Source organism: Pseudomonas aegrilactucae (assembly GCF_019168305.1).
Lineage (GTDB): Bacteria > Pseudomonadota > Gammaproteobacteria > Pseudomonadales > Pseudomonadaceae > Aquipseudomonas > Aquipseudomonas aegrilactucae.
Genome location: NZ_JAHTBI010000008.1, coordinates 56,247 through 170,012 on the forward strand (window position 1 = coordinate 56,247; position 113,766 = coordinate 170,012).

The window sequence follows — 113,766 nt, forward strand, 5'->3', positions numbered from 1 at the left end:
CCACGACCCCCAGGCCTTGCAGGAACGCCTGGCGTGCCTGCGGATCGCGCTCGAAGGCCTGGCGTCGCGCCAGCAGGCTCGACTCACGCAGCAGCCCGCCGGTTCGCGGGGTAAAGCCTGGAAAGAAAAACACCTTGCGCAGGCCATTGGCTTGCGGCGACGGCAAGCCGTGGCAGCCTTCCACCCAGCCTTCGGCGCTGAGGTACTCAAGATTCAGCCACTGCGCGGGCACGCTGCGCGCCTGCATGGCCTGGACATAAGCGGCCGGCAACTGGCAGCCAAACGCGCCGATCACCACATCCGCCACAGCGGTGGGTTGCCAGTCGGCGGGCCACTGGCACACCTGCACGCCCTGCTGCCATTGCGCGGCCAGGTGCGGGTCGGCGGTCGGGCACAACCGTGCGAACGCGGCCAACTCATCCACCCACAGGCGCACGGCCAGCGAGTGCTCCGCCGCCAGCTGCCGAGCCAGGCGCCAGGTGACGCCGATGTCACCGTAGTTGTCGACGACGCAGCAGAAGATATCCCAAGTCTGTTTCATCGCGGGCACCTCTTGAGCCAGGCGTAAAAAGCGTCGATTGTCCGGTTTAATCCGTACAGACAACAAGTGCGAGGCTGAATAAAACCGCCAGCGCATGCGACAATCACCGCCATTGTCCTGGCCAGGAGGCTGCCATGTCGTACCGTGCGCGTCGCCGCGAACTGAAGATTGCCCACAAACCGCTGCAATTGATCCTGTGCGTGGCCCTGGGCCTGTGGCTGGGGTTCCTGGCGATTGCCCTGACCGTATGGCTGGGCTGGCAGTACCTGCCAGACACCCATGAGCCGCTGCGCGAAGCGATTGCTCCGCCTGCACCGGCCGTGGCGCCGCAGCAATCGCCAGAACAGAACCAGATGTTCGAGCAGTACAAAGAGATCCTGCGCAGCCAGGCCATCCAGCAGGCCGAGGCGCATGCACAGGGCGAGGTACGCAACCTGTCCAACCCGCGGTGCCAGTTCTGGTTGCAGCAGAACCGCACCGCACCGACCGAGAAGAGCCGGGCCAATGTCCTTGAGTTCTGCCGCTGAGATGAACAAGACCGAACTGCTGGCACGCATCGTCGAGCGCCTGTGCATTGACCTGGACGTGGCCCAGCGCGCGGCGCAGACCGCGTATGAAGCTGCGACCGCCGAAGAGAACATTGCCGAGAACAAGTACGACACCTTGGGCCTGGAAGCCTCGTACCTGGCCACCGGGCAGGCACGGCGCATGGAAGAGATTCGCCAGGCGCGGGTGGCGTACCAGCAGTTGCAGGTGCGCGACTATGACCCCGAGGCCGGGATTCAACTGAGCAACCTGGTGCTGCTGGCCGACCAGCACGACCGCCAGCAGCGGTTGTTTCTGGGGCCGGAGGCGGCGGGCCTGAAGATGGGCGAAGGCGATGCACTGGTGACCGTGATCACCCCGCGCTCACCGCTGGGGCAGCGCCTGATGGGCAAGTTCGAGGGGGATGAGGTGGTGCTGGTGCTGGGCAACAGTCGCCAGGTGTACGAGATCATCGAGGTGTGCTGAAAAGCTACGCCGATGCGCCAGGCTATATTTTTGTACCGCCCTCGGCACCTGGCGCGCCCGCGCCGCCAGGCTGCGCTCCAGCAACTGGATGAACGCCCTGGCCGCAGGCGTCGGGTTGGTCGACCAGATTGCATACAAATGGCGCACCGGCGCATCATGCACCGGCACCGCGACCACACCACTGAAGCCCGCCGCGATCCTGGCCGGCACCAACCCCAAAGCCAGGCCACGCTGCACGAATTTTTCGATCAGACCGATGCTGCCCACCTCGAACTGCACCCGATGGCGTACGCCGGCGGCATCAAACGCCTCATCGGTTTGCCGACGCGCCCCACTGCCCGCCTGAAAGTCCACCAGCGGCTGGTCCTCCAACTGCTCCAGTGCCAGGCGCCCTACCCCAACCAGTGGGTGATGCGGCGGCAGTACGGCCACCAGCTCTTCGACCGCCAACAGGCGCAATGCCACGCCATTCAACGGCTCGCCCGGCCACACACCAATAAACGCAACGTCCAGGCGACGCTCACGCACATCAGCGATCAGCACCTCGCTCTTGCCGATCAACCACCGTATGTCCACTTGCGGATACTGCCCATGAAACCCCGCGAGCAGGTCAACCAGGTCCAGTTCAGTCAGCGAGCTGATCTCGCCGATGGACAACCGGCCACGCACCTCGCCGCAGGCCGCAGCCACGTCCTCGCCAATGCGCCGCGCGGCCTCCAGGGCCGTGCGCGCGCTGAGCACGAACGCTTCGCCAGCGGATGTCAGGCGCACCCGTCGCGAGCTGCGCTCAAACAGCATCGCACCCAAATGCGTCTCAAGCCGTGCCACCTGATGACTCAAGGCCGACTGCACCACATGACAACGTTCGGCCGCACGGGTGAAACTGCCCGTCTCGGCGACCGCCAACGCATACTCGATCTGCTTGAGGTTCATTTATCCATCTGTTTTGGAGATTGATACGATGAAAACGATACATTGGCGTCATGCTAGCGCATTTTCGATAATGAGCGCCCCCACCCACTGACAACGAGACGGTCCATGGCACCCGCCACCCCCCACCTGAGCCGCGCCCTGATCCTGCTGATGGCCACCGCCACCGGCCTGGCCGTAGCCAGCAACTACTATGCGCAACCCTTGCTGCACAGTATCGCCGAGCACCTGGGCCTGACCACCGCCACCGCGGGCAGCATCGTGATTGCCGCGCAGTTGAGCTACGGCGCCGGCCTGTTGCTGCTGGCGCCACTGGGCGACCTGTTCGAACAGCGCCGCCTGATCGTCAGCATGATCGCCATCAGCACGGTGGGCCTGCTGATCAGCGCATTTGCCCCCAGCCTGCTGTGGCTGCTGATCGGCACCACGCTCACCGGCCTGTTCTCGGTGGTGGCGCAGGTGCTGGTGCCGATGGCGGCCGGCCTGAGTGACCCGGCCGAACGCGGGCGGGTGGTGGGTACGCTGATGACTGGCCTGCTGCTGGGGATTCTGCTGGCACGCACGGCGGCCGGCTTCATGGCCACACTGGGCGACTGGCGCAGTATCTACCTGCTGGCGGCTGCGCTCATGGCCCTGAGCGCGATCGCCCTGGCACGAGCGCTGCCCGAGCGCCATCAGCATGCCGGGCTCAAGTACCCGGCGCTGATCGGCTCGGTATTTCGCCTGTTCGTCGACGAGCCGGTGCTGCGGTTGCGTTCGCTGCTGGGGCTGCTGTCGTTCTGCCTGTTCGCGCTGTTCTGGACCCCCTTGGCGTTTCTGCTGGCGGCCGAGCCGTACCAGTATTCGGATGCGGTGATCGGCCTGTTCGGCCTGGCCGGTGCGGCGGGTGCGCTGGCGGCCAACTGGGCCGGGCGCCTGGCCGACCGTGGCAAGGGTTCGCTGGGCACCACCGTGGGGCTGCTCGCACTGGTGCTGTCGTGGGTGCCGTTGGCGTTCGCACAGTCCTCGCTCGCCGCGCTGCTGGTGGGCGTGCTGGTGCTTGACCTGGCGGTGCAGCTGGTACACGTGAGCAATCAGAATGCGGTGATTGCCCTGCGGCCCGAGGCGCGCAACCGGCTCAATGCCGGGTACATCACCTGTTATTTCATTGGCGGCGCACTGGGTTCGCTGCTGGGCACGCAGCTGTTCCAGGCCCATGGCTGGAACGGCATCGTGGTGGCAGGGCTGGTGATCGGTGCGATAGCACTGGCGGTGTGGCTATGGGTGGAGCGCCGTACGGTACAGGTGAAGCCCGCGTAGACGCCTTCGCCAGCAAGGCTGGCGCCTACAGGCGGCGGGTCAGTCGCCCCGCACGAAGGCCTCGTCGACCCGCGACAGGTGCTCCTCACGCAACGTTCCAGCGGCGTAGTGCAGCTTGACCCACGCCAGCAGGTAATCGTAGCGCGCCTGCGCCAGGTCGCGCCGGGTGGTGGCCAGTTGCTGCTCGGCATTGAGCACATCCAGGTTGACCCGCTCGCCCCCCAGCACACTCTGGCGGGTCGACTGCACCAGCGCCTGCGCCGAACTCAAGGCGCGACCGTAGGCCCGCAGGCGCGCAGCACCCGAGACGCATGCATTGTACTGGCGACGCAGCTCGATCAGGGTCGTGCGCGTCTGCCCCTCAAGCTCGTATTCGGCCTGCTCAAGGGTACGGCTGGCCTGCCGGGTGGACGCCGACACGGCGCCACCGGCGAACAACGGCATACTCACCTCCACCCCGATGGTGTTGGTGTCGTAGCGCTGGTCATAGGTGTTGCTGTTGTCCGACTGCGTGCGCCGCGAGGTGGCATACGCAGTGACCCGCGGCAGGTGGCCGGCGCGGTTGCGCTGTACCTCGAAGCGCGCCACCTCCAGCGCCTGACGCCCGGATGCCAGCTGCGGGTTGTTGGCCAGCGCCAGCTCATGCCAGGCCTGATAAGCGGCAGGTTGAAGGGCAAATTGCGCAAAGCTTGCCTGCAACGGCGCAAGGTCTTCGATACGCAGTGCAGGTTCGGCGATCAACGCCCCCAGCTCGCGCAGCGCGGCATCCAGGTCATCGCGGGCCTGGATGTGCTCGGCATCCGCCAGCTCATAGCGGGCCTGGGCCTCGAGGATATCGGTGCGGGTGCCCTCGCCCTGGCGAAACAGCTCGCGGTTCTGGCGAAACTGCTGCTCGTACGCCTGCTTGCTGGCCACACTGATCGCAATCTGGTCCTGGGCGAACAGCGCCTGGGTGTAATGGCTCAGTACCCGCACCAGCAGCGCCTGGCGCTTGTCCCTCAGGGTTTCGTCGGCATACAACGCCTGCGCCACGCCCTTGCGGTAGCTGGCGTAGGCGGCGTAGTCGAACAACGGCTGCTGCAGGCTGAAGGTCGAACCGTAGCTGTCGTAACGCCGGTCTTCGCTACTGCGCACGTTGTCGCCCAGGTAGGTCGCGGTAGAGTCGTTACGGCCCTTGTTGTAGTTGTAGGTCAGGTTGGGCAGCAGCCCGGCCCGCCCTATCGTGCGGTACTCCTGGCCAGCTTCGCGCGCCTTGAGTGCGCCCAGCAGCACGGGGTCCTTGTACAAGGCCTGCTCATAGACCTGAAACGGTCCCATCGCCTGTACGCTGCCAGCCACGCCCATCGCGCACGCCACCAGCAGCCCGCTCATCATGCTTTTCATGGGTAGGCGTCCTATCGTTCGGTCAGGGCCGTGCCGGCCCGGTCGAGCAACGGCTTGAACAGGTAGTTGAGCAACGAGCGCTCACCACTGCGCACGAACAGCTCGGCCGGCATGCCAGGCTTGATCACCAGCCCGTCAAGGCGCGCCAGGGCGCTGTCGCTGACACTGCTGCGCAGCACGTAATACGGCTGACCGGTGTGTTCATCGAGCAACTGGTCGGCGGAAATCAACGTCACCTCGCCGCTGACCCGCGGCGTGCTGCTCTGGTTGAAAGCGGTGAACAGGATATCCACCGGCAGTTGCAGCGCCACCTTGTCCACCAGGCTGACCGGCAAGCGGCCTTCCACCTGCAATGCCGCATCCTGCGGCACGATCTCCACCAGCGCTGCGCCGGGGTGCACTACCGCGCCCACGGTGTGCACCGCCAGATTGACCGCGATGCCCTGGGCCGGGGCCAGAATTTCGCTGTGCTGCAGGGCGAAGCGCGCCGAGGTCAGCTGCTGTTCAAGGGTGACGGTATCGAGCTGGGCCTGGGCCAACTGGCTGCGCACCTCTTTCTGGTACTCCTGCTGGCGCTGCTGCAGGTTCAGGCGTGCTTCGACGATGCCCTGCTCGAGCCGCGCGCTGTCACCGGTGTTCTGCGCAAGGTCGCGCTGCACCTGGGACAGCTGACGCTGGTAGTCGAGCAGGCGGTTGCGCGGGATATAGCCGTCACTGGCCAAGGGCTGCAGGTTGCTCAGTTGCTCGCGCAACGAATCGGCCTGGGCCTGCAGGTCGCCATGGGCACGGCGCATGCTCGCCAGTTGCGCCACCGAACCGTCGATGTTGGCCTTGAGCCCGGCCTGCTCGCGGGCCAACGCATCGCGACGGCTGCGGAACAGCTGGCGCTGGTTCTCCAGCGTCAGGCTCAGTTGCGGGTCCGGGTCGCTGCCCGGCTCGCTGCCAAAGGCGATGGCCGGCAAGTTGTCACGCTCGCTCTGCCAGCGTGCCAGGCTGGCCCAGGCCATGCGGTACTGGGCCTGCAGCGCCTGCACGTCGGCCTGGGCCTGGGTCGGGTCGAGCCGGAACAGCGGCTGCCCCTGCTCGACCACCTGCCCCTCGCGCACCAGGATCTGGCTGACGACTCCTGCGGCCATCGATTGCACCGCCTTGCGCTTGCCCGACACCACCACGGTGCCTTGCACGCTGATGCCCTCATCCAGCGGTGCCAGGGTCGCCCAGCCGAGAAAGCCGCCAAACCCCAGCAGTGTCAGCCACCAGCCGAGGCGAACGAAATACTGCGCATCGCGCCCCGTGGCCACCATCGTCATGCCGTGCTCGTCCTTGTTCATACGCCATTGCTCGCGTGCGCCGCTGCCGGGCGCGGGGCCTGATTCAACGCCTGCATCACCTGCACCGCCGGGCCGAAGGCCTGCACCCGCCCTTCGCCCAGCACCAGCAGCTTGTCGGCCTGGGCCAGTGCCGCACTGCGGTGGGTCACCAGCACCACGGTGCGCCCCAGCGCCTTCATCTGGGTGATGGCGCTGGCCAGCGCCGCTTCACCGCTGGCATCCAGATTGGAATTGGGCTCGTCCAGCACGATCAGGCTCGGCCCGCCGTACAGGGCGCGGGCCAGGGCAATGCGCTGCTTCTGCCCTCCCGACAGGTCGGCCCCCTCCTCGCCCAGCCGCGTGTCATAGCCTTGGGGCAGGCGCAGGATCAGTTCATGCACACCGGCCTGGCGCGCCGCTTCCACCACCTTGTGACCGTCGAGCGGGGCAAACCGGGCGATGTTCTCGGCAATACTGCCGCGCAGCAGCTCGATGTTCTGGGGCAGGTAGCCGATATGCGGGCCCAGCGCCTCGCGCTCCCAGCGGTGCAGCTCGGCACCGTCCAGGCGCACCGCGCCAGCCAGCGGCGGCCAGACCCCCACCAGGACCCTGGCCAGGGTCGACTTGCCGGAGCCAGAGTTGCCCAGCACCCCCAGTACCTCGCCGGCCGCCAGGCTGAAACTGACCTGCTGCACCGTGGCGATACGCTTGCCGGGTGGCCCGGCACTGAGCTGCTCGACGTCGAGACGACCGCTGGGGGTGGGCAACGCCATGCACGGTGCCGACTCGGGGCACTCGCGCAACAGGCTGTCGAGCCGCGTGTAGGCCAGCTGTGCGCCACTCCATTGCTTCCACACGGCAATCAACTGGTCGATGGGGCTGAGCACCCGCCCCATGAGGATGGAACCGGCGATCATCATGCCCGGGGTCATCTGGCCCTCGATCACCAGCAAGGCGCCCAGGCCCAGTACCAGTGACTGCAAGCACAGGCGCAGGGCCTTGCTGGTGGCGCTGATCAGCGCCGAAGTGTCGCTGGCGCGGTTCTGCAGCGCCAGAAACCGTGCATGCAGGCTGAACCAGCGCTCGCGCAGGGCACCGAGCATGCCCATGGCCTGGATACTCTCGGCATTGTGCAGGTGGCTGCTGGCCAACTGCGCCGATTGCTGCTGATAACCGGCGGCCTGCACCAGCGGCGCATGGGTCAGACGCTCGTTGAGGATGGCCAGCAGCACCAATACCAGCGCACCCGCGCAGGCCAGTACACCCAGCCATACATTGAACAGAAAGATCACGGCCAGGTAGATCGGAAACCACGGCGCATCGAAGAACGCGAACAACGCCGGGCCGGTGACAAACTGGCGAACCTGGGCCAGGTCGCCAAGCGCTTGCCCGGCCGCCGCGTCACGCCGGCGCAAGTTGCGTTCGAAGGCGGCGCGGTAGACCTTGAGATTGAAGGCCTGCTCAAGTTGATGGCCTACCCGGATAACAATGAAACTGCGGACGGTTTCAAGTACGCCGATAAATACAAAGAAGCCGACCACCATCAAGGTCAACATCCACAGGGTGGTTTCATTCTGTGAGGACAATACCCGGTCATACACTTGCAACATGTAGATCGAGGGCACCAGCATCAGGATATTTATCAACGCGGTAAAACAACCGACACTGATCAGGATGGATTTGTAGTCAGCCAGTGCCGCCCACAAGGGGGCACCGGCTTGGGGTGTCGGGGCGTTCATTGTCCGCGTTTCGTTCCTTGAAAGATCGGGATATCTTCATGCCGTCCTGGCGAATGCCTTCACTGCAGGTCCAGACGCTCCAGGCGCAGGGTCTTGTCGGCGTCGTAGCCAAACTCGTACACGCCAGGCTTCACACGATTGAAGTGGCGCAGCGCACTGCCGTCGTCCCCCACCAGGGCCAGGGTGTCGGGGGTCACCAACCATGCAGTGACACGCACGCCAAGCAAGCGCTCTGCGCAATCGAGTTCGCCGCCGAGCAAGGTTTGGGGGGCCTGCAGGTGCACGGTGCAGGCCGCCGCCGGCTCACTTGCGCGGTAAAGTTTCCAGGCGCCGGCCAGTTGCTCGGGCGTGGGGAGTAACAGGCTGCTTGCCATACCTACCTCGGTAAGCGTCATGAAGGTTATCGCGCCAAGCGCGATGCGTCGTTTGAGGGTCATGGGTTACATCCAATGCAAAGGAGCGGCGCACGCGCCACCCCCGATTACGCCGCTATCAGACCACGATATCCGTAATGGCAGCCTGGCCCACCGTGTACACCTGGAAGTCGGCCTGGCCAACCCCGGTGAAATCGATGGCAAGACCGCCCACGTTGTTGACCTTGTCGTAGGTGAGCAGCGCTTCACCCGCGTGCCCGGTGAAGGCGGTGACGAAGTCCAGTTGCAGCTTGTTCACCGAAAACGCGGCAAAGCCGGTCAGGTCGATCTTGTCCTGGCCGCTGGTGAAATCCATGATCCAGTCCGGCGCCTGCGGGGTCGAGTCGCTGCTGGATTCGAACACGAAGGTATCCCGACCGGCACCGCCCCACATCAGGTCTGCCCCGCCGCCGCCGAAGATGATGTCGTTACCGGCACCGCCCACCAGCATGTTGGCCGCCGCATTGCCGATCAGCAGGTCGTTGCCCGAGCCGCCGATGGCGTTTTCCACGGTGACGCCCTGCGCGATGGAAACGTTGCCCACCATGCCGCCAACATCCGAGAACGACCCTTCATTGAGGTTGATCTTCTGGTTCTGGGTAAAGCCGGAGAAGTCCAGCGTGTCGTTGCCGCCACCGTCCCACACCGAAAACACCAGCTTGGAGGACGACGAAGTGGCCGAATAGAAGTCACGGTCGGCGGTGGAGTTGAAGCCGTACACGGTATCGCCGGCGCGGGTCGCGTAGTTGGCGCCGTAGAGCTTCTGGATGGCGGCGATGTCGTCCATCAGCGGTGCGGACGCATAGGTCACGGCACCGCCCTTGCTGAAGTTCTGGCTGGTGTTGCTTTCACTCCAGTAGCTCATGACGCTGTAGCCACGCGAGTCCTGGCCATACGTGGCATCACGGTAGCTCGGGTTGCCTTCACCGGCGTTGTAGTCGCCAGGGTGCGACAGGCCCAGCGAGTGACCGATCTCGTGGGTGAGGGTCTGGCGACCGTAGTTGCCGTTGTCCGGGTTGGTGTTTTCGCGGTACTGATTGTTGACCAGGTACCAGGTCTCGCCCTTGTGCGACCCGGCGAACTGGTACGGCAGGTAGGCGAAGGCTGCGCCGCCGCTGCTGCCGTCGCTGTAGTTGCCGTAGGTCATGTGACCATCGCCGCCACTGGCCGCCTGCTGGAAGGTGATCTTGGCAACGTCCGACCAGGACTGCATGGCCAGCTTGGCCTGGGCCTGCTGCTGCGCGGAAAACGCGCTGAAGCTGCCCAGTTCGCGGTCGAAGTCCGCCGGTGCCCGGGTCAGAAAGCTGTAGGTGAGGTTGATGAAACCGTCTTTGTTCAGGTCTTTCCAGGCAGCGCCATCGCGCAACAGCTGGGTAGCAGCCTGATCGACGCTGAACGAGGGTTTGCCATTGAGGGTACCGGCGCCGCGGTCGTACTGGTGAGCGAAGTTGCTCAATTGCTGATAGGCGGCACTGTAGCCCTTTGGCTGAACTGCCAGGGCCAATGCCGAGGGTTGAGCGGTCGACATACTTACACTTCCTTGTTTGCTAAAAGCCGTTGTTTTTCAGACAGAACGGTCCCTTGGCGAGAACGTCCTGTCACTCGCCCTGATAAAGGCGTGGGCAAATTGCCATATAACCGAACAAACTTCTAGCGTTATTTTGACGCCAATTTCCAGGCGAATTGTCGGACAAAAATACCACGTCGCGGCGCGCATGCTGTCCGTGCGGCTACACGTCAGCGGCTCCCCTGCGACAACGCACCCCACCCCAGAATCTACCCTCTGTCGCCTGAGCATTGACTTGTACTGCGGCGCGGCGCTGAGTAGGAAGTCGTCAACTGCCCCCTGATTTCGGACGATGCCCATGACAAGACTCACGGTTCAATCCGGCGACTTCTTGCAAGGTGAAGGCGAGTATCGCAATGGATCGCTCACACTCAAGACCGCTGGCAGCCCCTCTCAAGGCGAGAAGATCGCCCTCTCACGCATCAAGCACATGAAGGTCGCCAACCAGGAATCGAGCCGCCACCTGGGCAGCGCCCTGAGCTGGGGCATGGCCGGCGCGCTGGTCGCCGGCCCCGTCGGCCTGCTCGCCGGGCTCTGGCTGGGTGGCAAGGAAGAGGAGGTGACCTTCCTCGCCACCTTCAAGGACGGTCGCAAGCTGCTGGCGGTGACCGACAGCCGCACCTGGTCGAAGATCGACGGCTACTGGCGCCGGCACGAGGTGGCCAGCGACCCTCGCTGAATTCCATCCTCGGCATTTCGTTCAGGTAATATGCCCCCGCCTGCCGGCGCAACGCCGGCAGGCCCTGCACTTTCGCGCCGGTTGCGCTCACCTGCCGCGCTTCCCTTTGCCGTAATGGGCTTTCAGCTATCGGGTAGCTGCCGAACAATAACGGCGCGCCCGCTGCAGGCCCTCAAGGAGCTTTCTGCATGACCCTGCACCGCCCTCGCCTGCCCGTCAGCCTGCTGAGCTTCGGCCTGGCCTTGAGTTCGCCACACACCCTGGCCGCCAATGACATCACCCTCGCGCCCCTGAATGTCTCCGACGTACTCGATGACGGCTACCAGCCACGCCAGGCCTCGGTGGCAGGTTTCGCGGCAGCGCCGCTGCTCGACACGCCGGCCTCCGTGTCGGTGTTCACCGAACAACTGCTGCAGGACCGCCAGGTGCGCCTGCTCAGCCAGGTGCTGCAAAGCGATGCCTCGGTTGGCGAAAGCTACGCCCCCATCGGTTATTACGAAAATTTCAACGTGCGCGGCTTCGAACTCGACGCGGCGCACAGTTACACCATCAATGGTCAGACCATTGCCGGCGAACAGAACGTGGCCCTGGAAAACAAGCAGCAGGTCGAGCTGCTCAAGGGGTTGTCCGGCTTGCAGAGCGGCGTGGCCGAACCGGGCGGGTTGATCAATTACGTGACCAAGCGCCCGCAGGATGTGCGTGCACTGACCGTGTCGAGCAATGAACAGGGCGAGCGCTACATCGCCGCCGATCTGGGTGGCTGGTTCGGCAGCGAGCGCCAGTTCGGCCTGCGTGCCAACCTGGCCCATGAAGACATTCGTTCGTACGTCGAGCATGCCGACGGCAAGCGCGATTTCGCCTCGCTGGCCTTCGACTGGCAGATCAACCCGGATGCTCTGCTACAACTGGACGTCGAGTACCAGCAGCGTGAACAGCGCTCGGTGCCGGGCTACCAGTTGCTCGGCGGCACGCAGCTACCGCACGGCATCGACCCGAAGGATCGCCTGGCCTATCAGCACTGGGCCAAGCCGGTGCAGATCGATTCGCTGAACCTGGGCGGCAAGTTCGACTACCGCTTCAATGAGGCCTGGACCGGCAGCGTGAGTGCATCGCGCAGCCATGTAGTAATCGACGACTACAGCTCGTTTGCCTGGGGGTCGGGGATGGACGCGCATTTCAGCCCCGAAGGCGACTACGACATCTATGACTACCGTAGCCCCGACGACACCCGCCGCACCGACGAGGCGCAATTGGCGCTCAATGGCCGCTTCAAACTGGGCGGCCTGGACCATGACCTGACCGTGGGCAGCAGCGCGCAACGGCGCACGCTCGACCAGCGTCCGACCTTCAACCAGTGGCTTGGCAGCGGCAACATCTATCAGCCAACCCCCGGGCTGGCACCGTTCGACGGGACACCGGGGCACAGCGAGCGCCGCCTCGACAGCCGCCAGTACGGCCTGTTCGCCAGCGATCGCATCAGCTTCAACGAACACTGGCAAACCGTGCTGGGTGCGCGCATGGTTCGCCTCGACGAGCAGGCGTTCAATGAACAGGGCGAGCCGCTGCGCCATACCCGCCAGTACCAACTGCTGCCCAACGCCGCGCTGATCTACAAGCCGCGCCAGGACATCTCGCTGTACGCCAGCTACAGCAAGGGGCTGTCGTCCGGCAATGCAGCGCCGTGGTTCGCCACCAACAACCAGGACATCCTCGCCCCCACCACCTCGCGCCAGATCGAGCTGGGCATCAAGCGCGAATGGCAGCGCATGAGCCTGAGCGCGGCGCTGTTCCAGCTGCGCCAGGCGTATCAGTATGCCCAGCCGGACGGTGCAGGCGAGTTCACCTACGTTCAGCAAGGCCAGCAGAAGAACACCGGGCTGGAACTGGCCGCCAGCGGCTGGGTGACCTCGAACCTGCAGATCAACGCCAGCGCGGCAGCGATTCGGGCGCGGGTGCAAGGGAGCGGTACCGACGCCTATGACGACCATCAGGCATTGAATGTGCCCAATTTTCGCGCGGCGCTGCAGGCCGACTACAGCCTGCCCGGCGTACCCGGGCTGGCACTGCTGGGCGGCGCGCGCTACAGCGCGAGCAAGTATGCCAATCAGGCGGGTACGGTCGAGGTGGGTGGGTATGCGGTATTCGATGTGGGCAGCCGCTACCGCACGCGTATCGGCGGGTATGACACGGTGCTGCGCCTGACGGTGGATAACCTGTTCGACCGGCGCTACTGGCGCGATGCAGGGGCGTATCTGGGCGATGGGTATCTGTTTCAGGGCGCGCCGCGCACTGCGCGGGTGTCGGCGTCTGTGAGCTTCTGAGGGCCTCTTCGCTGGCAAGCCAGCCCCACAAGGATTTCAGTGATCAGAAGATTGACACTGTACCTGTGGTAGCCGGCTTGCCAGCGAAGGGCGCGCCGCAGATCAGAACGGCGTGCTGCCCTCGCGGAACTGCACTTCCAGTACGTCAGCGATCTCATGCAGCTTGGCTGCCGCATCCGGGGTGGTGATGAAACCGCTGTAGCAGTCTTCCAGCGTCGACCAGTTCCACAGCACCAGGCCCTGCTTCCCGAGCTCGGCATGGGCCAGGATCATCAGCTGCGACACGCTGTGGTTCTCGAGGAAATCTTCGTCTTCGGCATCTTCGACACCAAAGGTCACTTCGGCCCCGCGCGCTTCAGCCAACTGCTGAACGCTCTGCACGAACGACTCGGTGTCCTTCCAGTCCACGTAGAACACCGATTCCCAGTCAGCGATGTCCTTGACCATCCACATCAACTGCTTGGGATCTTCCTCGAACTCTTCGATGTCGTCTTCATCCAGTTCCAGCTCACGAAACGCCTGGAGGTGATCGCGCGCCATGTCAGCCGAAGGGCTGACCAGGGTGAACACCTGCTCGGCGGCATGGATCTGCTGCTCGGAAAAACACTCTGTAAGCATCTGAAACCTCCTTTTCATGGGCCCAACAAAAAACCCCCGGACTCTTTCAAGTCCGGGGGCTTTCAGCGTATCGAATATGGCGGTGAAGAAGGGATTCGAACCCTTGATACAGTTTCCTGTATACACACTTTCCAGGCGTGCTCCTTCAGCCACTCGGACACTTCACCGGTTCTCGCCAGGCAGTTCACCCTGTCGAGGCGCGCTAATGTAGTCGAAAGCACTTTCAATGGCAAAGGTTTTTTTCAGAATATTCATGCGCTTAAGCAAGAAGTGGCAAAGCCGCCAATCTCTGGAGTGCTTCGGCTGCGCTGCGCTGGCGGCGCCCGCCACGCAAGGCCTACAGCCTTTTGCCTGACCCACCGGTCAGTCTTGGCGCTTTACCTGGCCGTGGCAGCTGGGTAACGTCAGCCCACTTCACCTAAAGGAACTCTGTCATGAGCGAACTGGTTACCTACCACCTGGAAGACGGCATCGCGACCCTGACCCTGAACAACGGCAAGGTCAACGCCATTTCGCCCGACCTGATCAGTGCCTTCAACAGTGCGCTGGACCGCGCCGTGCAGGACCGCGCCGTGGTCATCATCACCGGCCAGCCAGGCATTCTCTCCGGCGGCTACGACCTCAAGGTGATGACCGCAAGCCCCCAGGCCGCGGTATCGCTGGTGACGGCAGGCTCGACCCTGGCGCGACGCCTGTTGTCGCACCCGTTCCCGGTGATCGTCGCCTGCCCTGGCCACGCGGTGGCCAAAGGCGCGTTCCTGCTGCTGTCGGCCGACTACCGCATCGGCGTCGAGGGCCCGTTCAGCATCGGCCTGAACGAAGTGCAGATCGGCATGACCATGCACCATGCCGGCATCGAGCTGGCACGTGATCGGCTGCGTCGCTCGGCGTTCCATCGCTCGGTGATCAATGCCGAGATGTTCGACCCGGTGAGCGCGGTGGATGCGGGCTTTCTCGACAAGGTAGTGCCGGCCGAACAATTGCACGCCAGCGCCCTGGCTGCGGCGCAGCAACTGAAGAAGATCAACATGAGCGCGCACAAGCACACCAAGCTCAAGGTGCGCAAGGCCCTGCTGGAACTGCTGGATGACGCGATCATTCGGGACCAGGAGCATCTGGGCTGAGCCCAGCGAGGCCTTTGAACCGTTAAAACGATCGTTTGCCCCAGGCGGTGCACAACCGTACACTGCGCCGCGTTTTGTCTGGGGTTGATCCGATGTTAATGCTCATTCGCATGCCCCTGCTGGGGCTGCACTTTATTCTGGCCGGCGTGCTGGGTGTACTGATCGGCCTGTGCCGGCCCTTCCACCCCGACAACAGCCGCCTGTGCGCACGCCTGTACGGCTGGCCCGCCACCTGGCTGATGCGCCTGCAGATACAGGCCGAAGTCGGCCCGCTGTTCGACCAGCCGCCGGGCTGCGTGATCATCGCCAACCATCAGTCCAATCACGACCTGTTCGTGCTCGGCCACGTGGTGCCGCCGCGCACCGTGTGCATCGGCAAGAAGAGCCTGAAATGGGTGCCGCTGTTCGGCCAGCTGTTCTGGCTGGGCGGCAATGTGCTGGTCGATCGCGGCAACGCCTATCAGGCACGCCGTGCCATGCAGACCACCACCCGCACCCTGCAGGAACAGGACACCTCGATCTGGGTGTTCCCCGAAGGCACGCGCAATGCCGGCGAACACCTGCTGCCCTTCAAGAAAGGCGCCTTTCACATGGCCGTGGAGGCCGGCGTGCCCATCGTGCCGGTGTGCGTCAGCCGCTACGCGTACCGCCTCAACCTCAATGGCTGGCGGCGCAGCAAGGTGATCATTCGCTCGCTGGCGCCGATTTCCACCAGCGGCCTGACCCATCAGGACGTACCGGCCCTGGCCGAACAATGCCGCCAGCAGATGCAGGACTGCATCGATCGGATGGAAAACGAACTGCACGGGCGCTGAACAGTTGCCGATTGCCCGGAGTCAGACCAAGCTGGGGTTTGTACGAAATAACGGGGAAACGCACAACCATGGGTCGAGTCGTAGCGGCAGCGGTGTACAGCGCGGGCAGGAAAGTCACCAATATCAGCCTCGATGAGGGCGCCGAATGGGCCAGCAAGCCTGGCCATTTCGTCTGGATCGGCCTGGAAGAGCCCAATGCCCAGGAGCTGGCCAACCTGCAGCGCCAGTTCAACCTGCACGAACTGGCGATCGAGGATGCGCTGGAAAAGCACAGCCGGCCAAAGCTGGAGACCTTCGGTGACGCGCTGTTCATCGTCACCTATTCCCCGGTGCGCCAGGACGGCAAGCTGGAGTTCATCGAAACCCATATCTTCGCCGGCAACGGCTACATCATCACCTGCCGCAACGGCCACTCCAAATCCTACGCGCTGGTCCGCCAGCGCTGCGAGGCACGCCCGCTGCTGCTCGAGCACGGCGAAGACTTCGTGCTCTACGCGCTGCTGGATTTCGTCACCGAGAACTACCAGCCGGTCAGCGAAGCCATCCACGGCGAGATCGAAGAGCTGGAGAACAACGTGCTGAGCAGCTCGTTGCAGGAAGACGACATCCGCCGCCTGCATGGCCTGCGCCGCGACATATTGCGCCTGCGCCGTTATGTGGCGCCGATGATGGAAGTCAGCGAGGAACTGCAGCGCCTGACATTTCCGTTCATCGACAAGAACATGCGCCCGTATTTTCGCGACGTGCAGATCCATGTCACGCGACAGATGGAAGACCTTTCAGGCATCCGTGACATCGCCAGCCAGACCATCGAGATCGGCATGCTGCTGGAGTCGTCGCGCCAGAGCATCACCCAGCGCAAGTTCGCGGCCTGGGCGGCGATCCTGGCCTTCCCCACCGCTGTGGCGGGGATCTACGGGATGAATTTCCAGAACATGCCGGAGTTGAGCTGGCAGTACGGCTACTTCGCCGTACTGGGGGTGATCGCCGTGGGATGCACGACGCTGTTCGCCAGCTTCAAGCGCTCCGGCTGGCTGTAGGGCTCAGGCCGACGGGCTGCCCGGCTTGTGCGCAACGAAACGCATCATCCATTCGGCCACGGTGCTGCCCTGATGCTGCTGGTCGAGGCTGGCCACCCCTCTGCTGTACACCTCCTGCCCCAGGTGCTGCTGGCGCAGGTCCAGCAGCGCCCGCGAATAGTCATGGATGAACTCGGGATGGCCCTGGAAACACAGCACCTGATCGCCGATGTGATAGGCCGCATACGGGCAGAAGTCACTGGAGGCGATCACCGTGGCATTTTCGGGCAGGCGGGTCACCTGGTCCTGATGGCTGATCAGCAAGGTCAGTTCCTCGACCTGCGGGCTCATCCACGGCGCCTTGGCCGCCATCACGTAACGGTGCGTGCCCACGCCCCAGCCCTGGGTCGCGCGCTCGCTCTTGCCGCCCAGCAGCAGCGCCAGCAACTGATGGCCGAAACACACGCCCAACAGCTTGTCGCCACGCTGGTAGCGGTCCAGCAAGAACGCCTTGAGGCGGGCAATCCAAGGGTCGTCGCCAAATGAATCGGCCTTGCTCCCGGTGACCAGGTACGCATCGAACACCTGGTCGTCGTCGGGGTAATGGCCATTCATCACGTTGTACACGCGAAACTCGGCGGCAATCGGCTGGTGGGTGAACAGGTGCTCGAACATCCGGCCGTAGCCCTGATACTGATCGACCAGCTCGGGTCGCAGGACATCGGTTTCCAGGATGCAGATGCGTAACGACATAGTTTTAGTCCCGAACGGCATGAGGCACAAAGTGTCGCTAGAGCCTGCCGCGAATGACGCCTGGAGGCAAGTGTTGACTCGGACGAACGGTCAGGATTGAGCAATGCCGCCAGCCGCTGCGCGCACGCGTCTAGCAGAAGGGATGATCACCAGGTGGCTATTAGCCTCATAGCATGAATCGCTAAAAAGTTATCGAGTAATACGAAAGGGTTCTAAAACACAGGTAACGTTGACCCTAAGGTTAGTTGTATACCGAAACACAGCAGGTTCGTGACGGATGCAGCGGGGATGCATCCCGGACGCTCAGGCGTTTCGCGATGCCTGGACAAGGACGCCATTCGGCACTCAGGAATAACAACAAAAAAGGCAGTCAGCCATGTTCAAACAATCGAAAGTACGTCAAGCCGGGCTCATTCTTTTTGCGACGACGTTGCTGTTGATCGTGCCCAACCTCACGCGCCTGTTCGGCTAAGCGCGAACACTCCTTCACCCCGGCGTCACGTCAGCCCTGGTGTATGCTGCCGACCTCGAAGGTTGGAGACTGCCCATGCGCCATTGCCTTGCCCTGCTGTTGCTGCTGAGCCTGCCGTTGCAGGCGGCGCAATTGACCCTGGCGCTGGGCGACGCAGAGCGCCACTGGGAGACGGCTCAACTGCTGGCACACCCGCAGGCGCAGGCTATCCGCATCGACAGCGATGTGTCGTACAGGAAGAGCATGCACTACCGTGCCGTACCCTTGGCCGCGCTTCTGGAAGGCGTGAAGCCCGAAGACCACCTGCAGGCCGTGGCACTGGACGGCTTTGCCGCCGAGATGCCGGCCGCCGCGTTGCTCGAGCATGGCCCGACACAAGCGTGGCTGGCCGTGGAAGACCCGGCCCAGCCGTGGCCGCCGCTCAGCCAGGGCAAAGGCAGCGCGGGGCCGTTCTATCTGGTGTGGACACACCCCGAGGCGGGCCGTATCAGCCCGGAGCAATGGCCGTTTCAGATCGCCAGCATCCGCCGTCTCAAGCCTGTGGCCGAGCGCTTCCCGGCGCTGCGCCCGGCGTCGCAATTGCGCAGCGACGACCCGATCAACCTGGGCTTTGCGCTGTTTCAGAAGCACTGCCTGGCCTGCCATCGGCTCAATGGTGCCGGTGACGCCCAGTTTGGCCCGGACCTGAACCTGCCCTACAACCCCACCGAGTATTTCCAGCCCGCGCTCCTGCGCCGCTACATCCGCGACCCGCAAAGCCTGCGCCATTGGCCACAGGCACGCATGCCCGGCTTTGCCGAAACGGTGATCAGCGACCCGGAACTGGAACAACTGCTGAGCTACCTGGCGCACATGGCCACGCGCAAGCCCTGAGCTTGCAAGGGGTAAACAGAGAATGGATCGGGGCGGCGGGCCGCCCCGCGTACTGCAACCGGGTTCAGGCCAGCAATCGTTCCTGCTTGACCCCCCAGCCCTGGATCTCACCGCCCAGGGGCGAGATGGCAATCTCGAAATCATGCTCGAACTCGCCGATACCCCCGTAGGTGGCGTACATCACCTTGCTCAATTCCAGTTGCCAGCCTTCGTCGCTCTCACGCACCTGCGCGCTGAGCGACTCGCCACGAAACTGCCCTGCTGCCCTGCGCGCCCGCTCCTCGTCCGGGAAAACCGCATAGAACTCGATAGGATGGATTTGTGCAAAATCGAAACCGCCTTCTTTCATGCGGCGCAAAACCGTGCTGCTGATGTCCTCATACTGGCTGCTCATGAATCGTCCTCCTCGTCGCGATGGATAGACTTTCAGTGCGATAGCACTTGCCCACCACGCGGGACGACGGTGGGCAATTCGAGCGGATGCAGCGGATGCAGCGATGGTTTAAAGGGAAACAGGGCCTGCAGCGTTGAAACGTGGCCCTGCCAGCAGCCTAGCGCCAATCAGCCTGGTATGCCAGTGACAAAAGCGTTCAGGGCATCTGGACAATCGAAGTGATTTGCACCCCGCTCTGCTCCTTCAGCCACTTGGCCGTAGGAGAGACGACGCGGTCCTGGAAATCGTTGAGGTCGAGTTCGGCCATGACGGGAAACAGGTGGGTACGAATCAGCCGCGCAGCCTCTTCGATGCTGGGCTCGCGCTCGGCGGTAAACGGCAGCGAGGTCCTTTCGCCTTTTTGATCGACAAAGGTAATTTCCCACGCTTTCATTGGATTCTCCTCAGTGACGCAACTCAGGGTGAATCAGCCTTACCTTCCGTTGACCCCGCGCCAGGGCGGTTGTTCAGTCAGCCTGCGGCTCGAAGCGATGGTTGCCCGGCAACGCCCGGATGCTTTTCAGGGTGGTCAGTACATCGGCCTGGACAGCCGCGTACGTCAGCGCCGGCTGGGAGTGATCGTCGAGCACCGTCAGCCCCACGCTGGGCTGATACTCGCTGGCAGGGGCGTCGACGGTGAGTACGAACGTTTCGTAGTTTGCCGGTTTCTGGTACGCATCCTGGGCAAAGTAGCCCGCACCCTCGAGGCTGCCGTACACGGCGCCCAGCGGCACGCGCAAGGGACCGAACGCGTCGGTCTGGACGAGAATCGGAAAGCGTCGATCGCCCACATGCTCCAACAGCTTGCGCATCAACTCAGGGCCTTTCCGGTACTCGCCCCCCATGCTCAGTCTGTGCGGCAGGTGTGGGTTGTTCACAGGGTTGAAGCCCAGGGTGATCGCATGCGGCGGGGTGCCATCGTCGGCAATGAAGCCGAACGGCAGGCAGAAGCCGCTTTGCTGCGGGATTTCGTTTTGCTCGCGCGTCCTGAACGCGGCGAGCACGGCGCGCGCCTTCGGCTCTACATGTTCCAGCAATGCCGGTGCGCCAGAGGCGTCCGGCCCTGCATCAAACACAAAGCGATAGATGCGCTGGTTGCGCCACAGGTACGCCAACAGCCTGCCCGGCGTCCAGTCGGCAAACGAATCCGCCATCCCCAGGTTCAGAAAGCGCTCCTGCTCGAACACGGCATCAGTCGGCCACTTGGCCTGTTCCTCCAGATAGGCCGCGCGCTCGGCCTCCAGCTTGACGGTGGGGCGTCCCTGGGGCGTGAATTCGCGGATCATGTCGTTGAGCACGAACAACTCGGTGCTCACCCAGTTGATACGGGTAACGGTTTCCTCCAGATCGCTACGCTGGTCCAGCAGCGCGGAATAGTCCTGATTTTTTTCCTTTTTCGCCTCGATTCTGGCCTGCAGCGCCTCGATCTGCGCTCGCACCACCCGCGTCTGCGCCGCCCCGCGACGAGGACCGTGGACAAGCTTCAGGCGATCAAAGACGTTTCGATCCGTCACGGGGCTGACTTCGATCTTCACCAGGTAGGGCTGGTCGGGCGTAAGCCCCTCGCCATACACGACCTGCTGGTCACCGAGGGTGAGGGTGGGGCTGATGGGCTCGAAGTCCGGCTCATGCCAGTAGCCCCCCACAAGCTGCCAGGCAATCTCCTTGGGCACATCGAACTGCACCCGTCCCATGCACTCGGTACGCCAGCCCGGCGGTGTCTGGTAATCCGGTTGCGGCGCGGCCAGCGACGACAGCGGCATTGCCAGCAACGCCATCCAGATACAGCCCTTGTTCAACGACCTCATGTGCATTTCCCCTGCCGCCCCGCTTCCCGAGGCGCGTGATGTGAATATCCATTTGAATCAGCCCAACCTTGCGCTGCCCCACGGGGCTCCTCAGTCGGGCACCGGCTCGAAACGATGGCCCCCCGGCAACGCCCGTACACTTTCCAGCGTGGTGAGGAAATCGGCCTTGGAGGGCTCGAATTCAAGCGGTGGGTCGGAGTGTTCGTTGATGACGCTGAGCATCACCGTCGGCTGGTACTCGGTGGACAGGCTGCCGGCGGTTATCTTGAAGGTTTCGATGGGCGACAGTTCGAAGGTGTCGGGCAGGAAGGGACGGTAGCGCGCGCCGCCGATTCTGCCCTTGGCGGCCCCGATCTGCACCCTGGATGGCCCGAACTTGTCGACGCTCATCAGTTGCGGAAACGGATTGGCGATCAGCCGCGCCAGCAGCATCGGCAGCATGTCGACGGCTTTTTCACCGTCATCGCTCATGCTCAGGCGGTGCAGCAGTTTAGGGTTGTCCACCGGGGTAAAGCCCAGGGTGATGCCGTGTCGCGGCGTCCCATCGTCGGCAATGAAGCCGTACGGTATGCAGAAGCCGTTGTCCTTCGGAATTTCATACTGCGCACGCGTACGGAAGGCGGCCAGTACGGCACGCGCCTTGGGCTCCAGTGGCGTCAGCGCATCGGAGGTGTCCAGCGCACCCGGGCCGCCCTGGAACTCGAAGCGATACAGGCGCTGATCGCGAAACAGGTACGCGACCAGTCTGTTGTCATGCCAATGGGCAAACGCGTCAGGCAGGCCCAGCTCGATAAAGCGCTCCTGTTCGAACTGCGCATCGGTCGGCCACTGGGTCTGCTCCTTGAAATAGGCATCGTACTCAGCCTGCAGCTTGTCCACCGGCCGCCCCTCGCGCCTGAACTGCTGGAGGATGTCATCGATCATGATCAGCTGCGAGTGAACATAACCGATGCGCTTGAGGGTGTCCTTCAGGTCACGCTGCTGCTGGAGCAGTGCCTCGATCGCCCTTTGGTCCCCTTTGCTCTGGTCGTATTGTGTGTCCAACGCGTCGATCCGGCGTTGCACAACGCGCTCCTGCGCCTCTCCACGCCCCAGGGTCTGGATATACCGGTAATATTCGAAGACCTTGGGGTCGGTCAACGGGCTGACCGCGATATTGACCAGATAGCGGTGGCCCGGCGTCAGCCCTTCCCCATACGCGACCTGCCTCTCGCCCGGGGTGATGGTGGGGTTGGGTTGAGGATCGTCGAAAAAGGGCTTTCCCCAGTGGTAATCGACCATGTGCCAGGCAATGTCCCCGGGCACATCGAACTGCACCCGCCCCATGCACTCGGTGCGCCAGCCCGGCGGTGTCTGGTAATCCGGTTGCGGGCCGGCCAGCGACGGCAGCGGCGCGGCCAGCAACGCCAGCCAAATCCAGCGCAGCTGCAAAGCCTTCATGTACGTTTCCCTTTCTGTGTCACTTGCGGTGCGTTCGGCAGGGCGTGTACCTGCCCCAGTATCTCGACGCCTCGGCCTCCAACAGCCTCAGGCTCAGCCCTTCGCGGCTGTGCAACTGGTCCACCTGCAGGATCATCGAGGGAACGGGCGTGGAGCCCAGGTGCGCTGCCCGCAACTGGAATGTTTCGCGGCGATCCGTTTCGTGTTCGAGGTACCACTTGGTCAGCGTGGTGGTTTGCAGGAGGGTCATCTGCCCCAGCCGGAACTGCCGTTCCGGCAGTTGCTCGCGTACGGGGAAGGTGGTGCGGTCGAGCGACAGGTCGGCGGCCCGCCGGGCCTCGAACTGTTCGCGCAGCGGCTGGCTGGCCACCTGAAGGTCGTAGCGGACCGCCTCCTGATGCCGCCCGAACCACGCGGCGCGCACCGCATAGGGGGATGTGCCGTCATCGGCCAGGAAGCCGAACGGCAGGCATACGCCCGGTTGCCGAGGCACTTCGAAGGCGGCGCGCGGACGCAAGGCGGCCAGCACACGGCGCACGTGAGGGTCCAGCCGCTGCAGTACCTCCTCGTTGCTCACTCCCCGCTCGATATAACCGAAGTTCAGCTTGTAGACGCGCGACTGGCGCCACAGCACCACGGTCAACCCCTGCTCGTTGTACACCGCATAGCCATCCTCCAGGGCAAAGTCCGGCAGTACCTGCCACTTGAAGCGATCAGAGACGGGGTACCCCGCGTCTTCACGGTTCAGCCGCTGAAGGCGCGCCTGCAGCGTATCCACTGGCCAGCCCTTGCCCGTGAAGTCGGCGATCATTGCCTCAAGCGCCGCCCGTTCAGCGGGGATCTTGTGGACGCGTTCGAAGGTGCGCGCAAGCGCCTTGTAACGCTCGTTCAAGGCGTAGTACTCGCTCGGCTTTCGGTCCTTGAGGTACGGGGTCATCAGGTTCCCGATGCGTACCTGCTCGGCCACGATGTACTCACTCTGCGCATTGGCCCGGCTCAGGACCAGGCGATCCTTGAGGCGCTCGTACAGCTCACGGGTAGTGAGCGGGCTCACATCGATAGTGACCAGGTGCGATTCCCCGGAGAACTCCGGCGCGCCGTAGTCGGCCTGCCACGTATCGCCCCCTGGCATGAAGCGGGCGAACGGCTCGCCCAGGCGAAGACCGCTCATTTGCCACTCCAGGCTGGCCGGTACCACAAGGCTGGAGCGCCCCACGCACTCCTGAGCCGTATCAGGCGCAGGCGATGCGGCATCAGCCACTGCATGAATCGAATGGCACAGGCACACAAGCAACACGAACACACGCACGCAAACATCCTTTTTTGCGGGGCCGATACCGGCCCCTCTAGCTGAGGCGCGTGATTTGAGCATCCATGGCCCGAAAAGCCAAGACCCCGGCAAGCCGGGGTCCTGTTCAGTGCAACGCGCGCAGCGTTACTGCGGCGTGCTGTGGGTCACACCGGCGGTGTTGTCCAACAGGCTCTTGGTCGCCGTCTGGATATACGACTCCAGTTGACGGCTCATCTGCTCCTGATCCGGGCTCTCGATCACTTCGGCCTTGAAGTTGGCACCCAACTGGTAACGGTACAGGCGCGGCGCCATGTCCTTGGACTTGATCAGGATGCGATCACCCTGCACCAGGCCAACCACCTGCTCGCTGCCCGACGGCTTGATCATGCCGAAGCCCTGGTCGCCCGCCGGCAGGTTGAGCAGGTCACGCCCCCAGCACTGTTGACGGGTTTCGCCGCCCAGGCGGCCCATGATGGTCGGCACGATGTCGACCTGGGTACCCACGGTGTGGCTGAGCGCACCGAACTTCTCCTGGATGCCCGGGGCAATCAGCAGCAACGGCACATTGAAGCGGCCCAGGTCGAGCTCGGTGACCTGCTGCGCATTGCCAAAGCCATGGTCGCCGACGATCACGAACAGGGTTTCCTTGAAGTAAGGCTCCTTGCGCGCCTTCTCGAAGAACTGCCCCAGTGCCCAGTCGGAGTAGCGCATGGCCGTCAGGTGCTCGTTGAGGCGGCCCTGGTCGGTGACCGGCGCGACCGGCAGGTCCTTGGGCAACGCGTACGGGGTATGGTTGGACAGGGTCTGCAGCAAGGCATAGAACGGCTTCTTGCCGTAGGTGTGTGCCAGCTCCTGTGCGCCGCGGTCGAACATGTCCTGGTCGGACACACCCCAGGTGGGGTCGGAGAACACCGGGTTGACGAAGTCGTTGCGGCCGATGAACGTGGTCATGCCCTGGTTGCCGAAGAAACCGGACTGGTTGTCCCACGCAAAGTCACCGTTGTAGACGTACACGTCGTCGTAGTCACGGGCACTGAGCAGCGCCGGCAGGCCGGACAGCTTGTGGCTGCCTTCGGGTGTCTGCATCAGGTACTCGAAGCCCGGCAGGTTCGGGAAGCAGGCCATGGTGGCGAACATGCCCTGGTGGGTATGGGTACCGTTGGAGAAGAAGCGGTCGAACAGCAGCCCCTCCTTGGCCAGCTTGTCGAAATACGGAGTGATCTGGGTGGTGCTGCCCAGCGCGCCCACGGAGTGGCCGGCGAAGCTTTCCATCAGGATCACCACGACGTTCTTGATCGGCAGGCTGTTGGCCACGGGCGGGTTGAAGTCGCGACGGATCGCGGCGCTGTCGGCGTCTACCAGGGTGTCGTGCTCGGTGAGCACCAGCTCACGTACCACCTGGGTCGCCTCTTCCTGCTTGACGGTTGCCTTCCAGACATTGGCGCGGTCTTCGCCAAAGCGGCTATGGGCGGCGTCGATCAGGGTCAGGGTGCCATTGAGGCCCAACTGGTTGACGAAGTTCGAATCGGTGGTGAAGGCATCGCCCCACCGCATTGGCGGGCCCTGGCGCAGGGTGCCGCGCGCGGCGATCACCGCCACCAGCAGGATCACCACGAACACCGCGCCACGGGTGTACCACGGTGCCACGCTGCGCAGGCCGGCGACACTGCTGGCGTACTCGCCGCGCGGGCGGGTCATGCGGTCGATGCCCTTGAACAGCAGGCTCAGCAGCCAGGTGCCAAAGGCCCAGGCCAGCAGGTAGCGCACCACCGGGAAGCCGTACCAGAGCATGCTCAGCACGGTCTTGGGGTCTTCCTTCACATACTGGAACACCAGGCCATTGAGGCGCTGGTGGAACTCGCGGTAGAAGTCCATCTCCATCAGGCCGAGGAACATCACCACGCTGGACGCCGCCGTCAGCCACAGGCGGAACAGGCCACGTGCGGCCATGGCGCGGGCACTGAGGACCGCCAGCAGCAGCGGGATGCTCAGGTAGACCACCACCCGCAGGTCGAAGCGCAGACCGTTGCGAAAGCCTTCGGCCACGGTCCAGAGCGGCGTTTCGCCGATCATGTCGCTGTTGTAGAGCAGCAGCGCGAGGCGCACCAGGCTCAGCATCAGCATGATCACCAGACCGCACAGCAAGGTGTAGGCGAGGTGTGATTTGAGCGTTGGTTGCAGCAGTGGGCGCGAGGCGGCCCGCTGATGACTCAAGGCATCCGTGTTAGCCATGGATTGGGAGATCCCTAGGATTCAGATTTTTATGAGGGCACTGCAGTGATATTGCAGCAAAACAGCTTAATTTGCCCTAAACGACCGGACGTTGCGAGGCCCTTGGGCGAACAGATAATTGCGCACGCGGATTGTCGGTAATCGGGTGTGAAAATTCTGTTGAGACGCGGGCTCGAATGCGCACGTGTGAATCGGGTATGGTTGGCCTTCATGCGCTCGGAGACCGCTTCATGCACTTTCGCTACCACCCAAGCCCCCTTGGCCAGTTGTTGCTGGCCGGCGATGAGCACGGCCTGCACCTGCTGCACATGGACAGCGCGCACCCGTGGGCGCTGGATGAGCACTGGCAGCCGGCGACGGGGCAACTGGACGAGGTGGCGCGCCAGCTGGACGCGTATTTCGAGGGCCGGCGCCAGCGTTTCGAGCTGACCCTGGCACCACGCGGTACCGAGTTCCAGCGCGCGGTCTGGTGGGCGTTGCAACAAATTCCGTATGGCACGACCACCAGCTACGCGCAGTTGGCGAACACCATCGGGCGCCCAAAGGCGATTCGCGCGGTGGGCACGGCCAATGGGGCCAACCCGGTGGCGGTGATCGTGCCGTGCCATCGGGTGATCGGCAGCGACGGCAGCCTGACCGGGTTTGCCGGGGGGTTGGAGCGCAAGCAGCAGTTGCTCCAGCTTGAGGGCGCATGGTTGATCTGACAGACCGCGTCGCGCCCTTGGCCAGCAAGGCTGGCCCCTGCAGGTCCTGCTAGAGCCTTGCGTTGCCCCTGGGCCCGGCAATCGCCCAGATGATCAGCCCCAGCACCGGTAGCAGCAGGATCAGCAAGATCCACAACACCTTGGCCCCGCCACCGGCACCGCTCTTGATCACATTGATGATCGCCCAGATATCCAATGCCAGGATGATCAGGCCCACAAGCCCATTGAACGTAGATCCCATGCCGATACTCCCATGAGTGCACCTGCCACTGAGCGTAGCTGGCTATCGCGGCCATAGAGGCAAAGCGTTCGTCAGCGCTGCACGACCGTGTTTACACTCGACTTTTCGATTTACCGCCCGAGGTCCGCCATGCCCCCCGCCCACAGCCACAGCAGCCCCTCCTCTCCTTCGCTCCGGAGCGCCTGGCTACAGCAGGCGCAAGCCGCCCCCTGGCTAAGCGCCGGGCTGGGCCTGAGCCTGCTGGCAGTACTCGGGTTGCTGCTGGCCAGCGCCTGGAACGCGGTGCACGGCGATAATCAGGACAACCTGCACATGGCCGTACTGGGTGGCCTCGCCGGCTTTGCCGCTACCGCATTGGGCGCAGTGCTGGCGGTGGTGCTGCGCGATGTCAGCGCCCGTTCACAGGACGTGATGCTCGGCTTTGCCGCCGGCATGATGCTCGCCGCCAGCTCCTTCTCGCTGATTCTGCCGGGCCTGGAAGCGGCCCGCGAGATCACCGGCAACGGTCCCTTCGCGGCGTTGACCGTGGTGGTCGGCATGGGGCTGGGGGTGCTGCTGATGCTGGGGCTCGACCGCTTCACCCCGCATGAGCACGAAAGCACCGGCCCCTGCGGCCCGCAATCGGAACGCATCAACCGGGTATGGCTGTTTGTGCTGGCGATCACCCTGCACAACCTGCCCGAAGGCATGGCCATCGGCGTGAGCTTCGCCAACGGTGACCTGAATGTCGGGCTGCCGCTGACCAGCGCGATCGCCATTCAGGACATTCCCGAAGGCCTGGCGGTGGCCCTCGCTTTGCGCGCCACGGGCCTTTCCAACCTGAAGGCGGCGCTGGTGGCGGTGGGCTCGGGGTTGATGGAGCCGATTGGTGCAGTCATCGGCCTGGGCATTTCCACCGGCTTTGCGATTGCCTACCCGGTGAGCATGGGCCTGGCGGCCGGCGCGATGATCTTTGTGGTCTCCCACGAGGTGATCCCGGAAACCCACCGCAATGGCCATCAGACTTCGGCCACCCTGGGCCTGATGGGCGGCTTTGCGGTGATGATGTTTCTGGATACCGCGCTGGGTTAAACGTGTACCGCCACCCGCAGCGCCTCAAGCGCAGGCGCTGCGGCGATACCGACCTCGGCACACAGCTCCAGCACCCGCGGTACGTCATTGCCGTACACCAGCACCATCTGCAACTCGTCATCCAGCAACTGGCTGATGTTCATCAGCGTATAGCCACCGTTTTCCTTGTTCATGCTGCCCATCTGCACCTGGATGCGGTTGAGCGCAGTGAGCGGCTCGACCTTGGCCAGTTGCTTGGGCTTGAGGTTGAAGGCGACGTCCTTGCCGAACGACTCGGTAATCTGCTGGAACAGGTCGTTGTAGGTGTCAGCCTGGAACAGCACGGTCTCGGGCAGGCTACCGACCACTACCCATTCACCCAGCGGGATCGGGAAGCTGTCGTCGTAGTTGATGTCGGGGTTGGCCGCCAGAAACCCTTGCGGGTCGGCATAGGCCTGGGCGGCTTCGTCGGCGATGCGCGCGACCTCGTCTTCGGCCAGGCAGCCAGAGCTGATTTTGCCGATGAGTTCGACCAGTTGGTTTTTCATGAAGGGGCCCTGCGACACGGAAAAAAGTCGCCAAGGATAGCCGCAAACGCCCCAGATGGGTTAACCGGCCAGCGCCTGCAACTGGGCCGCGGTGTCCACTGCACCCATGGTTTGTGCAGCGACCAGCGCAGTGGTGCCCTGGGCATCACGGTGGTTGGGGTTGGCGCCCTTACCGAGCAGGTAGGTGACGATTGCGGTGCGATTGAACATGGCGGCCAGCATCAGCGCGGTGCGCCCGTCTGCCGAGGCACCATCGATCTCGGCGCCCTGCTCCACCAGCAGTTCGATCATGGCCTGGTTGCCTTTGAACGCAGCACCGGCAATCGGTAACTGGCCCTTGTCGTTGGCTATCTGGGGATCGGCGCCATGGGCGAGCAGTACCGACACTGCATCGAGGTGGCCATGGTAGCTGGCCAGCATCAGCAAGGTGTCGCCGTTGCCGTTGCGCAGGTTGACCGGCAGGCCCTTTTCCAGAAGGCGGCCCAGCATGTCCGCGTCGCCCTTGCGTGCACGATCGAACACTTCTTCGGCAAACGCCGCCGCTTCGTCATCGTTCATGGTGGTCGGGGTGTGTTGGTCGGACATAGGGAACCTCCTGGCTGCGATAGAGCCCAAGTCTTTGTCAGGGCAGGCTTCCGGTCAACTGTGGATAACCCATCGCAGCGACAGAGCAAATCTATTGGCGCACGCACCCTGCAAAATGCACTGTGCAAAATGCATGACCATGCACAATGCACGACACCCCTTTTCGATAAAATACATAAGTAACTGTTTTTAAAGGTATTTTTAATTTCAAACGACTGGCACGGTCACTGCAACCATCACTCCATGTCTGCCACACAACAGTCAGGAGCTGATATGGACCTCATCCAGCAAAAATTTGCCTCGGTATTTTCCGCCTACGACGTCACCACCCAGGCCCGCCCCGATGGCGGCGTGCTGCTGACGCTGCGTGCAGCCGACGGCAAGCAGGTCAAACGCTCGATTTCGTATGGCCAACTGCACAGTGCCGAGCAGTTGTCGTGGGCGATCAGCGCGATTCGTCGTGACCTGGCCGAGCAGGCCAGTGAACTGCCGGTGATCTCGATGCTGCAGAGCCAACAGCGGTTTGCGTTGCCAACCTATCGTTGACCGCATCGCGGCCTTCGCTGGCAAGCCAGCTCCCACAACTGCTCCACCGCTCTGAAAACCGGCGTGGTGCGTGGGGGCGCTGGCTTGCCAGCGAATGCAGCGCCGCGCTCAGTCGTCCAACCGCGCAAAACCTTGCGCCACCTTGTCACCGCTCAAGCGGGCAACCAACCCTTGCGGCTGATTGAACAGCCTCACCGCCACGCAATGCGGATTTTCGCCGCCATCGATCCATACCCGCGTACCCGCTGGCACCACGATCAGGTCGCCCTTCTCGCAGTAAACGGCATACACATACTCCCCCGAACGCACACTGATCTGGCCACGTCCGGCCGCGAAGAAACGCACCAGGTCTTCATCGTAGGTGTGCTCGTCGAGCAGCTCGGTGGCCTGCTCACCACGGGTGCTGATGACATCGACGTGGCGATAGCCACGTTCGGTCATCAGCCTGTCGATGGGCCCGCGGTAGGCCGCCAGCACCCCTTCCTGCCCGGTACCTGCCTGCACGGGCGCCTGCGCCGACCAGCGCTCGAACCGCACCCCATGCTCGGCCAGTGTCGCGGCAATGTCTTCAAAGTGGGTCAGCACCTTGTTGGGGATGTCCGGGGTGGACTGGTGATACACGCTCAGGCTGCTCATGGGGCCTTTTCCTCTTTCATTCGAAACGCAATGATAACGGCTGCGGCCAGCGCCGCGATGCTGGCAATACCAAAGGTGGTGGTGGCGCCCAGCGCATTCCAGCTGTAGCCCGAATACAAGGCGCCCAAGGCGCCGCCAGTGCCGGCCAGCGCCGCGTACAACGCCTGGCCCTGGCCCTGCTGACGCGCGCCGAAGCTGCGCTGCACGAAGGCAATCGCGGCGGCATGAAAACTGCCGAACGTGGCGGCATGCAAGAGTTGCGCAACCAGCAGCACGCCCAGGTGCTCGGCAAAACAGCCCAGCAACAACCAGCGCAACGCCGCCAGCACGAAGCTGGCCAACAGCACACGCCGCAACGAGAACCGCGCCAGGATCCAGCTCATGGCCAGGAACATCAGCACCTCGGCCACCACCCCCAGCGCCCACAGCATACCGATGGTGCCACGCAGGTAGCCCAGGCGTTCCAGGTGCAGGGTGAGGAAGGTGTAATACGGCCCGTGACTCAGTTGCATCAACGCCACGCACACATAGAATGCCGCCACACCGGGGCTGGCCAGTTGCTTGAGGAAGCCGCCGCCATTGGCGCGTTCGTGCTGGCCCGGGGGCTGCGCGTTAGGCACCCAGAGGCTGGCCAGCACGATGCCGGCCATGATCACCACCAGCGCCACCGGGTAGATGTCCAGGCTCAGCCATTCGAACAGCCGCCCCAGCGCCACCACAGTCAGGATGAAACCGATCGATCCCCACAGGCGTACCTGGCTGTAGCGCGAGGTCTGGCCCTGCAGGTGCGCCAGGGTGATGACCTCGAACTGCGGCAGCACCGCATGCCAGAAAAACGCGTGCAAGGCCATCACCAGCGCCAGCCAGGCGTAGCTCTTGGCCACGAAGATCAGCGAAAAACTGACCAGCGTGCACAGCGCGCCCAGGCGCACGATCAGCAGGCGCTGCCCACTGCGATCACCCAGCCAGCCCCACAGGTTCGGCGCCACGCAGCGCATCAGCATGGGGATCGCCACCAGCTCGCCAATCCGCGCACTGGAAAACCCTAGGTGATCGAAATACAGCGCCAGAAACGGCGCTGTAGAACCCAGCAAGGCGAAATAGAACAGGTAGAAGCTGGACAACCGCCAGTAGGGAATCGGCGCCACGGCTCAACAGGCCGTGGCGCGAACGTCAGGCAGGCGCATTACAGTTGGCCCAGTACCGGCGTGACAACCCGCACATCGGCGTTCTGGCCGCGGTGGCGCAGCAGGTGATCCATGAGCACGATCGCCATCATCGCCTCGGCGATCGGCGTGGCACGAATGCCCACGCACGGGTCGTGGCGCCCCTTGGTGATCACCTCGACCGGATTGCCATCGACATCGATCGAGCGGCCCGGGGTGGTAATGCTGGAGGTCGGCTTGAGCGCCAGGTGGGCAACGATCGGTTGGCCGGACGAAATGCCGCCCAGGATGCCGCCAGCGTTGTTGCTGAGGAAGCCTTCGGGGGTCAGCTCGTCGCGGTGCTCGGTGCCGCGCTGGGCGACACTGGCGAAACCGGCGCCGATCTCCACGCCCTTGACCGCGTTGATGCTCATCAACGCATGGGCAAGCTCGGCATCGAGGCGGTCGAAGATCGGCTCGCCCAGGCCCGGCATCACGCCCTCGGCCACCACGGTGATCCTGGCACCGACCGAATCCTGGTCACGGCGCAGTTGGTCCATGTAGGCCTCCAGCTCCGGCACCTTGTCCGGGTCGGGGCTGAAGAAGGCGTTGTGCTCTACCGACTCCCAGGTCTTGAACGGGATTTCGATCGGGCCCAACTGGCTCATGTAACCCCGAATGCGAATGCCCTGGCTGGCCAGGTACTTTTTCGCAATGGCACCCGCTGCCACGCGCATCGCGGTTTCGCGGGCCGAGCTGCGACCGCCGCCACGGTAGTCGCGCTCGCCATACTTGTGGTGATAGGTGTAGTCGGCGTGGGCCGGGCGGAACAGGTCCTTGATCGCCGAGTAGTCCTTGGACTTCTGGTCGGTGTTGCGGATCAGCAGGCCGATGGCGCAACCGGTGGTACGCCCCTCGAAGACCCCCGACAGGATCTCGACCTCATCGGGTTCCTGGCGCTGGGTGGTGTGCCGGCTGGTGCCGGGCTTGCGCCGATCCAGGTCGTGCTGCAGGTCGGCCAGCGAAAGCTCCAGGCCGGGGGGGCAGCCATCGACAATGGCGACCAACGCCGGACCATGGCTTTCGCCAGCGGTGGTGACAGTGAACAGCTTGCCGTAGGTATTGCCGGACATGCAGGACGCTCCGCGATCAGCTTTTTAACGGGTGGGTAACAAGCCAATCAGTATACGCAGGGTATACCCTTAGATCACCTGCGACGGCGAACCTAATGCCGCCGGCCGGGTCAAAACGGCACTCCTCTCGATAGTGGCCTGATGATGTTGCGCATGACCGCCCTGCTGTTTCTGCTGTTCACCGGCCTGGCCCAAGCGGCAGCCCCGACGGTGCTGCAACGCCCGATCAGTCTGGATACCGGTGCTGGCACGCTGCACGGCAGCCTGCTGTTGCCGCGCAGCGACACGCCACCGCCGGTGGTGCTGATCATCGCCGGCTCCGGCCCCACCGACCGTGACGGCAACAACCCGGCAGGCGGGCGCATCGACAACCTCAAGCGCCTGGCGCTGCTGCTGGCCAACCAGGGCATCGCCAGCGTGCGCTACGACAAGCGCGGGGTGGCCGCAAGCCGCCCGGCCACCCCGGACGAGCGTAACCTCAGCGTGGAGCGCTACGTGGCCGACGCCGCGGCGTGGGGCCAGAAACTGCGGGCCGATCCGCGCTTTGGCAGGTTGATCATGCTGGGCCACAGCGAAGGCGCACTGATCGCCAGCCTCGCTGCCGAGCAGGCCGGTGCCAGCGCCGTGATCTCGCTGGCCGGCAGCGGTCGCCCGATCGATCAGGTGCTGCGCGAGCAGTTGAGCGACCGCCTGCCGCCCCAGGAGCGCGCGCCGGGTGAGCGCGTGATCGAGCAGCTCAAGGCCGGTCAACTGAGCCCCCAGGTACCGCCAGCCCTGCGCGATGTGTTGCGCCCCAGTGTGCAGCCCTACCTGATTTCGCTGTTTCGCCAGGACCCGGCCGCCGCCTTCGCGCGTCTGCACATCCCAGCCTTGATCGTACAGGGGCGCAATGACGTGCAAGTGGACATCGAAGACGCCGAACGCCTGCACGCCGCCAAGCCGGACGCCGAGTTTGCCCTGATCGACGGCATGAACCACGTGCTGCGCATCAGCCCGCGCGACATGAGTGCGCAGCGCGACAGCTACAGCAATCCGCAACTGCCGCTGGCCAGCGCGCTGGGCGAGCGAATCGTCGCCTTCATTCGTCGATTGCCGGCGGCGTGAAGCGAATTGGCGCAAATTGTGTCTCCAGTCTTGCCTGAAGCGGCCGATAAGCCGGTGCTGGCATCGCCCTTGCGACCAGCCTGCTGCGCACAAGAGGACCGCCGTGATGACCGAAGCCACTCCCCAGGACGCCAAAGACGCGACCGAAGAAGCCCCCGAAGCTGCCCCGCTGCCGTGGGCGGACGTTGCGCCCGAGCATTTCCAGATGCTGCGCCTGGCCCCGCTGCCCACCGACCGCAACCTCGGTGCACGGCCGCTGCGCTTCGTGCAGTACGGTTACGCCGAGCGCCACAGCAAGACCCATAGCCTGTTGCGTATGGAGTTGCGCCTGCCGGGGCAGAAGGTGCGCAAGGAGCAGAACCGCCTGGATATCTGGGTCGACCACGAACTGCACCAGATCAGGATCGGCCCTGACAGCGGCCTGCAGATCGAGCCGGTGAGCCGCGGGCTGGGGCGCTTCCTGCTGTCTCAGGCGGTACAGTGGGTGCAGCGTAAATGGTCGCACTACCGGGTCGAGGGCATGGCCCTGGCCAACAAGGATGCACTCAACGAAGACACGCGCCTGCGCCGTGACCATGTGCTGCGCAGCCATGGCATGGAGGTGGAGTACGCCGATGCCCAGCACCTGAAGGGGCGCTGCGTCGAAGTGCAGGCCGGCCAGCTCAAGGGCGGCTGGAACAGCGACAAGGTGCAGAAGGTGGAGATTCTGGATGCGGCGGGCATGCTGCAGCAGGCCGAACAGAACCTGCAGGAGAAGGAAGCGCAGTTGCGCGAGCGCGACGAGCGTGTCAACAAGTACCGCCGTGAAGACAGCGGGCTACGTTTTACCATTACTTGCCTGGTGGCCTTTGCGGTGTTCCAGGCCGGGTTGCTGATCTGGATTGCCACCAACCGCTAGATGCTTCGCCGGCACGGTCGGCTCCTACAGGAGTCGGTCGTGCCGGCGAAGGGGTCATACCCTCGAGGCGAACACCGCCTGATGCTCGCGGCACTGCTCGGCGGTGAGCATGAACACGCCGTGCCCACCGCGCTCGAACTCCAGCCAGGCAAAGTCCACCTCCGGGTACAGCTGCTGCACATGCACCTGGCTGTTGCCTACCTCGACGATCAGCAAGCCCTTCTCGTTCAGATGGTCCGCCGCTTCGGCCAGCATGCGCCGTACCAGGTCCAGGCCATCCTCACCACAGGCCAGGCCCAGCTCCGGCTCGTGGTGATATTCCTGCGGCATGTCGGCAAAATCCTCGGCGTCCACATACGGCGGGTTGGACAGGATCAGGTCGAAACGCTGCCCTGGCAACCCGGCAAAGCCATCGCCCTGCACGGTGAACACGCGCTCTTCCAGGCCGTGGCGCTCGATGTTCTGGTTGGCCACTTCCAGCGCCTCGAACGACAGGTCGGCCAGCACCACCTCGGCCTCGGGGAACACCTCGGCACTGACGATACCAATGCACCCGGAGCCGGTGCACAGGTCCAGAATGCGAGCCGGCTCGGTGGCCAGCCACGGCTCGAAACGTTTTTCGATCAACTCGCCAATCGGTGAGCGCGGGATCAGCACGCGCTCGTCGACGATGAACGACATGCCGCAGAACCACGCCTCGCCCAGCAGATAGGCGGTGGGCACTCGCTCGTCCACGCGCCGCTTGAGCAGGCGCTGCAGCCTGACCAGCTCGTCGTCTTCAAGACGGCAATCCAGGTAGGCGTCCGCCACTTCCCAGGGCAGGTGCACGGCGCCCAGCACCAGCAGGCGTGCTTCGTCCCAGGCGTTATCGGCACCGTGCCCGAAGAACAGCCCCTGCTCATGGAAACGGCTGACAGCCCAACGAATGTGGTCGCGCAGGGTGCGCAGGCGGGAAGTGATCACGGCAGACTCCTTTAAAGACGACCGCCAATTCTAACAGCCTGTGCGCGAAATGGGCCCGCCAATCGGGCCGTTGAGCGATTCGCGCACATGGCTGCAGGCCACTAACCACGCCTGTTGTACGCGAAGCGATTCACATAAGCGCTCAAGCAGGGGACAATAGGTGAAAAGCCCCACCCAAAGGAGCCCCTGATGTCCGTTCCAACGACGATGTTCCACCTCAGTGGCCGCGGTTACCCGCCGGCCAAGCTGAGCAACGCCAGCCTGGTGATTATCGATGCGCAAAAGGAGTACCTGAGCGGGCCCCTGGCGCTGTCGGGCATGGACGAAGCGGTGGCCAACATCGGCAAGCTGCTCGAGGCTGCACGCAAGGCCGGTCGCCCTGTGGTGCACGTACGTCATCTGGGTACCGTCGGTGGCCTGTTCGACCCCCAGGGGCCGCGTGGCGAGTTCATTCCGGGCCTTGAGCCGCAGGGCGATGAGATCATCATCGAAAAACGCATGCCCAACGCGTTCAAGAACACCACCCTGCACGAGACCCTGCAGAAGTACGGCCATCTGGACCTGATCGTGTGCGGTTTCATGAGCCACTCCAGCGTCAGCACCACCGTGCGCCGCGCCAAGGACTACGGCTATCGCTGCACCCTGGTGGAAGACGGCTGTGCGACTCGCGACCTGCCCTTCAAGGACGGCGTGATACCGGCCGCGCAGATCCAGCAGAGCGAAATGGCGATCATGGCCGACAACTTTGCCTGCGTGGCCCCGGTCAACAGCCTGATCTGACCGCCTGGCAGGCTGCTGGAACCACCGTGGAACATTTGGGTCCAACCCCGGATATCCATAGAGGAAATCGGAATGAAGTTATCCGATGGTTTCGACGCCAAACGCTTGCGCCCCCGCGAGCAACGCAACTGGGGGGCGCGCCTGGCGACCGCCTTTTCGGCGCTGCTGGCGATTTTCGGCGTGCTGCTGAGCATGGCCGGCGTCGCCGGGCTGCTGGGACACGCCCAAGCGTTGGGCGAACTGAACAGCAACCGTGCCAGCGCTGCGGTGGTATTGGGCCTGGGCGTGCTGTTGCTGTATCTGGGCGTGTGGTTCTGGCGGCGCAGCCGTTTGCGCCTGCGCCGTGCCCGCGGGCTCAACCTGTCGCCGCACCTGATGAAGAAACACGATTGACTGCAACCCTGAGGGGAGTCGCGTAAACTGCGCCGCCCAGGCGGAGGCTTACATGCAAGACGACGATTTTTCCCTGTTCAAGAGCCAGATGCACGGCGTCAAGCCGATCCGGCATGATCGCGCCGACACCGGCAAACCCAAGACCGATCGCAAACAGCTGGCCAGCCTGCGCCAGGCCGCCACCGTGCGCAGCGATCAGGCCGTGGTGGACGGCTTGTCCGATCAGTTCGTGATCGACGTGGGCCCGGAAGACGACCTGCACTGGAGCCGCGATGGCGTGCAGGAAAGCCAGATGCGCAAGCTCAAGCTGGGCCAGATCGGTTTCGAAGGCAGCCTGGACCTGCACGGCATGACCGTGGAGAAGGCACGCGAGACGCTGTGGGCCTTTCTCGCTGAAGCCACGCGCTTTGAAGTGCGCTGCGTGCGGGTGACCCACGGCAAGGCGGTACGCCTGGACGGCAAACGCCCGATGATCAAGAGCCACGTCAATACCTGGCTGCGCCAGCACGCCCAGGTACTGGGTTTTACCTCGTGTCAGGCCCGCCATGGCGGGACCGGCGCGGTGTATGTCATGCTCAAGCGAACCATGCTGGAAGGTCGCGACGAGTAACGCCGTGCTTGCAGCGCCGCCACAGCCGCCGTAACCTTCGCGTTTGCGATAAATCTCACAGGTAGATCCATGTCCCTGGAACAGCACTACACCGCGATTCTCGGCCAACTGGGCGAGGATGTTTCCCGCGAGGGCCTGCTCGACACGCCCAAGCGGGCTGCGAAGGCCATGAAATACCTTTGCCGCGGTTATGACCAAACCCTGGAAGAAGTGACCAACGGCGCCCTGTTCAGCTCCGACAACAGCGAAATGGTCCTGGTCAAGGACATCGAGCTGTATTCGCTGTGCGAGCACCACATGCTGCCTTTCATCGGCAAGGCACACGTTGCCTACATCCCGAGCGGCAAGGTGCTGGGGCTGTCCAAGGTCGCGCGCATCGTCGACATGTACGCCCGCCGCCTGCAGATCCAGGAAAACCTCAGCCGCGAAATCGCCGAAGCGATCCAGAAGGTGACCGGCGCGCTGGGCGTGGCCGTGGTGATCGAGGCCAAGCACATGTGCATGATGATGCGCGGTGTAGAGAAACAGAACTCGTCGATGATCACCTCGGTGATGCTCGGCGCATTCCGCGACAACGCTGCCACCCGCAGCGAGTTCCTCAGCCTGATCAAGTAAACGGCCGAGGTTCTTCGAGCCGACCTGCCCAGGTCGGCTTTTTTCATTGTGAGGAGTTGTCATGATCGTCAAAGCACTGCGGGTTGGCCTTGGCCAACTGATCGTCTTCCTCGACTGGATCAGCCGCCCGCGCAAGCTCAAGCGCGACCCCGCCGCCCAGGCGCAGGTCGAGCAGCAAGCCAAGGGCTTGAGCCTCTACCAGTTTCACGCCTGCCCGTTCTGCGTGAAGACCCGCCGCACGTTGCACCGCCTGAACGTGCCGGTGACGCTGCGCGATGCGAAGAACAATGAACAGGACCGCCAGGCCCTGCTCGAGCAAGGCGGCAAGATCAAGGTGCCGTGCCTGCGCATCGAAGAAGACGGCAAGACCACCTGGCTGTATGAGTCCAAGGCGATCATCGCGTACCTGGACCAGCGGTTCGCGGCAGCCTGACGGACATCCTGGCCGTCAAGGCCGGCGCCCACGCGGGCATGCGTTGCCTGCAGGGGCCGGCCGTGCCGGCAACGCGGCACATCAGTCGATCATGGGCACATGCCGCGGGTGCGACGCCACGCGATCGAGCCAGGCCTGAATACTGGGGTAGTCATCGAGCTTGAACCCGCCCTCATGGGCCACATGGGTATAGGCGTACAACGCCACATCGGCAATCGAGTACTGCTCGCCCACCAGGTAAGGCGTGAACTGAAGCTGCTTCTCCATCACCTTCAGGGCCTTGTGCCCGCCCTTCTGCAACCCCTTGTACTCTTCGACACGATCCTCCGGCATGCCCAGATAGCACTGGATGAACCGCGCCACTGCAATGTACGGCTCATGGCTGTACTGCTCGAAGAACTGCCATTGCAGCACCTGGGTGCGCAGGCGCGGCTCGCCGGGCAGGAACAGGCTGCCGTCGGCCAGGTAGTTGAGAATCGCATTGGACTCCCACAGGTAGGTCCCGTCTTCAAGCGCCAGCACCGGCACCTTGGCGTTGGGATTCATGGCGAGAAACTCGGGTGTTTCAGTCTCGCCGTCAAGGATGTTCACGGCGTGCCACTCGTACGGCAGATCGAGCAAATGCAGCATCAACTTGACCTTGTAGCAGTTGCCTGACTGGTAGTCCCCGTAGACCTTGTACATTGCTCCCCCTGTTCAATGCTGAAACGAAACGCCCTGCATAGTTGGCGACTGTACGGCTAAATACAATGGTTGCTGTATGACATAACCCGGTGTATCGCAGGGTAGTCTGAAAAATCTGCTTACACCTGCACAAGGATTGCACCATGCCCCACGCCACCCCCACGCAGTTGCGCCCACTGGCCGATTCCTCACCTTCCGCGGTGGTGGCCGGCTTTATCGCCATGCTCACCGGGTACACCAGCTCGCTGGTGCTGATGTTTCAGGCGGGCCAGGCAGCCGGCCTGACCACCGCGCAGATTTCTTCGTGGATCTGGGCGCTGTCGATTGGCATGGCGGTGTGCAGCATTGGCCTGTCGCTGCGCTATCGCACCCCGATCACGGTGGCCTGGTCGACGCCGGGGGCGGCGCTGCTGATCACCAGCCTGGGCGGGGTCAGCTATGGCGAAGCAATCGGCGCCTACATCACCTGCGCGGTACTGGTGGTGATCTGCGGCCTGACCGGCAGCTTCGAACGACTGGTACGGCGTATCCCCGCCTCACTGGCCTCGGCATTGCTGGCCGGCATCCTGTTCAAGATCGGCAGCGAGATCTTCATCGCTGCCCAGCACCGCACCACGCTGGTACTGGGCATGTTCTTCAGCTACCTGCTGATCAAGCGGGTATCGCCACGCTATGCGGTACTCACCGCGCTGGTGGTAGGCACGGCACTGGCGGGCGGCATGGGCCTGCTGGACTTCAGCGGCTTCAGCCTGGAAGTGGCGACACCGGTGTGGACTACGCCGACGTTCTCGCTGGCGGCGACCATCAGCATCGGCATCCCGCTGTTTGTGGTGGCGATGACCTCGCAGAACATGCCAGGGGTTGCCGTGCTGCGCACCGACGGCTATCAGGTGCCCGCCTCGCCGCTGATTTCAGTGACCGGCTTTGCCTCGCTGCTGCTGGCCCCATTCGGCTCCCACGGTATCAACCTTGCGGCGATCAGCGCCGCCATCTGCACCGGCCCACACGCCCACGAAGACCCGAACAAGCGCTATACCGCAGCAGTGTGGTGCGGGGTTTTCTATGGCATTGCCGGGGTGTTCGGGGCCACGCTGGCCGCGCTGTTTGCCGCGTTGCCCAAGGAACTGGTGCTGTCGATTGCCGCGCTGGCGCTGTTCGGTTCGATCATGAACGGCCTGACCGTGGCCATGAGCGAAGCCAGGGAGCGCGAGGCAGCGCTGATCACGTTCATGGTCACAGCCTCTGGCTTTACCCTGTTTTCGATTGGTTCGGCGTTCTGGGGGATTGTGGCGGGTGTGTTGACGCTGATGATTCTTAACTGGCGCAAGAACGCCTGACCCGTGCGGGAAGGCGCTATCGAACCGGGTGATGTTAGATGCCATGGTATATCACTGAAATCGATCATCCACCATTCGCCCCGAGGCACAACCTTGAAGATTCGCCACTGCGGGTCTATCAACAGGGTTTGCCCTTTCGAGAGAGCCTTGCCATGACTGCCCAGAACAATCGCCACTTTCTGCTGGCCAAACGCCCGACGGGCGCTGTGACCCGCGACGACTTCACCTTTGAGACCGTACCGGTGGGCGAACCTGGCCAGGGCCAGGTGCTGGTCAAGAACCTGTACCTGTCGCTGGACCCGGCCATGCGCGGCTGGATGAACGAAGGCAAGTCGTACATCGCACCAGTTGCTATTGGCCAGGTGATGCGGGCGTTGGGCGTGGGTGAAGTGGTGGCCTCGAAGCACCCGGGCTTTGCGGTGGGCGACCATGTCAACGGTGCTCTTGGCGTACAGGACTACTACCTGGGTGAGCCTCAGGGCTTCTACAAGGTCGACCCCGGACTGGTACCGCTGCCGCGCTACCTCTCGGCATTGGGCATGACCGGCATGACTGCCTACTTTGCGCTGCTGGACGTAGGCGCGCCCAAGGCGGGCGAGACGGTGGTGATCTCGGGGGCGGCGGGCGCGGTAGGCAGCATTGCCGGGCAGATCGCCAAGATCAAGGGATGCCGGGTGATAGGGATCGCGGGTGGCGCGCAGAAATGCCGGTACCTGGTCGAGGAACTGGGTTTTGATGGCGTCATCGACTACAAGGCTGAAGACGTGCAGCACGGGCTCAAGCGCGAATGCCCGAAAGGCGTGGACGTGTATTTCGACAACGTCGGCGGCGATATTCTCGACGCCGTCCTCAGCCGCCTGAACGTCAAGGCGCGGGTGGTGATCTGTGGAGCCATCAGCCAGTACAACAACAAGCAGGCGGTGAAAGGGCCGGCCAACTACCTGTCGCTGCTGGTCAATCGTGCGCGTATGGAGGGCTTCGTGGTGATGGACTATGCGGCCCGGTATGGCGAGGCCGGCAAGGAAATTGCCGGCTGGCTAGCCAGCGGCGTGCTCAAGAGCAAAGAGGACGTGGTGGAAGGTCTGGAGACCTTCCCCGAAACACTGCTGAAGCTGTTCAGCGGGGAGAACTTTGGCAAGCTGGTGTTGAAAGTCTGACGGTGTCGTCCTCCTTCGCCAGCAAGGCTGGCTGGCGAAGGGGGACGAGGGCTTAGCTGCGAATCTGCGCTACTACGCCAGCCAACGCCTGAGCCGGATCAGCCGCCTGGCTGATCGGGCGACCGATCACCAGGTAGTCGGAGCCGGCATCCAGCGCCTGGCGTGGCGTGAGAATACGGCGTTGATCGTCCTGTGCGCTGCCCGCCGGGCGAATACCCGGCGTCACCAGCTGCAGCGACGGATGCGCCGCCTTCAGCGCAGTGGCCTCCAGCGCAGAGCACACCAGCCCGTCCATACCGGCCTTCTCGGCCAGTGCCGCCAGGCGCAGCACCTGCTCTTGCGGTTCGATATCCAGGCCGATGCCGGCCAGGTCTTCGCGCTCCATGCTGGTCAATACGGTCACACCGATCAGCAACGGCTGTGGGCCGCTGCGCTGGGCCAGCACTTCACGGCAGGCCGACATCATGCGCAGGCCACCGGAGCAATGCACGTTGACCATCCACACGCCCATCTCCGCTGCGGCCTTCACGGCCATGGCGGTGGTGTTGGGGATATCGTGGAACTTGAGGTCCAGGAACACTTCGAAACCCTTGGCGCACAAGGTTTCAACGATGCCAGAAGCGCTGCTGGTGAACAGCTCCTTGCCGACCTTGACCCGGCACAGCGCGGGGTCCAACTGATCGGCCAGTTTCAGGGCGGCGTCACGGGTGGGGAAATCCAGGGCGACGATGATGGGCGTCTGACAGGCGGACATGGGCAGGCTCTCTGGGCAAGTCGAAATCGGCGCGCATTGTAGCCGATGCGCAGGCCCAATGGGGGCCGGTGATCGCGAATTCGCCGTGGGCGGGCGCGGCTCTTATACTTGAACCATCAGTGCAATTTTCGAGTCCAACCCCATAGAGGCGGCGCCATTCGCCGTCTATAAAGGAGAAGCACATGCCCTGGTATGCCTGGTTGATCTTGCTGGTTGCCATCGGCTCGATTGTCGGCGGCCTGATGATGCTGCGCGATACTGCGAAAAAGCTGCCATTGACCGATGAGCAGCTCAAGCGTGTGCATGAGCGTAATGCAGAAGCCGATGCGAAGGATGCGCAAGACCGATAAATGCGGGGCAAGCCGTTGAGCAAACCCTTCCAGCCCCGCCAGTACAACGGGTCGAGCAATGCCCGACCCGCCCGTCTTCCGGTCACTTGACCGTCAGCTTCTCCCGATTGCGCTCGATCAGCGCCTGTCCGATTCCTTTTACCTCAAGCAACTCGTCGATAGAGGCAAAGGCGCCGTTGGCCTCGCGGTAGGCCACGATCGCTTCGGCCTTGGCCTTGCCGATGCCTGCCAGCGAAGATTGCAGCGTAGCCGCATCGGCGCTGTTCAGGTTCACGCTGCCTGCGGCCATCTCGGCACTGACAATCGTAGGCGGCATATCCCCCCCCTGCCTTGCCGGGTGCCGCAAGCGACGGTAACGAGAACGCGCTGAGCAGCGCAAGCAGCAGGGAAACAAGAAAGGTATTGCGCATAACGGTGGCACTCCATGGTGGGTGAACTTGCAAAGGCAGCATTTCCTTGGCTGCCTGCAAAACCTAGCGGGTGAACCCACACAGATCCACCGTCAAGCGAAATTCGATTCAAACAAGATGTGAAAAAAATGTAAAAGCGCGTAGGAAATGTTACCGTTTTAGCCATCGAGAATTTCTTACAGTGGATGTGCTACGGTGCGCGAAGGGAAGAAAAAGCTGGTTGATGGATATCCGTTCACCTTTAAGCATCAGCGCTCCACACTCCATCTCAAAACCCCGGTCACAGCCTCCGTAGCCCAGGTTTACACCCAGCTCTTGAGCCAGAAACGTCAGGCTAAGCGGGTGAGTGCGCCCCTTTCCTCAGGGGAGGATGCACTCTTTGCCAAGCGCCAGGTACTTGAGACCCTGCCCAAGAAAATCCGCTTTGCCCGAGGTACGCGCAAGCGCTGCGGCATGTACGACTGGGCTATCGAGGAACTGGTCAATACCGCTGAAGCGCATCGACGCGGCGCGTGTGTACCTAGGGTCGTTGGCTATGGGTATACCAAGTCACGTCTCGGACTGATGAACGAGTTTTTCATCATCACGCAACTGCTGCAGAACTACACCGATGGTTATCAGTGGCTACTTGCCAGGCCCGAGGAGGCTGAGCAGGTGATTGGCGCGGCATTCGAGCTGCTGTTCTCACTCAATAGCAGCGGGATCTACCACATGGACCTGTGGGCGGCGAACGTGATGATGTGCAATGAAGGAATAGCCCCGACCTGCGCGATCGACCTGGAAAACTGCTTTTCTGCTACGCCGCCATTCCTGAGTGAAACGCTGGGTTTCCAGTTCGGTTTCTTCTACCGCCGGGAGGTCTATCGCAGCATCGACGAAAAGCGCTATGACGCGCTCGTGAGGCAGGCGCTGAATGCCTATCAAGACGTGGATCACCACAGGTTCAATGCCGTGTATGAGCAGGTCAAGCATCGCGATATCGGGCGAAAGGAGCGACGAGACGTATTTTCACATGGCCGGATAGGCCGAAGCTGAAGCCACACAAGCCGCTCTGGGCACGGCTGCAGACTTAAGCCAAAAGGCGGCCCGGTGCGCCCTGTTTTCACGCCAGTTCACTTCCAGCCGATTATTCTCAAGGGTACGCAGGTTGCCGGTATTTTCTTCGCACTCGCCGCATCTGGTTTCTTTTGACCTGAACACCAAAGGGCGCGACTTTGTCGTAGGCGATGTCCATGGGCATTTCGAGATGCTGGATGCCTTGATGGTCGAGGTTCAACTCCAACCGTCGGTCGACCGCGTATTTTGCACCGGCGACCTGATCGACCGGGGCCCCTGCTCGGAGGAGGTGCTGAACTGGCTGTCGCGCCCATGGTTCCACTCGGTTCGTGGCAACCACGAACAGATGGTGCTGGACTACATGTCCGGCAAAGGCGACGCGCCTCGCCACGCTCGCAACGGGGGCGCCTGGTTCTATGATCTGTCAGAAGAGCGCCAGCAGCAGATCGCAGCGGCACTTCGCACGATGCCCGTGGCGCTGCAAGTACAGGTGAGCGACAACAGCACAATCGGGGTAATACACGCAGAATGCCCTGGCTGGGAGAACGGCCTGAGCTGGCAAGATTCGACAAGGCTGTTGATATCCAGCCATCACCTCCAACAATCCACGGCACTGGTGCAAGCCATGTATGCGCGGGGTAAAATCCTACGCCAGGACGCGACGGTCATTTGCGGCGCCAGGACGGTGTACGTTGGCCACTCCACCGTCCCTCACGTGACTCGGCTTGGCAACGTGGTCTACCTCGATACAGGCTGCTCTTTTTCCGATGGTCACCTGAGCGCCATCGAAATAGCCAACGAACGCCTGTTCAGCGCTTATCCAGCGACGCCCATCAAGGGCAGTTGATCTACGCACAGCTGGCACTCAACCGTCCAGGCGCTTCTGCTGATGGACCCAGTCGACGATTTCGCCATCCGGCGTATAACCACTGACGGTGTCACGCAAAATCTTGCGTATACGCACGTAGTCATCCGCATTGATCGCCTGCCCGAGCGCCGTCAGCCGCTCCTTGAGCACATCCCAACTCAGGTAGTCCTCTACCGCACTCATGATCATCGGATGGCGTGTAGCCACGACATTGTCGCCGATCAACAACTCTTCATAGAGTTTTTCACCCGGCCGCAGCCCGGTAAATTCAATAGCGATATCACCATGGGGATTGCTGTCCGAGCACAGCGTCAGACCCGACAGATGAATCATTTTCTCCGCCAGTTCGACAATCTTTACCGGTTCTCCCATATCAAGCACGAAGACATCACCGCCCTGGCCCATGGAACCGGCCTGAATCACCAGTTGGGCAGCCTCGGGAATGGTCATGAAGTAACGGGTGATCTTGGGATGGGTCACCGTCAGCGGTCCACCCGACTTGATCTGCTTGTAGAACAATGGAATGACCGAGCCGGACGAACCCAGTACATTGCCAAATCGGACCATGGTGAACCGGGTCTTGTTCACACGGGCCACATTGCTGCTGTCCTCGAAAAGCACCGGCGCAAGCTCGCGGCTCAATGCTTGCAGTATCATCTCTGCAAGGCGCTTGCTGCTACCCATCACATTCGTCGGTCGAACAGCCTTGTCGGTGGAAATAAGCACGAAATTGGGAACATGCGCCTGCACCGCCGCCTGCGCGGTACTCAACGTGCCCATGACATTGTTGAGGATGCCCTCGGCAATATTGTGCTCGACCATCGGGACATGCTTGTAGGCCGCGGCATGATACACCGTGTCCACCTGCCAGACTTTCATCAGGTCGAGCAACTTGGCCTGGTTGCGTACCGTTCCCAATATCGGCAGCAGCCGTGTGCAGGGCGACAACCGAGTCGCCTGCTGTTCCAGTTCCGAGAGGATGCTGTAGAGGTTGAACTCACTGTGCTCGAACAGCAGCAGCACCTTGGGTTTGAGTTCAAGGATCTGCCGACAAAGCTGCGAACCGATCGATCCTCCCGCACCAGTGACCAGCACCACCTTGCCGGTCACACAACGTTCAAGCAGGTCTTCCTGCGCCGGCACTGCATCACGCCCCAACAGGTCGCCTATATCCACTTCCTGAAGGTCGTCGACCTTGACCCGGCCACTGGCCAGGTCCATGAAGCCGGGAATACTTCTGACATGCAGTGACAAGCCTTCAAGGAAGCCCAGGATCTCACGTCGACGGCCTCGGGTTGCCGATGGAATCGCCAGCAGTACTTCCTGCGCTCCTGTGACCTCCATCATTTTCTGGATCTGGTGCGGCTTGAAGACTTTCAGCCCGGAAATGACTCGACCCGCAATACCACTGTCATCGTCCAGAAATGCCACTGGGCGCATCATCTTGCCCATGCGCAACGCCGCAACCAACTGGTTGCCTGCCGCACCGGCACCGTAGATGGCAACTTTAGGCAGGCCATCATCGCGACTGGTGAAGGGCACGTGCTGCGCCGCAGTGAACCAGTCACCGAGGAAATACTGCCGCATGGCCAGGCGCACGCCACCGATCATCACCAGGCTCAGCCACCAGTAGTTGAAGATGATCGAACGAGGGACTACGTTCTGGTGGTTGCTGTACCAGAACATCACGACCCCCAGCAGCAACGCCGACAAGCTTACCGCCTTGAAGATCGCGATCAGTGCATCATTGCCAAAATAGCGCATGACCGCCCGGTACATCCCGAAATAAGCGAACATCGGGATAGCGATCAACGGCGTGATCGCAAACAACCAATAGTGCTCGCGAACAGGATTGGCCAACCCCTCGATACCCAGTCGCACCACAAACGCCATCCACAGCGCGGCCCAGACGACCAGAACATCTGCCAGCACCTGGATGAGACGCTTCTGCCGTCGCGGCAAAGCCAGAAGTAACCTACGCAATTGTTCCATAATCCTTCAAATACCTAGCCAACCCGCTGAGTGTGGAGATTTTCTGCATACTGTCCCCATGCTTGCCACGCCAAGCTACTCAAGAGCGCCAGCGCGATACCTCAGGGCTAGCGCCACCAGTGGTACATAAGCGATCAATACCCCCAAAGCGCCGTCAAGATCCAGCAAGACCACACACACCGCGACAGGTAGCAACCAGCACACATTCAACCCGGCCATCGCCAGGGTGACCGGAAGATGCTGACCATACTCACGAGCGGCAAACTGGTAAGCGTGACTGCGGTGCGCGACGTAAACAGTATCCCCTCGGCACAAGCGTCTCAACAGAGTGAATGTCGCATCGACGATGAAGCCACCCAGCATGATCAGCCAGCACCAGAAAAACTGCTGCGAGCTCCAGGCCGCCTGCAATGACATCCCGCCCAGGATGATGCCGAGAAACCCGCTGCCGGCGTCGCCCATGAAGATGCGCGCGGGTGGAAAGTTCCAATACAGGAAACCGGCAACCGACATGCTCAGCAGAAGTGCCAGCACACTCAAATGCGTCGCGCCACCCAGCATGTACAACAGGCACATGCCCAAGCATACGGTAATAGCCTCGACACTGGCGATGCCATCGATGCCATCCATGAAGTTGTAGAGATTGAGCATCCAGACCAGGTAGAACACCCCCAGCAGCACGCCAATCCAGCCCAAGTCCAGCGGCAGCCCGAACACGACCAGCGGCGGGATGCCGCCCAACCAGCCCAGCAGCCAGCCTGCGGCAACAAAGTGCGCAACCAGACGCCACCGCACCGAGACGAGATCATGATCATCCATGAAGCCCAGGATTGCGATCAACGCCCCCGCACCGCCAAGCGCAATCAAAACCGATGGATCCTCGCTACCGAACACGGCCAACACAGCCAGCGACAGCAGAAAACTCAATACGATCGATACGCCGCCACCACGCGGCGTAGGTACGCTATGCGAACTGCGCATGTTGGGTACGTCAATCAAGCTCCTGGCCATTGCATAACGGCGCAAGCCAGCAGTGAGGACAAGAGAAACCAGTACGACCAGACACAGCCACCATGCACTCATTTACGACAATCTTCCTGATAATGCCGGGCCGTTGCCTTCAGTGCGGTATCAATTCCTACCGGAGGCCTCCAACCCAGAACCGAGCGTGTTTTTTCGATGTCCACTTGCAAGGAACCACAAAGACGTTGAGCCAAGGCGCGCTTGCCGATCAACCCCGCCCCCATACGCAGCAAGGACTGTGGAATCGGCAACAGGCGCGACGGCCGGTTCAAGGCCCGTGCGATGTTGCGCAGTAGGTCGCAGGTGGACACATCCTCACCGTCGCTCACCAGGAAGGTCTGGTTGGCAGCACGCGGGTGGTGCATACAGACCTCGATCAGATCGACCAGATTGTCGATCGCTACCAGGCTGCGGCGATTGTCGATCGCACCGAAAGGCAATGGTACCCCCCTCTCGACCCAGCGCATCATCGAGAGGAAATTGGCCTTCACCCCCGGCCCATAGACAAGCACGGGACGAATGATCACCACCTCCATCCCGGTTTCACGCCCCACCTCATGCAGCCCCTGCTCAGCCTCCAGCTTTGAAATCCCGTACGCATCGCCGGGGGCGGGCACATCGTCGGCGCAATAAGGGTGCCCACGCTCCGTCCCCTCACCATTGACCTTGATCGAACTGAGGAAAATGAATCGCTTTACCCCGGCTGCGGCGGCATGTCGCGCGAGTGCCAGGGTGCCCTCGACATTGACTCGACGAAAAGCGGCAAGCGCATCGCGCTGCGCATCCTTCATCACATGCACTCGCGCGGCGCAATGGATGACGACATCGTGCCCGGTCAGCCCGGCGACCCAATCTCGATGATCATCGAACCGCTCAAACCCGAACACCGCAACCGACGAATCGAGAGGCTTGGCATCGGGACGCAAGGCGGCCGTGACGCTGCAGCCCCTGGCTATCAGGCGCTGCAGCAGGGTACGCCCGATAAATCCCGAAGCCCCCGTGAGAAATATCGACGGTGGTGTCATGTGAGCATCCCGCATAGCAACACCGACACAGCACGCTTACTGACCGAGAAACCGCGGACGACATCGTTGACAGGCCTGGTCTTCAAGCATAAATACGGTGTTGCATCAGGTGCATGCAGTTTTTCTTCAGCCATTGTGATCAACCGGTATATCGGCACGTCGCTCAAGCGCGTATACCGCCAGTTCCCAATCATCGGGAGTATCGATATCCAGGGACTCGATCGGCTCGGCAATCACCAAAGGCAGGACGCCAGGCCCCACGAATCGCCTTTGCTGACGAAGGGTGCCAGGGGAAATCAGGTAAATGGAGCCGTTGAGCGCAAAGGCCGGCTGCAGATCCTGAGAGCGATGGGTCAACTGTTCCCACCCCAGGAACGGCTCCAGCGAATCGCCTTCGAGTTTGAAACTCCATGCGGGGTGGGCAGTAGCCGAACACACACTGACCACTGGCCGCCGGTTACTACCCTCGAAAAGCGCAACCGCCTGACGAATCGACGCCACGGTGCGAAAGGGTGACGTGGGTTGAAGCAACATGACGCCCTCCACCTCGCCATGACGTGCCTCATAGTCGTCCAGCACCTGAAGCACCACCTCGACGCTACCTGCAGTGTCCGTCGCAAGGTGGGCAGGGCGCAACCCGGGCACATGAGCACCGAAGCCCTGCGCTACACGGGCAATCGCCGGATCGTCCGTAGAGACAATCGTCTCGACAAAGACCTTGCTCTGCAAGGCCGCCTCGACCGTCCAGGCAATCAGCGGGCGCCCGTCAAGAAGCTTGATGTTCTTGCCTGGCAGCCGCTTGGAGCCACCCCGGGCAGGGATGATGGCAAGGATCTTCATTTCGACGCCACGAAACGGCTTAACATCGAGAGGCCGACCTTGCCGCTCTTTTCCGGGTGGAACTGCGCGCCACAGATATTATCCCTGGCCACCACCGCGGCAATGGCCGTATCGCCATACTGGCAATCAGCTATACGGTGTTCGGCGGCGCGGGGCACGGCCATGTAAGAGTGTACAAAGTAAACCGCACTGTTTCGGGGGTCGATGGACTCCAGCAGGGTGCCTTCCCACGCACTGCGCGCCTGCGGGAAAACCAGGCTGGACCAGCCGATGTGCGGCACCTTCAGCGCAGCCCCCGAATGATCCTGGGCGGGTATCGCCTCGACAGTACCCGCAATCAACCCCAACCCTTCGCAGTGGCCAAACTCATCGCTGCTATCGAGCAGCATCTGCATGCCCAGGCAAATGCCGAACAGCGGGGCGCCCGAGGCAGCATAGGCCTTGATCGCCTCGTCCATCCCGTTTGCACTCAACTGACGCATGGCATCTGCAAACGCACCGACACCCGGCAGCAGCACCTTGGAGGCATGCTTGAGCGCCTGGGGATCGGATACCAACCTGACCGTCGCGCCACAATGCTCAAGTGCTTTCTGCACGCTGAACAGGTTACCGACCCCATAATCAATAACGGTAACTACATTACTCATACCTGCGCACCCGGATTCCCGCTGCCGAAACATCGTTGCGAATATCGACCAAAGCGGCCCGCTTGTAGTGCAAGATGTCGGCCATCGCAACGGCATCCGCACCTTTGCCAACCACCTTGACGGCATCCTGGGCGCTGCCCATTCCGCCACTGGCGATGACGGGAATGCCCACCGCTTCAGTAACGGCCTGCACCAGCTCCAGATCGAAACCCTTGCGCGTACCTTCCTGATCCACGGATGTCAGCAGTATTTCCCCGGCACCCAGCGACGCACCTTCACGCGCCCACTGCACCACATCACGCCCGGTGCTTTCGCGGCCATTGTCGGTAAACACCTCCCAACGCCCCGCCGCCACGCGCTTTGCCTCGATCGAAAGCACCATGCACTGGCTGCCGAAGCGACGAGCAATCTCGCTGATCAGCGTAGGGTTGCCCACGGCCGCCGTATTCACGGCGACCTTGTCTGCACCGCAACGCAACAAATGAGCAACATCCTCGACCGAGCGCACGCCGCCGCCGACGGTCATTGGAATGAACACGTTCTCGGCGGTGGCGCGGATCAGGTCCCCCAGACTGTTGCGCCCGTACAGGCTCGCCACACAATCCATGTAGATAAGCTCGTCGATACCCTGCTCGTAGTAGCGCAGGGCATGTTCGTTTGGCGAACCGATGATGCGCAGCCCTTCAAGGTGAATACCCTTGATCAGGTTGGCCCCCTTTACATCAAGGCGGGCAATCAGTCGCGTGTTGCTCATTCAGCACTGCCCTGCGGGTTCCAGGGGGTGTAACGCAGCTTCCACTCGCCATCGACGACGTGCCACAGATGCGGCGAACGGAAACGGTCGCAGGTCGCAAGAAACTCTTCACGCGTCATGCTGATGTAGTCCAGGAACTCTTTTTCGTAGCGCGCAGGGTATTCGCCTTCATACCGCTGCATCAGCGCCATGGCTTCGTGCTTGTCGATATGGTGGTTACGGATTTCCTGAGCGGAATCCATCATCGAGCGCCCCACACCGAACTTGATCCAACGGGTGAAGTAGAAGAAACCGTCAACCTTGTCATCCAGGCTGTTGTACTTGGAGTACGTGCCTTCGGTACGAACGGGGTTGGCTTCGAAACCTGTGTGCTCGACCGCGTAGTAATAGGCCTCCTGCGGGACCCACTTCTTGTAGTAGCCCAGGTACTTGAACTCGATACCTTTGCGTTCCAGCACCTCAGGCGCCATCGGCAGGTAGCTGGCGAGGTCGACCATCGGCACGCCTTCATCCAGATACTCGCCGATCGGCTTGCCGCCGAGGAAGATATCGCGAATGTCGCGGCCCCCCAGGTAATCCAGGGAGAAGCCCTCGCTTTCGGCGACATCGCTGGCGCCTGCATAGCTGGAGGTCTTGTGCGAAATTTTCTCGCCGTACTCGCCTGGCATTTCCCCGTAAAAAATCAGCGGGATATTGAGCTTGGCGGCCATCTTGGCGACAAAGGTCTTCTGCCCCAGGATAAACGGCTGAAACGGGTGCAGCAGGTTGATCGTTGCATTGCGCGTCAGCAGGCGATGGATCTTGCCGTTGGGCGTATACAGGAAGTTGTCGAAGCCACCGACATGCAACCAGTTCTGGAAGTTTTTCCAGCCGATATCGGTATACAGGTGCGGCGACCAGGTCACCGTCAGCGGGTTCATGCCGTACTTGTACTTCAGCAGGTGGGACTGCATCGCGCTGTCCTTGCCACCGCTGCCACCCACGATGCAATCGTAGCTACCGTCGTTCTTGCGGTATTGATTGCACAATTCGATCAGTTCGCGCTCGCGCTCATCCCAATCGATCTCGCCGGTTTCCTTGAGCTTGTTGAAGTTGCAGGCGTGGCACACACCCTGCTCGTCGAACGTCAGCGTCGTCTTGGTAGAGCTGTTGCTGTGCGCGTACTCATTGCTCGACATGGGCTGCTGGTTGGACATGTTGCAGATCGTGCAAAACTTGACGTCTCGCGGCAGCCCGTAGAAAACTTCCAGCTCGCCTTTGGGTGCGGCAAACTTGGAAAGGTCTATCGTTGAGCTTGGGGAAATTTTCAAAAAACCAGTCTCCAATTGCGAATACAACAATCAAACAGGGTACTTGTTACGAGCCAATTGCAGGTCGTCAGGACGACCGACATCCAGCCAGGGCTCGTGCATCGGGTAAGCAATCGTACTGGCGCCTTTCTGCTGCACACGCTCGAACAGCGTAGGCATGTCACATTGGCCGCCCACGACGAGTTCATCGAGAACGGCGGGGGCCAGGACGTAGATACCGGCGTTTACATGAGTTCTATAGATAGGCTTTTCATCAAAGCCGACAATCTTTATGCCATCCGTTCGTATCACGCCGAACGGGTTCTGCCATTCATGCAGCCTTACCGCCATTGTTGCCATTGCGCCATGCCGAAGGTGGAAGTCAAGCATCTCGCCATAGCGTATATCCGTCAGCACATCACCATTGGTGACCACAAACGGCAGCGTTGGACGCGGCGCCAGGAGGCTGATCGCGCCCGCGGTACCAAGCGGAGAGTCTTCGTGAAGATAAGCTATCTTCACGCCCCACTTGTGGCCATCGCCAAAGTAGTCCTCGATCATATGCCCCAGGTAGTGCACAGACACGATGAAATTGACAAAGCCGTCTGCTTTCGCACGCTCGATGATAAGTTCGAGGATCGGTTTGCCACCCACCGGCAACATCGGTTTGGGGCAGTCTTCGGTAAGTGGCAGCAAGCGCTTGCCCAGCCCACCGGCCATGATCACCATCGTGTGTTCGCGATCAACAGGCTCGAGCACTTCGTCCCACAGGTGCAGGCCGATGACATGCCGCTCGCTGTCGACGATCGGAAGCTGGTGAATCTTGTTGGCGTGCATCAGGTCCAGAACCAGCTCACGCGCCATATCGGGCGGCACCACCAGTGGGCTGAGCGCCATGATCTGCTCAACCGGGCTATCCAGGTTCAGGCCCCGCAGCAGGCCACGCCGGACATCGCCGTCCGTGACACTGCCCTGCAGGCGTCCCTCAGGGCAGACCACAAGCGTGATCTGCAATCCCGAAGCGTCCAGATTGCTGATCGCCTGTTGAATACTTGAACCTTGGGCAAGCAGTACATTGCGCCATAGTTGCTGATCTAGTGGTTTCATGTCTTCTCTTGCCGACTCAGGTATTTCGATTCATTGATGCGTACTGGCGCACTCATTACCACCTGCCCTGCAGGCAGGTCCTTTACCAAGGTGGTGCCCGCCCCCACTATGCCGCCCTTACCTACCGACACGCCTGGCAGGGTAATGGAACCGGCTCCAATGAAGGACTCACTCGCCACATTGACCGCGCCGCACAGCACGGCAGACGGGGCAAGGTGCACATGACCGCCGATTATACAGTCGTGATCGATTCTGACCCCGGTATTTATGATCGCGTTGACGCCAATCGTGGTATCGGCCTGGATAATCACGCCGGCCATGACCTGCGCCCCGTCGCCCAACTGGACACTCGCATCAACCCAGGCAGCGGGATGAACCAGTGCTGGAAAGTGGAAACCTCGTGCGGTGAACTTCAAAAACATGTCCTGGCGAAGCGAAGAACCGAGCACCTGCCCAATGCCGTTGACCAGCCCGACCTGCTCCACGTCGAACTGGTCGAGCGCTTCGTCGCCCCCCAGCACATCCACACCACGCCAGGAGGTGACCGAGGCTGCTGCCAGCGCGGGATCGCACACCCCGAGCACATTGGCACCGATGGCCCGCAGCAGCGACAACAACACCTTGGCATGACCACCTGCCCCAAGCAGAAGCACCGGGCGCGATGAACCTTGCGGTTGCGCGGGTATCATTCAACCGCCTCGCCCGCCTGATAGGCGCGCGCCGCGACTTCACCGACCAACCCCCACAAGGCAGTTGCCGGCAGCCCTGCACCGCAGCGCGCAGTGGCCAGATCCGCGCGGGAAAATCGTTCGCCGACGGCGATATCACGGGTGACCACCACCTGCTGGCGCGCGGCCTTGCGGGTATCCCACTCGCTGGGCTGTGGCGACTTGGCGGGCAACCCCAGCGCCTGCTCCAGAGCACGAATCTGCGCAACCATCTCGGCAAGCTCGGCCGGTTCCAGAGAAGCCTTGTGATCCGGTCCGGGCATCGAACGATCCAGGGTGAAGTGTTTTTCGATCACTCGCGCCCCGCGGGCGACAGCCGCCACCGGAATCAACAACCCCTGGGTATGATCCGAGTAGCCAACCTCCAGGCCGAACGCCTGCTGCAGCGTATCCATCGCCCGCAGGTTCACCTCCGTCAGCGGGGTTGGATACTGGGAGGTGCAGTGAAGCAAGGTCACGTGCCCCAACAGACGCGCTCGCGCCTGCGCATCGCTCCAGCATCGCCACACCTGGTCCAGGTCGACAGGCTCCTGATCATTGGCCAGAGCATGCGCAATGATGGCCAGGCCCTGCTCGACCTCGCTCAACGTCGCCATGCCGGTGGAAAGAATCAACGGCTTGCCCGTGCGCGCAAACTGCCACAGCAACGGGCCATTGGTCAGCTCACCGGAGGGTATCTTGAAGAACGGTATGCCCAGCGTACACAGGAAGTCGAGGCTGTCGCCGTCAAAAGCGGTACTGATGAACTCGATCCCCTTGGCCTTCGCATGCGCCTGCAAATCCGCGTGCCATGCCCTGGGCAACTCCAGCTTCTGGAGCATGGCCAACTGGCTTTCGGCCGCATCGGTGGTCTTTTGCTGGTAGAGCGCCTTGGGCGCCGTTGCAGAGGCCAGCTTGCGCGCATCGAAGGTTTGAAACTTCACCGCATCGGCGCCTGCACTCGCCGCCAGCTCCACCAGCTCGAACGCGAGGTCGCGCTGGCCGTTATGGTTAACGCCCGCCTCAGCGATGATGTACACGCCATTTTTGCCTGCTGATTTCATACGTCAACTCAAATCATGGAATGTCTTGTGACCCGAGACGTCACAGGTTTCAAGGATGCGCACAATGGCGCTTGCGGCATCGCCCTGCCCATAGGGATTTGACGTCTGCCGACTTGCCTGGGCGAACGGCTCGCTCAGGGCCAGCGCCAGGGCTGACACGATCGCCTGCTTGTCCGCCGCGCAATGCAACACCGAGTCCGCACTCAACCGGCCGGCCTGCCTGCTGCCGATATTGACCGTGGGTACGCCGAACGACGGAACCTCGATAATACCGCTCGATGAGTTGCCCACGACAGCCGCTGCACGCTTGACCACACTCAGGTAACGCCGAAACCCGAGAGAAGGGATAGCCAGCACCCGCCCAGGGTTACGCGCGGCGAACTGCTCGATCAACGGAATGATCGCCCGCCCGCCATTATCGGCATTCGGATACGTGATCACTACGCGATACGCAGCAAATGCGTCCAGGGCCTGTAACAGCGCCTCGAAGCTGTTTACCGGATCCTCTTCAAGCAAGGTCACAGGATGATAGGTCACCAGCAAAAAGGGCGCGGAAATATCGAAGCCAAGGCTTTCGCACAGTGCCTGCAACGGCATATCCGGCGTGCGCGTGAGGTGGTCGAGACCAACAGCGCCTACGTTGAACACACGCTCCGGGGATTCACCCATCTGGATGACACGCTTGCGGTAAGGCTGCGCAGCCACGAAATGCAGAAACGCCATTTTGCTGATCGCGTGACGAATGGCATCATCATAGGCGCCCTCGGTGAGCTCCCCGCCGTGCAGATGCGCGATCGGGATGCGCATGATCAGCGCCGCCTGGCAGATGCTCAATGCCTCGAAACGGTCGCCCAGCACGACCAGCAGGTCCGGGCGCAAGCGATCCAGGGCATCGGCGAAACCCAGCACCCCCAAGCCCATCGACTTGACCGTCCCCACATCCGTGTTCGACGACAGCAACATCTCGACCTTGGCATCGATCTCAAAGCCGTCCTGGACGATCTGCTGCCAGGTATCACCGAACTCGGGGGACAGATGCATGCAACTGACGATAAGTTGCAAATCCAGTTGATCGCTTTGCTGGATCTCCTTCATCAGCCAGTACAGCAGGCCATACTCGGCCCGCGTGCCGGTAAAGACGGCAACCCGGCGCGTCATTTGCCCCCCTGGGGAGGCACACTGCTGGGCAGATTGACCACGCGCGCTTCAAGCCACTGCGCGGTACTCAGATCGCCTTTGACACAGTGCTGATACGCCGGCAGACGGTTCATCAGCGCCCAGATCGGACGCGTCATCACACCGCGCTCATTCGTGGCCTTGAGCAGTGCATCGCGCTGAGCACGATCCTCGCAGATGACCGCGTTGAGCCAGTAGTTGGAGCGGCAACCTTGCGGCTCTGTGACAAACTCAAGGTCGCTGCCCTGCAGCGCCTCCTTGTAGCACATCGCCAATCGACGCTTGGCTGCCAGGAAACCATCGAGCTGCTCGAGCTGAGCGCACCCAAGCGCCGCATTCAGGTTGGGCAAGCGATAGTTGTAGCCAACTTCGTCATGGACATACTCATAGGCATGCGGTTGCTTGGCGGTTGTCGTCAGGTGCTTGGCCTTGGCCCCCAGGCTCTCGCTGGTCAGCAGCATGCCGCCACCGCCCGTGGTGATCACCTTGTTGCCGTTGAAGCTCAACGTGCCGACCAGCCCGAAGGTCCCGGTATGACGCCCCTCGTAGGTGCTGCCCAGCGACTCGGCGGCGTCCTCAACCAGTGCCAGGTTCCAACGCTTGCAGACTGCCATCAGTTCATTCAGTGCAACAGGGTGACCAAAGGTGTGCATCGGCAGACAGGCACGCAGGACTCTTCCATCCTCACGCAGCCGGCAAAGGCCATCCTCGCCGATCACAGCCTGCGCATCGAGCCACTGCTCCAGCGCTGCCGGCGACAGCCCCAGCGTTTCACGATCGACATCCACGAAAACCGGCTCGGCCCCGCAGTAAGCGATAGCGTTACAGGTCGCGACGAAGGTCAACGACTGGGTGATGACCAGTTCACCAGTCTTTACCCCCGCCAGCAACAAGGCAATGTGCAGGGCCGCAGTACCGTTGACCGTCGCCACCGCACGCGGGCTGCCGGTATAGACTTGCATGTCATGTTCGAAGCGGTCTACGAACGCCCCCACACTGGACACGAACGTGGACGCAATGGTGTCGCTCACATACTGCTGTTCATTACCCGCAAACACCGGTGCGTGCAGCGGGATAAATTCTTGAGTGCCGTATTGATCGCGCACAAACTTGACAAGCGAGTCGTACATACCCGACCTCAGACGTTATAAATGTTGGCTTTGTATTTGGCCAAGTTTTGGGGCTGGGTGAACCATTCGACCGTTTTTTCCAAACCCTGACGAATCGAGTATTCAGGCGTGAATCCGGTCAGGCCATTGATTTTGCTGTTGTCACACCACAGGCGGAACACTTCGGATTTTTCCGGCCGCATGCGTTGCGCGTCGGTGAGGAACTCGACATCACTGCCCATCAACTCGCGCACCAGGTTCAGCGTATCGGCCACTGAAATCTCGAAATTGGAACCGATGTTCACCACTTCGCCAACGGCCTGCTCGCAACGCGCCAACTCCAGGAAACCACGGCAGGTATCGGCCACGTAGTTGAAGTCTCGCGTAGGGGTGACATCCCCCAGTTTTATCTGCTTCTGGCCCGAGGCGATCTGGCTGATGATGGTCGGGATGACGGCACGCGCGGATTGGCGCGGACCATAGGTATTGAATGGGCGAGCAATCGTCAATGGCAGGTCGAAAGCGTTGTAGAAGCTCATCGCCATCGCGTCCGCACCGATTTTTGATGCACTATAGGGCGACTGCGCCTGCAGGGGATGCTTCTCGTCGATAGGCACATACTGCGCCGTACCGTAGACCTCACTGGTCGACGTGTGAATGACACGCTTGACGCCGTTTTCCATCGCCGCCTGGCAAATGTTCAAGGTACCTTTGACATTGGTATCGACGTAACTGTCCGGCGCGACATAAGAATAAGGAATGGCGATCAATGCGGCCAGATGGAAGATGATATCCACATCTTTGGTAATGTGCTTACAGTAGTGCGGGTCACGCACATCGCCGTTGAGCACTTCAATGCTGGACAAGCACTCTACGTCCTCCAGCCATCCCCAATAGTTGAAAGAGTTGTATTGAGAGAGCGCCTTGACCTTGTAGCCTTCACGCACAAGCAACTCGGTCAGATGCGAACCGATGAAACCATCGGCACCGGTCACTAAAACTGTAGTCATCATTTAACCCTTTAACGTGTTGGCCTCGAACCCTGACGGGTGAAGCGCAAAAAACGAATAAACCTTTCCTACCCAACGCTGCGCACCCCACGTATGCCGGAGGGCACCACGATGCCTCTGGAACGCCGGTTCCAGCCACCTGCGCAGGTGGGCACTGGCCATTGAGCATGTGATTTGCACAACTGTGAAGCATCTGCATGCCGTGCGCAACATCGAGGCGCGAGAACGGGCACGCCCTGTAAAGGGCTGACTGCAGATTACGTTCGGGGGGCTTCAGGCCGTGTTCATGGGAGCACACCAGGTAACCGAGCCATGGACTCCACGTTCTTGATGAGCGCAAGAAACGCCCCCCGCTACCACGCGCTGCCGCCCACTTCGCTGCACGGGCTGCCGGACCGCCCCCTGGGAGCCTCGTCCCGACGCTTCAATCAACTGAGCGCGGCTTTCATCACAGTGGGTAGACGGGAAAATTGCTGGGTAGATAAGTCATGGCTGGGATTATAACGGCTCAGACGATGAAGCGCGAAGCTTGCGCTAGTCGGTGTGGCGCTATTGCTTCACCAGAGTATCGGTGACCACTGCCGAACGCAGTGCCGGCAGCCAACTGACCGCCACACTACGGCTTCTGTCTGACCACACCATAGGACGATTGTTCGGTGCGTATTTTTTCAAACAAAGGCGATATACGAGACATTTCATATATAGCGCCTATTGGCGATAGATGATGCACATCCCGGAACGTCACCCGCCCTTCGTCGTCAAAAAAACTACACTGCCCTTGCGGGCACTGAACGTCATGAACAGGGATATAGTTAACCGACAACCTAGCCAACTTGGCACTGTAAGCCAGCTCCCTCGCAGCGGCACTGGCATCTGCTTTGCAAATCTGCCGTAGACGTTCATCAGAAAAAATGAAATCCGGAACGGCGTAGCACTGGGCAAGCTCCACCCCTGGCCGAATGAAATCCCCAATAACATAAGCGGAATGCCCATACCCCTCCAGCGTTCGTACATGCTGATTATTGATCTTGGATATAGCGTCCGGTCGATTACGCTTGGCATTTGATATGAAAACAGTAAGATCCCCTTTGTAGGCTTCAGCCCAGGACAGGAATGACCTGTTGCGCGCTGCGCACTGTTCCGTCAACAACCGCGAAGAAAACTTTCGGAGAACCCCATCAAACCCGCTTTGCGAAATACAACCGCTTAAATAGGCAACCGCAATATTAGAATCTTTGAACAGCTCCGAAACCCCTGCCACCAGGTGCATCGCATGGCTATCCCCCCATACCACAACAGTATGGTTCGAGCGACGGTCATTTTGACAGGTAAATAGATCGTTGGGGAAACCGCTCAAATTTCCAGCGCAGTACTGACGTCTTTCAACTACCCGCCACTCAGAATTACTGAGGGCAACACGATGCACCGGCACCCGCCCTTCGAGCGTTTTGAGCAAAAACACGGCGCCCACAGACAGGATCAAAAGAACAGCGAATGCCGAGCGCGAAAAAAAACCGTAAACCCCAGCGGAGGCCTTGCCTTCGGTGTACCTAAAGCGACACTCGACCCACACATAGAGGGCGTAGCCAAAACCGAACATGACCGTCAGCAACATCAGCATGTCGCCGACGCCCAGCTCACCGAAAACAGTTCTGTAATAAACAATCAGCGGCCAGTGCACCAAGTAGAGCGAGTAACTTATACCACCAACAAACACCACCAGTGGATTTGCCAGAAGCACGCGCCCAAGCCTCGAGCGCGGAGCAACCACAATAAGTGCAGCAGCGAGAAGCGCCACCCACAGCGCATTGTAATAAGGAAAAACGCTACGTCCTGTCAGGGACACCATCAACAGGAGCAGACCGCCCAAGGCGGCCAGCAAAAGAATATCCGCAAAAATGCCATTGATCTTGAGTCGCTCCAGACGAAGCAAGACCAGCAGTGCACCAATACCAAATTCAAAAATGCGAAACGGCATTAAATAGAAGGCGGTCGACCCTCCATCGAGGAAAATTGCGCGCCAACCGCCAGCCGTACCTAACACGCTGCCCAGATCGTACGATATAAACGCCCAGTTCAATCCAAGCGACGCCACGCTCAAAAGAACCAACACAACCACAAAGGATCCCCTTGACAAATACTTCAAGGACATCATTATCAGCAACGGCCACACTAGGTAAAACTGCTCCTCGACACCTAACGACCACGTGTGCAGCAATGGCTTTATTGATGACTCGACGTCAAAGTACCCGACTTGCGATAAAAAATAGAAATTGGAAACACTAAAAAAACGCGGCTAATGCCGAGTCCAGCAGCAACCCAAAACGCTCATCAGAGAACAGCAAAAAACCACCCGCCAGCGTAAACATGCAGGTGACCAGCATCGCTGGAAACAATCGCCTTATCCGTCGTCGATAAAAATTCGACAGGCTAATGCCACCTGTACGTTGATACTCTCGCAGCAGCAGACCCGTAATCAAATAGCCGCTGATCACAAAAAAAACATCTACACCAACAAACCCGCCTGGCAACCAAGAAATTTCCAGATGAGCGAAAATCACCGCCAGAACAGCCAGCGCTCTCAGGCCCTGAATTTCCTTACTGAACCCCATATTCAACCACCACTAGAACTCGCATTGATTTTTATTCACGAGAACACTTAGGCGGCACCGCTACCAGCGCCCAGCCTGACGTGCAGCCGAAACCGACACCCTTTTACACCTTACCAGCGACCCTGTTCGCTTATTGCAATGACTTTATCCAGCCCTGGAGCAATACCCGTCGGACATTGCTCAAGCCGACTCAAGCAGCGCCACTACCTCTCGCGCCATTTCCTGCATGATTCGTTCCCGAGCATAACGCTCGACGAACACGCGGCGATCGACACTGGCCAAGGTCAACTGCCCGAAACACTGCACCGCTCGCCCTACATCGCAGGGCGGAAATACAGCAGCGTTGGGAACCTCCCTGGCAATGAACTCGGCCGCATATCCACCTACCCCAGCCCAGATCGGTTTTCCCGAAGCGGCATACTCAAAGAGCTTTGACGGTAATACTCGCTTGAACGCCGCCAGGTCATTCAGATGCAAGAACAACACATCCGCCTGCTCATAGAAGGCTTTTATCTGATTGCGTGGCATTGCCGGTAGCAACTCAACATTCTTGAGTTGGCGCACCGCTAGCGCTTCACGCAATGCCCCGGTCAGCCGGCCATCGCCGATGATTTGAAACCTGGCCTTGCCTTCCAGTCGTTCTGCCAGCGCGGGCAAGATAGCTTGCAGGCCCTGCCCATCGCCGATGTTGCCTGCATACACCACCCTCAGCGGCTCGCCTTCGCGGCCTCGATGCTCACTCGAGGCAAGCGGTTCACTGAATTCGGCGTCCACCCCATTGGGAAAAAACGAGAAACGGACACGCGGGTACCTGGCTTGGAAGTAAGGCAGAAAACCAGGCGAAACCAAATTGACAATTTGCGCGCGCGTGATGGCCCAACGCTCCAACACCCCGAACGACCAGACTACCGGGCGCCAGACACGAGCGCTGAACACGCCCGCCAGCGTTTCGACAAAAATATCGCGGATGTCCAGGTACAAACGCGCGCCTTTGCCACACGCCAGCAAGGCACCCAGCACTGCAGTCATCAAACGCGACGAGGTGGCAAAGACCAGGTCGTAGTCCCTGCCCCGGGCGAAACGGTAAGCCCCCCAAGCAAAATGCAGAAAGGACCATGACTGCCCAAGCAGCCCACCTCTACTCTCCGGCAACACCACCCTGCGGATACGCAAGTCATCATGCTCCTCAAAGCACTCCGCTTCCTGCACACAGGACTGGTAGCGATTGGGCTGGGTGGTCAACACATCAATTGACACCCCCGTCCCTTGCGCACGCAGTGCTTTCACCAAGGCTGCAGAGCGAAACGAGCCCGCCGACAAGTCCGGGGGATAAAAAAAGCTGAGAAAAAGGATTCGCTTTGACATTGAGAGTGCTGAATCAGCCCACCTTCTTTTGCTCGAGTACGCGCTCGTACAGAGCCAGCAGCTCGCCTTCCTGCTCTTCCCAGTTCAACACTGCAGCTGCCTTCAGTGATTGCTCTGCATAAAAATGGCGTTTGGCCTGATCATCGACCAGTGTCTTCAATGCTGTAGCCAACGCCTCGGTATCACCCGGGGGAACGAGCAAGCCCAGGTCATGCTCCCTTACCACCCGGCGAATTTCGGGCAAATCGGAAGCCACCACCGGCAAACCCGCCTGCACGTACTCGAACAACTTGTTCGAATCGGTGGTGTAGTGGTTCAGGCACGTGTTCTCGATGGGCTGGACGCCGATACTGGCGGACGCGGTGTAATCTGGTAGCTCGGCCAATGCGACGGTCGGGATGAAGCGAACCCTCTCCTCAAGGCCCAACTCAGCAGCGATGGAGCGCAGGTTCGCGTCCAGGCGCCCACCACCGATGAACACGAAGTAGGCATTCGGCACCAGCGCTGCCACCCGCACCAGACGCTCAAGCCCACGCCCCTGCTGAACACCGCCCTGGTACACCACGATGGGCCAAGGTTCCATCAGACCAAGCTCATCTCGAATGCGCGAACCGCCCTGTACCGACTGCTTGCGTGGTCGATTCTGCAGAACCACAGGGCGGCCTATGCCGTAGGCACGGGCAAAGAACTTGGCCCTGGCTTCTGTCGTCGTGATAGTGCCATGGGCGCGAGGCATGAGCGCACCCTCGACCCAGGCGACGAGCTTGCGAAGGCCGGTATAGCCTTCACGACTGGTACTGATCTCATGAGCATCGTAGACGAGCCGCGCCCGCGACAACTTGGCAGCCAACCATGCAGTCGGCAGGGTATTCACATCATGCGCATGGACAACGTCGGGACGTTGGCGAACCACGTTGATCAGGAGCGCAGCATGCCCACGGCAGCGTCCAAGAATTTGAAGAATCAAAGAAAATGCAGACCTGCCGTGAGGGCTCACGGATACAGCAGGCTTGCTCACGTTGCGGCGCTTGAACAACGAGAGACACACACGGCGCACCGTGATCTGATCCTCAATCACCTCAACAAGCTTCGTCTTGGCAGGCACATGGCACGCATTGACCGTCACATGACAGCCGCTTCGGGCAAGTGTCTGCGCCTCTTTCAAGACACGCGCGTCATTACAGAAATCGTTCCAGACCAACATCGAAACAGCAACCAACTTACACCTCGCCTCGACGACACTCGGCATAGACAGGAAGAATAGCCAATACCAAGCGATAGGCTTTGTCGTAATGACCTTTACGGTAATTATCTTCAAAGCCTGAACACAAGGCAGCCAAAAGTGTTTTATTAAGACTCAGGTCAGAAAGCTCATGTCGCCGCGTTTGCAACAGCGTCAAGGCTGGCTCAATCATCTCAGCGTTCTGCGGCCAGTTAAAACCAACCGGTTCCAACGCCCAACGCCCCCAGTGGAGCAAGCGTGAATTCCCATCAGCATCCAACCAAATCATATTAGGTCGAATATCAGGCAAATGAAAAGCGAGCGGCAGCTCACCTAGTATTTGAATAATAGCTGGAAGCAACTCTCGGAGGCGAACAAGTGGCTCTAGGTCACGCTCCCCTTCATACAAATGGCTCAGATAATCAAGACTCTGAACATTCAGACGCCCAACCAACTGAACCCTTGAACGCAGATAACTGCTGACCAGCGCAGGCGCAGGAACCAATGCTAGTGAATGTTCGCGAAACTCGACGAGCCTGTCCCGCCATGAATTCTCGTCATCTGGGACAAACACGTTGTAGCCCGTAATCTCAAACAAATGGCAGTTCATGCCAGCGACCGTCGTCGCACCCAAAAACGCTGGAGCAGGCAATGCACGCTGCTGCGTCAACAACGAGGCCTCATGCAGGGCTTGAGCACTGCGGTTGACATCAAAAATCTTAAATAATATTTGCCGCCCCCCCCCCTCGCCGGCCGCTACATCCGCGACAAAACAAAGCAGGTCAGGGGCACCGATAGAAACCCAGCGACTGGAAAACTTGACATGCTGGGTATCCATGACTGATGTCAGGCTTTCCAACATCCATTTGTCGCGTCCCGCTCTTTCAGCAAGCCCTGCAAAGCCACTCGCCTTCTTCTCAGGTAAAAACACATGGGCGTGAAAAAAAAGCGCGCGCAGCATGCCCTGCTGCTGGTACAGCTCGGCAGTATCCTTGAGTACATTGGCCGCTTTGCTAAAAAGTTGCCGCGAAAGCAAGAGCGAAACAACAGAAACCAAGACGCCGACAGGTTCAAGGTAAAGATGATCAACAACAATGAAAGAAAACGTTATCAAAAAACCCAGGCTAGCCATCAGCTTTGGCAACGTACCCAGTCCGTCTGCAAGCTTATCCCTAACAACTTCACTTCCAGCAGACAGTAAAGCCACAACAATCGAAAAAACCAAAAAATAGACTAAAATCAAAAAAGCCAGTTTCGTATAGAAAAAAAGCATGCCAAACAGACAAACACCGGTAAAACACAAGCCTGCAAATGCCTGAGAAAAGCGCAAATAGCCTTTGCTTGCTACCTCATCCTGCCGTTCGAATATCGCAATTTTTCGACTACGCTGCACTAACTTTTCCGCACCCCGATCAGAAAAGCGCGTCACCATTCTATCACACACCAGATGTGAAAAATAAAACAGCACAGATGCTACGCTTAGCACTACAATCAAGCGCTCTCGACCAAACGCCACCATGAAATCTGGGAAATAGCTTGGAATCGTTTCGCGCCCTAACAGTAAAATGACTTTCAGCGGCAACAAGAAACTAACTAAAAATAATAGTTGGCTAGCGATCGTCAGTCCGACCGCCGCACCTGTCAGTAGCGGTGCCACACGAAAAAAATTTACTGCCCAATGAGAAGAACCAGGCAGGAGCCTGGTACATGGAAGAAATAATATTCCGCATATTATTGCACGTCGCCCATCACCGTAACTCCAACAATATTTTGGCGGCGGCCTCTGCACCGTTTCGCCCTCGATAAGAAGAGGGAATACGCTCGCTCAAAAACGCCTCTATCGAGGCATCCAGCACACTCTCGTCAATTTCGGTCAAGACCTTATAAGGACCAAAATTAGCGGTCATCTCGACACGACGTAACTGATCATCGGCCCCCGTAGACATATTGGGTACGAACAGCGTCGGCAATCCCAGCATAACGGCCTCACACACCGAGTTATAACCGCCCGCCAAAATGGAAAAATCAAAAGCGGCAAAATACCGGCTGTTAGGATAATCGACGATGACACTATCAGCATCCAGGTTGGGCTCGGGCTTAAGAGCAATAGGCGACTGCCCCAGCACCACCTCGATACCCCGGCGCTGCAAGTGCCTGATCACACTGTCCTGCAGGTCTGCAATGCCATTGATATTGCCCGCCCCAAGTTGCACGTAAGCGCAGGGCCGATCCTGGGAAAGACGTAGTATTTTACGCGCCGTTGGGCGATCCAGCAGATCCTGAGGATCAAGCAATGCAATGGGATCGACTCGACGTACTTTCGTCTCGACCTCGTCACTGGCGTCCTTGGCCTCAGAGAGTTCACCGGGCGCAATGATGCTATCGAAAAGCGCGATATAACCCTTGAGCTTCTGTTGATCTACACCGGCCTTGTACAAGCCGCGCTTGATCCACACATAGCGAATACTGGCATAGCGGCGCATGATGCGCTGCAACCCAAGATAAGGTGCCGTACCATCAAATACCAGAGTGCCAGGACGGTGAAGTGCCAAAACGGCGTCGATGTTGCGGAAGAACAACTGATTCCATGCCACAGGGCTTTCATTCAGCAGAGCCGCAGGTGGAACATGGTGACAAGCAAACCCCGCCCGGTGCACCAGGGTCACACCGATGCTGGTGGTAAGAAAGACAATTTTGGCGTCTGGCTTTTGCTGCTGAAGACGACGAGCGACTGCCAGCGAGCGCGTTAGATGCCCTAGCCCGGCACCATTGATGGGGAGGAACAAAAATACGTTGGCATCAGGTTTGTAAGTAAGCCCCTTGAATGATGGCACTGCCAACCATGCACGCATCAAGAACTGCTTCAACAACCTCTTTGCAAGCCCAACCGCCTTCTTAATCACACCACGCTCCCGAGGAAATACTTCAAATAGCAGCCGCCATCCCACGCGCAGCACCTTACTGAACTGCACCCAAATATGCAACAAGATCCCGGAGAAATGGCTGCAGATCATCGTCGGATGGCGCGAGTGCCGGGTCGTAATCCGCCATCGTACTTCTCCATGCCTGAGTATAGAAAGGTTGCCGCCAAAAGTTACTTTCCAAGTCGGAGAATGAAACTTCCGGCGTCAGACCCTTGGCAGCGAATCCGTAATAGTCTACGCCAACATCATCCAACGAAAACAATTGAAAAACCTTGATCCCGGCAGCGAGCAGCTCGATGGTCACGGAAGAATTACCTACAATTGCTATATGCTCGCTCTCCGGCATCTGCGTCACTAATTGCACAGATGAGATAGCCTCGCGCAGCTCAGGTGAAGTGCGCGGGTGTAACTTAACCTGAACATTTAACACATCTGGATTTTGCGCCAGCGCCTCGACCACCGCCAGCAACGGGCCCGGTAAGAACACAGCCGTCAGGTAGACAACGACCGTCACGCGCCCATCAACAGTCCCGAAGAGCCTGGTGAACTCCGCCGTTGGCCGATGCCTTCCAACGACGTAGACTTGCCCACGTGAATGCCCAACATGCTTGTAGACCTGTGCCGAATGATTATTACGCAGTATGGAATACTCGAAATCCAATGCAGGGAAGCGCGGCGACACTTCTGCGTGCTGCAAATATATACGAGGCACATTGAACAACTTCATGACCATCGAAAAAGCCACAGTGCTCGCAGAGTGATCATTCGCCACCACCGCTATCAGCGGCAACCGCTTGGACTCTTGCAAGAAAAAGCGAAAGAAGCGATAAAAATACCTGCAGTAGCTCAACACCGCATCTGCGCTCACGGAATGACACGTCAACCGATGACTAAAGCCTTTGACTATGCCAAATAAAATCAGCTTACAGGTCGTATCCTCCTGACTTTCCAAACACTGCTGTTTCTCCGCAAAAGATAGATTGACCGCCCTTGAATATTCAAGCCCTACGTGTGCGGCCTGCGCCGAGAGAAAATAAAACTCCCGCTCATTATTCGCAGTAGCGCCAAAGAATAATGCGCGACTTTCGACGTGCACGTAAGTCGTTTCTCTTCTGCGTGTAAATTCCTGCCTCACGGCCACGAGCAACCCTTTTCGATCGCTCACCGCCGCCAGCGCCGGAATGCCCTGCCCTTTGTTACCAGCGCCCGAAACGAATCGACCAAACTCCAGCACCGTAAAGATGCGCACCAACCCTCGATGGAAAAGCCAGAGCATGCGCGCGAACCGCCACACCCCCAACCTGGCGATCAAACGCCTTAACGCGAGACAGTGCTTGAGCGCCCCACGGTATTTGGTACGCATGCGCATGAACATGAGGCCTTACCCCTCGGCTACTTGCTGATACTCAGCCCGCACGCTGGCTAACCTTGGCATCAAACGACGCTTAACCTCATCGAAGACTTCGCGCACACACACTTCTTGCGGTTCGGTGAAGTCGATCCACAGCGGGGCGACCACGGTAGAATTCAGGGTCAACTGGTCTACCTCCGTTTTTCCGCCAGCGGTACGTAGGTAGTAGTTTTCGGGAGAGAAGCCCAGCATCCAGGTTTCGATACCCAGCGCAGCGCCTAGCTCCATAGGCACACTGCTGATACCAATCAACAGATCCAGCCCCAACAGACAACCGGCCGTCGCCTCGAAATCATTGAACAGATCCACATCATCCAGCAACCGGATGCCAAGATCACGGCAGGTTTGGGTTTCAGCCTCAGTCATCGAATGCTGTATAGACCAAACCTCCACGCCCTCTAACTCGGTCAGCGGCGCAAAATCTTCTAGGCGCAGGTACATCAGCTTACGCATGCCAATCATAAGATGGCTTCGCCACAGTATTCCTATCTTTAGTTTCCCGATAGATGGAGGCACGCACATCGAACGATCCCACTGGAGGTATCCCCCGCGCTCCGGCCGGGCAATATGTCCAGAGAAACCATTGAACATCAGGTTTTGTGAAAAAGTAACATAATCCGCACGCTGCATCTCTGCATAGGTGTCATCATTAAAAAATGCTGAAACACTTTCATGCACACCTGTCAAACGCGCATTCAGTGTATCGGACCTAGTTGCCATTACTTTCCTAACACGGCGAACAGGAAAAAAATTAATCTCGGGGTAAGACCGGGAAAAAATATTTACCAACCGCGGATCACATGACGCAGATACACGCCCATATTTATCCTGAATAATCCCGTAAAACTGAGATGAGCGAATTTCATCCCCCACCCCCTCGTCTGCAATAATATAGAGCTCTTTCTCCGGACAACTATCAGGCAAAAGCTTGTAACTATAAAACTTTTCCCCAAGAAGCTGACCCAGAATCTTCCACCGCCACTGATTTCTCTTTGAAGAATAGTACGTGAGGTAATTACCTGCCATTGCCTCAATCGTCGTATATTCGGATGCACTTTTGACAAGCCCCTTTCTTCCAGACGCGCGAATACCATAACCAATCCTGGACCTACATTCCAGAATAGTCCGCATATCGAGACCTGCTCGCGGCGTAGCAAAGCGAAGGCCACCTGCAGCAAGGCTATCCGATGAATCTTCTTCCAGTACACGCTGAAAGCAATAGAGCGCTGCACCGTGATCTCCAAGATCAAGGTATCTAAACCCTAAAATAATCATCTTAGGAAGCACACGATCCGACACTGCCCCATCATCGATTAAACTCAGTGCCTCATCCCAAAGATCACAGCGTAACAAAAAGTTCAGGACAGCATCCTGCCTTGCCACATTCAAATCGGGAAAGCTAGAATAAACAAAATCAAAGCACTGCTGATAGGCCGCATAAAAATAGTCCCTCTCATTCCTTCGAGCATGAAGAGTCTGCATTAGCGTTATATCAGATTTGTTAGCGGTCACAACATCAAAAAATACATCTGAACGCCCATCGAACCACTCCGGCATAAACTTGATAACGAGGCGCGTCAAAACAAGGTTCGGTCGCCCTCCCAACAAGCATCTACCTAAGTAGTTATAGACTTCTGCGTGATAACCATAAGACAACAACAAGGTGAACACACCTGAGCAACTCGAGACAACACTCTCGGAAAACTCAGTCAACTTGACAAACTCGAGAGGAGAAATTGCAGCATCAAACTCCAACTTGAGATAAAATTGCGAAACATTGAATTTTAGTCTTGCTGCCTCCTCCTCAGGAAAGTGCTCCTCCAGATAAGAGGCCAAAATACAAAAAAGATTGTTTTTTTCGGCATACTGCATACCAGAAAACCTGACGCACTCTACAAGGTCAGAAAACTTATCCACCTTTACGTTTTTCAGTTCTGGCAACTTCCTTACAAGCGACTTCACCCAGAAATCAGCTTTCACTCCGTCCGCAGTAGCATACAAGCAACGAATAGCCAAAAGTTGGTCGCTCAACCCAAGCGTCTCAAGCGACACGCCATTCAACAAGCCAACGGCACTTCGATAATTTCTAAGTTTTGATAACTGCTGAAACTCCCCCAATGAGGAGGGCGCGATGGCATGCCCATTTACCTGAGCAGTTAATTTACCCCCAAAATGCGCCCTGCCCTCAGCACGATGCCTCACAATCTTTTTAACCAGGAGGTGCAAGAAATCATTTGAGCGCACGATCTTTACCAGTACTGATTTAAACACCTGACCCCCCAGAGAAAAAAGACATACGCTTAGCGACAACTTTAAAAAACGAAATAGCAAAACCAGCCTTCTGCAAAGCCAGCCTTGCAGCTTGCTGAAAAATCAGGCGCATTCATGGGTGAATTTCTTCAGCGGCACAACCAATCAGCGCGCCCCACCTCGCCCCGTCGTGACGTGGAGTGCGATCCGCCGACATCACTTATCCGCCAACACAAGCCACGTCAGCGCCTCCCCCCTGAGTACGTCCTTGCTTACTTGCCGCCCTACCACCTGATCCCAATACTTTGGCTCCAACCCCAAACCCGGCCGGATTCTGCGAATGTCCTGCTCGGTAATCACATCACCCGCCTTGAGGTCGCGAACAAAGTAAATCGAGCGTCGAAACTGTTTATTGCCGACCTCGGCCTGCTGTCGCTCGAAGCCAGGCTTGCCCAATGCCGACCAGGCATCCCGAGTGTCTTTGCAAAGGCGCTGCAATTCATGTGGCTCCAGAGAGAATTCGCTGTCTGGCCCTTTGTCGGCACGGCTGATGGTGAAGTGTTTTTCAATTACGCAAGCACCCAGCGCCACAGCGGCCACTGAGACCGTGGTGCCAAGGGTGTGGTCGGAGAGACCAGGAATAGTGCCAAAGCGCTCAGCGAGCACCGGCATCTGCATGAGGTTGGCCTGGTCGACCGGCGCGGGGTAACTGCTAATGCAGTGCAGCAGCACCAACTGCTGACAACCCGCCTCTCTTGCGGTGGCCACAGCTTCCTCGATTTCCGCCTCGGAGCACATGCCGGTGGACATGATCATCGGCTTGCCCTTGCTGGCCACGTAGCGAATCAGTGGCAAATCGGTGGCTTCGAACGAGGCGATCTTGTAGGCAGGTGCACCCAACTCCTCCAACAGATCGACAGCACTCTCATCGAATGGTGTGGAAAAGATGGTGATACCCAGCGATTTGGCATAGTCGAATATCTGCTTGTGCCACTCGTAGGGTGTTTCCGCCCATTTGTAGAGGTCGTACAGTTTGTAGCCATCCCACAGGCCACCGCGGATCATGAACTCTTCACGGTCACAGTCGATAGTCATCGTGTCAGCGGTGTAGGTTTGCATCTTGATGGCGTCTGCGCCGCTCTCGTATGCGGACTTGATCGTCTCGAGCGCGCGCTCCAGCAAGCCATTATGGTTCGCGGACAGTTCCGCAATGATGTAGGGAGGGAGGCCTTTACCGATCTTTCTACCGTTAATTTCACAGGTCATGGCAAGCACTGCTCTTAAAAATTTGAATACCGTGGCCGGATTATCTACCGACCCTAAAAACTATTACTCCCGCGCCCCACTTGAGTATTGAGACGCGGGAGCACACCTGATTCGTTTACGCTGCGCCAACCTTAGCGCCTCCCCGTACAGGGATGCAAAGACACCTAGAGGCGGGCAGAGTTACGCGGTTTTAGCCTGTTCCCTGGCAATCCGCCACTCATGCGCCAGCAGACCGAAACAGTAGACCGACTGATAGCCAACCCCATCGCAGTGCTGCTCACGAAGACAACCTTCCTGCGTGAAGCCCAACCGACGATGCAGCGCCAGCGAACGCGGATTGCCCTCTAATACCTGTGCCGAAACTTTATGCACGCGCAATTGAGTGAAACCGTATTCCAGTGCCAGGCCAAGCATACGTTTACCTGTACCTTTAGGCGCTTGCGGGGCGGCATGGAACCCCCACTCCACCACCCGACCAGCCAACTCGCTAAAGTTGACGAAGCCGAGCAGCACGTCATCCGACTCATACACCAACAGGTGTTTACGCGCATTCCGGGAAACACTGGCAAACCATGCCACGTGCTCATCCCAGGTAATTTCTGAAGAATTGAACATGAAGCAGCGAACATCGGGATGGTTGCGCCAAGCGAGGACAAGCTGCAGGTCACGCTCTTCCATTCGTCGCAAAAGGCCTTGGATACTCACGTTCATTTCTTCCCCAACATATGCGCCACCACGCGCTCCACGCCCACCCCATCACAAAGGCCTGCAGCCTGTTGACTGAAAGCGCCAAGCGCCTGGGTGACCTCGTCGAAGGCCGGTGCCAACCGCTGCGCAATACTATCTGTTGCACCAAGCCAACGAGCGGCCTTGGCCTCGTGCAGTGCCATGGCACCAGGCAGCTGATTGTCCGCCAGGGTGACCAGCAACGTGGGCAGCCCCAGGCAGCATCGCTCCCAGGATGAGCCACCCGCGGCTCCGATCGCCAGGTCGCTTTGCGCCATCAGTCGCGCCATGTCGCGGACATTGACCAGCACCTCACTTGAAAACCGGAGTCCCTGCAACAGAGATCTCACCTCATCGATCCACGGCGCCGTCGCCCCCATGATCACACGAACATGGCTCGCCTGCGACAGGGCACAGTCTTGCAAGGCGGTGAGGACATGGGCCGTTGCATTGGGCTGATCCACTCCGCCCATGCTGACCAGAATCTGCTCGGGGCGGGCAAGCTGATTGCGGCGCTGCAAGCTGGCGCTGCGCAACAGAGCGAACTCAGGACGCAACAAGGCGTACTCTGGGCCGGTCAAAAGTACGCTCTGGCTGGGAACCAGCCCCTGATAGGATTGGGGCGTACGGCCCAGATTCTGATCAACAAGCAGGTCGCTCAGGTGAGCCCGGTCGGCCAGATCATCAATGACCAGCAGCTTGCCATAGTGCGGCTGCAGGGCCGCCTGCCATTGTGCATCCAGACCGTAGTGATCAACGACCAGCCAGTCAGCGCGCAGCGATGGCAGAAGCGCGGCGCAATCACTTGCGTCTTGCTCCTGGGAGCACCCCAGCCACTGGGCATGCGCCAAGGTGCCGACAGCAGCAACGGCAGCCGGCTCGCCGAGCGAATGTACTGGATAGCCACGCTCGGCGATAAGTGCCATCAGGTGGCCCGGGTGCTCGCGACAGATGAAATGGCACTCGGCGCCCTGCCCACGCAAGGCATCTGCAAGGGTCAGGCAACGGTAGACATGCCCTGTACCGATATCGAGCGAAGCATCGACTCGCATTACAACATTCATAGTGGGCAGTCCGGTTGTGCCTGCATCGCCTTGAACAGCCACTGAGCGCGCTCCCAGTCTTCCGGAGTATCGATATCCTGCACACGATGGCGAGGAAGCACTATGGGTGCCGAGCCAGGGCCAAAGATGGGCTCACCACGCAACCAGGCCGAAGCACGCCCCCAGTAGAACTGGCCAGCATCATGGAAGGCTTCCTCCAGATCCTGCGACCGCGTATTGAAATACTCGGGATTGAACATCGCGACCCGCCCTGTCCCGGTCACACGGATCGCCCGCTGAATGGGGAAGGGGTAACTGGTAACGGTGAAGGCGTACTCGCTAGCTGACTGCGCAAGCACTTGCAGCCCTCGACGTATATCTTCAGCCCTTACGAAAGGCGCCGTCGCGTACAGGCAACAAGCCAGGTCGACAGGATGGCCAGCGGCATTGAACCATTCGATTGCATGCTGAATGACCGGAATGGTCCCGGTATGGTCATCGGAAAGTTGCTGAGGTCGCATAAAGGGAACAGTGGCACCGTGTTGCAGTGCCAGCTCGGCAATTTCCTGATCGTCCGTTGAGACAATCACGTGATCGAAAGCCCCGCTTTGCAGGGCAGCCTCGATCGACCAGACAAGCATAGGCTTGCCGCAGAACAACTTGATGTTCTTGCGCGGTATGCGTTTGCTGCCGCCTCGCGCGGGAATCACGGCCAGCTTCATGGCAGCAGGATTTTGTTCAGCGCCGCAACCACTACATCCTGCTGTTGCTCACTCATGGTCTGGAACATTGGCAGGCTGATGGCCTGCGCGTAATAGCGCTCCGCCTCGGGGAAGTCTCCCACCCGGAACCCCAGTCGTTGGTAATACGGCTGCGAATGGACCGGGATGTAATGCAGGTTCACCCCGATTCCTTGCCCGCGCAGCGACTCGAATACCTCGCGATGACTGATGTTCAGCGCTTCGAGTTCCAGACGAATCACGTAGAGGTGCAACCCCGAGTAGCTGTCAGGGTGCTGCCAAGGCGTGATCACCGGCAGGTCGGCAAGCAATTGGTCATAGCGACGAGCCAATTGATGACGACGAGCGACGTACTGATCAAGGCGCTCCATCTGGCTGACGCCAAGCGCAGCCTGCAGTTCGGTCATGCGGTAGTTGAAGCCCAGGTCGATCTGCTGGTAGTACCAGGGGCCGTCCGCCTCGTGGGTCATCTTCGCCGGGTCACGGGTGATGCCGTGGCTGCGCAGCAATGCCATCTTCTCGGCCAGTTCGGCATCATTGGTCAACGCCATGCCGCCCTCGGCCGTGGTAATGATCTTCACGGGGTGGAAGCTGAACACGGTGATATCGCTGTAGCGGCAGTTGCCGATAAACTCGCCCTGGTACTTGCCACCGATAGCGTGGGACGCATCTTCGATTACCTTGAAGCAATAGCGCTGTGCCAGCTCGGCAATTGCCTGCATGTCACAGGGCTGGCCGCAAAGATGAACGGCCACCACCACTTTGGGCAACGTGCCTTCACGCTCGGCCAACGCGAGCTTGGCAGCCAGTGCTTCCACGCTCACGTTGTAGGTACGTGGATCAATATCGACAAAGTCGACCTGCGCCCCGCAGTACAGCCCGCAGTTGGCGGATGCGACGAAGGTTACTGGAGTGGTCCACAACCAGTCTCCCGGGCCAAGCCCCAGCGCCAGGCAGGCGATATGCAATGCCGAGGTCGCGCTGTTGACTGCCAGCGCATGCCGAGCGCCTACGTGCTCGGCCACCGACTGCTCAAAGCGCGGCACCATGGGGCCCTGCGTGAGAAAGTCGGACTTCAGCACGGCGATGACTGCGTCGACGTCGGCCTGAGTGATGTCCTGCCGGCCATAAGGGATCATGCGTTAGATACTCCCGATCTTGTCACGATTGAGATCGATCCAAGCCTGCAGCTCGACTTCTCCCATCCACTCCGAGTTGTTGTCGCTGGAGTAGACGAAGCCCTCTGCCACGCGTTTGCCATCCTTGATCCGCTTCGCGCAAGTGGCCCAGTTGTTGATGGTGGGCAGTATCTTGAAGTGCTCCGGATACTCGTACGTGTAGTAGGCATCCTCGGAACTGATCATCTGCTCATGCAGCTTCTCACCGGGGCGAATGCCAATGATTTCCTGGCGCGCTTCGGGCGCGACAACGTGGGCAAGATCGGTCACTTTCATCGACGGGATCTTCTTGACGTAGATCTCGCCGCCTTCCATGTCTTCGAAAGCATGCCAGACCAGTTCCACACCCTCCTCAAGGGAGATCATGAAACGCGTCATGCGCGCGTCCGTGATCGGCAGGACGCCCTGGTCCTTGATCGACATGAAGAAGGGAATGACCGAGCCGCGGGAGCCCATGACATTGCCATAGCGCACTACCGCAAATCGAGTCTCATGCCCACCCGAGTAGGAGTTGCCGGCCACGAACAGTTTGTCGGACGCCAGTTTGGTGGCGCCATACAGGTTGATCGGACTGCTGGCCTTGTCGGTAGACAGTGCCACAACGCGTTTCACGCCCTTGTCGATGCAGGCATCGATAAGGTTCATCGCACCATTGATGTTGGTTTTCACGCATTCGAACGGGTTGTATTCAGCCGTCGGCACAATCTTGGTGGCCGCCGCGTGAACCACATAATCCACACCATCCAGCGCACGGTAGAGACGATCTTTGTCGCGCACATCGCCGATAAAGAAGCGCACGCGCGAATCGCCCTGGAATTTTTTGGCCATCTCCCATTGCTTCATTTCATCGCGCGAGAAAATGATGATTTTCTTGGGATTGTATTTTTCCAGCGTCATCGGCACGAAGGTGTTGCCAAATGAGCCTGTACCACCGGTAATCAGGATTGTTTTGTTGGTCAGCATCACATTTATCTCTTTAGGTTGACTCAAGCTTTGACAACATTGTCGGCTGGCTTGAGGTACCTGCCTCGGGAGTCGACGATCAGGCTCGCGGCGCTGCCGATCATGTCGAAATCAAACTTGTCATGGTCGGTCGCCAACAATACACAGTCATAGCTACGGATCACATCGGCAGTGAGTGCCACGCTGGAAAGGTCGAAATGGTGCTCTCGCATTTTCGGAAATGCCGGGACATGCGGGTCACTGTAGTGCACCACAGCACCCAGAGCCCTCAGTTTTTCCATCATGAACACCGAGGGCGACTCTCGCATATCATCGACGTTCTTCTTGTAGGCGATGCCCAATACCAGGACCCTGCTGCCGTTAACCGCCTTCTTGCGTTCGTTCAACGCACTGGAAACCTTGGCAATCACATAGTCCGGCATTGCCGAATTGACCTCGCCGGCCAACTCGATGAAACGGGTATGCAGGCCATATTCACGCGCTTTCCAGGTCAGGTAGAACGGATCGATCGGAATGCAGTGGCCACCAAGGCCCGGCCCTGGGTAGTAGGGTACAAAGCCGAAAGGCTTGGTGGCGGCGGCACGAATCACTTCATGAATGTCGATACCCATCTTGTCGGCAACGATCTTCATTTCGTTCACCAGGCCGATGTTCACCGCGCGATGGATATTTTCCAGCAGCTTGGTCATTTCTGCCGCACGCGTGCTCGACACAGGGACAACCTTGTCGATCACCTGGCCATACAAGGCCATGCCGACCTCCAGGCACGCAGCAGTGTGACCACCACATACCTTCGGAATCGAGCGGGTAGTGAAGTTGGGGTTGCCCGGGTCTTCTCGCTCAGGCGAGTAAACCAGGAAGATATCGTCGCCTACCGCAAGGCCACGAGATTCGATACGCGGCAACAGTTCCTCGTCCGTGGTACCTGGGTAGGTCGTACTCTCCAGCGATATCACTTGCCCCGCGCGCAGGTAGGGAACCAACGAGGCGGTGGTATCGAGCACGAAGCTCAAGTCCGGCTCGCGGTATTTATTGAGCGGCGTGGGCACGCAGAGAATCAATGCGTCGACGTCAGCAGCACGGGTAAAGTCGGTTGTGGCCTCAAACCCCTGCGCCACGGCGCCCGCAATGGCCTCGGCAGGGATATGCTCGATATAACTCTTACCTTGAGCGATGCAATCGATCTTGGACTGATCGATATCGAAACCGACCACTTTGTACCCTACCTCTGCGTAGCGTAGAACCAGTGGCAGCCCAACATAACCCAAGCCGACAATGCCTATGCTGGCGGTGCGCTCAGTCAACCGGCCGAGAAGCTGTTGCTTCATTCAAAAACCCCTACCTGAAATACCAATACGAGATACACAGCACTCAGTTCTGGCGAGCAGAAGCTGCCATAGCGCCGCGCGTATCCAAAAGCCGCTGATCGCCATTCAACACCAGCGATTTGCTATCGAAAATTTTATGATCGACCAGGAAAACCAAAATGTCCGCAGTGGTTGCGGTGGAAAAGTCGACGAATTCGGCGCCCGCCTCGATCAACGCCACAGGCGCTGCGTCGATGTGCGGCTCAACAGCCAGGACTTGCCCCGGATAACGCGCAGCAATATCCACCGTAATGGCAAGCGCCGGGCTTTCTCTGAGATCGTCAATATTGGCCTTGAACGCCAACCCAAAGCACGCGATTTTCAGCTCGTTTCGCTGTTTTGCGCCGCGCTGAACCAACTCGTCGACGAGCACATCGACCTTGCCACACACCCACCGAGGTTTACTGTCGTTAACCTCCCGGGCAGTACGAATCAGACGCGACTCTTCTGGCGCCTGACTGACAATAAACCAGGGATCGACCGCGATGCAGTGCCCGCCGACACCCGGCCCTGGCTGCAATATATCAACCCGAGGGTGACGATTTGCCAGACGAATCAGCTCCCACACGTTCACACCGACCTTGTCACAGATGATGGACAGCTCGTTGGCAAAGGCGATATTGACATCGCGAAAGCTGTTCTCCGTCAGCTTGCACATTTCGGCAGTACGAGAATCAGTAATGACACACTCAGCATCCACAAACATTTTGTAGAGGCTGGCCGCCAATGCGGAGCAGCGCGGTGTCATCCCGCCAATTACCCTATCGTTATGTACCAGCTCACGAATCACATGCCCCGGCAAGACGCGCTCCGGGCAATGGGCAATACGAATATCCGACGCCTCTCCCGCATCCTGGGGGAACGACAAATCCGGACGAGCGCTGGCAAGCCAGGCGGCCATCTGCTCGGTCGCCCCCACTGGCGATGTGGACTCCAGAACGACCAGGTCACCAGGCTTCAGAACCGGTGCGATACTTTTGCTAGCAGACTCGACGAATGACAAATCCGGCTCATGTTCAGCATTAAATGGTGTCGGCACAGCAATTAAAAACGCATCGGCTGGCTCAGCCACTGACGTCGCGCGTAAAAAGCCCTCCGTCACAGCCGCATGTACAAGCATGTCGAGATCTGGCTCGACTATATGAACTTCGCCACGATTGATTATTTCCACCGTGCGAGGATTAACATCAACGCCTATTACTTGTATTTTCCGCGAAGCGAATACAGCCGCAGTGGGGAGACCGATGTAGCCCAACCCAATGACGGCAATGGTGCCAAAAGTCATTTACAGCCTCTTAATCACGGAGCTTAGGGTTGCAACAATCCGAGAGCACGCCTTTCCATCCCCGTAAGGATTGTAAGCATGGCTCATGGCACTATATGCGTTGTTATCGGTAAGCAAGGTAAGCAACCCATCAGTGATGGTACGTGTATTCGTACCCACCAACTTGACGGTACCGGCATCGACTGCCTCAGGCCGCTCCGTGGTATCACGCATGACTAGAACAGGCTTGCCCAACGAGGGCGCCTCCTCCTGAATACCACCGGAGTCCGTCAGGATCAGATAGGCCTGATTCATCAGATAGACAAAGGGCAGGTAGTCGAGAGGCTCGATCAGGTGCACATTATCAATACCCGCCAACAAACGGTTTACTGGCTCACGCACGTTCGGGTTCAAGTGAACGGGGTAAACAATCTCTACCTCAGGAAAACACCGTGCGGTGTCCACAAGGGCTTGGCAGATACGCTCGAAGCCACCACCGAAGCTCTCCCGGCGATGCCCGGTAACCAACACAAGCTTGCGCTCCGGTCGCAGGAACTCAAAACGGGAAGCGATCTGCGCCCTGAGCGCAGCATCACTGTCCAGCTTGGTAACCGCCTGCAGCAGCGCATCAATCACGGTGTTGCCCGTCACGACAATGCTCTCTGGATTGACACCTTCTCGCAGCAGGTTTTCTCGCGAAGTTTCAGTCGGCGCAAAGTGCAATGAGGCAAGTGCCCCTGTGACCTTGCGGTTACCCTCCTCCGGCCAGGGAGAATAGAGGTTGCCCGTACGCAGGCCCGCCTCGACATGGGCGACCGGGATTTGCTGGTAATACGCAGCGACGCTGGCGGCAAAGGTAGTGGCCGTATCGCCGTGCACCAGCACAACGTCGGGCTTGAAGTCGTGCAGAACTTCGCGCATGCCCAGCAGAATCGAACTGGTCACGTCGGTAAGGTCCTGCCCCGGCTTCATGATGTCGAGATCGAAGTCGGGTGTCAGTTCAAACAACTCCAGCACTTGATCAAGCATCTGTCGATGCTGGCCGGTCACGCAGACTTTTGCCTCGAAACGCGGGTCCGCTCGCAGCGCGAGCGCCAGAGGCGCCATCTTGATGGCCTCAGGGCGCGTACCGAAGACACAAAGCGCTTTTATCGTCATTTAAACCACACAATCCAAGACCATTTTTAAAAAGGTTTGCACCACCAGACCATTCGCAATTGGCAATCAGAAACATCCAACGTCGCGACACCTGCTTGCAGCGCACGCACAACGGTACGCCAGCGCCCTCCTGGCCGCTAGTTCCCCATGCACGCTCGTGCCTCAGACGCCCAATGGCGACCGACAACTCTGGCCTATTAGCCGACAAAGGATATCATGACACTCATCGCACGGCATGACCTTCAAGTCATTGAGGGTACTCCTGCGGATACACATGTCGTTATCGGCACTCAAGGCACGCGGCCATGGTTTCATTTCGAGCCGAGCAGACGAGCGTGCGCGCAACTTCCCGGCGCCTGGGAGACAGGCCCTTCATCGAAGTTGGCTTTCTTTACCGTCAGTGAAATCGTCGCGCATCAGCCCGCCGCGCCTCGATCTGCGCGCCACAGGCATGTCTCAGCAACCGAGCGGATGTTTCACGCAACCCGGGCGAGTTGCGCATCATCATGACAGCACTAATGCCGCCAGGAGCCACCCTCACACTGCTGCGGTACCCCAGGCACAGCATCCCCCTCCCGCTGCGCGCTCCATCAATGCCGTGCGCCAAGCCTGCTTGACCCCAAGCTCACCATGCACCAGACGCAGCTGCCGAGGCCAGTGATTGAGGTGAATGTGAGTAAGTAGCAGCGCCTGGATGCCGCCTATCGGGAAGTCGATATTCAAACCCGGCGAGCGGCGGGCATCTTCACCCTGGAACAGGCCACAGTCGATCAATACGCTGTGATCGGCACTGACGTGCAACGGGCACCATGAATGGCGCCGTGATGGGTAACAGCAGGATATGCCATGCGAGCCCGTTTTCTGGAGTGTTTAATGGAGCGCCATTACTCCATAAAACACGGGCGCTGCCGCGTGGCATCTTCAGTCAGTTGCCGTGGGAAGGCTCTACTTTGGATGACAGATGGATATCTGTGGCCGGCGTTACTGGCTGATACGCCGCGCGCGACGCTTGGCACGCATCCCGATGTAGACGCCCATCAGCGGGCCAACCAGCAAACCACCCACCAGCGCAACCAGCACCACAACCGATAGCGGCAAGGCCGGCAAAGCCCAACCAAACAGCACCAGGGCTACCGATTGCTGATTCTCCAGCACAAACAGCAGCACAACGGCGGCGATGGACAGGACCACCAGCGCCAACAGCACACGCTTCAGATTACGCATGGCGCGCTCCTTGCTCAGCGGCGATCATGCGCCCTCTTCCTCTTCATTGACCCGATCACGCAATTCCTTGCCGGGCTTGAAGTGCGGGACGAACTTGCCGTCCAGGCTTACCGACTGGCCGGTCTTCGGGTTGCGGCCCAGCCGCGGCGCTCTGTAGTGCAGCGAGAAGCTGCCAAAGCCGCGGATCTCGATACGATCTCCGGTCGCCAGGCACTGGGACATCTGTTCAAGCATGGTCTTGATGGCCAACTCCACATCCTTGGATGAAAGCAGCCCTTGATGGGTGACAATTCGTTCGATCAACTCGGACTTCGTCATACTTTTCCCTTCTTTATCAAGCAGCTAGATCATTGCTTCCTTTGTTTGTAGCACGCCCCGAAGGATTTGAACAGGGCGCTTCTTGACTTAATCAAAAATTCAAAATTGCGCTGAAAAGGGAACTGTCGGGATCGATGGCCTACGGCACTGGTAGGACAAGGGGAGGCGCCAAATCGCAGGCACAAAAAAGGGCGACCGAAGTCGCCCTTTTTAATGATCAAGCAGAACTCAGTTCTGTTTGGCCATTGCTTCGCGCAGCAGTGCAGCCATGGTGGTGTCGGCGGCAGCTTCCGGAGCAGCTTTCAGGCTCTGGATTGCTTCTTTCTCTTCAGCGTCGTCTTTCGACTTGATGGAGAGGTTGATTACGCGGCTCTTGCGGTCAACGCTGATGATCTTGGCTTCAACTTCTTCGCCTTCCTTCAGAACGTTACGCGCGTCTTCAACGCGGTCACGGCTGATTTCGGAAGCTTTCAGAGTGGCTTCGATGTCGTCGGCCAGGGTGATGATAGCGCCCTTGGCGTCAACTTCTTTAACGATACCTTTGACGATAGCGCCTTTGTCGTTGACAGCAACGTAGTTGGAGAACGGATCGTCTTCCAGTTGCTTGATGCCCAGGGAGATGCGCTCACGCTCTGGATCAACCGACAGGATCACGGTGTCCAGCTCGTCGCCCTTCTTGAAGCGACGTACGGCTTCTTCGCCGACTTCGTTCCAGGAGATGTCCGACAGGTGAACCAGACCGTCGATGCCGCCGTCCAGACCAATGAAGATACCGAAATCGGTGATCGACTTGATGGTGCCGGAGATCTTGTCGCCCTTGTTGAACTGGCCAGAGAAGTCTTCCCATGGGTTCGACTTGCACTGCTTGATGCCCAGGGAGATACGACGACGCTCTTCGTCGATGTCCAGAACCATGACTTCCACTTCGTCGCCGACTTGTACGACTTTCGAAGGGTGGATGTTCTTGTTGGTCCAGTCCATTTCGGAAACGTGTACCAGGCCTTCCACGCCTTCTTCCAGCTCTGCGAAGCAGCCGTAGTCGGTCAGGTTGGTCACACGCGCCATGACGCGGGTGCTTTCTGGGTAACGTGCCTTGATAGCAACCCATGGGTCTTCGCCCAGTTGCTTCAGGCCCAGCGAAACGCGGTTACGCTCACGATCGTACTTCAGTACCTTGACGTCGATCTCGTCGCCAACGTTGACGATCTCCGACGGGTGCTTGATACGCTTCCAGGCCATGTCGGTGATGTGCAGCAGGCCATCAACGCCGCCCAGATCAACGAATGCGCCGTAGTCGGTGAGGTTCTTGACGATACCTTTGACTTGCTGGCCTTCCTGCAGCGATTCCAGCAGAGCTTCGCGCTCGGCGCTGTTTTCGGCTTCCAGGACGCTGCGACGGGAAACGACAACGTTGTTGCGCTTCTGGTCCAGCTTGATGACCTTGAATTCCAGCTCTTTGCCTTCGAGGTGGGTGGTGTCGCGCACTGGGCGGACATCAACCAGGGAGCCCGGCAGGAACGCACGGATACCGTTAACGTCGACAGTGAAGCCGCCTTTAACTTTACCGTTGATAACGCCCTTGACCACTTCTTCAGCGGCGAAAGCTGCTTCCAGAACAATCCAGCACTCGGCGCGCTTGGCTTTTTCACGGGACAGCTTGGTTTCGCCAAAGCCGTCTTCGACCGCGTCCAGCGCAACGTGAACTTCGTCACCGACCTTGATGGTCAGCTCGCCAGCTTCGTTGTAGAACTGCTCGAGCGGGATGACGCCCTCGGACTTCAGACCGGCGTGGACAGTAACCCAGTCACCGTCGATATCGACAACGATACCGGTGATGATCGCACCTGGCTGAAGGTTGAGGGTTTTCAGGCTTTCTTCAAAGAGTTCTGCAAAGCTTTCGCTCATTTTAATTCCTGTAGATTAGGGCGAGACATACGCCCATCAGCCACATTCCAGACAATGTGGGTTTCGTTCATTAAAGGGTAAGCCTGCAGGACGTTGACTGGTGCCCCTGCATGCTGCCCTGGTATCAGGCGATATCGCGAAGTGCGATTTCGCTCCTGATGCGTTCCAACACCTGCTCGATGGACAATTCCGTGGAATCCAGTTGGATGGCATCGGCCGCCGGCTTGAGCGGGGCCACTGCGCGCTGGGTGTCGCGCTCATCGCGCGCACGTATCTCATCTAGCAGACTCGACAGACTAACATCATCGCCCTTGCCCTTCAACTGCAAGTATCGACGACGCGCCCGCTCCTCGGCACTGGCCGTGAGGAAAATCTTCAACGGTGCATCGGGGAATACCACCGTGCCCATGTCCCGCCCATCGGCGATCAGGCCCGGGGCTTCCTGGAAGGCGCGCTGACGCTGCAGCAGCGCGTCACGCACCGCAGGCAGCGAAGCAACCATGGACGCCCCGGCACCAACCGTCTCGGTGCGAATCACGCTGCTCACGTCATCGCCTTCCAGAATGGTCTGCTGCAGCTTGCCCGGCTCGGCGGCGATGAACTGGACATCCAGGTGCGCCGCCAGCTTCACCAGCAGCTCTTCATTGGTCAGATCGACGCCATGGTTGTTGGCGGCAAATGCCACCAACCGGTACAGCGCACCCGAGTCCAGCAGGCGCCAACCCAGCTCACGGGCCAGCAGCCCGGCAACCGTGCCCTTGCCCGAACCGCTCGGCCCGTCAATGGTGATGACCGGTGCATTCAGGTTCACGACTTGCCCTCTTCAGCCACGCGAATGCCGACTTCGGCGCACAGTGCCAGGAAGTTCGGGAACGAGGTCGCGACGTTGGCGCAGTCATGGATGCGGATCGGCGCAGTGGCACGCAGCGAGGCAACACTGAACGCCATCGCGATGCGGTGATCGCCATGCCCGTGCACTTCGCCGCCGCCGATGCTGCCACCGTCGATGATGATGCCATCCGGGGTCGGCTCGCACTTCACGCCCAGTGCCAGCAGGCCGTCGGCCATGACCTGGATGCGGTCCGACTCCTTGACCCGCAGCTCTTCGGCGCCGCGCAGCACGGTGCGCCCTTCGGCGCAGGCGGCGGCCACGAACAATACCGGGAACTCGTCGATGGCCAACGGCACCAGGTGCTCCGGAATCTCGATACCCTTGAGCCTGGCGCCACGCACGCGCAGGTCGGCCACCGGCTCGCCACCCACTTCACGCTGGTTTTCCAGGGTGATGTCGCCGCCCATCAGGCGCAGGATGTCGATTACGCCCGTGCGCGTCGGGTTGATGCCGACGTGCTCGAGCACCAGCTCCGAACCCTCGGCAATCGAAGCGGCCACCAGGAAGAACGCGGCCGAAGAGATGTCGGCTGGCACTTCGATAGCGGTGGCGCTCAGCTTGCCGCCGGCCTCCAGCGAAGCGGTGGGGCCGTCGACGCTGACGCTGTAGCCGAAACCACGCAGCATGCGCTCGGTGTGGTCACGGGTCGGCGCAGGCTCGGTGACGGTGGTCTTGCCTTCGGCATACAGGCCGGCCAGCAGCAGGCAGGATTTGACCTGGGCACTGGCCATCGGCAGCGTGTAGTTCAGCGCCTTGAGGGTGTGGCCGCCACGAATGGTCATCGGCGGGCGCCCTTCGGCGGCGGTCTCGATCACCGCGCCCATTTCACGCAGCGGGTTGGCCACGCGGTTCATCGGGCGCTTGGACAGCGACGCATCACCGGTCAGCACGGTGTCGAACGGTTGCGCGGCCAGCAGGCCGGACAGCAAGCGCATCGAGGTGCCGGAGTTGCCCAGGTAGATCGGGCCCGGTGGCGGCTTGAGGCCATTGAGGCCAACGCCATGAATGGTCACGCGACCATGGTGCGGGCCTTCGATGACCACACCCATGTCGCGGAAGGCCTGCAGGGTCGCCAGGGCGTCTTCACCCTCCAGGAAACCTTCCACTTCGGTGGTGCCTTCGGCCAGGGAGCCGAGCATGATCGAGCGATGGGAAATCGATTTGTCGCCTGGTACGCGAATACGGCCGGACAGGCGGCCACCAGGTTGTGCCAGGAAAATCAGGTCGTTGGAGTTCATAGCGTCCACATAGGCCCGGCGGGCCAGGATTTTACTGAAATGCTCGCGGGCAACCCGGGCGCGGGTGAAAACACCCAGCAGTTGGTGCCCATCCCCTGCGTCGACCGCGTCGCGCAAGGCGTCGAGGTCGCTGCGAAATGTATCCAGTGTGCGCAATACCGCCTCGCGGTTGGCGAGGAAGATATCGTGCCACATGACCGGGTCGCTTCCGGCGATTCTCGTGAAATCGCGGAACCCACCGGCAGCGTAACGGAAGATATCGAGGTTTTCATTGCGCTTGGCCAACGAATCGACAAGACCGAAGGCCAGCAAGTGCGGCAGATGGCTGGTCGCGGCCAACACTTCATCGTGACGCTCGACCTGCATGTGCTCGACATCGGCGTCCAGCGCGCGCCACAGGCGGTCGACCAGGGCCAGTGCGGCCGGGTCGGTTTGCGCCAACGGCGTGAGAATAACCTTGTGACGACGGAACAGCGCAGCATTCGAGGCTTCCACCCCGCTCTGCTCGGAGCCTGCAATCGGATGACCGGGCACGAAACGCGGCAATTGCGCCCCCAGCGCCTCACGCGCCGCGCGTACCACGTTGCCCTTGGCACTGCCGACATCGGTCAGCACGGCCGCACCCAGGTCAAGCAGGGCCAGGCGGGCCAGGAGTTTTTCCATGGCCAGGATCGGCACCGCCAGCTGGATCACGTCGGCGCCGACGCAGGCCACGGCCAGGTCGGCCTCGCAGCGGTCGACCACACCCAGCTCGACCGCCAGCTTGCGCGACTGCGGATCCAGGTCGACACCGACCACTTCGCGGCACAGGCCACTTTCACGCAACCCCTTGGCGAACGAACCGCCAATCAGCCCGAGCCCGACCACGACCAGCCGACCCACAACAGGCCCGCCTTGCTTTACGACTTCAACCACGGCGCAGGACCCTGTTCAGAACATCACGCATCGACATACCTCAGAGCACAGCCTTGGGGTAGGAACCGAGCACCTTGAGTGCCACCGCCTCCTGGCTGATCTGCTCCAGCACCGCCTTGATCAGCGGGTCGCGGTGATGACCGACGAAATCGATGAAGAACACGTAGGTCCACTTGCCACTGCGCGACGGACGAGTCTCGATGCGCGTCAGGTCGATACCGTTCTGATGGAACGGCACCAGCAGCTCGTGCAACGCACCCGGCTTGTTGCTCATCGAGACGATGATCGAGGTCTTGTCGTCGCCGGTCGGCGGCACTTCCTGGCTGCCGATCATCAGAAAGCGCGTGGCGTTGTCCGGACGGTCCTCGATCTTCTCGGCCAGACGCGTCAGGCCATACAGCCCGGCCGCCATGTCACCGGCGATCGCCGCCGAGTTCCACTCACCCTTGACGCGCTTGGCCGCCTCGGCGTTGCTCGACACCGCCACGCGCTCGACATTCGGGTAGTACGCATCCAGCCACTTGCGGCACTGGGCCAGCGACTGGGCGTGGGAGTAGATGCGGCTGATGCTGTCGGTCTTGGTGTTCTCGCCCACCAGCAGGTGGTGGTGAATACGCAGCTCGACCTCGCCGCAGATCACCATGTCGTGCTCGAGGAAACTGTCGAGGGTGTGGTTGACCGCACCCTCGGTGGAGTTCTCCACCGGCACCACACCGAAGTTGACCGCACCGGCCGCCACTTCGCGGAACACTTCGTCGATGGCCGCCATCGGCTTGCTGATCACGGCATGCCCGAAATGCTTCATCGCGGCCGCCTGGGTGAAGGTCCCCTCAGGCCCCAGGTAGGCGACCTTCAGCGGTTGCTCCAGGGCCAGGCACGAGGACATGATCTCGCGGAACAGCCGGGCCATCTCTTCGTTGCCGAGCGGGCCCTTGTTGCGCTCCATCACGCGCTTGAGCACCTGCGCCTCGCGCTCGGGACGGTAGAATACCGGCACCTCGCCTTCGGCCAGGGTCGCGGTCTTGACCCGCGCCACTTCCTGGGCACAGCGCGCCCGGTCGCTGATCAGCTCGAGGATCTTCTCGTCGAGGCTGTCGATGCGCACGCGCAGGGCCTTGAGTTCCTGTTCGGACATCAGGCGTGTTCCTTCTCGAATTCGGCCATGTAGGCCACCAGCGCCTCCACGGCGTCCAGGCCCAGCGCGTTGTAGATCGATGCGCGCATGCCGCCCACCGAGCGATGGCCCTTGAGGTTGAGCAGGCCACGGGCGTCGGCGCCGGCCAGGAAGGCCTTGTCCAGGCGCTCGTCGGCCAGGCGGAACGGCACGTTCATCCACGAACGGGCATTGGTGCTGATCGGGTTGGTGTAGAAGTCGCTCTTGTCGATGAAGCCGTACAGGCGATCCTTCTTGGCGCGGTTGCGCTGCTCCATGGCCGCGACGCCACCCTGCTCCTTGAGCCACTCGAAGACCAGCCCCGAGAGGTACCAGGAATAGGTCGCCGGGGTGTTGTACATCGAGCCGTTGTCGGCCGCGACCTTGTAGTCGAGCATGGTCGGGCAGTTGCTGCGCGCGCGACCCAGCAGGTCCTCACGCACGATGACCACGACCAGGCCGCTAGGGCCGATGTTCTTCTGCGCGCCGGCGTAGATCAGGCCGAACTGCGACACATCGACAGGGCGCGAGAGGATATCGGAGGACATGTCCACCACCAGCGGCACGTCACCGGTCTGCGGCACCCAGTCGAACTCCAGACCGCCGATGGTCTCGTTCGAGGCGTAATGCAGGTAAGCGGCGTCCTTGGTCAGGTTCCACTCGTTCTGGCCGGGGATGGCCAGGTAATCGTAAGGCTTGGCACTGGCAGCCACATTGATGTTGCCGTAGCGGCGCGCTTCCTCGATGGCCTTTTTCGACCAGATGCCGGTCTCGATGTAGTCGGCCGTGCCACCTTCGGGCAGCAGGTTCAACGGGATCTCGGCAAATTGCTGACTGGCGCCGCCCTGCAGGAACAGCACCTTGTAATTGGAGGGGATGGACAACAGGTCGCGCAGGTCCTGCTCGGCTTTTTCGGCAATGGACACGTAGTCGTCGCTACGGTGGCTCATTTCCATGACCGACAGGCCTTTGCCGCGCCAGTTCAGCATTTCTGCCTGGGCACGTTGCAGCACAGCTTCAGGAAGCGCAGCAGGGCCTGCGCAGAAGTTAAAGGCTCGTTTGCTCACATCCACTCTCGCTCTGCTCTTGATGTCTGTGGGAGCAGACACCGCAGTGGCGGGCCCGCCCGCCCCACAGCCGCTCCCATAGGTTGCACTTCTACAATTTATTCCTGCGGCGTCTCTTCGTCAGCGGCGGCGTCCAGTTGCGGCGCGTCGACAGCGTTGCCATCGGCATCGATGTCGGCCACGAAGTCCTCGTCGCCTTCCTCGTCGGACGGCTCCTGGACCCGCTCCAACCCCACCAGCGTCTCGTCGTTGGCCAGCTTGATCAACGTCACGCCCTGGGTGTTGCGACCCAGGCTGGACACTTCACCCACACGGGTACGCACCAGGGTGCCCTGGTCGGAAATCAGCATGATTTCCTCACCATCCTGCACCTGTACCGCGCCGACCAGACGGCCGTTGCGATCGTTGCTGACCATGGCGATGACGCCCTGCCCGCCACGCTTGTACTCCGGGAACTCGCCAATCGCGGTGCGCTTGCCGAAGCCACGCTCGGAAGCGGTGAGGATCTGGCTGCCTTCTTCCGGGATGATCATCGAAATCAGCTTCTGGCCATCGGCCAGACGCATGCCGCGCACGCCGCGCGCAGTACGGCCCATGGCACGTACGTCGGATTCCTTGAAGCGGGTGACCTTGCCGGCGTCGGAGAACAGCATGACTTCACGCTCGCCATCGGTGATGGAGGCGGAAATCAGGATGTCGCCTTCGTCCAGCTCCAGCGCGATCAGGCCAACGCTGCGCTGACGGCTGAACTGCTCCAGCGGGGTCTTCTTGACGGTGCCGTTGGCAGTGGCCATGAAGATGAAGTGGCCTTCGGTGTATTCCTCGACCGGCAGCATGGTGGTGATGACCTCACCCTCACCCAGCGGCAGCAGGTTCACCAGCGGACGGCCACGGGCCGCACGCGAGGCTTCAGGGATTTCATAGGTCTTGAGCCAGTACACCTTGCCCTTGCTGGAGAACAGCAGCAGCGTGGTATGGCTGTTGGCGACCAGCAGGTGCGAGATGTAGTCCTCGTCCTTGACGCCGGTTGCCGACTTGCCCTTGCCGCCACGGCGCTGTGCCTGGTAGGCCGCCAGCGGTTGGGTCTTGGCGTAGCCGCTGTGGGAAATGGTCACCACGCGCTCTTCTTCCGGGATCATGTCACCCAGGGTCAGGTCCAGACGCGCATCGAGGATCTCGGTGCGGCGCACATCGCCGTACTCGGCGCGGATCAGCTCCAGCTCTTCGCGGATCACTTCCATCAGGCGTTCGGCGTTGTTCAGGATGCGGATCAGCTCGCCGATCTGCTTCAGAATCTCCTGGTACTCGGCCAGCAGCTTCTCGTGCTCCAGGCCGGTCAGACGGTGCAGGCGCAGGTCCAGAATGGCCTGGGCCTGCTCTGGCGAGAGGTAGTACTTGCCGTCACGCAGGCCGTACTGCTCGTCGAGGGTCTCCGGGCGGCAGGAGTCGGCACCTGCGCGCTCGACCATCACCTGCACGGCACTGGATTCCCACGGCGTGCCGATCAGCGCTTCCTTGGCCTCCGACGGCGTAGGCGAAGCCTTGATCAGCGCGATGACCGGGTCGATGTTGGACAGCGCAACCGCCTGACCTTCAAGGATGTGGCCGCGTTCACGGGCCTTGCGCAGCTCGAACACGGTACGGCGGGTGACCACTTCACGGCGGTGACGCACGAACGCTTCGAGCAGGTCCTTGAGGTTCAACACCCGCGGACGGCCGTCGATCAGCGCCACGATGTTGATACCGAACACCGCTTGCAGCTGGGTCTGGGCGTAGAGGTTGTTGAGGATCACCTCAGGCACTTCGCCACGACGCAGTTCGATGACGATGCGCATGCCGTCCTTGTCGGACTCGTCGCGCAGCTCGGTGATGCCTTCGAGCTTCTTCTCTTTTACCAGCTCGGCGATCTTCTCGATCAGACGCGCCTTGTTCAGCTGGTACGGCAGCTCGGTGACCACGATCTGCTGACGGCCGCCGACCTTGTCGATGTCCTCGACCATGGAGCGGGCACGCATGTAGATCTTGCCACGACCGGTACGGTAGGCCTCGATGATGCCCTGGCGACCGTTGATGATCGCGGCGGTCGGGAAGTCCGGCCCCGGGATGAACTGCATCAGTTCATCGACCGTGATGTCGGCGTTGTCGATCAGTGCCAGGCAGCCGTCGATGACTTCACCGAGGTTGTGCGGCGGAATGTTGGTCGCCATGCCCACGGCGATACCGCTGGAACCGTTGACCAGCAGGTTGGGGATCTTGGTCGGCATGACCGCCGGGATCAGCTCGGTGCCGTCGTAGTTGGGCACCCAGTCGACGGTTTCCTTGTGCAGGTCGGCCAGCAGTTCGTGCGCCAGCTTGGTCATGCGCACTTCGGTGTATCGCATGGCCGCGGCGTTGTCGCCGTCCACCGAGCCGAAGTTGCCCTGGCCGTCGACCAGCAGGTAGCGCAGCGAGAACGGCTGGGCCATGCGAACGATGGTGTCGTAGACCGCAGTATCACCGTGGGGGTGGTACTTACCGATCACGTCACCGACCACACGGGCGGATTTCTTGTACGGTTTGTTCCAGTCGTTACCCAGTTCACTCATCGCAAACAGAACGCGGCGATGCACGGGCTTCAAGCCATCACGCGCATCGGGCAGTGCACGCCCGACAATGACGCTCATCGCGTAGTCGAGGTAGGACTGTCTCAGTTCGTCTTCGATATTGACCGGTAGGATTTCTTTGGCCAGTTCGCCCATGAGAAGCCTGATTCCTTTTTCGGGTGAAACCTCGTCACATCCATATGGGACGAACGAAGCTCGCCGCTGCAAGCAAATGACTTGCAGCGACTTACGACAAATCAACGAGTTATGCCATGGATCTGCGCAGTAAAGATCGCCCACAGGGGCGGTCTCGGAAACCGCCGGATATTACCACAGTCGCGGTAGGCTTGGGAGTATGGCAAACCGCTGCCTGACCTGAGGAAGGGCGCGCTACGGTGCTCAATGCAACCGCTTGCGACACATCAGTTGCGCCATCTTGGCCGTGTCCGGCCGTTCAACGACGCCCTTCTCGGTCACGATCACATCGATGAGATCAGCCGGCGTCACGTCGAACACCGGGTTGACTGCATCCACCCCCGCCTCACGCACCGCCAGCAATTCGGTCACGTCGCGCTCTTCCAGCAGCACATCCTCACCGGTGTCCAGGTTCAGGTCGATGCTGGAGCTCGGCGCCACCACCATGAAGCGCACCCCGTGGTGCATCGCATTGACCGCCAGTTGGTAGGTGCCGATCGTGCTCACCACGTCGCCATTGGCGGTGATGCGGTCTGCCCCCACGATCACCCAGGTGATGCCCTTGGTCTTCATCAGGTGCGCGGCGGCCGAATCGGCATTGACCGTCACCGGGATGCCCTCGCCTGCCAGCTCCCAGGCCGTCAGGCGCGAGCCCTGCAGCCAGGGCCGGGTTTCGTCGACATACACCCGCTCCACCATACCCTCGAGGCACGCCGCACGAATCACCCCCAGGGCGGTACCAAAACCACCGGTGGCCAGCGCCCCGGCGTTGCCGTGGGTAAGGATGGCCTGCTCGCTGCCCTGGTGCTTGCGGATCAGCTCGACGCCCAGCTGGGCCATGGTCAGGTTGGCCTCGCGGTCGCTGTCATGGATGGCCACGGCCTCGGCCTGCATGATCGCCAGCACGTCATCACCGGCCTTGAGGCGCAACAGACGTTCGCGCATGCGGTTCAGCGCCCAGAACAGGTTGACGGCAGTGGGCCGGGCATTGACCAGCAGCTCGAAATCCTCTTCCAGGGCCATTTCCCAGTCGTCGCCTTCAGCCAGCCGCTGGCGCACCGCCAATGCCAGGCCGTAAGCCGCACTGATGCCGATGGCCGGCGCGCCGCGCACCACCATCGAACGAATGGCCTCGGCCACGCCCGCTGCATCGGTGTACACCCGCCAGGTCTGCGCGGACGGCAACGCACGCTGGTCCAGCAGGTACAAGGCACCGTCCCGCCAATCGATGGCCGTCACCTTCTCCACAGCCAGCAGTCGATCGCGCATGCCTCACCCCGTCATTCGGACATCAAAAGCGGGCGATTATAACGAGCCCCAGCCGCGGACGCTCGGGTATACTTCGCCCCCACCTGCCGTCCTACCGGGAATCGCCTCCATGCCCAAGCCTGTCCCACCTCTCGACCTGCTGCTCCTGCCCACGTGGCTGGTGCCCGTCGAACCGGCCGGGGTGGTGTTCAAGGCGCATGGCATCGGTATCCGCGACGGCCAGATCGCCTTCATCGGCCCGCGCGAAGACGCCCTCAGGCTGCACGCCGCAGAAGTGCGCGAACTGCCCGGCTGCCTGGTAAGCCCGGGGCTTATCAATGCCCACGGCCACGCGGCCATGACGCTGTTCCGTGGCCTGGCCGACGACCTCCCGCTGATGACCTGGCTGCAGGAGCACATCTGGCCCGCCGAAGGGCGCTGGGTCGACGAAGCCTTCGTGCGCGACGGCACCCACCTTGCGATCGCCGAGCAGCTCAAAGGCGGCATCACGTGCTTTTCGGACATGTACTTTTTCCCGAAAATCGCCAGCGAATGCGTGCACGAAAGCGGTATTCGCGCGCAAATCGCCGTCCCCCTGCTGGATTTCCCGATCCCCGGCGCACGCAGTTTCGACGAAGCACTGCACCTGGGCGTCGAGCTGTTCGGTGACCTGCGCCATCACCCACGCATCAGCGTGGCGCTGGGCCCGCACGCGCCGTACACGGTCAACGATGAAAACCTCGAGAAAGTGCGGGTCATTGCCGAAGAACTCGACGCGCCGGTGCACATGCATGTGCACGAAACTGCCTTCGAGGTGCAGCAGTCGCTTGAACAGTACGGCGAGCGCCCGCTGGCCCGGCTGGCACGCCTGGGGCTGCTGGGGCCGCGCCTGCAGGCCGTGCACATGACCCAGATCAGCGACGACGACCTCGCGCTGCTGGTAGAAAGCAACACCAGCGTGGTGCACTGCCCCGAATCCAACCTCAAGCTGGCCAGCGGTTTCTGCCCGGTGGAACGCCTGTGGCAGGCTGGCGTCAACGTGGCCGTGGGCACCGATGGCGCTGCCAGCAACAACGACCTCGACCTGCTGGGCGAAACCCGCACCGCCGCGCTGCTGGCCAAGGCCGTGGCCGGCTCGGCCAGCGCCCTGGATGCCCACCGCGCCCTGCGCATGGCCACCCTCAACGGTGCACGCACGCTGGGCCTGGAGGCAGTGACTGGCTCGCTGGAGCTGGGCAAGGCCGCGGACCTGGTGGCCTTCGACCTCTCGGGGCTGGCCCAGCAACCGATCTACGACCCGGTATCGCAGCTGATCTACGCCAGCGGCCGGGACTGCGTCAAACATGTCTGGGTGGCCGGCAAGCCGTTACTGGAAGATCGCCGCCTGACCCGCCTGGACGAACAGGCCCTGCATGCCAGCGCCTGCGACTGGGGCCGGCGCATCGGCGCCGGCCAGCACGAATAATCGGCCGGCAGCCCCGGCTGCCGGCCTGCAACGAATTATCAAAAGTTTCAGAGGACCGTTCCATGAGCAACGTCGACCACGCCGAAATCGCCAAATTCGAAGCCCTGGCCCACCGCTGGTGGGACCGCGAAAGCGAGTTCAAGCCGCTGCACGACATCAACCCGCTGCGCGTCAACTGGATCGACGAGCGGGTCAAGCTGGCCGGCAAGAAGGTGCTCGACGTCGGTTGCGGCGGCGGCATCCTCAGTGAGGCCATGGCCCAGCGCGGCGCCACCGTCACCGGCATCGACATGGGCGAGGCACCGCTGGCCGTGGCGCGCCTGCACCAGTTGGAGTCGGGGGTGGAAGTCGAGTACCGGCAGATCACCGCCGAAGCGCTGGCCGAAGAGATGCCCGAGCAGTTCGATGTGGTCACGTGCCTGGAGATGCTCGAACACGTGCCAGACCCCTCATCGGTGATCCGTGCCTGCTACCGCATGGTCAAGCCCGGCGGCCAGGTGTTCTTCTCCACCATCAACCGCAACCCCAAGGCCTACCTGTTCGCCATCATCGGCGCGGAATACATCATGAAGCTGCTGCCTCGCGGCACCCATGACTTCAAGAAATTCATCCGCCCGTCCGAACTCGGCGCCTGGAGCCGCGAGGCCGGCCTGAGCGTCAAGGACATCATCGGCCTGACCTACAACCCGCTGACCAAGCACTACAAACTGGCCAGCGACGTGGACGTCAACTACATGATCCAGACCCTGCGCGAGGAATGAGCATGCGTTTGCGAGCAGTACTTTTCGACATGGACGGCACCCTGCTCGACACGGCGCCGGATTTCATCGCCATCTGCCAGGCCATGCTGGCCGAGCGCGGCCTGCCGGCGATCGACGACGAGCGGATTCGCGAAGTGATCTCGGGCGGTGCACGCGCCATGGTTGCCGCCGCCTTTGCGATGAGCCCCGACGCCCCCGACTTCGAGGCGTTGCGCCTGGAGTTCCTGGAGCGCTACCAGACCGACTGCGCGGTACACAGCAAGCTGTTCGACGGCATGGCCGAGCTGCTGGCCGACCTCGAAAAAGGCAACCTGCTGTGGGGCGTGGTCACCAACAAGCCGGTGCGTTTCGCCGAGCCGATCATGCAGCAGCTGGGCCTGGCCGAACGTTCCGCCCTGCTGATCTGCCCTGATCACGTGAAGAACAGCAAGCCCGACCCCGAGCCGCTGATCCTGGCCTGCAAGACCCTGAACCTGGACCCGGCCAGCGTGCTGTTCGTGGGTGACGACCTGCGCGACATCGAGTCGGGCCGCGACGCCGGCACGCGCACCGCGGCGGTGCGCTACGGCTATATTCACCCTGAGGACAACCCCAACAACTGGGGTGCGGACGTGGTGGTCGATCATCCGCTGGACTTGCGCAAGGTGCTCGACAGCGCCTTGTGTGGCTGCTGATCGCGATAACACCGCAAAAGCTTCGCTGGCAAGCCAGCTCCCACAGGCCCCCACTGCTCTCAAGTTCAGGGCGTTTCCTGTGGGAGCTGGCTTGCCAGCGAATGAAGTCACCACCACTCTTGAGGTAACCTCAATGTTCGATTACACCGCCCGCCCCGACCTGCTCAAGGGCCGGGTCATCCTGGTCACCGGGGCCGGTCGCGGCATCGGCGCAGCTGCCGCCCGGGCCTACGCCGCGCATGGCGCCACCGTGTTGCTGCTGGGCAAGACCGAAGCCAACCTCACCGCTGTCTACGACGACATCGAAGCCGCCGGCCATCCAACCCCGGTGGTCGTGCCCTTCAACCTGGAAACCGCCCTGCCCCATCAATACGATGAGCTGGCCGTGATGGTGGAAAACGAATTCGGCCGCCTCGACGGCCTGCTGCACAACGCCTCGATCATCGGCCCGCGCACGCCACTGGAACAGCTGTCGGGCGAGAACTTCATGCGCGTGATGCACATCAACGTGAATGCCATGTTCATGCTCACCAGCACCCTGCTGCCGCTGCTCAAGCTGTCGCAGGATGCCTCGGTGGTGTTCACCTCCAGCAGCGTCGGACGCAAGGGCCGGGCCTACTGGGGCGCCTATGGCGTGTCCAAGTTCGCCACCGAGGGCCTGATGCAGACCCTCGCCGACGAACTGGAAAATGTGGCGCCGGTGCGCGCCAACAGCATCAACCCGGGCGCCACCCGCACCAGCATGCGCGCCCAGGCCTACCCGGCGGAAACCCCGGAAAACAACCCGCTGCCTGCCGAGATCATGCCGGTCTACCTGTACCTGATGGGCCCGGACAGCAAGGATATAAACGGCCAGGCGCTCAACGCCCAGTAAGCCTCAGATGCCGACCAGGGCCGCACGCACCCGCGTGCCCTGGCGCGGCTCGCCCTGCTCGGCCTTCTCCATCTGCAGGCAGCGCTCCAGAAACAGGAACTTGTAGTCGTAGCTCTTGCAGATGGCCCGGCGCAACTCGGCCTGCAATGCTACCGATGGGCTGTTGCCGGCCAGGGTGCAAATGATCTCCAGCGCCTCCCAGGGGTGCGCATCGTCATACTGGGCGTGCATCTTCAGCCACTTCATCGCGCGCTTGCGACCTTCCTCGGGGAAGCCCTCGGCGTAGGTGCCGGTGGAACACACCAGTGCCGCCCACTCCCCCGTCGCGCCCTCGATCGCATAGTTGGTCGCTGCCATCGCCACGATCAGCGAATCGGCCACACAGGTGTGCCAGCACCAATCGCTCAGTGCCTGCAGCTCGGCCGGCACCTCCTGCGCCTGCAGGTCCTCCAGGCTCACGCCATGGGCCAGGGCCCAGTGCACCCAGTAGTCGGCATGGTTGAGCTCGACGCGGATATTGCGCATCAGCCAGCGGCGCGCCATGTCTTCGCCCGGGTGGCGGGCAAAGCGGGTCTTGGTCAGATTCTGCGCCATGTACACCGAGAACTGCTCGACCACCGGCCAGCCACCAATCAGGTACTGGCGCATCGTGCGGGTACTCAACTGGCCGTCACGCATGCGCTGGTAGAGCTCGTGCCCCACGACTCGGCGCTTGCTCTCGCTGCAGTCCTGAATCAGCTTCTGCGCCCACAGCGGATAGCTCTGGGCGTCCATCAATGGACCCATTCGAATAAACGCATCAATCACTGTCAGTCCCTCGTTCCTTGTGAGTTCCAGTGTTCAGCTCAGCGAAACGTCCCTGGCGCCTTGAACAGCAAAGGGCGGGAGGCGATACGCCGGCGTTGCAGGCTGTCGCAGGTAAAGACCTGTGGCCGCTCGATCAGGTAACCCTGCGCATAATCGACACCAATCTCCTGCAGTGCCTGTTCGATCAACGGCGTTTCGACAAACTCGGCAATAGTGCGTTTGCCCATCACATGACCGATATGATTGATTACCTCCACCATAGCCCGGTTGATCGGATCATCAAGCATGTCCTTGACGAAACTTCCGTCGATCTTCAGGAAGTCTACGGGCAAATGCTTCAAATACGCGAATGACGACATACCGGCACAGAAGTCATCCAGCGAAAACCGGCAGCCCAGGCCCTTCAATTCATTGATGAATCGAATCGCACTGCCCAGGTTGGCGATGGCACTGGTTTCGGTGATTTCAAAACAGATCATTTCCGGTGGAATGCCATACTCGACGAATTGTCGGCGCAGGTACTCGAGAAACTTGTCATCGCCAATGCTGCTGCCCGACAGGTTGATCGCGCACATGGCCAACGGCCCCTGTCGCCCCTCGTCCAGCGCCTGGCGGATCACCTGGAACACGTTATTGACTACCCAGCGATCCAGCGCCGTCATCAACCCGTAACGCTCGGCGGCCGGAATGAAACTGTCCGGCAGGATCACACGACCACTTTCATCGTGCAGGCGCAGCAGTATCTCCAGATGCCCACCGGCGCTGTCAGTGCCCCCCAATGCCGCGATCTCCTGGGCATACAGGCAGAAACGGTTCTCCTCCAGGGCAATATGCAGGCGCTGGATCCAGGCCATCTCGCCAAAGCGCATCGACAGCTCGGTATCGTCGGCGTGGTACACCTGCACCCGGTTGCGGCCTTTTTCCTTGGCCATGTAGCACGCCATGTCCGCTGCGCGCAGCGAGGCCTCCAGGGTGTTGGGCGCCTGCTGCAGATGCACCAGGCCCACACTGACGGTGGTCATGAACGGTCGCCCCTTCCACACGAAATGCAGGCTCTGCACCGTCTGACGCAGGCTTTCGGCGATTCGCTCGGCCTGCTCGTCCGGGCAGTTGGCCAACAGAATGCCGAATTCGTCGCCCCCCAGCCGCGCCAGCGTGTCACCTTCGCGCAGCTCGGCCTGCAATACGGCACAGATATGACGCAGCAGCTCGTCACCCGCCGCATGGCCACAGGTGTCGTTGACCAGCTTGAACTGGTCCAGGTCCAGAAACAGAAGAGAATGTCGTCCCGATTGCCGGGCCAGGTCAGCCAGCACCTGCTCCAGCCGATACTCGAACTCACGACGGTTGGCCAGGCCGGTCAGTGCATCATGGGTCGCCTGCCATGACAGGTTGGCGATGTACTGGCGCTCCTGGGTCATGTCGTGCAGCACCAGCACCACGCCACTGACGCGCCCTTCACTGATGATCGGCGCGCCTACCAGGGCGACCGACACCGTGCTGCCGTCCAGGCGCTGGATCAGCTTGGCGTGCTCGCTGCCGCCCTTGAGTGCGCCGTTGAGGATATGCTCGGTGAGGGTCAGGCTGTCTTTTTCGGCGTTCTCATCGAGCAGGCTGAACAGGGCCGCCAGCGGCAACCCCTGCGCCTGAGTGGCGCTCCAGTGGGTCAGTTGCTCGGCGGCGGGGTTCATATAGGCAATGCAGCCTTCCACGTCGGTGGTGATCACCCCGTCGCCAATCGATTGCAGGGTGATCTGCGCGCGCTCCTTCTCCACCTGCAAGGCACTGGCAAACGCCTGACGCTGCGCCAGCAACTTGTGCGAACGCAGGCACGCCAGCGCAATCAGGAACAGCGCAGTGGCCAGGTTGATCACCAGCAGCAGGCGCAACAGCATGCGCGACCCCTCGCCCAACGCATCGCTGAACGCCATGGCGGCAGGGGTCACGCCATCGTTGATCGCGGCAATCCGGTCTTTCCATGCCGCGATCACCTGGGGGCTGACATTGCCCGCCGTCACGCCCTGATGAATCTGGTTGGCCAGCGCATCGAGCTGCTGGAGATAGTCATCCCCTACCGACCAGCGGTCGATGGCCCGCTCCAGGTAGCTGACGTGACGAAAATTGAGGTACAACCAGATGATGCTGTCGATGTCATCCGGGTGGTTGCCACCCTTGAGGATGCCGTCGCGTGCAGACGGCAGATCGGGGGGCTGGCTGTCCAGTGCAACGCGCAGTTCGTGCCCCCCCTGGGGCACGGCAATGGCCTGGCGGTATTTCTGGTAGATCGCCTCGTCGCGGCTGTCGACGTACAGGTTCAGAAAGTAGATTGCATCCTTCTGCCCCTTGGACCACAGGCTCTCTCCCGCCACGTAGCCGCGCACCGCCGAGAGGGCATACAGGCTGATGCTGCCCAGCAATGCCTGGAACAGCACAACCGCCACGAAAGGCCAGATGATGCCCAACAACCTGGGCGCTTCGAGAGTCCGTTTTCGCTTCATGAGGTCCCTTGCAGCAATGCACAGCCCGATGAGTCTCATCCCGCACAGCAACAGCCTAGGCTATTTGCCATCAAGCCAACAGGCGAATGTGCACCTGTACAACAGTTGTACAGTAGAAGGCCCTCAGCTCTGTTGCAAATGCCCGTAGAGCTTGGCGTACAAACCACCCTCGGCGATCAGTTGCTGGTGCTCGCCATCTTCGGCCACATGCCCGCCATCGAACACCAGCACCCGGTCGGCTTGCTTCACCGCCGAGAGGCGGTGGGCGATGATCAGCGTGGTGCGCGCACTGAGAAACCGGCTCAAGGCCTGATGCAGGTTGTACTCGGTGGCCGCGTCCAACGCCGAGGTGGCCTCATCGAGGATGACCACCTTGGGCTCGGCCAATACCATCCGCGCAATCGCCAGGCGCTGACGCTGGCCGCCGGAAAGGCGCACACCCGAACGCCCCACCATGCTGTCCAGGCCCTGGGGCAAGGCCGCGATGGTGGCGTCAAGCTGGGCGATGCGCAGCGCCTGCCAGCAGGCTTCGTCGCTGCTGTCACGGCCCATGGTGAGGTTGGCGCGCACGGTGTCGTTGAACAGCGACGGGTGCTGCAGCACCACCGCCACGTGTTCACGCAGGGTTTCCAGGCCGATCTCCTGCAGGCTCGAGCCGCCGAAGCGGATACTTCCGGCCTGGGCGCTGTACAAGCCCAGCAGCAACTGCACCAGGGTACTCTTGCCACCGCCACTGGCGCCGACGATCGCTACCTTCTCGCCAGGCGCAATGCTCAGGTTCAACTGGTCGAGCACCGGTTCTTCGCCATACGCGAAGCGCAGGCCGCGCACCTCGATGCCGACCGTCGCCTGCCCCTTGAACGGGTCGACCCCGCCCGGGTAGTGCGGCTCGTCGCTGCGCGCCAGCAGTTCGTTGAGCCGGCTCAGGGCGCCGCCGGCGGCGTAATAGGCATACTGCAGGTTGAGCAACTGCTCGACCGGGCCGATCATGAACCACAGGTAGCTGAACACCGCGAGCATCTGGCCGATGCTCAGGTCCGAAAACAGCACGGTGAGCATGGCCGCAGCGCGGAAGATATCGATACCGAACTGGAACAGCAGGCCGCTGGCCCGCCCGCTGGCATCGCTTTTCCATTGCGAGGCCACGGCATAGTTGCGCACTTCCTGCGCGCGCATGCCCAGCCGGCCAAGGAAATAGCCCTGGCGGTTGCTGGCACGGATCTCCTGGATGGCATCCAGGGTTTCGGTCAGCGCCTGGGTGAAACGCGAAGTGCTGTCGTTTTCGAGCTTCTTGAGGTGCTTGACCCGCTTGCCCAACTGCACCGTGGCGAAGATCACCAACGGGTTGAACAGCAGGATCAGCAGCGCCAGTTGCCAGTGCATCCACAACAGGATGGCCGAGGTGCCGGCCAGGGTCAGCATCGCCACCAGGAAACGGCTGAGGGTCTCCCCGACAAACTTGTCGAGGGTATCCAGGTCGGTGACCAGGTGCGTGGTCACCGTGCCACTGCCCAGGCTTTCGTACTCGCTCAACGAAATACGCTTGAGCCGCTCGATCAGGCGGATACGCAGGCGGTACACGATGTCCTTGGCCAGGCCGGCGAACAATTTGGCCTGCACCACGTTGAACGCCAGCGCCGCGCCGCGCAGGGTCAGGGTAAACACCAGCATCAGGCCGATATAGCCGGCCGCCACCTGCCAGTTGGCTGGCAGGAACTGGTTCATCCACTTCAATGCCGCATCGCCATGCCCCAGCAGCACTTCGTCCACCAGCAAGGGCAACAACAGCGGGATCGGCACGCTGCACAGCGCCGCCAGCACGGCAACGCCATTGGCCACCCACAGGGCTTTCTTGTGGTGCTGCACCAGGCGCCGGATCTCGGCCCAGCTCAAACGATCGACAGGCGCGGGCGCGGGCCCGGGCACCGGGTCGGGTGAGCCCGGCAGGTCAAGCATGGGCGGTGTGCTCCAGCCAGCGGCCCAGCAGCGGTTGCAGCGCCTCCAGCGGCTGGTAGCCGTTGGTCAGCAAGGCCAACTGGCCGTTGCGCTCGGCGAGCAAGGTGGGGAAACCGGCAATGCCCAGGTCCTGCACCCAGGCGAAGTCAGCCGCAGTGGCGGCGCGGGTCTCGCTGCCGCTGAACGCTGCGGCAAACGCCGCGCGGTCAAACCCGGCCTGTTCGGCCAGTTCGACCAGCTTGGGCGCCCGGGTCACGTCCTCGCCGCGCTGGTAGAACGCTTGCTGGATCAGTGCCAGCAGCACCCAGGTGGTGTGCGGATCGAGGCTGCGCGCAGCGACCAGCGCGCGGCAGGCCGGCTCGGTGTCGTAAACGAACCCCTCAGGCATCGCACCGTCGAGCTGGAACGGCTGGCCGGTGGCCTGGTTGACTGCCTGCCAGTGTTCGAGAATATAGCGCCGGGTCGAAGCATCCAGGGCGCTGCTGCCCGAGCGCAAGCCGCCCGGCACCAGTTGGGTTTCGACCCCGGCGTCACGCGCCTGCCCGATCAGGGCCGCTGCCACGGGTGCAAAACCCCAGCACCACGAGCACATCGGGTCCATTACATAGAGCAGGCGAGCGGCCATCCATCACACCTCGGCTTTGCGGTAGTTGTGGCCGATCGGGTGTGGCAGGTTGCGGGCCTTGGCCAGCTCGATCTGCTTCTGCCGATCGATGGCACTGCGCCGGGTCTTCTCGCTCAGGCTGTCCCAGCAGTGCGGGCAACTGATACCGGGCGAATAGTGCTCGCTGGCCCGCTCCTCCACGCTGATCGGGGTGCGGCACGCGTGGCACTGGTCGTAGTCGCCTTCGCTGAGGTCGTGACGCACGGTCACGCGGTTGTCGAAGACAAAGCAGTCGCCCTGCCAGCGCGACTCCTGTTGAGGCACCTCTTCGAGGTACTTCAGGATGCCGCCCTTAAGATGATAGACGGCTTCGAAACCCTCGCCGAGCATATAGCTGGAGGCCTTCTCGCAGCGAATGCCGCCGGTGCAGAACATCGCCACTTTCTTGTGCCTGGCCGGGTCGAAGTTGGCCTTGATGTACTCGGGGAACTCGCGAAAGGTGGTGGTCTTGGGGTCGATCGCGCCCTCGAAGGTACCGATTGCCACTTCGTAATCGTTGCGGGTGTCGATCAGCAGCACTTCAGGGTCGCTGATCAGTGCGTTCCAGTCCTGCGGCTCGACGTAGGTGCCCACCTTATGGTTCGGGTCCACGCCTGGCACGCCCAGGGTCACGATCTCTTTCTTGAGCTTGACCTTGGTGCGATAGAACGGCTGTTCGTCGCAGTACGACTCTTTGTGGTCGACGTCGACCAGGCGTGCATCGCTGCGCAGCCAGGCCAGCAGGCCGTCGATGCCTTCACGGGTGGCGGACACGGTGCCGTTGATGCCTTCTTCGGCCAGCAGCAGGGTGCCCTTGACGCCATTGCGTTCCATAGCCTCGAGCAGCGGCTCGCGCAGCTCGACGTAATCTTTCAGGGTGACGAACTTGTACAGCGCCGCCACGACGACAGGTTGGGTCATGCGTTGATTCTCCAGGTGGTCACCCTCGCAAAGGGCGGACCGGGTCGACAATAAAAAACGCGCCGACGGGCGGCGCGTTGCGGATTCTAGCAAAAACCTGAAAGGGATTTCAGTGTTTGCTGCCTCCGGCGCAGGTGGGCGAGGCCGGCGCACTGCCGACCTTCTGCCATTCCTGCGGGGTATAGGTGTGCAGGGCCAGGGCATGGAACTGCCCCATCAGCTCACCCAGGGTGGCGTAGACCTTCTGGTGCCGCTTGACGCTGTTCAAGCCCTCGAACTGTTCGCTGACCAGCACGGCCTTGTAGTGGGTCTGCTGACCGCGGCTGTGCATGTGGCTCTCGTCGAGCACCTCAAGGTGCTGCGGGGCGAGGGCCGCCAGGCGCTGCTCGATTTTCTGCTGCATCGACATGCTGGGCTCCGCTTACGGTTTCTTGGCCGGGGCGGCCTTGCCGGCGGACGGGTCCAGTTCGTTGGTCATGTCAGCCAGCAGCTTGTTGACCACCGGTACCGCGCCTTCCAGCTTTTGCTGGGTCAGCTGAGCCGACTGCTGGGTGACGGCAGGCATTTTTTCCAGGACTTTCTTGCCCAGTGGCGACTGGTAGAAGGCAACCAGATCCTTGAGTTCGCTTTCGCTGAACGTGCTGGTGTACAGCTTGATCATGTCAGGCTTGAGCTTGTTCCAGCCGATGGCCTGGTCCAGCGCGGCGTTGGCCTTGGCCTGGTAGGTGTCGAGCACAGCCTTTTTGCTGGCCGGGGCCTTGGTCTGCTCGAAGCGCTGGGCAAACATCTGCTGCACTTGCATGTAGACCGGGGTACCCAGTTTGTCGGCGTGCGCCATCACCAGGAATTTTTCGGCGCTGGCGTTGTGGCTGGCGGTGTCGGCAAGTGCCTGGCCGCTGGCGCAGACCAGCGCGACAGCCGTGCAGAGGGCGCGAAGACGGGTCATCGAAATTCCTTAATAAAAAAAGAGGGCGTACCCAGAGTAGAGCATTCTGCGCCGACTGGGGCAGCCTGCTCAAGTGGGACGACAGGCAATGGAACCGCCATGTCGAATCAGGGCCTAAACTGCGCAAACAAGCCATTAATGGAGTGTGTACTGCATGAGCCGTATCGAAACTGACAGCCTGGGCCCGGTCGAAGTTCCTGACGAGGCCTACTGGGGTGCGCAGACCCAGCGCTCGCTGGTCAACTTTGCCATCGGCAATCAGCGCATGCCGCTGGCGGTGCTGCATGCCCTGGTGTTGATCAAGAAGGCCGCCGCACGGGTCAATGACCGCAACGGCGACCTGCCAGCCGACATCGCCCGCCTGATCGAACAGGCCGCCGACGAAGTGCTGGCCGGCGAGCACGACGATCAGTTCCCACTGGTGGTGTGGCAGACCGGCAGCGGTACCCAGAGCAACATGAACGCCAACGAAGTGCTCGCCGGGCGCGCCAACGAACTGGCCGGCAAGGGCCGTGGCGGCAAGGCCCCGGTGCACCCGAACGATCATGTGAACCGCTCGCAGAGCTCCAACGACTGCTTCCCCACCGCGATGCACATCGCGGCAGCGCAGGCCGTGCAGCACCAGTTGCTGCCGGCCATCACCGAGCTCTCGGCAGGCCTGGCCGAGCTGTCGGCGCGCCACCAGCACCTGGTCAAGACCGGGCGCACCCACATGATGGACGCCACCCCGATCACCTTTGGCCAGGAAATCTCGGCGTACGTGGCCCAGCTGGACTATGCCCAGCGCGCCATTCGCGCGTCGCTGCCGGCGGTGTGCGAACTGGCCCAGGGCGGCACCGCCGTGGGCACCGGGCTGAATGCGCCGCATGGTTTTGCCGAGGCGATTGCTGCAGAACTGGCGGCCTTGTCGGGATTGCCGTTCGTCACCGCGCCGAACAAGTTCGCCGCGCTGGCCGGGCATGAGCCGCTGGTCACCCTGGCGGGTGCGCTGAAGACCCTGGCGGTGGCGCTGATGAAACTCGCCAATGACCTGCGCCTGCTCAGTTCCGGGCCGCGTACGGGGCTGGCCGAAGTGCGCCTGCCGGCCAACGAGCCGGGCAGCTCGATCATGCCGGGCAAGGTCAACCCGACCCAATGCGAAGCCCTGTCGATGCTGGCCTGCCAGGTACTGGGCAACGACGCGACCATCGGCATTGCGGCAAGCCAGGGCCACCTGCAACTCAACGTGTTCAAGCCGGTGATCATCCACAACCTGCTGCAGTCGATCGAATTGCTGGCCGATGGCTGCCGCAACTTCCAGCAGCATTGCGTGGCGGGCATCGAGCCGGACGCGGCGCAGATGGCCGAGCACCTGGAGCGCGGGCTGATGCTGGTGACGGCGCTGAACCCGCACATCGGCTATGACAAGGCCGCAGAAATTGCCAAGAAGGCCTATACCGAGGGCACGACGCTGCGCGAGGCGGCGCTGGCGCTGGGGTACCTGACCGATGCGCAGTTCGATGAGTGGGTGCGGCCAGAGCAGATGCTCGAGGCCGGCGGCAAAGGCTGAGATGCTTCGCTGGCAAGCCAGCTCCCACAGGGTTCTGCGGCGCGCACATGACCCTGTGTGAGCTGGCTTGCCAGCGAAGAGGCCAGTGACTACTTCTTGTCTTTCCTGAACGCCGCTTCCAGCGCCTCGTTGATCGTACGCAACACCTTTACCCGCGCCCAGCGCTTGTCGTTGGCTTCCACCAGCGTCCAGGGCGCCACCTCGGTGCTGGTGCGATCGACCATGTCCCCCACCGCCTCGGCGTACGCCCCCCACTTCTCGCGGTTGCGCCAATCCTCTTCGGTGATCTTGAAGCGTTTGAACGGGATCTGCTCACGCTCCTGAAAGCGCTCCAGCTGGGTCTGCTCGTCGATCGACAGCCAGAACTTCACCAGCACCACGCCGGCGTTGTGCAACTGCTCCTCGAAATCGTTGATTTCACCATACGCGCGCATCCAGTCCGCGGGGGTGCAAAACCCTTCGATCCGCTCCACCAGCACGCGCCCGTACCACGAACGATCGAACACGGTGAACTTGCCGCGCGCCGGCACATGCCGCCAGAAGCGCCACAGGTAAGGCTGCGCGCGCTCCTCTTCGGTGGGGGCGGCAATCGGCACGATACGGTACTGGCGCGGGTCAAGTGCCGCCGCCACGCGCCGGATCGCCCCGCCCTTGCCCGCCGCATCATTCCCCTCGAACACCGCCACCAGCGCGTGGCGCCGCATGCGCTTGTCGCGCAGCAGGCCGGCCAGGCGCGCCTGCTCGGTAATCAACTGCTCCTGATAGTCGCTCTTGTCCAGGCGCAACGTCATGTCCAGGCTGCCCAGCAGGCTGCGCTCATCGATGGCCTCACCGAGCGGCGCGATATGCGTCTGGCGCCCGACCTCCCTGGCTTTCAAGGCATTCTGCAGGCCTTCCAGCAGGATGCGCCCCACCGCCAGGCTGCGGTAGTGCGGGTCGACGCCCTCGATCACGTGCCACGGCGCGTAGTCACGGCTGGTGCGCCTGAGCACGCGCTCGCCATAGCGCACGAAACGGTCGTAGGTTTCAGACTGCTGCCAATCCAGCGGGCTGATCTTCCAGCTGTGCAGCGGGTCGTCCTTGAGCGACTTGAGGCGCGCCTTCATCTGTTTCTTGGACAGGTGAAACCAGAACTTGAAGATCAGCGCACCTTCGTCGCACAGCATCTCCTCGAGGCGCTCGGTGGCATTGATGGCCTGATCGAGCACTGCGTCCTTGAACTCGCCGTGCACGCGGCCCTGCAGCATCTGGCTGTACCAGTTACCGAAAAAGATGCCCATGCGCCCCTTGGCCGGCAGCGCCCGCCAGTAGCGCCACGCCGGCGGGCGGGCGAGCTCTTCGTCGGTCTGCTGGTCGAAGGTGCGCACCTCGATCAGGCGCGGGTCCATCCATTCGTTGAGCAGCTTGACCGTCTCGCCCTTGCCCGCGCCCTCGACCCCGTTGATCAGCACGATCACCGGGAAACGGGACTGCTGCTTGAGTTCGAACTGGGCCTCCAGCAAGGCTTCGCGCAACGCCGGCACTTCGGCGTCGTAGGTATCTTTGTCGATGGCGTGACCAATTTCGGCGGATTCGAACATACCAGGGCTCCCTTCTTGGATAAGCAAGACTAGCGGATCACGCAGCGCTTTGTCGCAAGGCGATCGGCTAGAATGCCGGACCCGCTGTTGCCGAGCCGATCATGACCGACACCCCCGCTACCCCGACCCAGTACGCCCAGATCGACTGGGACGCACAAGGCCGCCCGCATTCGCGTCAGTACGACGACATCTATTTCTCCAAGGAGCAGAGCCTTGCCGAAACCCGGCATGTGTTCATCGAGCAGAACGATCTGCGCCAGCGCTTCGCCGCGCTGGCCGACGGCGCCTGCCTGGTCATCGGCGAAACCGGCTTCGGCACCGGCCTGAACTTTTTCTGTGCCTGGCAGGAATTCGCGGCACATGCACCGGCCGGGGCCCGCCTGCATTTCGTCAGCGTCGAAAAATACCCGCTGAACCACGCCGACCTGAGCAAGGCGCTGGCCCTGTGGCCGGAACTGACCCCGTTCAGCCAGCCGCTGCTCAAGCAGTACGTGGCGGTGCATGAGGGCTTTCAGCAGTTTGTGTTCGAGCACGGCCGGGTGACCCTGACCTTGATGATCGGCGATGCACAGCAGCAACTGGCCCAACTGGATGCGCCCATCGACGCCTGGTTCCTCGACGGCTTTGCGCCGGCCAAGAACCCCGACATGTGGACGCCCGAACTGTTCGCCCAACTGGGCCGCCTGGCCGCCCCCGGTGCCACCCTGGGCACGTTCACCAGCACCGGCTGGGTGCGCCGCGGCCTGATCGCGGTGGGCTTCAAGATGAAGCGTATTCCCGGCATCGGCAATAAATGGGAAGTGCTGCGCGGCGCATTCACCGGCTGGCCCATCGAGCAACCCGAACCTGCGCCGATCGCCCCCTGGTACCAGCGCCCCGCGCCCTTGCCCGGCCCGCGTGAAGCGCTGGTGATCGGTGCTGGCCTGGCCGGTTGCGCCAGCGCCGCCAGCCTTGCCGCGCGCGGCTGGCAGGTGCGCCTGCTGGAGCGCCACGACGCCCCCGCACGTGAAGCCTCGGGTAACCCGCAAGGGGTGCTCTACCTCAAGCTATCGGCCCACGGCACCGCCCTGTCGCGGCTGATCGTCAGCGGCTTCGGCTACACCCGTCGCCTGCTCGAACACCTGCAGCGCGGTACCGACTGGGACGCCTGCGGCGTGCTGCAACTGGCCTTCGATGCCAAGGAAGACCAGCGCCAGGCGCACCTGGACGCCGCGTTCAGCGACACGCTGCTGCAACGCCTGGACACCCCGCAGGCCGAGGCAGTGGCGGGTGTGGCGCTGGCCAGTGGCGGCCTGTACTACCCCGAAGGCGGCTGGGTGCACCCCCCGGCGCTGTGCCAGTGGCAGGCGCAGCACCCCCACATCGAATTGCTGACCCACCACGAGGTGGTTCAACTGCGCAAGGTCGACGGGCTGTGGCAAGCCTGGGACGGCGAGCGGCTGCTGGCCAGTGCGCCACTGGTGGTGCTGGCCAGCGCCGCCGAGATTGATCGCTTCGAGCCAAGCGCCGAGCTGCCCCTCAAGCGCATTCGCGGCCAGATCACCCGCTTGCCGGCCACCGCCGCCAGCCGGGCGCTGGGCACCGTGGTGTGCGCCGACGGCTATGTCGCGCCGCCACGCCTGGGCGAGCACACCCTGGGCGCCAGCTTCGACTTCCACAGCACCGACCTGGCCCCCACGGCTGCCGAGCATCAGAGCAACCTGAGCCTGCTGAACGACATCTCTGCCGACCTCGCCGAGCGCCTCGGCGCGGCACAGCTGGACCCGGCCACGCTGCAAGGGCGCGCCGCGTTTCGCTGCACCAGTCCCGACTATCTGCCGATTGTCGGGCCGCTGGCGGACAAGGCCGCCTTCGACCTGGCCTATGCCCAGTTGGCCAAGGATGCACGCCAGTTGCCGGACACGCCCTGCCCGTGGCTGGAAGGCCTGTACATCAACAGCGGGCATGGCTCGCGCGGCCTGATCACTGCGCCGCTGGCCGGCGAACTGCTGGCCGCCTGGGTCGACAATGCGCCCCTGCCGGTGCCCCGCAGCGTGGCCGAAGCCTGCCACCCCAACCGCTTCATGTTGCGCGAACTGATTCGCGGCAAGGCCAGGCGAGGCTGACCGCTTATAACAGATTGATCTAAAACTCACAGGATCCGCACCGGTCAGTTCCTATGTGCCTGAATTCAGGGCACCTTCCCCAACGGAAAAACCGGTAAGGACTTATGTGCGGATTAGCTGGAGAGTTTCGTTTCACCCCTGTAGCCACCCCATCGCGCCCGGCGGACCTCGCCGCCGTCGAGCGGATCACCCATCACCTGGCGCCTCGCGGCCCGGATGCCTGGGGCTTCCATAGCCAGGGGCCGATTGCCCTGGGCCATCGACGCCTGAAGATCATGGACCTGTCCGACGGCTCGGCCCAGCCTATGGTCGACAGCCAACTGGGCCTGTCGCTGGCGTTCAACGGCGCCATCTACAACTTTCCTGAATTGCGCAAAGAGCTGGAAAGTCTTGGCTACGCCTTCTATTCCGACGGTGACACCGAGGTGCTGCTCAAGGGGTATCACGCCTGGGGCGCCGACCTGCTGCCGCGCCTGAACGGCATGTTCGCCCTGGCGATCTGGGAACGTGACAGCCAGCAGCTGTTCCTGGCCCGCGACCGCCTGGGCGTAAAGCCGCTGTACCTGTCGCGCACCGGCGAACGTCTGCGCTTCGCGTCCAGCCTGCCGGCGCTGCTCAAGGGCGGCGACATCAACCCGGTGCTCGACCCGGTGGCGCTCAACCACTACCTGAACTTCCACGCCGTGGTCCCCGCGCCGCGTACCTTGCTGGCCAACATCGAGAAGCTGCCGCCGGCCACCTGGATGCGCGTCGACGCCCAGGGCCGCTGCGAACAGCACGTATGGTGGAACCTGCACTACGGCCCGCGCACCGACGAACAGCACCTGACCCTGGAAGACTGGCGCGACCGTGTGCTCGACAGCACCCGCGAAGCCGTGGCGATTCGCCAGCGCGCCGCCGTGGATGTCGGCGTACTGCTGTCAGGCGGGGTCGATTCGAGCCTGCTGGTGGGCCTGCTGCGCGAAGTAGGGGTCGAGGACCTGTCGACCTTCTCCATCGGGTTTGAAGACGCCGGCGGCGAGCGCGGCGACGAATTCCAGTATTCAGACCTGATCGCCAGACACTACGGCACCCGCCATCACCAGTTGCGCATTGATGAGCGCGAAATCATCGAGCAGTTGCCAGCGGCCTTCCGCGCCATGAGCGAGCCGATGGTCAGCCACGATTGCATCGCCTTCTACCTGCTGTCGCGGGAAGTGGCCAAGCACTGCAAGGTGGTACAGAGCGGCCAGGGCGCCGATGAACTGTTCGCCGGCTACCACTGGTACCCGCAGGTGGACGGCGCCAAGGACCCCTATGCAGCCTACCGCGATGCGTTCTTCGACCGCAGCCTGGCTGAGTACCGCGACACCGTGCAGCCTGGCTGGCGGGTAGACAACGATGCCGCCGGCGACTTCGTGCGCCAGCACTTCGCCCAGCCCGGCGCCAGCGCGGCGGTGGACAAGGCGCTGCGCCTGGACAGCACGGTGATGCTGGTCGACGACCCGGTCAAACGGGTCGACAACATGACCATGGCCTGGGGCCTGGAGGCGCGTACGCCATTCCTGGACTACCGCCTGGTGGAGCTGTCGGCGCGTATCCCGGCGCAGTTCAAGCTGCCCGATGGCGGCAAGCAGGTGCTCAAGGAAGCCGCCCGCCTGGTCATCCCCAGCGAAGTCATCGACCGCAAGAAAGGCTACTTCCCGGTACCCGGCCTCAAGCACCTGCAAGGCGCCACCCTGGACTGGGTGCGCGAGCTGCTGCTGGACCCCAGCCAGGACCGCGGCCTGTTCGACCCGGCGATGCTCGACCGCCTGCTCAGCGACCCACATGGCCAGCTGACGCCGCTGCGCGGTTCGAAATTGTGGCAATTGGCCGCGCTGAACCTGTGGCTCAGCGAACAAGGAATCTGATCGATGAAAGCCCACGCCTCACCCTACGGCCAGCGCCTGCTGCGCGGCCAGGTGCCGTCCTATGAGCGCCTGCAGGCACAACTGGCCGGCGACGGCAGCGAGCCGCATGACCAGCCGCGTTCACTGCACTGCGGCTGGGGTCGGCTGCTGATCGGCCACACCTACCCCGACCCCGTCAGCCTTGCCGCTGCACTGGCCGAAGAGCAGCCCGGCGAACGCGACATCGCGCTGTACGTCGCCGCCCCGCAACAAGTGCTGGCGCAGGCACCGCAACAGCTCTTTCTGGACCCTTCCGACACGCTGCGCCTGTGGTTCAGCGACTACCGCCAGGCGCAGCGGGTATTCCGTGGCTTTCGCATCCGTCGCGCACACAACGACAGCGACTGGGCAGCCATCAACGACCTGTACGTGGCCCGCGGCATGCTGCCGGTCGATCCGGCCCTGATCACCCCGCGCCACCTCGGCGGGCCGGTGTACTGGCTGGCCGAAGACGAGCACAGCGGCGCGGTGATCGGCAGCGTGATGGGCCTGAACCATCACAAGGCCTTCGACGACCCGGAGCACGGCAGCAGCCTGTGGTGCCTGGCCGTGGACCCCAACTGCACCCGGCCCGGCGTGGGCGAGGTGCTGGTGCGCCACCTCATCGAGCACTTCATGAGCCGTGGCCTGAGCCACCTGGACCTGTCGGTACTGCACGACAATCGCCAGGCCAAGCGGCTGTACGCCAAGCTGGGGTTTCGCAACCTGCCGACCTTCGCGGTCAAGCGCAAGAACGGCATCAACCAGCCGCTGTTCCTCGGCCCCGGCCCGCAAGCCGGGCTCAACCCCTATGCCCGCATCATCGTCGAAGAAGCCTACAAGCGCGGCATCGACGTGCAGGTCGACGATGCCGATGCCGGGCTGTTCACCCTCAATCATGGGGGACGGCGGGTGCGCTGCCGGGAGTCGCTCAGCGACCTCACCAGTGCCGTGAGCATGACCCTGTGCCAGGACAAGAGCCTGACCCACAAGGTGCTCGAAAACGCCGGTTTGAACCTGCCGGCGCAACAACTGGCCGGCAACGCTGCCGACAACCTGGCGTTTCTCGATGACCACGGCGCGGTCGTAGTCAAGCCGCTGGACGGAGAACAGGGCAACGGCGTGGCGGTCAACCTGACCACGCTCGAGGAGCTTGACGCCGCGATCGAACAGGCACGTCAGTTCGACAGCCGCGTGCTGCTGGAGAGCTTTCACCAAGGTCTGGACCTGCGCATCGTGGTGATCGGCTTCGAGGTGGTGGCTGCCGCGATCCGCCACCCGGCCGCGATCACCGGCGACGGTCAGCACAGCGTGCGCGCGCTGATCGAGGCCCAGAGTCGTCGCCGGCAGACCGCTACCGGCGGCGAAAGCAAGATCCCGCTGGATGGCGAAACCGAACGCACCCTGCAGGCGGCCGGCGTCGACTACGACAGCGTGCTGCCCGCCGGCCAGCGCCTGGCGGTGCGGCGTACCGCCAACCTGCACACCGGTGGCTGCCTGGAGGACGTCACCGCACGCCTGCACCCGACCCTGGCCGATGCCGCCGTACGCGCCGCCCGCGCCCTGGACATTCCGGTGGTGGGGCTGGACCTGATGGTCAAGGCCGCCGACCAGCCCGACTACGTGTTCATCGAAGCCAATGAACGCGTCGGCCTGGCCAACCACGAACCACAACCCACTGCCGAACGCTTCGTCGACCTGCTGTTCCCCCACAGCCGGCCGGTGCCGTAGCAAACGAGGAGTCCGCATGCCTGAACAATTGCCCGAACCCGACCTCAACTACCTGCAAAAAGTCCTGCTGGAGATGCTTGCCATCCCCAGCCCCACCGGCTTCACCGACACCATCGTGCGCTATGTGGCCGAACGCCTGGAAGAACTGGGCATCCCCTTCGAGCTGACCCGCCGCGGCACCATCCGCGCCACCCTCAAGGGCCGCAAGAGCTCGCCTGACCGCGCCGTATCTGCGCACCTGGACACCATCGGCGCCAGCGTACGTACCCTGCAGGATAACGGCCGCCTGGGCCTGGCCCCGGTGGG

At 61.3% G+C, this 113,766-nt stretch carries 104 protein-coding genes, 1 tRNA gene and 2 pseudogenes (2 of these 107 running past the window's edge); 33 read left to right on the forward strand and 74 right to left on the reverse strand.

Translation table 11 applies throughout. The features are described 5' to 3' along the window. Positions 1-541 carry the 5' portion of an elongation factor P maturation arginine rhamnosyltransferase EarP gene (gene earP, locus KUO17_RS02315; protein ID WP_217973427.1) on the reverse strand. Its footprint begins 593 nt before the window's first position, so only the first 541 of its 1,134 coding nucleotides appear in the window; the start codon lies at positions 539-541; its stop codon lies off the left edge, out of view. Positions 542-675: 134 nt separating this feature from the next. Between earP and KUO17_RS02320 the strand changes: the two genes are divergently transcribed. After that, positions 676-1,068, forward strand: a complete 393-nt coding sequence (locus KUO17_RS02320; RefSeq protein WP_217973428.1) for a hypothetical protein — start codon at positions 676-678, stop codon at positions 1,066-1,068. 1 nt (position 1,069) lies between these two features. Further along, the gene (locus KUO17_RS02325; RefSeq protein WP_217973532.1) at positions 1,070-1,552 is read left to right on the forward strand and encodes a GreA/GreB family elongation factor; all 483 of its coding nucleotides are present in this window, start codon (positions 1,070-1,072) and stop codon (positions 1,550-1,552) included. Between the two features lie 57 nt (positions 1,553-1,609). On the opposite strand, the pseudogene KUO17_RS02330 reads toward KUO17_RS02325, so the two are convergent. Continuing rightward, positions 1,610-2,485: pseudogene (locus KUO17_RS02330) on the reverse strand (LysR family transcriptional regulator); the annotation flags it as partial. A gap of 105 nt (positions 2,486-2,590) precedes the next feature. Between KUO17_RS02330 and KUO17_RS02335 the strand changes: the two are divergent. Continuing rightward, positions 2,591-3,781, forward strand: coding sequence for an MFS transporter (locus KUO17_RS02335; protein ID WP_217973430.1), 1,191 nt, complete (start codon positions 2,591-2,593; stop codon positions 3,779-3,781). Between the two features lie 39 nt (positions 3,782-3,820). Here KUO17_RS02335 and KUO17_RS02340 read toward each other — a convergent pair whose 3' ends face one another. From KUO17_RS02340 to KUO17_RS02360, 5 genes are read right to left on the reverse strand one after another with little or no spacing between them, the layout of a single operon-like run. Beyond that, positions 3,821-5,164 (reverse strand): TolC family outer membrane protein, encoded by a 1,344-nt coding sequence (locus tag KUO17_RS02340; RefSeq protein ID WP_217973431.1) that lies wholly within the window; start codon positions 5,162-5,164, stop codon positions 3,821-3,823. An 11-nt stretch (positions 5,165-5,175) separates the two neighbouring features. Next, on the reverse strand, positions 5,176-6,495 hold the full coding sequence (locus tag KUO17_RS02345; protein ID WP_255263358.1) for an HlyD family type I secretion periplasmic adaptor subunit: 1,320 nt from the start codon (positions 6,493-6,495) through the stop codon (positions 5,176-5,178). Next, positions 6,492-8,213, reverse strand: coding sequence for a type I secretion system permease/ATPase (locus tag KUO17_RS02350; RefSeq protein ID WP_217973432.1), 1,722 nt, complete (start codon positions 8,211-8,213; stop codon positions 6,492-6,494). The genes KUO17_RS02345 and KUO17_RS02350 overlap by 4 nt, the downstream gene beginning before the upstream one ends. Positions 8,214-8,272: 59 nt before the next feature. Then, positions 8,273-8,650: an AprI/Inh family metalloprotease inhibitor gene (locus tag KUO17_RS02355; protein ID WP_217973433.1), complete on the reverse strand. Its 378-nt coding sequence runs from the start codon at positions 8,648-8,650 to the stop codon at positions 8,273-8,275. Between the two features lie 55 nt (positions 8,651-8,705). Beyond that, positions 8,706-10,154, reverse strand: coding sequence for a serralysin family metalloprotease (locus KUO17_RS02360; protein ID WP_217973434.1), 1,449 nt, complete (start codon positions 10,152-10,154; stop codon positions 8,706-8,708). A gap of 337 nt (positions 10,155-10,491) precedes the next feature. Between KUO17_RS02360 and KUO17_RS02365 the strand changes: the two genes are divergently transcribed. Further along, positions 10,492-10,872 carry a hypothetical protein gene (locus KUO17_RS02365; protein WP_217973435.1) on the forward strand — a complete coding sequence of 127 codons (381 nt, stop codon included), beginning with the start codon at positions 10,492-10,494 and terminating at the stop codon, positions 10,870-10,872. Between the two features lie 188 nt (positions 10,873-11,060). After that, positions 11,061-13,193 (forward strand): TonB-dependent siderophore receptor, encoded by a 2,133-nt coding sequence (locus tag KUO17_RS02370; RefSeq protein WP_217973436.1) that lies wholly within the window; start codon positions 11,061-11,063, stop codon positions 13,191-13,193. A gap of 102 nt (positions 13,194-13,295) precedes the next feature. On the opposite strand, the gene KUO17_RS02375 is transcribed toward KUO17_RS02370, so the two are convergent. Both KUO17_RS02375 and KUO17_RS02380 read right to left on the reverse strand, forming a co-directional pair. Continuing rightward, entirely contained in the window at positions 13,296-13,811 is a 516-nt protein-coding gene (locus KUO17_RS02375) for a DUF6630 family protein (RefSeq protein ID WP_217973437.1), read from the reverse strand. 77 nt (positions 13,812-13,888) lie between these two features. Then, a tRNA-Ser gene (locus KUO17_RS02380) sits at positions 13,889-13,978 on the reverse strand. Between the two features lie 267 nt (positions 13,979-14,245). On the opposite strand from KUO17_RS02380, the gene KUO17_RS02385 reads away from it, so the two are divergent. The 3 genes from KUO17_RS02385 to KUO17_RS02395 all read left to right on the forward strand — a co-directional run bounded on the left by KUO17_RS02385 (position 14,246) and on the right by KUO17_RS02395 (position 16,790). After that, a complete protein-coding gene (locus KUO17_RS02385; RefSeq protein WP_217973438.1) occupies positions 14,246-14,935 on the forward strand; it encodes a crotonase/enoyl-CoA hydratase family protein in 690 nt (229 codons plus the stop codon). 92 nt (positions 14,936-15,027) lie between these two features. Beyond that, a complete protein-coding gene (locus KUO17_RS02390; protein ID WP_217973439.1) occupies positions 15,028-15,750 on the forward strand; it encodes a lysophospholipid acyltransferase family protein in 723 nt (240 codons plus the stop codon). Positions 15,751-15,818: 68 nt separating this feature from the next. Further along, positions 15,819-16,790, forward strand: coding sequence for a magnesium and cobalt transport protein CorA (locus KUO17_RS02395; RefSeq protein ID WP_217973440.1), 972 nt, complete (start codon positions 15,819-15,821; stop codon positions 16,788-16,790). Between the two features lie 3 nt (positions 16,791-16,793). On the opposite strand, the gene KUO17_RS02400 is transcribed toward KUO17_RS02395, so the two are convergent. Then, positions 16,794-17,522 carry an amidotransferase gene (locus KUO17_RS02400; protein ID WP_217973441.1) on the reverse strand — a complete coding sequence of 243 codons (729 nt, stop codon included), beginning with the start codon at positions 17,520-17,522 and terminating at the stop codon, positions 16,794-16,796. 547 nt (positions 17,523-18,069) lie between these two features. Here KUO17_RS02400 and KUO17_RS02405 point away from each other — a divergent pair. Next, a complete protein-coding gene (locus tag KUO17_RS02405) occupies positions 18,070-18,867 on the forward strand; it encodes a cytochrome c (RefSeq protein WP_217973442.1) in 798 nt (265 codons plus the stop codon). A gap of 64 nt (positions 18,868-18,931) precedes the next feature. Here KUO17_RS02405 and KUO17_RS02410 read toward each other — a convergent pair whose 3' ends face one another. The 6 genes from KUO17_RS02410 to KUO17_RS02435 form a co-directional block, all read right to left on the reverse strand. Next, positions 18,932-19,261, reverse strand: coding sequence for a ribonuclease E inhibitor RraB (locus KUO17_RS02410; RefSeq protein WP_163948670.1), 330 nt, complete (start codon positions 19,259-19,261; stop codon positions 18,932-18,934). A gap of 196 nt (positions 19,262-19,457) precedes the next feature. After that, complete coding sequence (locus tag KUO17_RS02415; RefSeq protein WP_217973443.1) at positions 19,458-19,694, reverse strand: hypothetical protein; 237 nt, start codon at positions 19,692-19,694, stop codon at positions 19,458-19,460. A gap of 73 nt (positions 19,695-19,767) precedes the next feature. Further along, positions 19,768-21,108: a hypothetical protein gene (locus KUO17_RS02420; RefSeq protein WP_217973444.1), complete on the reverse strand. Its 1,341-nt coding sequence runs from the start codon at positions 21,106-21,108 to the stop codon at positions 19,768-19,770. A 90-nt stretch (positions 21,109-21,198) separates the two neighbouring features. Continuing rightward, positions 21,199-22,548, reverse strand: coding sequence for a T6SS immunity protein Tli4 family protein (locus tag KUO17_RS02425; protein ID WP_217973445.1), 1,350 nt, complete (start codon positions 22,546-22,548; stop codon positions 21,199-21,201). Positions 22,549-22,567: 19 nt separating this feature from the next. Beyond that, entirely contained in the window at positions 22,568-23,719 is a 1,152-nt protein-coding gene (locus KUO17_RS02430) for a hypothetical protein (protein ID WP_217973446.1), read from the reverse strand. A gap of 264 nt (positions 23,720-23,983) precedes the next feature. Continuing rightward, positions 23,984-26,071, reverse strand: coding sequence for an LTA synthase family protein (locus KUO17_RS02435; protein ID WP_217973447.1), 2,088 nt, complete (start codon positions 26,069-26,071; stop codon positions 23,984-23,986). 230 nt (positions 26,072-26,301) lie between these two features. On the opposite strand from KUO17_RS02435, the gene KUO17_RS02440 reads away from it, so the two are divergent. After that, complete coding sequence (locus tag KUO17_RS02440) at positions 26,302-26,775, forward strand: methylated-DNA--[protein]-cysteine S-methyltransferase (RefSeq protein ID WP_217973448.1); 474 nt, start codon at positions 26,302-26,304, stop codon at positions 26,773-26,775. 49 nt (positions 26,776-26,824) lie between these two features. Here KUO17_RS02440 and KUO17_RS02445 read toward each other — a convergent pair whose 3' ends face one another. After that, entirely contained in the window at positions 26,825-27,016 is a 192-nt protein-coding gene (locus KUO17_RS02445) for a PLDc N-terminal domain-containing protein (RefSeq protein WP_217973449.1), read from the reverse strand. Between the two features lie 129 nt (positions 27,017-27,145). Between KUO17_RS02445 and KUO17_RS02450 the strand changes: the two genes are divergently transcribed. Beyond that, positions 27,146-28,087: a ZIP family metal transporter gene (locus KUO17_RS02450; protein WP_217973450.1), complete on the forward strand. Its 942-nt coding sequence runs from the start codon at positions 27,146-27,148 to the stop codon at positions 28,085-28,087. Here KUO17_RS02450 and KUO17_RS02455 read toward each other — a convergent pair. Both KUO17_RS02455 and KUO17_RS02460 read right to left on the reverse strand, forming a co-directional pair. Next, positions 28,084-28,614 (reverse strand): hypothetical protein, encoded by a 531-nt coding sequence (locus KUO17_RS02455; protein ID WP_217973451.1) that lies wholly within the window; start codon positions 28,612-28,614, stop codon positions 28,084-28,086. The genes KUO17_RS02450 and KUO17_RS02455 overlap by 4 nt on opposite strands. Before the next feature lie 60 nt (positions 28,615-28,674). After that, the gene (locus KUO17_RS02460; protein ID WP_217973452.1) at positions 28,675-29,199 is read right to left on the reverse strand and encodes an ankyrin repeat domain-containing protein; all 525 of its coding nucleotides are present in this window, start codon (positions 29,197-29,199) and stop codon (positions 28,675-28,677) included. Positions 29,200-29,472: 273 nt separating this feature from the next. On the opposite strand from KUO17_RS02460, the gene KUO17_RS02465 reads away from it, so the two are divergent. Beyond that, positions 29,473-29,745, forward strand: coding sequence for a DUF3509 domain-containing protein (locus tag KUO17_RS02465; protein WP_043862711.1), 273 nt, complete (start codon positions 29,473-29,475; stop codon positions 29,743-29,745). Between the two features lie 108 nt (positions 29,746-29,853). On the opposite strand, the gene KUO17_RS02470 is transcribed toward KUO17_RS02465, so the two are convergent. The 3 genes from KUO17_RS02470 to aroC are packed head-to-tail and all read right to left on the reverse strand — an operon-like array spanning position 29,854 to position 32,659. Further along, complete coding sequence (locus KUO17_RS02470; RefSeq protein ID WP_217973453.1) at positions 29,854-30,381, reverse strand: 1,2-dihydroxy-3-keto-5-methylthiopentene dioxygenase; 528 nt, start codon at positions 30,379-30,381, stop codon at positions 29,854-29,856. After that, positions 30,378-31,529 carry an MFS transporter gene (locus KUO17_RS02475; RefSeq protein WP_217973454.1) on the reverse strand — a complete coding sequence of 384 codons (1,152 nt, stop codon included), beginning with the start codon at positions 31,527-31,529 and terminating at the stop codon, positions 30,378-30,380. The genes KUO17_RS02470 and KUO17_RS02475 overlap by 4 nt, the downstream gene beginning before the upstream one ends. Positions 31,530-31,567: 38 nt before the next feature. Further along, positions 31,568-32,659, reverse strand: a complete 1,092-nt coding sequence (gene aroC, locus KUO17_RS02480; RefSeq protein ID WP_217973455.1) for a chorismate synthase — start codon at positions 32,657-32,659, stop codon at positions 31,568-31,570. Between the two features lie 141 nt (positions 32,660-32,800). Between aroC and KUO17_RS02485 the strand changes: the two genes are divergently transcribed. Both KUO17_RS02485 and KUO17_RS02490 read left to right on the forward strand, forming a co-directional pair. Next, entirely contained in the window at positions 32,801-33,763 is a 963-nt protein-coding gene (locus tag KUO17_RS02485; RefSeq protein WP_217973456.1) for an alpha/beta hydrolase, read from the forward strand. A gap of 106 nt (positions 33,764-33,869) precedes the next feature. Further along, positions 33,870-34,661 (forward strand): hypothetical protein, encoded by a 792-nt coding sequence (locus KUO17_RS02490; RefSeq protein WP_217973457.1) that lies wholly within the window; start codon positions 33,870-33,872, stop codon positions 34,659-34,661. 54 nt (positions 34,662-34,715) lie between these two features. On the opposite strand, the gene prmB is transcribed toward KUO17_RS02490, so the two are convergent. Next, the gene (gene prmB / locus KUO17_RS02495; protein ID WP_217973458.1) at positions 34,716-35,624 is read right to left on the reverse strand and encodes a 50S ribosomal protein L3 N(5)-glutamine methyltransferase; all 909 of its coding nucleotides are present in this window, start codon (positions 35,622-35,624) and stop codon (positions 34,716-34,718) included. A 189-nt stretch (positions 35,625-35,813) separates the two neighbouring features. On the opposite strand from prmB, the gene KUO17_RS02500 reads away from it, so the two are divergent. The 5 genes from KUO17_RS02500 to KUO17_RS02520 all read left to right on the forward strand — a co-directional run bounded on the left by KUO17_RS02500 (position 35,814) and on the right by KUO17_RS02520 (position 38,455). Continuing rightward, complete coding sequence (locus tag KUO17_RS02500) at positions 35,814-36,404, forward strand: cysteine hydrolase family protein (protein ID WP_163943754.1); 591 nt, start codon at positions 35,814-35,816, stop codon at positions 36,402-36,404. 72 nt (positions 36,405-36,476) lie between these two features. Beyond that, a complete protein-coding gene (locus KUO17_RS02505; protein ID WP_217973459.1) occupies positions 36,477-36,797 on the forward strand; it encodes a hypothetical protein in 321 nt (106 codons plus the stop codon). 52 nt (positions 36,798-36,849) lie between these two features. After that, positions 36,850-37,407, forward strand: coding sequence for a Smr/MutS family protein (locus tag KUO17_RS02510; RefSeq protein ID WP_217973460.1), 558 nt, complete (start codon positions 36,850-36,852; stop codon positions 37,405-37,407). A 69-nt stretch (positions 37,408-37,476) separates the two neighbouring features. After that, on the forward strand, positions 37,477-38,022 hold the full coding sequence (gene folE, locus KUO17_RS02515) for a GTP cyclohydrolase I FolE (protein ID WP_217973461.1): 546 nt from the start codon (positions 37,477-37,479) through the stop codon (positions 38,020-38,022). Positions 38,023-38,083: 61 nt separating this feature from the next. Beyond that, positions 38,084-38,455 (forward strand): glutathione S-transferase N-terminal domain-containing protein, encoded by a 372-nt coding sequence (locus KUO17_RS02520; RefSeq protein ID WP_217973462.1) that lies wholly within the window; start codon positions 38,084-38,086, stop codon positions 38,453-38,455. A gap of 81 nt (positions 38,456-38,536) precedes the next feature. Here the strand turns inward: KUO17_RS02520 and KUO17_RS02525 are convergent, their stop codons facing one another. Further along, positions 38,537-39,139, reverse strand: coding sequence for a glutathione S-transferase family protein (locus KUO17_RS02525; RefSeq protein WP_217973463.1), 603 nt, complete (start codon positions 39,137-39,139; stop codon positions 38,537-38,539). A 143-nt stretch (positions 39,140-39,282) separates the two neighbouring features. On the opposite strand from KUO17_RS02525, the gene KUO17_RS02530 reads away from it, so the two are divergent. Next, complete coding sequence (locus KUO17_RS02530; RefSeq protein WP_217973464.1) at positions 39,283-40,476, forward strand: benzoate/H(+) symporter BenE family transporter; 1,194 nt, start codon at positions 39,283-39,285, stop codon at positions 40,474-40,476. A gap of 152 nt (positions 40,477-40,628) precedes the next feature. Beyond that, positions 40,629-41,633: an NADP-dependent oxidoreductase gene (locus KUO17_RS02535; RefSeq protein WP_217973465.1), complete on the forward strand. Its 1,005-nt coding sequence runs from the start codon at positions 40,629-40,631 to the stop codon at positions 41,631-41,633. A gap of 52 nt (positions 41,634-41,685) precedes the next feature. Here the strand turns inward: KUO17_RS02535 and pyrF are convergent, their stop codons facing one another. Further along, complete coding sequence (gene pyrF, locus KUO17_RS02540; protein WP_217973466.1) at positions 41,686-42,387, reverse strand: orotidine-5'-phosphate decarboxylase; 702 nt, start codon at positions 42,385-42,387, stop codon at positions 41,686-41,688. A 182-nt stretch (positions 42,388-42,569) separates the two neighbouring features. Here pyrF and KUO17_RS02545 point away from each other — a divergent pair, with 182 nt between their 5' ends. Further along, the gene (locus KUO17_RS02545; RefSeq protein ID WP_217973467.1) at positions 42,570-42,737 is read left to right on the forward strand and encodes a DUF2897 family protein; all 168 of its coding nucleotides are present in this window, start codon (positions 42,570-42,572) and stop codon (positions 42,735-42,737) included. Positions 42,738-42,819: 82 nt separating this feature from the next. Here the strand turns inward: KUO17_RS02545 and KUO17_RS02550 are convergent. Then, a pseudogene (locus KUO17_RS02550) lies at positions 42,820-43,147 on the reverse strand (ComEA family DNA-binding protein). Positions 43,148-43,342: 195 nt separating this feature from the next. Here KUO17_RS02550 and KUO17_RS02555 point away from each other — a divergent pair. After that, the gene (locus KUO17_RS02555) at positions 43,343-44,182 is read left to right on the forward strand and encodes a lipopolysaccharide kinase InaA family protein (RefSeq protein WP_217973468.1); all 840 of its coding nucleotides are present in this window, start codon (positions 43,343-43,345) and stop codon (positions 44,180-44,182) included. 112 nt (positions 44,183-44,294) lie between these two features. Further along, a complete protein-coding gene (locus KUO17_RS02560; protein ID WP_255263359.1) occupies positions 44,295-45,050 on the forward strand; it encodes a metallophosphoesterase in 756 nt (251 codons plus the stop codon). A gap of 18 nt (positions 45,051-45,068) precedes the next feature. On the opposite strand, the gene KUO17_RS02565 is transcribed toward KUO17_RS02560, so the two are convergent. The 40 genes from KUO17_RS02565 to mtnA all read right to left on the reverse strand — a co-directional run bounded on the left by KUO17_RS02565 (position 45,069) and on the right by mtnA (position 93,061). Beyond that, positions 45,069-47,063 (reverse strand): polysaccharide biosynthesis protein, encoded by a 1,995-nt coding sequence (locus tag KUO17_RS02565; protein WP_217973469.1) that lies wholly within the window; start codon positions 47,061-47,063, stop codon positions 45,069-45,071. Between the two features lie 75 nt (positions 47,064-47,138). Beyond that, the gene (locus KUO17_RS02570) at positions 47,139-48,146 is read right to left on the reverse strand and encodes an MraY family glycosyltransferase (RefSeq protein WP_217973470.1); all 1,008 of its coding nucleotides are present in this window, start codon (positions 48,144-48,146) and stop codon (positions 47,139-47,141) included. Next, complete coding sequence (locus tag KUO17_RS02575) at positions 48,143-49,111, reverse strand: UDP-glucose 4-epimerase family protein (RefSeq protein ID WP_217973471.1); 969 nt, start codon at positions 49,109-49,111, stop codon at positions 48,143-48,145. The genes KUO17_RS02570 and KUO17_RS02575 overlap by 4 nt, the downstream gene beginning before the upstream one ends. A gap of 126 nt (positions 49,112-49,237) precedes the next feature. Further along, positions 49,238-49,951 (reverse strand): acylneuraminate cytidylyltransferase family protein, encoded by a 714-nt coding sequence (locus KUO17_RS02580; protein ID WP_217973472.1) that lies wholly within the window; start codon positions 49,949-49,951, stop codon positions 49,238-49,240. Next, positions 49,948-50,598, reverse strand: coding sequence for an imidazole glycerol phosphate synthase subunit HisH (hisH, locus tag KUO17_RS02585; RefSeq protein ID WP_217973473.1), 651 nt, complete (start codon positions 50,596-50,598; stop codon positions 49,948-49,950). The genes KUO17_RS02580 and hisH overlap by 4 nt, the downstream gene beginning before the upstream one ends. After that, entirely contained in the window at positions 50,591-51,352 is a 762-nt protein-coding gene (gene hisF / locus KUO17_RS02590) for an imidazole glycerol phosphate synthase subunit HisF (protein ID WP_163943787.1), read from the reverse strand. The genes hisH and hisF overlap by 8 nt, the downstream gene beginning before the upstream one ends. After that, positions 51,349-52,692, reverse strand: a complete 1,344-nt coding sequence (locus KUO17_RS02595) for an N-acetyl sugar amidotransferase (RefSeq protein ID WP_341869576.1) — start codon at positions 52,690-52,692, stop codon at positions 51,349-51,351. The genes hisF and KUO17_RS02595 overlap by 4 nt, the downstream gene beginning before the upstream one ends. After that, positions 52,693-53,748, reverse strand: coding sequence for a nucleotidyltransferase family protein (locus KUO17_RS02600; protein WP_217973475.1), 1,056 nt, complete (start codon positions 53,746-53,748; stop codon positions 52,693-52,695). Beyond that, positions 53,745-54,437, reverse strand: coding sequence for an acetyltransferase (locus tag KUO17_RS02605; RefSeq protein WP_217973476.1), 693 nt, complete (start codon positions 54,435-54,437; stop codon positions 53,745-53,747). Before KUO17_RS02605 ends, KUO17_RS02600 begins: the two co-directional genes overlap by 4 nt. Beyond that, positions 54,434-55,495: an N-acetylneuraminate synthase gene (gene neuB, locus KUO17_RS02610; protein WP_341869577.1), complete on the reverse strand. Its 1,062-nt coding sequence runs from the start codon at positions 55,493-55,495 to the stop codon at positions 54,434-54,436. Before neuB ends, KUO17_RS02605 begins: the two co-directional genes overlap by 4 nt. A gap of 27 nt (positions 55,496-55,522) precedes the next feature. Next, complete coding sequence (neuC, locus tag KUO17_RS02615; RefSeq protein WP_217973478.1) at positions 55,523-56,677, reverse strand: UDP-N-acetylglucosamine 2-epimerase; 1,155 nt, start codon at positions 56,675-56,677, stop codon at positions 55,523-55,525. Next, entirely contained in the window at positions 56,674-57,825 is a 1,152-nt protein-coding gene (locus tag KUO17_RS02620; protein WP_217973479.1) for a LegC family aminotransferase, read from the reverse strand. The genes neuC and KUO17_RS02620 overlap by 4 nt, the downstream gene beginning before the upstream one ends. 8 nt (positions 57,826-57,833) lie before the next feature. Continuing rightward, positions 57,834-58,814 (reverse strand): NAD-dependent 4,6-dehydratase LegB, encoded by a 981-nt coding sequence (locus tag KUO17_RS02625; protein ID WP_217973480.1) that lies wholly within the window; start codon positions 58,812-58,814, stop codon positions 57,834-57,836. 616 nt (positions 58,815-59,430) lie between these two features. Next, positions 59,431-61,041 carry an acyltransferase family protein gene (locus tag KUO17_RS02630; RefSeq protein ID WP_341869578.1) on the reverse strand — a complete coding sequence of 537 codons (1,611 nt, stop codon included), beginning with the start codon at positions 61,039-61,041 and terminating at the stop codon, positions 59,431-59,433. Between the two features lie 55 nt (positions 61,042-61,096). After that, a complete protein-coding gene (locus KUO17_RS02635) occupies positions 61,097-61,426 on the reverse strand; it encodes an acyltransferase family protein (protein WP_217973482.1) in 330 nt (109 codons plus the stop codon). 180 nt (positions 61,427-61,606) lie between these two features. Continuing rightward, positions 61,607-62,791, reverse strand: a complete 1,185-nt coding sequence (locus KUO17_RS02640) for a glycosyltransferase family 4 protein (RefSeq protein ID WP_217973483.1) — start codon at positions 62,789-62,791, stop codon at positions 61,607-61,609. Between the two features lie 13 nt (positions 62,792-62,804). Then, a complete protein-coding gene (locus KUO17_RS02645; protein WP_217973484.1) occupies positions 62,805-63,995 on the reverse strand; it encodes a glycosyltransferase family 4 protein in 1,191 nt (396 codons plus the stop codon). 16 nt (positions 63,996-64,011) lie between these two features. Further along, complete coding sequence (locus KUO17_RS02650; protein ID WP_217973485.1) at positions 64,012-65,670, reverse strand: hypothetical protein; 1,659 nt, start codon at positions 65,668-65,670, stop codon at positions 64,012-64,014. A 91-nt stretch (positions 65,671-65,761) separates the two neighbouring features. After that, positions 65,762-66,997: a glycosyltransferase gene (locus KUO17_RS02655; RefSeq protein ID WP_217973486.1), complete on the reverse strand. Its 1,236-nt coding sequence runs from the start codon at positions 66,995-66,997 to the stop codon at positions 65,762-65,764. Continuing rightward, positions 66,972-68,312, reverse strand: a complete 1,341-nt coding sequence (locus KUO17_RS02660; RefSeq protein WP_217973487.1) for a hypothetical protein — start codon at positions 68,310-68,312, stop codon at positions 66,972-66,974. The genes KUO17_RS02655 and KUO17_RS02660 overlap by 26 nt, the downstream gene beginning before the upstream one ends. Before the next feature lie 6 nt (positions 68,313-68,318). Further along, entirely contained in the window at positions 68,319-70,619 is a 2,301-nt protein-coding gene (locus KUO17_RS02665) for a hypothetical protein (protein WP_217973488.1), read from the reverse strand. 195 nt (positions 70,620-70,814) lie between these two features. Then, on the reverse strand, positions 70,815-71,864 hold the full coding sequence (gene pseI / locus KUO17_RS02670) for a pseudaminic acid synthase (RefSeq protein WP_217973489.1): 1,050 nt from the start codon (positions 71,862-71,864) through the stop codon (positions 70,815-70,817). A 180-nt stretch (positions 71,865-72,044) separates the two neighbouring features. Beyond that, on the reverse strand, positions 72,045-72,575 hold the full coding sequence (gene pseH / locus KUO17_RS02675) for a UDP-4-amino-4,6-dideoxy-N-acetyl-beta-L-altrosamine N-acetyltransferase (RefSeq protein WP_255263360.1): 531 nt from the start codon (positions 72,573-72,575) through the stop codon (positions 72,045-72,047). Continuing rightward, entirely contained in the window at positions 72,572-73,642 is a 1,071-nt protein-coding gene (gene pseG, locus KUO17_RS02680) for a UDP-2,4-diacetamido-2,4,6-trideoxy-beta-L-altropyranose hydrolase (protein WP_255263361.1), read from the reverse strand. Before pseG ends, pseH begins: the two co-directional genes overlap by 4 nt. 8 nt (positions 73,643-73,650) lie before the next feature. Beyond that, positions 73,651-74,355 (reverse strand): pseudaminic acid cytidylyltransferase, encoded by a 705-nt coding sequence (gene pseF / locus KUO17_RS02685; RefSeq protein ID WP_217973491.1) that lies wholly within the window; start codon positions 74,353-74,355, stop codon positions 73,651-73,653. Then, positions 74,352-75,512 (reverse strand): UDP-4-amino-4,6-dideoxy-N-acetyl-beta-L-altrosamine transaminase, encoded by a 1,161-nt coding sequence (gene pseC, locus KUO17_RS02690; RefSeq protein ID WP_217973492.1) that lies wholly within the window; start codon positions 75,510-75,512, stop codon positions 74,352-74,354. The genes pseF and pseC overlap by 4 nt, the downstream gene beginning before the upstream one ends. A gap of 3 nt (positions 75,513-75,515) precedes the next feature. Then, the gene (pseB, locus tag KUO17_RS02695; protein ID WP_163946855.1) at positions 75,516-76,514 is read right to left on the reverse strand and encodes a UDP-N-acetylglucosamine 4,6-dehydratase (inverting); all 999 of its coding nucleotides are present in this window, start codon (positions 76,512-76,514) and stop codon (positions 75,516-75,518) included. Between the two features lie 23 nt (positions 76,515-76,537). After that, the gene (locus KUO17_RS02700; protein ID WP_217973493.1) at positions 76,538-77,842 is read right to left on the reverse strand and encodes a nucleotide sugar dehydrogenase; all 1,305 of its coding nucleotides are present in this window, start codon (positions 77,840-77,842) and stop codon (positions 76,538-76,540) included. A 43-nt stretch (positions 77,843-77,885) separates the two neighbouring features. Further along, the gene (gene wecC / locus KUO17_RS02705; RefSeq protein WP_217973494.1) at positions 77,886-79,166 is read right to left on the reverse strand and encodes a UDP-N-acetyl-D-mannosamine dehydrogenase; all 1,281 of its coding nucleotides are present in this window, start codon (positions 79,164-79,166) and stop codon (positions 77,886-77,888) included. After that, on the reverse strand, positions 79,167-80,303 hold the full coding sequence (wecB, locus tag KUO17_RS02710) for a non-hydrolyzing UDP-N-acetylglucosamine 2-epimerase (RefSeq protein WP_217973495.1): 1,137 nt from the start codon (positions 80,301-80,303) through the stop codon (positions 79,167-79,169). Positions 80,304-80,840: 537 nt separating this feature from the next. Next, positions 80,841-81,104: an MBL fold metallo-hydrolase gene (locus KUO17_RS02715; protein WP_217973496.1), complete on the reverse strand. Its 264-nt coding sequence runs from the start codon at positions 81,102-81,104 to the stop codon at positions 80,841-80,843. A 180-nt stretch (positions 81,105-81,284) separates the two neighbouring features. Next, positions 81,285-81,527 (reverse strand): lipopolysaccharide assembly protein LapA domain-containing protein, encoded by a 243-nt coding sequence (locus tag KUO17_RS02720; protein WP_217973497.1) that lies wholly within the window; start codon positions 81,525-81,527, stop codon positions 81,285-81,287. Positions 81,528-81,551: 24 nt separating this feature from the next. Continuing rightward, complete coding sequence (ihfB, locus tag KUO17_RS02725; RefSeq protein ID WP_163946829.1) at positions 81,552-81,845, reverse strand: integration host factor subunit beta; 294 nt, start codon at positions 81,843-81,845, stop codon at positions 81,552-81,554. 228 nt (positions 81,846-82,073) lie between these two features. Continuing rightward, a complete protein-coding gene (rpsA, locus tag KUO17_RS02730; RefSeq protein WP_043862680.1) occupies positions 82,074-83,750 on the reverse strand; it encodes a 30S ribosomal protein S1 in 1,677 nt (558 codons plus the stop codon). Between the two features lie 124 nt (positions 83,751-83,874). Further along, entirely contained in the window at positions 83,875-84,561 is a 687-nt protein-coding gene (cmk, locus tag KUO17_RS02735) for a (d)CMP kinase (RefSeq protein ID WP_217973498.1), read from the reverse strand. After that, positions 84,558-86,795 (reverse strand): bifunctional prephenate dehydrogenase/3-phosphoshikimate 1-carboxyvinyltransferase, encoded by a 2,238-nt coding sequence (locus tag KUO17_RS02740; RefSeq protein ID WP_217973499.1) that lies wholly within the window; start codon positions 86,793-86,795, stop codon positions 84,558-84,560. Before KUO17_RS02740 ends, cmk begins: the two co-directional genes overlap by 4 nt. A gap of 40 nt (positions 86,796-86,835) precedes the next feature. Further along, positions 86,836-87,930, reverse strand: a complete 1,095-nt coding sequence (gene pheA, locus KUO17_RS02745) for a prephenate dehydratase (protein ID WP_163946822.1) — start codon at positions 87,928-87,930, stop codon at positions 86,836-86,838. Next, positions 87,930-89,015 carry a 3-phosphoserine/phosphohydroxythreonine transaminase gene (gene serC / locus KUO17_RS02750; RefSeq protein ID WP_217973500.1) on the reverse strand — a complete coding sequence of 362 codons (1,086 nt, stop codon included), beginning with the start codon at positions 89,013-89,015 and terminating at the stop codon, positions 87,930-87,932. Before serC ends, pheA begins: the two co-directional genes overlap by 1 nt. A 98-nt stretch (positions 89,016-89,113) precedes the next feature. Continuing rightward, positions 89,114-91,753 carry a DNA gyrase subunit A gene (gyrA, locus tag KUO17_RS02755; protein ID WP_217973501.1) on the reverse strand — a complete coding sequence of 880 codons (2,640 nt, stop codon included), beginning with the start codon at positions 91,751-91,753 and terminating at the stop codon, positions 89,114-89,116. Between the two features lie 243 nt (positions 91,754-91,996). After that, a complete protein-coding gene (gene mtnA, locus KUO17_RS02760) occupies positions 91,997-93,061 on the reverse strand; it encodes an S-methyl-5-thioribose-1-phosphate isomerase (RefSeq protein ID WP_217973502.1) in 1,065 nt (354 codons plus the stop codon). Positions 93,062-93,170: 109 nt separating this feature from the next. Here mtnA and KUO17_RS02765 point away from each other — a divergent pair, with 109 nt between their 5' ends. The 4 genes from KUO17_RS02765 (at position 93,171) to KUO17_RS02780 (ending at position 96,814) form a co-directional block, all read left to right on the forward strand. Then, entirely contained in the window at positions 93,171-94,505 is a 1,335-nt protein-coding gene (locus tag KUO17_RS02765; RefSeq protein WP_217973503.1) for a TRZ/ATZ family hydrolase, read from the forward strand. A 62-nt stretch (positions 94,506-94,567) separates the two neighbouring features. Then, positions 94,568-95,266, forward strand: a complete 699-nt coding sequence (gene ubiG, locus KUO17_RS02770) for a bifunctional 2-polyprenyl-6-hydroxyphenol methylase/3-demethylubiquinol 3-O-methyltransferase UbiG (RefSeq protein ID WP_217973504.1) — start codon at positions 94,568-94,570, stop codon at positions 95,264-95,266. 2 nt (positions 95,267-95,268) lie between these two features. Next, positions 95,269-95,940, forward strand: a complete 672-nt coding sequence (gene mupP, locus KUO17_RS02775) for an N-acetylmuramic acid 6-phosphate phosphatase MupP (protein ID WP_217973505.1) — start codon at positions 95,269-95,271, stop codon at positions 95,938-95,940. Positions 95,941-96,073: 133 nt separating this feature from the next. Then, on the forward strand, positions 96,074-96,814 hold the full coding sequence (locus KUO17_RS02780; protein ID WP_217973506.1) for a YciK family oxidoreductase: 741 nt from the start codon (positions 96,074-96,076) through the stop codon (positions 96,812-96,814). 3 nt (positions 96,815-96,817) lie between these two features. Here KUO17_RS02780 and KUO17_RS02785 read toward each other — a convergent pair whose 3' ends face one another. From KUO17_RS02785 to KUO17_RS02815, 7 genes are all read right to left on the reverse strand, one after another. Continuing rightward, the gene (locus tag KUO17_RS02785; protein ID WP_255263362.1) at positions 96,818-97,600 is read right to left on the reverse strand and encodes an iron-containing redox enzyme family protein; all 783 of its coding nucleotides are present in this window, start codon (positions 97,598-97,600) and stop codon (positions 96,818-96,820) included. Positions 97,601-97,659: 59 nt separating this feature from the next. After that, positions 97,660-100,119 (reverse strand): EAL domain-containing protein, encoded by a 2,460-nt coding sequence (locus KUO17_RS02790; RefSeq protein WP_217973508.1) that lies wholly within the window; start codon positions 100,117-100,119, stop codon positions 97,660-97,662. Between the two features lie 123 nt (positions 100,120-100,242). After that, the gene (locus KUO17_RS02795) at positions 100,243-102,075 is read right to left on the reverse strand and encodes an ABC transporter ATP-binding protein (protein WP_217973509.1); all 1,833 of its coding nucleotides are present in this window, start codon (positions 102,073-102,075) and stop codon (positions 100,243-100,245) included. Then, a complete protein-coding gene (locus KUO17_RS02800) occupies positions 102,068-102,700 on the reverse strand; it encodes a DsbA family protein (protein ID WP_217973510.1) in 633 nt (210 codons plus the stop codon). The genes KUO17_RS02795 and KUO17_RS02800 overlap by 8 nt, the downstream gene beginning before the upstream one ends. Positions 102,701-102,703: 3 nt before the next feature. After that, positions 102,704-103,639 carry an oxygen-dependent tRNA uridine(34) hydroxylase TrhO gene (gene trhO, locus KUO17_RS02805; protein ID WP_217973511.1) on the reverse strand — a complete coding sequence of 312 codons (936 nt, stop codon included), beginning with the start codon at positions 103,637-103,639 and terminating at the stop codon, positions 102,704-102,706. A 109-nt stretch (positions 103,640-103,748) separates the two neighbouring features. Next, positions 103,749-104,048, reverse strand: a complete 300-nt coding sequence (locus KUO17_RS02810) for a BolA family protein (protein ID WP_217973512.1) — start codon at positions 104,046-104,048, stop codon at positions 103,749-103,751. A gap of 12 nt (positions 104,049-104,060) precedes the next feature. After that, positions 104,061-104,585: a DUF2059 domain-containing protein gene (locus KUO17_RS02815; RefSeq protein ID WP_217973513.1), complete on the reverse strand. Its 525-nt coding sequence runs from the start codon at positions 104,583-104,585 to the stop codon at positions 104,061-104,063. Between the two features lie 154 nt (positions 104,586-104,739). Here KUO17_RS02815 and KUO17_RS02820 point away from each other — a divergent pair, with 154 nt between their 5' ends. Further along, positions 104,740-106,134, forward strand: coding sequence for a class II fumarate hydratase (locus KUO17_RS02820; protein WP_217973514.1), 1,395 nt, complete (start codon positions 104,740-104,742; stop codon positions 106,132-106,134). 89 nt (positions 106,135-106,223) lie between these two features. Here the strand turns inward: KUO17_RS02820 and pap are convergent, their stop codons facing one another. Beyond that, entirely contained in the window at positions 106,224-107,714 is a 1,491-nt protein-coding gene (gene pap / locus KUO17_RS02825; RefSeq protein ID WP_217973515.1) for a polyphosphate:AMP phosphotransferase, read from the reverse strand. A 101-nt stretch (positions 107,715-107,815) separates the two neighbouring features. Here pap and mnmC point away from each other — a divergent pair, with 101 nt between their 5' ends. From mnmC to KUO17_RS02845, 4 genes are all read left to right on the forward strand, one after another. Next, complete coding sequence (gene mnmC, locus KUO17_RS02830; protein ID WP_217973516.1) at positions 107,816-109,819, forward strand: bifunctional tRNA (5-methylaminomethyl-2-thiouridine)(34)-methyltransferase MnmC2/FAD-dependent 5-carboxymethylaminomethyl-2-thiouridine(34) oxidoreductase MnmC1; 2,004 nt, start codon at positions 107,816-107,818, stop codon at positions 109,817-109,819. Positions 109,820-109,923: 104 nt separating this feature from the next. Next, positions 109,924-111,711, forward strand: a complete 1,788-nt coding sequence (locus KUO17_RS02835; protein ID WP_217973517.1) for an N-acetylglutaminylglutamine amidotransferase — start codon at positions 109,924-109,926, stop codon at positions 111,709-111,711. A 3-nt stretch (positions 111,712-111,714) separates the two neighbouring features. After that, positions 111,715-113,460, forward strand: coding sequence for an N-acetylglutaminylglutamine synthetase (ngg, locus tag KUO17_RS02840; protein WP_217973518.1), 1,746 nt, complete (start codon positions 111,715-111,717; stop codon positions 113,458-113,460). A 16-nt stretch (positions 113,461-113,476) separates the two neighbouring features. Continuing rightward, a protein-coding gene (locus KUO17_RS02845) for an osmoprotectant NAGGN system M42 family peptidase (protein ID WP_217973519.1) crosses the window boundary here: on the forward strand, positions 113,477-113,766 show its 5' end (the start). 895 nt of this gene lie beyond the right edge of the window; only the first 290 of its 1,185 coding nucleotides appear in the window; the start codon lies at positions 113,477-113,479; the stop codon falls past the right edge of the window.

What these genes read in the sequence shown, in the direction of transcription:
- hisF (WP_163943787.1), bottom strand. Translation starts at nt 51,352, where the DNA reads ATGAGCAACACGCGACTGATTGCCCGCCTTGATGTAAAGGGGGCCAAC.
- KUO17_RS02445 (WP_217973449.1), bottom strand. Translation starts at nt 27,016, where the DNA reads ATGGGATCTACGTTCAATGGGCTTGTGGGCCTGATCATCCTGGCATTG.
- trhO (WP_217973511.1), bottom strand. Translation starts at nt 103,639, where the DNA reads ATGACCCAACCTGTCGTCGTGGCGGCGCTGTACAAGTTCGTCACCCTG.
- pseF (WP_217973491.1), bottom strand. Translation starts at nt 74,355, where the DNA reads ATGAAGCTGGCCGTGATTCCCGCGCGAGGCGGCAGCAAACGCATACCG.
- folE (WP_217973461.1), top strand. Translation starts at nt 37,477, where the DNA reads ATGTCCCTGGAACAGCACTACACCGCGATTCTCGGCCAACTGGGCGAG.
- KUO17_RS02545 (WP_217973467.1), top strand. Translation starts at nt 42,570, where the DNA reads ATGCCCTGGTATGCCTGGTTGATCTTGCTGGTTGCCATCGGCTCGATT.
- mnmC (WP_217973516.1), top strand. Translation starts at nt 107,816, where the DNA reads ATGACCGACACCCCCGCTACCCCGACCCAGTACGCCCAGATCGACTGG.
- KUO17_RS02340 (WP_217973431.1), bottom strand. Translation starts at nt 5,164, where the DNA reads ATGAAAAGCATGATGAGCGGGCTGCTGGTGGCGTGCGCGATGGGCGTG.
- mtnA (WP_217973502.1), bottom strand. Translation starts at nt 93,061, where the DNA reads ATGCGCGATCGACTGCTGGCTGTGGAGAAGGTGACGGCCATCGATTGG.
- KUO17_RS02450 (WP_217973450.1), top strand. Translation starts at nt 27,146, where the DNA reads ATGCCCCCCGCCCACAGCCACAGCAGCCCCTCCTCTCCTTCGCTCCGG.
- KUO17_RS02635 (WP_217973482.1), bottom strand. Translation starts at nt 61,426, where the DNA reads ATGGGGTTCAGTAAGGAAATTCAGGGCCTGAGAGCGCTGGCTGTTCTG.
- KUO17_RS02835 (WP_217973517.1), top strand. Translation starts at nt 109,924, where the DNA reads ATGTGCGGATTAGCTGGAGAGTTTCGTTTCACCCCTGTAGCCACCCCA.
- hisH (WP_217973473.1), bottom strand. Translation starts at nt 50,598, where the DNA reads ATGAGTAATGTAGTTACCGTTATTGATTATGGGGTCGGTAACCTGTTC.
- KUO17_RS02470 (WP_217973453.1), bottom strand. Translation starts at nt 30,381, where the DNA reads ATGAGCAGCCTGAGCGTGTATCACCAGTCCACCCCGGACATCCCCAAC.
- KUO17_RS02435 (WP_217973447.1), bottom strand. Translation starts at nt 26,071, where the DNA reads ATGGCTAACACGGATGCCTTGAGTCATCAGCGGGCCGCCTCGCGCCCA.
- KUO17_RS02375 (WP_217973437.1), bottom strand. Translation starts at nt 13,811, where the DNA reads ATGCTTACAGAGTGTTTTTCCGAGCAGCAGATCCATGCCGCCGAGCAG.
- KUO17_RS02335 (WP_217973430.1), top strand. Translation starts at nt 2,591, where the DNA reads ATGGCACCCGCCACCCCCCACCTGAGCCGCGCCCTGATCCTGCTGATG.
- KUO17_RS02440 (WP_217973448.1), top strand. Translation starts at nt 26,302, where the DNA reads ATGCACTTTCGCTACCACCCAAGCCCCCTTGGCCAGTTGTTGCTGGCC.
- KUO17_RS02605 (WP_217973476.1), bottom strand. Translation starts at nt 54,437, where the DNA reads ATGATACCCGCGCAACCGCAAGGTTCATCGCGCCCGGTGCTTCTGCTT.
- KUO17_RS02780 (WP_217973506.1), top strand. Translation starts at nt 96,074, where the DNA reads ATGTTCGATTACACCGCCCGCCCCGACCTGCTCAAGGGCCGGGTCATC.
- KUO17_RS02640 (WP_217973483.1), bottom strand. Translation starts at nt 62,791, where the DNA reads ATGTCAAAGCGAATCCTTTTTCTCAGCTTTTTTTATCCCCCGGACTTG.
- rpsA (WP_043862680.1), bottom strand. Translation starts at nt 83,750, where the DNA reads ATGAGCGAAAGCTTTGCAGAACTCTTTGAAGAAAGCCTGAAAACCCTC.
- pheA (WP_163946822.1), bottom strand. Translation starts at nt 87,930, where the DNA reads ATGTCCGAACAGGAACTCAAGGCCCTGCGCGTGCGCATCGACAGCCTC.
- ihfB (WP_163946829.1), bottom strand. Translation starts at nt 81,845, where the DNA reads ATGACGAAGTCCGAGTTGATCGAACGAATTGTCACCCATCAAGGGCTG.
- KUO17_RS02795 (WP_217973509.1), bottom strand. Translation starts at nt 102,075, where the DNA reads ATGCTTGACCTGCCGGGCTCACCCGACCCGGTGCCCGGGCCCGCGCCC.
- KUO17_RS02535 (WP_217973465.1), top strand. Translation starts at nt 40,629, where the DNA reads ATGACTGCCCAGAACAATCGCCACTTTCTGCTGGCCAAACGCCCGACG.
- wecB (WP_217973495.1), bottom strand. Translation starts at nt 80,303, where the DNA reads ATGACGATAAAAGCGCTTTGTGTCTTCGGTACGCGCCCTGAGGCCATC.
- KUO17_RS02420 (WP_217973444.1), bottom strand. Translation starts at nt 21,108, where the DNA reads ATGAGGTCGTTGAACAAGGGCTGTATCTGGATGGCGTTGCTGGCAATG.
- KUO17_RS02800 (WP_217973510.1), bottom strand. Translation starts at nt 102,700, where the DNA reads ATGGCCGCTCGCCTGCTCTATGTAATGGACCCGATGTGCTCGTGGTGC.
- KUO17_RS02425 (WP_217973445.1), bottom strand. Translation starts at nt 22,548, where the DNA reads ATGAAGGCTTTGCAGCTGCGCTGGATTTGGCTGGCGTTGCTGGCCGCG.
- KUO17_RS02505 (WP_217973459.1), top strand. Translation starts at nt 36,477, where the DNA reads ATGAAGTTATCCGATGGTTTCGACGCCAAACGCTTGCGCCCCCGCGAG.
- ngg (WP_217973518.1), top strand. Translation starts at nt 111,715, where the DNA reads ATGAAAGCCCACGCCTCACCCTACGGCCAGCGCCTGCTGCGCGGCCAG.
- KUO17_RS02625 (WP_217973480.1), bottom strand. Translation starts at nt 58,814, where the DNA reads ATGACTACAGTTTTAGTGACCGGTGCCGATGGTTTCATCGGTTCGCAT.
- KUO17_RS02320 (WP_217973428.1), top strand. Translation starts at nt 676, where the DNA reads ATGTCGTACCGTGCGCGTCGCCGCGAACTGAAGATTGCCCACAAACCG.
- KUO17_RS02530 (WP_217973464.1), top strand. Translation starts at nt 39,283, where the DNA reads ATGCCCCACGCCACCCCCACGCAGTTGCGCCCACTGGCCGATTCCTCA.
- mupP (WP_217973505.1), top strand. Translation starts at nt 95,269, where the DNA reads ATGCGTTTGCGAGCAGTACTTTTCGACATGGACGGCACCCTGCTCGAC.
- KUO17_RS02580 (WP_217973472.1), bottom strand. Translation starts at nt 49,951, where the DNA reads ATGAAGATCCTTGCCATCATCCCTGCCCGGGGTGGCTCCAAGCGGCTG.
- KUO17_RS02390 (WP_217973439.1), top strand. Translation starts at nt 15,028, where the DNA reads ATGTTAATGCTCATTCGCATGCCCCTGCTGGGGCTGCACTTTATTCTG.
- pap (WP_217973515.1), bottom strand. Translation starts at nt 107,714, where the DNA reads ATGTTCGAATCCGCCGAAATTGGTCACGCCATCGACAAAGATACCTAC.
- KUO17_RS02465 (WP_043862711.1), top strand. Translation starts at nt 29,473, where the DNA reads ATGGACCTCATCCAGCAAAAATTTGCCTCGGTATTTTCCGCCTACGAC.
- KUO17_RS02510 (WP_217973460.1), top strand. Translation starts at nt 36,850, where the DNA reads ATGCAAGACGACGATTTTTCCCTGTTCAAGAGCCAGATGCACGGCGTC.
- KUO17_RS02620 (WP_217973479.1), bottom strand. Translation starts at nt 57,825, where the DNA reads ATGTACGACTCGCTTGTCAAGTTTGTGCGCGATCAATACGGCACTCAA.
- KUO17_RS02700 (WP_217973493.1), bottom strand. Translation starts at nt 77,842, where the DNA reads ATGAAGCAACAGCTTCTCGGCCGGTTGACTGAGCGCACCGCCAGCATA.
- KUO17_RS02355 (WP_217973433.1), bottom strand. Translation starts at nt 8,650, where the DNA reads ATGACCCTCAAACGACGCATCGCGCTTGGCGCGATAACCTTCATGACG.
- KUO17_RS02400 (WP_217973441.1), bottom strand. Translation starts at nt 17,522, where the DNA reads ATGTCGTTACGCATCTGCATCCTGGAAACCGATGTCCTGCGACCCGAG.
- ubiG (WP_217973504.1), top strand. Translation starts at nt 94,568, where the DNA reads ATGAGCAACGTCGACCACGCCGAAATCGCCAAATTCGAAGCCCTGGCC.
- KUO17_RS02820 (WP_217973514.1), top strand. Translation starts at nt 104,740, where the DNA reads ATGAGCCGTATCGAAACTGACAGCCTGGGCCCGGTCGAAGTTCCTGAC.
- KUO17_RS02525 (WP_217973463.1), bottom strand. Translation starts at nt 39,139, where the DNA reads ATGTACAAGGTCTACGGGGACTACCAGTCAGGCAACTGCTACAAGGTC.
- KUO17_RS02500 (WP_163943754.1), top strand. Translation starts at nt 35,814, where the DNA reads ATGTCCGTTCCAACGACGATGTTCCACCTCAGTGGCCGCGGTTACCCG.
- pseH (WP_255263360.1), bottom strand. Translation starts at nt 72,575, where the DNA reads ATGAACGTGAGTATCCAAGGCCTTTTGCGACGAATGGAAGAGCGTGAC.
- KUO17_RS02600 (WP_217973475.1), bottom strand. Translation starts at nt 53,748, where the DNA reads ATGAAACCACTAGATCAGCAACTATGGCGCAATGTACTGCTTGCCCAA.
- KUO17_RS02485 (WP_217973456.1), top strand. Translation starts at nt 32,801, where the DNA reads ATGATGTTGCGCATGACCGCCCTGCTGTTTCTGCTGTTCACCGGCCTG.
- pseB (WP_163946855.1), bottom strand. Translation starts at nt 76,514, where the DNA reads ATGCTGACCAACAAAACAATCCTGATTACCGGTGGTACAGGCTCATTT.
- gyrA (WP_217973501.1), bottom strand. Translation starts at nt 91,753, where the DNA reads ATGGGCGAACTGGCCAAAGAAATCCTACCGGTCAATATCGAAGACGAA.
- KUO17_RS02815 (WP_217973513.1), bottom strand. Translation starts at nt 104,585, where the DNA reads ATGACCCGTCTTCGCGCCCTCTGCACGGCTGTCGCGCTGGTCTGCGCC.
- KUO17_RS02765 (WP_217973503.1), top strand. Translation starts at nt 93,171, where the DNA reads ATGCCCAAGCCTGTCCCACCTCTCGACCTGCTGCTCCTGCCCACGTGG.
- pseG (WP_255263361.1), bottom strand. Translation starts at nt 73,642, where the DNA reads ATGCGAGTCGATGCTTCGCTCGATATCGGTACAGGGCATGTCTACCGT.
- wecC (WP_217973494.1), bottom strand. Translation starts at nt 79,166, where the DNA reads ATGACTTTTGGCACCATTGCCGTCATTGGGTTGGGCTACATCGGTCTC.
- neuC (WP_217973478.1), bottom strand. Translation starts at nt 56,677, where the DNA reads ATGACGCGCCGGGTTGCCGTCTTTACCGGCACGCGGGCCGAGTATGGC.
- KUO17_RS02490 (WP_217973457.1), top strand. Translation starts at nt 33,870, where the DNA reads ATGACCGAAGCCACTCCCCAGGACGCCAAAGACGCGACCGAAGAAGCC.
- KUO17_RS02345 (WP_255263358.1), bottom strand. Translation starts at nt 6,495, where the DNA reads ATGAACAAGGACGAGCACGGCATGACGATGGTGGCCACGGGGCGCGAT.
- KUO17_RS02360 (WP_217973434.1), bottom strand. Translation starts at nt 10,154, where the DNA reads ATGTCGACCGCTCAACCCTCGGCATTGGCCCTGGCAGTTCAGCCAAAG.
- pseC (WP_217973492.1), bottom strand. Translation starts at nt 75,512, where the DNA reads ATGATCCCTTATGGCCGGCAGGACATCACTCAGGCCGACGTCGACGCA.
- KUO17_RS02645 (WP_217973484.1), bottom strand. Translation starts at nt 63,995, where the DNA reads ATGTTGGTCTGGAACGATTTCTGTAATGACGCGCGTGTCTTGAAAGAG.
- KUO17_RS02410 (WP_163948670.1), bottom strand. Translation starts at nt 19,261, where the DNA reads ATGAGCAGCCAGTATGAGGACATCAGCAGCACGGTTTTGCGCCGCATG.
- pyrF (WP_217973466.1), bottom strand. Translation starts at nt 42,387, where the DNA reads ATGTCCGCCTGTCAGACGCCCATCATCGTCGCCCTGGATTTCCCCACC.
- KUO17_RS02455 (WP_217973451.1), bottom strand. Translation starts at nt 28,614, where the DNA reads ATGAAAAACCAACTGGTCGAACTCATCGGCAAAATCAGCTCTGGCTGC.
- KUO17_RS02395 (WP_217973440.1), top strand. Translation starts at nt 15,819, where the DNA reads ATGGGTCGAGTCGTAGCGGCAGCGGTGTACAGCGCGGGCAGGAAAGTC.
- KUO17_RS02325 (WP_217973532.1), top strand. Translation starts at nt 1,070, where the DNA reads ATGAACAAGACCGAACTGCTGGCACGCATCGTCGAGCGCCTGTGCATT.
- KUO17_RS02370 (WP_217973436.1), top strand. Translation starts at nt 11,061, where the DNA reads ATGACCCTGCACCGCCCTCGCCTGCCCGTCAGCCTGCTGAGCTTCGGC.
- KUO17_RS02430 (WP_217973446.1), bottom strand. Translation starts at nt 23,719, where the DNA reads ATGAGCGGTCTTCGCCTGGGCGAGCCGTTCGCCCGCTTCATGCCAGGG.
- KUO17_RS02790 (WP_217973508.1), bottom strand. Translation starts at nt 100,119, where the DNA reads ATGAAGCGAAAACGGACTCTCGAAGCGCCCAGGTTGTTGGGCATCATC.
- KUO17_RS02570 (WP_217973470.1), bottom strand. Translation starts at nt 48,146, where the DNA reads ATGAGTGCATGGTGGCTGTGTCTGGTCGTACTGGTTTCTCTTGTCCTC.
- KUO17_RS02520 (WP_217973462.1), top strand. Translation starts at nt 38,084, where the DNA reads ATGATCGTCAAAGCACTGCGGGTTGGCCTTGGCCAACTGATCGTCTTC.
- KUO17_RS02385 (WP_217973438.1), top strand. Translation starts at nt 14,246, where the DNA reads ATGAGCGAACTGGTTACCTACCACCTGGAAGACGGCATCGCGACCCTG.
- KUO17_RS02460 (WP_217973452.1), bottom strand. Translation starts at nt 29,199, where the DNA reads ATGTCCGACCAACACACCCCGACCACCATGAACGATGACGAAGCGGCG.
- KUO17_RS02365 (WP_217973435.1), top strand. Translation starts at nt 10,492, where the DNA reads ATGACAAGACTCACGGTTCAATCCGGCGACTTCTTGCAAGGTGAAGGC.
- KUO17_RS02405 (WP_217973442.1), top strand. Translation starts at nt 18,070, where the DNA reads ATGCGCCATTGCCTTGCCCTGCTGTTGCTGCTGAGCCTGCCGTTGCAG.
- KUO17_RS02415 (WP_217973443.1), bottom strand. Translation starts at nt 19,694, where the DNA reads ATGAAAGCGTGGGAAATTACCTTTGTCGATCAAAAAGGCGAAAGGACC.
- KUO17_RS02785 (WP_255263362.1), bottom strand. Translation starts at nt 97,600, where the DNA reads ATGGGTCCATTGATGGACGCCCAGAGCTATCCGCTGTGGGCGCAGAAG.
- KUO17_RS02565 (WP_217973469.1), bottom strand. Translation starts at nt 47,063, where the DNA reads ATGGAACAATTGCGTAGGTTACTTCTGGCTTTGCCGCGACGGCAGAAG.
- KUO17_RS02810 (WP_217973512.1), bottom strand. Translation starts at nt 104,048, where the DNA reads ATGTCGATGCAGCAGAAAATCGAGCAGCGCCTGGCGGCCCTCGCCCCG.
- KUO17_RS02660 (WP_217973487.1), bottom strand. Translation starts at nt 68,312, where the DNA reads ATGTTCATGCGCATGCGTACCAAATACCGTGGGGCGCTCAAGCACTGT.
- pseI (WP_217973489.1), bottom strand. Translation starts at nt 71,864, where the DNA reads ATGACCTGTGAAATTAACGGTAGAAAGATCGGTAAAGGCCTCCCTCCC.
- KUO17_RS02720 (WP_217973497.1), bottom strand. Translation starts at nt 81,527, where the DNA reads ATGCGTAATCTGAAGCGTGTGCTGTTGGCGCTGGTGGTCCTGTCCATC.
- aroC (WP_217973455.1), bottom strand. Translation starts at nt 32,659, where the DNA reads ATGTCCGGCAATACCTACGGCAAGCTGTTCACTGTCACCACCGCTGGC.
- KUO17_RS02350 (WP_217973432.1), bottom strand. Translation starts at nt 8,213, where the DNA reads ATGAACGCCCCGACACCCCAAGCCGGTGCCCCCTTGTGGGCGGCACTG.
- KUO17_RS02575 (WP_217973471.1), bottom strand. Translation starts at nt 49,111, where the DNA reads ATGACACCACCGTCGATATTTCTCACGGGGGCTTCGGGATTTATCGGG.